Origin of the sequence: Pantoea hericii (assembly GCF_014155795.1) — a bacterium.
GTDB classification, from domain to species: domain Bacteria; phylum Pseudomonadota; class Gammaproteobacteria; order Enterobacterales; family Enterobacteriaceae; genus Pantoea; species Pantoea eucalypti.
The window spans coordinates 114,882-230,224 of sequence record NZ_SCKV01000007.1 but is presented as its reverse complement, the minus strand read 5'-3'; the positions used below and the strand labels follow the sequence as shown (position 1 = coordinate 230,224).

Below are 115,343 nucleotides of genomic sequence, written 5' to 3'. Positions count from 1 at the left end.
CCGCCGGGCCAGGAGAAGAGTGGTAGCGGGCTGGGATTGTCGATAGTCCGCAACATTGCCCAGTTGCACGGAATGCAGGTCACCTTCAGCCAGCGATCCGGCGGCGGATTATGCGTCACGCTGCGCTGGTCAGCGCCCGCCCCGTAAGGCGGACGCTGCAGATCAAATCTCGACCTGAGTGCCCAGCTCGATCACCCGGTTTGGGGGGATCTCAAACTGGTCTGGCGCACGGAGCGCATTGCGCTGCAGCGCCAGGAAGAGTTTGCCGCGCAGGCGCAGATACCACGGACGTTTGCCGATAATCAGCGATTCATGTGACATGAAGAACGACGTCTCCATCATGCGGCAGTTAAGACCTTCCAGACCGCAGCGGTGGAAAATCTCCTCGACGTTTGGCGTTTCGCGCCAGCCGTAGCTCGCCACCACGCGCCAGAAAGTCGGCGACAGCTGCTCAATAGTGACGCGACGCACGTTGTGCACGTAAGGCGCATCTTCAGTTCGCAACGTCAGCAGCACCACCCGCTCATGCAACACTTTGTTATGCTTGAGGTTATGCAGCATGGCAAACGGAATCACATTCAGTGCACGTGACATATAGACCGCCGTGCCCGGTACGCGAACCGGCGGCGATTTCTCCAGTGACGCGATCATTGCCTCCAGGGAGTTGCCATGTTCGTGCATACGGCGCAGCAGGCGGAAACGCTCGCTTTTCCACGTCGTCATAATGATAAACATCACCAGGCCGAGACAGAGCGGCAACCAGCCACCGGAGAAGATTTTCACCAGGTTGGCGGTAAACAGCGGCACGTCAATGCAGAGCATCAATACCAGGATGACGGCAACCGCCAGCTTGTTCCAGTGCCAGTTTTTAACCGCCACGGTGCAGGAGAGCATCGCCGTCAGCACCATGGTGCCAGTCACCGCAATACCGTAGGCGGCAGCCAGATTACTTGAATGCTCAAAGCTGATAATCACAATCAGCACCGCGAAATAGAGCACCCAGTTGATTACCGGAATATAAATCTGACCCGATTCACGCTCAGAGGTGTGGATGATGCGCATACCTGGCAGATAGCCCAGTCGCACCGCCTGACGCGTCAGCGAGAAGACACCAGAGATCACCGCCTGCGAGGCGATAACGGTGGCCAGGGTCGCCAGAATCAGCATCGGGATCAGCGCCCATTCCGGCGCCAGCAGGAAGAAGGGGTTTTTAATCGCTTTAGGGTCGCTGAGTAACAGCGCACCCTGACCAAAATAGTTCAGTGCCAGCGACGGCAGTACCACCGAGAACCAGGCCAGTCGAATCGGCACTTTACCGAAGTGCCCCATATCGGCATAGAGCGCTTCAACCCCGGTAATCGCCAGCACCACCGCGCCAAGCGCGAAGAATGAGACAGATTTATAGTGCACGAAGAATTCGACCGCATAAGCGGGATTCAGCGCATGCAGCACTTCCGGATTTTTCATGATGCCGCTGACCCCAAGGATCGCCAGCACAAGGAACCAGACCAGCATCACCGGCGCGAAGAGTTTGCCCACCATGCCGGTGCCATGTTTCTGAATCGCAAACAGCAGCGTCAGCACCGCAATCGACATCGGCACGATAAAAGGATCCAGCGACGGCGCGGCAATCTCCAGGCCTTCAATAGCGGACATCACCGAAATGGCTGGCGTGATCACCACTTCCCCATAGAAGAAGCTGCCTCCAATCAGGCCCATGATCACCAGTACTGCCGTGGCCCGCGCACCGGTATGGCGTCCAGCCAGCGACATCAGTGTCAGTATCCCGCCTTCACCGGCGTTGTCGGCACGCATCACATAGCTGATGTATTTCAGTGAGACCACCAGCACCAGAAGCCAGAAAATCAGCGACAGAAAGCCAAACACCGCTTCCCGCTCAACGCCGAAGCCAAACTGTCCGGAGAGACATTCACGCAAGGTATACAGCGGACTGGTGCCGATATCCCCGTAAACAACACCAATGGCGGCCAGCGTTAATCCGCGAAGTGACTGCTTATTATCCGAGCTCATAGAGTTATCTTTTGTTGGAGTCTAAGAGGCGCGAAAACCCCTCGCTCAGGCCATCAAAAAGCGCACAGTATGCACGGTTTAGCGAAAATTCCTATACCCGCTTCGCCTCGCTGGCAGGGTAACGGGGTCACTTCTGGCGATAAAGCGTTAATTAGCGTTGCTTTTAATCCAGGCAAACCTTCTGAAACAAAAAAGCTGACAGCTATCAACGCTTTCACGCATGATGATCTATAGAGTAAAGCGCTTGCTTAAGCGCGGCGGCCCGACGATCGTAAGGACAGTGAAGTGATTATGGCTCAACCCCATCTTTTGGCAGAAAGAATTTCTCGCCTCAGCAATGCGTTAGAAAAAGGATTGTATGAGCGGCATCACGCCATACGCCTTTGCCTGCTCGCGGCGCTGAGTGGTGAAAGCGTGTTCCTGCTGGGACCGCCAGGCATCGCCAAGAGCCTGATTGCCCGTCGCCTCAAATATGCCTTTCAGCACGCCCGCGCTTTTGAATATCTGATGACCCGTTTCTCCACACCGGAAGAGGTGTTTGGTCCGCTCTCCATTCAGGCGCTGAAAGATGAAGGGCGCTATCAGCGTCTGACCAAAGGGTATCTGCCCGACGCCGAGATTGTTTTTCTGGATGAGATCTGGAAAGCGGGGCCGGCGATTCTCAATACGCTGCTGACAGCTATTAATGAGCGCCGCTTCCGCAATGGCGACAGCGAAGAGACCATCCCGATGCGGCTGCTGGTCACCGCATCCAATGAACTGCCGGAAGCGGATAGCGGTCTTGAAGCGCTCTATGATCGGATGCTGATCCGCCTGTGGCTGGATAATGTGCATGAGAAACAGAACTTCCGCAGCATGCTGACGCACCAGCAGGATGAGCACACCAATCCGGTCGCGGAGTCCCTGCGCATCAGTGATGAAGAGTATGCACAGTGGCAGCTCGGCATCAGCCAGGTCAGTCTGCCCGATGCGGTGTTTGAGCTGATTTATCAGCTGCGTCAGCAGCTGGAGAGCCAGCCCGCCGCGCCTTACATTTCCGATCGTCGCTGGAAAAAAGCGATTCATCTGTTGCAGGCCAGCGCCTTCTATAGCGGTCGCAACACCATTGCACCGATAGACCTGATCCTGCTGAAAGATTGTCTCTGGCATGACGTGGCGTCCATGCAACTGCTGGAGCGCGAAATCGACCTGTTAATGACGCAGCACGCCTGGCAGCAGCAACCGATGCTGATGAAACTGCAGCAGATCAAAGCTCGCCGCATGGCCCTCCAGCAACAGCAGAGCATCGCGCAGGCAATCACCCTGGAAAAACACAGCGGCATGTTCAGCCGCAAACCCCATTACGATCTGCCAGAAAGCTTTACCGATGAGCAACTGACGCTGATGCTGCAAAAACCGCTGATGCTGCATGACATGCAGGTAAGTCATCTGGTGATCGCGCGTGATGCCCTGAATCAGTGGCTGCAAAAAGGCGGCGAGGTTCGCGGCAGGCTCAATGGGATTGGCTTTGCGCAGAGCCTGGATTTACACGTGGATGCACAGCATTGTCTGGCTATCCGTGATGTCAGCCTGCAATCGTCGCGCCTGACACTGCCAGGCGTCAGCAGCAGCGAGCCGCTGCCCGGTGAAATCACCGACGCGCTGGATGCACTGGAGAGTGAACTGCGGTCGCAGCGACATCAGTTCAGTCAGCATCAGCGCTGCCTGTTTATCAGTGATGACTGGCTGGCGCGGGTTGAAACCAGTCTGCAGGATGTGGCGGAACAGCTGAAACAGGCGCGTAAATGATCTCAGTGGAGACGCTCAGCACACTGCTCTCAGTGGGGGAAACCGAACTGATTGAAGAGCTGATCATTGCTCTGCTGGCGTCGCCCCAGCTTGCGCTGTTTTTTGAAAAGTTTCCCGGGCTGAAGAAAGCGCTGCTGCGCGATATACCGCGCTGGCGAGCCGAAATCACAGCCGATCTCAAAGCCACACCGGTTCCGGCCACGCTGGCCGAAGAGTTTCAGCTGTTCCAGCGGGTACAACTTCTCAGCGATCGTGACTTCAGCCACCAGCTGAATGCCACACTTCAGGCACTTGAAAGCCTGCCGTCCCCCTTTCTGGATGAAGCTAACCGGCTGCTGCAACATACCGATATCGCTCATCTCAGCAGCGCGCAGCACCAACTTTTTCTGCAGCGCTGGCGGCTGAGCCTGACCTTACAGACGCTGACGCTGAATCAGCAGTTGCTGGAACAGCAGCGCGAACGTCTGCTGGCGGAACTGCAGCAGCGCATGGCACTGAGCGGCCAGCTGGCACCGATTCTGGGCGACGATGATGAAGCTGCCGCGGGTCGGTTGTGGGACATGAGTAAAGCGTCACTGCAGCCTGGCGACTATCAGTTGATGCTGCAATATGGTGACTTTCTGGCTCAGCAGCCGGAGCTGCTGAAACTGGCCCAGCAGCTGGGTCGCAGCCGCGAGGCAAAATCGGTGCCGTCGCAGGATGCCCCGATGGAAGCTTTTCACCATCTGGTGCAGGAGCCTGCGTCCGTGCCGGAAGAGGTCAGCGGCATTCATCAGAGCGATGACGTACTGCGTCTGTTGCCGCCGGAGTTAGCGGCGCTGAGCATCAGCGAACTGGAGCTGGAATTTTATCGGCGGCTGGTCGAGAAACGACTGCTGACCTACAAGCTGCAGGGCGATGCCTGGCATGAAAAGGTGACGATGCGCCCGGCCAGCCACCAGCAACATGAAGAGCAGCCGCGCGGGCCATTCATCGTCTGTGTTGATACCTCCGGGTCGATGGGAGGCTTTAATGAGCGCTGTGCCAAAGCGTTTTGCCTGGCGCTACTGAAGGTCGCGCTGGCCGATCGCCGTCGCTGCTACATTATGCTGTTTGCTCATGAGGTGATTGGCTATGAGCTGACCGGAGATGATGGGCTGGAGCAGGCGATTCGCTTTCTCAGTCAGCGCTTTCGCGGCGGCACCGATCTGGCGGCCTGCCTCTCTTCTGTTGTTACCCGCATGGAAGGCGCACTGTGGCAGGAAGCTGATGCGGTGATCGTCTCCGATTTTATTGCCCAGCGTCTGCCGGAAGAGGTGATCGGGGCAATCAAAAAGCGTCAGCGACATAATCAGCAACGTTTTCACGCCGTGGCGATGTCGGCCCACGGAAAACCAGGCATTCTGCGCATCTTCGACCATATCTGGCGCTTCGATACCGGCATGAAAAGCCGTCTGCTGCGACACTGGCGCCGTTAAGTCATCTGACAGAAAAACTTCTTTGCTATAGTAAATTACCGTTTTAATTACTCAGCAATCTGGAGCTTCCTGTGACGCTTGCTCAACCTCACCGCGATTTGCCTGCACCGACGCGGACGTTATTGCTCTCCGGCCAGAATAGCGAACAAAAACGTGCCGAATTGCTGGCCTATTTTCATCAGACCTGGGAACAGTATGAAAGTCTGTTCACCTGTCTGGCCGATTCAAAGGCCTGGTTTACTAAAGCTATTCCCCTGCGCCATCCGTTGATCTTCTATTTTGGTCATACCGCCACCTTCTACATTAATAAGCTGATGGCCGGACGTCTTATTGATGCGCGTCTGGACGATCGCATCGAAGCGATGATGGCGATTGGTGTTGATGAGATGAGCTGGGATGATCTCAACGACAGCCACTATGACTGGCCGACCATTGAGGAAGTCCGTGCATACCGCGGACGCGTTAAAGCGCTGGTCAGCGATCTGATCCAGACCATGCCGATCACGCTGCCACTCAGCTGGGAGAGCCCGGCATGGGTGATCCTGATGGGGATTGAGCATGAGCGTATTCATCTGGAAACCTCCAGCGTGCTGATCCGCCAGCTACCCGTTGAGTGGGTCAGACCACAGGCCGCGTGGCCGGTATGTCCGATGGCACGCCACCAGCGCGAGGCTGTTCCGGCCAATACCCTGCTGCCGATGCCTGGTGGCACAATTACGCTGGGGAAAACCGACGACACCTACGGCTGGGATGTCGAGTATGGCCGCCAGCAGGTTACGCTGCAGCCGTTCCAGGCGAGCAAAATGCTGGTCAGCAACGCGGAATTTCTGGCGTTCGTTGAGGCTGGCGGTTATCAGGATGCCCGCTGGTGGGATGACGAAGGCTGGGGCTGGTGTCAGTTTGCCAAAGCAGAAATGCCCACCTTCTGGGTCGGCACGCCTGCGATGCCCGATCAGCTTAAACTGCGTCTGATGTGTGAAGAGGTCGCAATGCCATGGGACTGGCCTGCCGAGGTAAATCAGCTGGAAGCGGCGGCCTTCTGCCGCTGGAAAGCGAATCAGACCGGCATGAGTGTTCAGCTCCCCTGTGAAGCGGAGTGGGCTCAGCTACGCGAACAGGTCGCGGGCGATCAGCCAGACTGGGATCGGGCGCCGGGCAACATCAACCTGGCGTACTGGGCTTCCTCCTCGCCGGTCGACCTCTTCGCCCAGGGCGAGTTCTTCGATATCGTCGGTAACGTCTGGCAGTGGACGACCACACCGACCAATGGCTTTGAAGGCTTCAACGTTCACCCGCTGTACGATGATTTCTCTACTCCGACCTTTGATGGCAAACATTCGCTGATCAAAGGCGGCAGCTGGATCTCAACCGGCAACGAAGCGCTGAAATCAGCCCGCTATGCGTTCCGCCGCCACTTCTTCCAGCATGCCGGTTTCCGCTACGTGGTTTCCAGCCATCAGGAGACGATGGCGCCGAACCCGTATGAATCTGACGCGATGGTGTCGCAGTACCTCGACTTCCAGTATGGCCCGCGCTATTTCGGTGTGGACAACTATGCCGAAAGTCTGGTGAAGCTGGCGCTGGACTACACAACAGCACGTGGCGAAGCCCTTGATATCGGCTGTGCCACCGGACGCGCCAGTTTTGAGCTGGCTCGCCACTTTGAACGCGTCACCGGGATGGACTACTCGGCGCGCTTCATTGATGTGGCGCTGCAGCTGGCCAGCGGCGAAGACTTCCGTTATCTGCTGCCACAGGAAGGCGACCTGGTGGAGTATCGTCAGGTTCGCCTGAAAGATTTCGCACTGGAGAGCGAACTGGCGCAGCGGATTCAGTTTGTTCAGGGGGATGCCTGTAACCTCAAACCTCAGCCTGGCCGTTACGACCTGGTACTTGCCTCCAACCTGATTGATCGTCTGCGCCAGCCTGCGCGCTTCCTGCGTGATGTCACGCCGATGCTGCGTCAGGGCGGTATTCTGCTGCTCTCATCCCCTTATACCTGGCTGGAAGATTTCACACCGAAAGAGAACTGGCTGGGCGGTGTACGTGAGAACGGTGAGGCACTGACGACGCTGCAGGCGCTGCAACGTCTGCTGGCGGCCGACTTCGACCTGGTCGATGAACCACAGGACAAACCGTTTGTGATCCGTGAAACGGCCCGCAAGTTCCAGCATACGCTGGCGCAGGTCACTGTCTGGCGCAAACGCTAAGTGAACCGGCAGCGGCGCCCGTCGCTGCCGGGAGTTGCCTGAACCGTTATTTTGCTGCACATTCACCGTTGTTTACTTAAGCAGACCCATAACGAGGATGGCCATGGCCGAACATCTGCAGCTCGATAACCTGGATCGCGGCATTCTGAATGCCCTGCTGGATAATGCGCGCACCGCTTACGCCGAGCTGGCAAAACAGTTTAATGTCAGCCCGGGCACCATTCATGTGCGCGTGGAAAAAATGAAGCAGGCGGGCATCATCCTGGGAACACGGGTTGATATCGATCCGCGCCAGCTGGGGTTTGATGTCTGCTGCTTTATTGGCATTATCCTTAAGAGCGCGCGTGACTATCCGGCGGCGCTGAGCAAGCTGGATGCGCTGGATGAAGTGGTTGAAGCCTGGTACACCACCGGCCACTACAGCATTTTTATTAAAGTGATGTGCCGCTCAATTGACGCCCTGCAGCAGGTCCTGATCAATAAGATCCAGACCATCGATGAAATTCAGTCCACAGAAACGCTGATCTCCCTGCAAAACCCGATCATGCGCACCATCAAGCCCTGATCCTCTTTTCCTTGTGCATAATCTTATCCCTGACGAATGTGGCGGCTGACAACAGCTGCATTCGCTTCTTCTGATCTATTAACCCTGTTGTCCACAGGTGGATCACCGCTTGATCACAGCGTACAATGCTCGCCTTAATGTCCGGGAGAGCAAGATGGCCGATATTACCTTAATCAGTGGCAGTACTCTGGGTAGCGCAGAGTATGTGGCTGAACATCTCGAAGAAAAATTACAGGAAGCGGGCTTCTCAACCCAGATGCTGCATGGTCCGGCGCTGGATGAGGTGCCGCACGAGGGTATCTGGCTGGTGGTCTGCTCAACCCACGGTGCTGGTGATATTCCTGACAACCTTCTGCCCCTGTTCGAGGCCATCACGGAAAGCAAACCCGATCTCTCGCAGGTGCGGTTTGGTGCTGTCGGACTCGGCAATCATGAATATGATCTCTTTTGTGGCGCGATCCGCCAGATTACAGCGCTGTTAATTGCTCAGGGTGCCCGTCAGATCGGCGATCGCCTTGAGATCGACGTGCTGGAGCATGAGATTCCTGAAGATCCCGCAGAAGCCTGGCTGGAAAGCTGGAAAAACGAGATCTGAAGGGGGCTGGGGATCGCGAAATAGTCACGATCCCCAGTGGAAGATGCTGATTTTATCCTTTTTCCTCCTTTTATTTTGTGGATAACTACCCTGTTTTGTTGCGTATAACCGGTAGTTATCCAGATAACAACGGGAGAACGATTTTTGAGCTGTGGATAACAGTCCATTTTGATCCCAGCTTATACGGATCAGGATCACCGATCACTCACAGGTAGTGATCCTCTCTATCCTGTTGTTTCTGAGGTGCTTCTGACACATATCCACAGAAAAGCGGGATCCTAATAAGAGATCTAACAGAAAGATCATATACAGATCTAAGATCCTTTCTTTTAAAACCGGACGATCCCGCGGCTTTCACCCCAGACGGAATTTGAGTAGAATCCACGCCCCAGGACGACGATCCTGCAAGTTCATCAACCGAGGTACCACTTCATGTTTTATCAGGATCCTTTTGACGTCATCGTAATTGGTGGTGGTCATGCGGGCACCGAAGCCGCAATGGCGGCAGCCCGAATGGGTCAGCAAACCCTGTTACTCACCCATAACATTGATACGCTTGGACAAATGTCCTGTAACCCGGCGATTGGTGGTATTGGCAAAGGACATCTGGTGAAGGAAGTGGATGCCCTGGGTGGTCTGATGGCCAGCGCAATTGACCAGGCCGGTATCCAGTTTAGGATACTAAACGCCAGCAAAGGCCCGGCGGTACGGGCGACCCGTGCTCAGGCTGACCGCGTGCTCTATCGGCAGGCGGTGCGAACGGCACTGGAGAACCAGCCTAATCTGATGATCTTCCAGCAGGCGGTTGACGATCTCATCGTGGAAAACGATCGTGTGGTCGGTGCCGTCACGCAAATGGGACTGAAGTTCCGTGCCAAAACGGTGGTCCTCACCGTCGGTACTTTCCTTGATGGCAAAATTCATATCGGTCTGGACAATTACAGTGGCGGTCGCGCTGGCGATCCCCCGTCCATTCCGCTGGCAAAACGACTGCGTGCGCTGCCGCTGCGGGTAAACCGCCTCAAGACCGGTACGCCACCGCGTATCGATGCGCGCACCATCGATTTTTCAGTGCTTAGCCCGCAGCATGGCGATGACCCCATGCCGGTGTTCTCGTTCATGGGCAATGCGTCTCAGCATCCACAGCAGGTGCCTTGCTGGATCACGCACACCAATGAGAAAACCCATGAAGTGATCCGCAATAACCTGGATCGCAGCCCGATGTATGCCGGGATCATCGAGGGAATCGGCCCACGCTACTGCCCGTCGATCGAAGACAAAGTTATGCGTTTTGCCGATCGTAACTCGCATCAGATCTTCCTGGAGCCGGAAGGGCTGACCAGTAATGAGATCTACCCGAACGGTATCTCAACCAGTCTGCCGTTTGATGTACAAATTCAGATCGTCCGATCGATGCAGGGCATGGAGAATGCAAAGATCGTGCGTCCGGGGTATGCCATTGAGTATGACTTCTTCGATCCGCGCGATCTAAAACCGACGCTGGAGAGCAAGTTTATTCATGGCCTGTTCTTTGCCGGACAGATCAACGGCACGACCGGTTACGAAGAAGCGGCAGCGCAGGGGATGCTGGCGGGTCTGAACGCGGCTCGTCAGTCTGCTGACAAAGAGGGCTGGGCACCGCGTCGCGATCAGGCTTATCTGGGCGTACTGGTTGACGATCTCTGCACGCTTGGCACTAAAGAGCCGTACCGGATGTTTACCTCCCGTGCTGAATACCGTCTGATGCTGCGCGAAGACAACGCCGATCTGCGTCTGACCGAAACCGGCCGTGAACTGGGTCTGGTGGATGATGCGCGCTGGGCGCGTTTCAACGAGAAGCTGGAAGCGATTGAACAGGAGCGTCAGCGTCTGCGGGATATCTGGGTTCATCCAAAGTCTGAGCACGTGACCGAAGTGAACACGGTTCTCAGCGCGTCGCTGACCAAAGAAGCCAGCGGTGAAGATCTGCTGCGCCGTCCTGAGCTCACCTATCTGAAGCTGATGACACTGGATGCCTTTGGTCCGGCTCTGGCTGATGAGCAGGCCGCTGAGCAGGTTGAGATTCAGGTCAAATATGAAGGTTATATTGCGCGTCAGCAGGAAGAGATTGATCGCCAGCTGCGTAATGAGAACACACTGTTGCCAGTGGAGCTCGACTACCGCCATGTGAACGGGCTGTCGAATGAGGTGATCGCCAAACTGAACGATCACAAACCCGTGTCAATTGGTCAGGCGACACGTATCTCCGGCATAACACCGGCGGCGATCTCAATTCTGCTTATTTATCTGAAAAAACAGGGTCTGCTGCGTAAAAGCGCCTGATCTGAAACGGGGCGTGGCGACACGCCCCCGCTGAATGGAATTATGTTGTGATCAACACACTCACATCGCTGCTAAAGGCAGCCAGTATTTCCCTCTCCGATCAACAAAAACAGCAGCTGGTTGCCTATGTCGGCCTGCTGGATAAGTGGAACAAAGCCTACAATCTGACATCTGTGCGCGATCCTGAGCAGATGCTGGTCCGTCATATCCTCGATAGCATCGTGGTGGCACCGCATCTGAAAGGCTCACGTTTTATTGATGTGGGAACCGGTCCCGGACTGCCGGGTATTCCGCTGGCTATCGTAATGCCTGATGCGCACTTTACGCTGCTCGACAGTCTGGGCAAACGGGTGCGCTTTCTGCGTCAGGTTCAGCATGAGTTAGGACTCACTAACATTACTCCGGTCCAGAGTCGGGTTGAAGCGTTCCCGGCTGAGCCGCCTTTTGATGGCGTTATCAGCCGTGCATTTGCGTCACTGACCGATATGGTGAACTGGTGTCATCACCTGCCAGGAAGGGAAGGGCGCTTCTTCGCGCTTAAAGGCGTGCGTCCGGACGATGAAATTGCGGAATTACCGGCTGGCTATGTTTCTGATGACGTCATTAAGCTGCAGGTGCCGCAGCTGGAAGGTGACCGTCATCTGGTCATCATTCGTCATCAGTAGCCCTTCAGTTAGCAGGGGCTTTTATCAGGGTTCTGATGAAAAAAGTGCAGATAATGCGCTATCGATAAAAGATTTTGTTTAAGCCCTGGCGGAATGAAGGTTAAAAACAGCGACGGAAATTATCCGAAAAGCTCTGTTACATTTAACGATTGGTTCACATTTAATTATCAGAAATATCACTTGTATAGGTGGGCCGCGGAATAAAAGTAGTCACGCCAGAAAATATATCGCGGTAATAACTTTGCGTGCGTAATATCAATTTCACGTTTCTTAAGCATACTTCGATGTCAATAGCGTGTTTTTGATGAAAATAGACTTGCACACGCAATTTTATAATTTCAAGTCAATGATTTTTAAGGCTTAATCTTTTTTACAGATTGTTCTTAAATAGGTTGAAGATAAAACTCAGTGTAGTGTGAGTGCTTATTATGTGATCTAAAGCACGCTTTAAAAGCAAGTTGCGCGTGAAATTTCAGTCAGATTAGTGCGAATCTCCGCAGGGTAATCTTTGGAAAAATAGCCCTCCGGAAAGAAATTTAAATAATTGTTCACCTTTTCGCTACTTACCGATTGAAATCGCAGGTGCGGCCCGTATAATTTGCACGGCTTTTGCTGCTTGACTCAACTGCGCAAAGGCAGTCTTATACGACACGCGACATACCCCTAACGGGGCAGGAGAGTATCAGCGTCATGTCAGTGTCTCTTTACAGTTTAAAATTCGCCCGAACGGTGCTGATGATTCAGCTGGTGACGATAGTCATCATCGGCGCACTCTTTACTGTTAAAGATGTCACCTGGGGTGTCTCTGCTCTTGCGGGTGGAGCGGCAGCCTGGCTGCCAAACGTAATGTTTTTGTTTTTAGCCTGGCGCCTGCAGGGGCAATCCCCCACTTCGGGGCGAGTCGCGTGGAGCTTCGCTTTAGGTGAAATAGCTAAAGTGTTTGCGACCATCATTTTGCTCATTGTGGCGTTGGGTCTGTTCGGCGCGGTTTTCTGGCCGGTCGGAATAACCTGGTTATCGGTGCTGGTGGTACATATTCTGGCACCGGCGGTAATTAACAACAAAGGGTAAGAGGCATCATGGCTGCAGGAGAAATCTCTACTCCGCAAGAGTACATTGGTCACCACCTGACACATCTTCAGTTGGACCTGCGTAACTTCGAGTTAGTGAATCCGCACGACGCTCCCGCGACGTTCTGGGTATTAAATATCGATTCCATGTTTTTCTCTATGGTGCTGGGAATCATCTTCCTGGTGTTGTTCCGTAGCGTGGCGAAGTCTGCCACCAGCGGTGTGCCAGGGAAAATGCAGGCGGCTATCGAACTGGTTGTCGGTTTCGTTGATAGTAACGTGCGCGACATGTATCACGGTAAGAGCAAACTTATCGCCCCGCTGGCTCTGACAATTTTTGTCTGGGTCTTCCTGATGAACTTCATGGATCTGCTGCCAATCGACCTGCTGCCATATATTGGTGAGCATGTGTTGGGGTTACCGGCGCTGCGCGTCGTACCGTCTGCAGACGTGAACATCACGCTATCTATGGCGTTGGGCGTATTTATTTTGATTCTGTTCTACAGCATCAAAATGAAAGGCATTGGCGGCTTCACGAAAGAGCTGACGCTGCAGCCTTTTAACCACCCGATCTTCATCCCGATCAACCTGATTCTGGAAGGTGTGAGCCTTCTGTCTAAGCCTGTATCACTGGGTTTACGACTGTTCGGTAACATGTATGCGGGTGAACTGATCTTTATCCTTATTGCCGGTCTGTTGCCGTGGTGGTCGCAGTGGGTGCTGAATGTGCCGTGGGCCATTTTCCACATCCTGATCATTTCGCTACAGGCTTTCATTTTCATGGTCCTCACGATCGTCTATCTGTCGATGGCATCTGAAGAGCATTGATTTTTTTCTCAACACTACTTTCCCGCTTGATTCCGGGTGGCAGCGCACAACGCTGAGGCCCGGAAGATTAAGGGAGCATTTAACTGAAACAAACTGGAGACTGTCATGGAAAACCTGAATATGGATCTGCTGTACATGGCTGCCGCTGTGATGATGGGCCTGGCGGCAATCGGTGCTGCGATCGGTATCGGCATCCTCGGAGGAAAATTCCTGGAAGGCGCTGCTCGTCAGCCTGACCTGATTCCTCTGCTGCGTACGCAGTTCTTTGTTGTAATGGGTCTGGTGGATGCAATCCCGATGATCGCTGTTGGTCTGGGTCTGTACGTGATGTTTGCTGTCGCCTAAAGCCCTGTGTTCACTCAGCGCACAATGTGCAAGGGTGAACGGATTCTGCCGCTTATCACGTTGATAACGGCAGAAAAGTTAAATACTCAATCTAGAGGCATTGTGCTGTGAACATTAATGCAACAATCCTCGGCCAGGCTATCGCGTTCATCCTGTTTGTCGCGTTCTGCATGAAGTACGTATGGCCGCCGCTGATGGCTGCTATCGAAAAGCGCCAGAAAGAAATTGCTGAAGGCCTTGCTTCTGCTGAACGTGCCAAGAAAGATTTGGATCTCGCGCAGGCTAATGCGACCGACCAGCTGAAAAAAGCCAAAGAAGACGCTCAGGTCATTATCGAGCAAGCGAACAAGCGTCGCGCGCAGATTCTGGATGAAGCCAAAACCGAAGCTGAAAACGAACGTAATCGCATCGTGACACAAGCGCAGGCTGAAATTGACGCCGAGCGTAAACGTGCACGTGAAGAACTGCGTAAGCAGGTTGCGTTGCTGGCTATGGCTGGCGCCGAGAAGATCATCGAACGCTCCGTGGATGAAGCTGCTAACAGCGACATCGTTGATAAACTGGTCGCTGAACTGTAAGGAGGGAGGGGCTGATGTCTGATCTGATTACTGTAGCTCGCCCCTACGCCAAAGCAGCTTTTGACTTTGCTGTTGAGCATCAAAGTATAGAACGCTGGCAACAGATGCTGGCGTTTGCCGCAGAAGTGGCTCGCAATGAACAGATGGCTGATCTTCTCTCAGGTGCATTAGCCCCTGAAGCGCTGGCAGCGTCGTTTAACGCAGTCTGTGGTGATCAACTGGATGAACCCGCACAGAACCTGATTAAGGTGATGGCGGAAAACGGACGTTTGACAGCGCTTCCGGCTGTACTGGCTCAGTATATCGAACTGCGTGACGCTCATGAAGCCACCGCTGAAGTCGATGTTATTTCCGCCAGTACGCTGAGTGACGACCAGCTGAATAAAATCAGCGCCGCGATGGAAAAACGTCTGTCACGCAAAGTTAAGCTGAATTGCAAAATTGATAAGTCTGTGATGGCAGGCGTGATCATCCGTTCGGGTGATCTGGTTATTGATGGCAGCGTACGCGGCCGTCTTGACCGTCTGGCTGACGTCTTGCAGTCTTAAGGGGACTGGAGCATATGCAACTGAATTCCACCGAAATCAGCGAACTGATCAAGCAGCGCATTGCTCAGTTCAATGTCGTGAGTGAAGCTCACAACGAAGGTACGATTGTTTCTGTAAGTGACGGTATCATCCGCGTACACGGCCTGGCCGATGTCATGCAGGGTGAGATGATTGCCCTGCCGGGTAACCGTTACGCTATCGCCCTGAACCTCGAGCGTGACTCGGTTGGTGCAGTGGTGATGGGTCCGTACGCTGACCTCGCCGAAGGCATGAAGGTTAAGTGTACTGGCCGTATTCTTGAAGTACCGGTAGGCCGTGGCCTGCTGGGCCGCGTCGTGAACACCCTGGGTGCACCTATCGACGGTAAAGGCGCAATCGACAACGACGGTTTCTCACCGGTCGAAGTGATTGCACCTGGCGTTATCGATCGTCAGTCAGTCGACCAGCCGGTTCAGACCGGTTATAAGTCGGTCGATGCGATGATTCCAATCGGCCGTGGTCAGCGTGAGCTGATCATCGGTGACCGTCAGACCGGTAAAACCGCGATGGCGATCGATGCGATCATCAACCAGCGTGACTCAGGCATCAAGTGTGTCTACGTTGCGATTGGTCAGAAAGCCTCAACCATCTCTAACGTGGTTCGTAAGCTGGAAGAGCATGGCGCACTGCAGAACACCATCGTTGTTGTGGCGTCTGCTTCTGAATCTGCTGCACTGCAGTATCTCTCTCCGTACGCAGGTTGTGCGATGGGCGAATACTTCCGTGACCGTGGTGAAGATGCGCTGATCGTATACGATGACCTCTCCAAGCAGGCTATCGCTTACCGTCAAATCTCTCTGCTGCTGCGCCGTCCACCAGGCCGTGAAGCATTCCCTGGCGACGTGTTCTATCTCCACTCTCGTCTGCTGGAACGTGCATCACGCGTAAGCGCTGATTATGTTGAGCGTTTCACCAATGGCGCAGTGACAGGTAAAACCGGTTCACTGACCGCGCTGCCGATCATCGAAACCCAGGCGGGCGACGTTTCTGCGTTCGTTCCGACCAACGTAATCTCGATTACTGATGGTCAGATCTTCCTGGAATCGAACCTGTTCAACTCCGGTATTCGTCCGGCTGTTAACCCAGGTATTTCGGTATCCCGCGTAGGTGGTGCTGCACAGACCAAGATCATCAAGAAACTGTCCGGTGGTATCCGTACCGCGCTGGCACAGTATCGTGAACTGGCGGCGTTCTCGCAGTTCGCCTCTGATCTGGACGATGCAACCCGCAAACAGCTGAGCCATGGTCAGAAAGTGACCGAGCTGCTGAAGCAGAAACAGTATGCGCCGATGTCTGTCGCGCAGCAGGGTCTGGTTCTGTTCGCTGCAGAGCGTGGCTACCTGAACGACGTTGAACTGGCAAAAATTGGCAGCTTCGAAGCTGCGCTGCTGGCCTTCGCCGATCGCGACCACGCTGAGCTGATGGCTGAAATCAACCAGTCGGGTAACTTTAACAACGATATCGAAGCGAAGCTGAAAGGCCTGATCGATACGTTTAAAGCAACCCAGTCCTGGTAATGTCTGGCGGCTTGTCTGAAAAGGCAGGCCGCAAGGCTTTGAGGAGAAGCTAATGGCCGGCGCAAAAGAGATACGAAGCAAGATTGGAAGCGTGAAAAACACGCAGAAGATCACCAAAGCGATGGAAATGGTCGCCGCCTCCAAGATGCGTAAAACGCAGGAACGCATGGCGGCCAGCCGTCCGTATGCAGACACCATGCGCAAAGTGATTGGTCACCTTGCGTTGGGTAATCTGGAATACAAGCACCCTTACCTGGAACAGCGCGACGTGAAGCGCGTCGGCTACCTGGTCGTTTCTACAGACCGCGGGCTTTGTGGTGGTTTGAACATTAACCTGTTCAAAAAATTACTGGCGGATATGAAGTCCTGGTCCGATAAAGGCGTGCAGAGCGATCTGTCGATTATCGGTTCAAAAGGGGCGTCATTCTTCAGTGCAGTAGGTGGCAACATCGTGGCGCAAGTCAGCGGCATGGGCGATAAACCTGCCCTGTCTGATCTGATTGGCCCGGTAAAAGTGATGTTGCAGGCGTATGATGAAGGCCGCATCGACAAACTGATGATCGTCAGTAACAAGTTCAATAACACCATGTCTCAGACTCCGACCATCACCCAACTGCTGCCGTTAGCGCCAGCGGAAGGTGAAGAAGAGATGAAGGCGAAGACCTGGGATTACCTGTACGAACCCGATCCGAAAGCGCTGCTGGATACCCTGCTGCGTCGTTATGTCGAATCGCAGGTTTATCAGGGTGTGGTGGAAAATCTGGCCAGTGAGCAGGCCGCACGTATGGTAGCGATGAAAGCCGCAACCGATAACGGCGGAAATCTGATCAAAGAGCTGCAGTTGGTTTACAACAAAGCTCGTCAGGCCAGCATCACCCAGGAACTTACCGAGATCGTCTCGGGGGCCTCCGCGGTTTAACCAGGTTTGGAATTAGGTAGAGGATTCAAGATGGCAACTGGAAAGATTGTCCAGATTATCGGCGCCGTTGTTGACGTCGAATTCCCTCAGGACGCGGTACCGCAAGTGTACAGCGCCCTCGAGGTTATGAATGGTGATGTGCGTCTGGTGCTGGAAGTACAGCAGCAGCTGGGCGGCGGCGTAGTACGTACCATCGCAATGGGTACGTCTGACGGCCTGAAGCGTGGTCTGAACGTCAACGACCTGCAGAAACCGATTCAGGTACCGGTCGGTAAAGCGACTCTGGGCCGTATCATGAACGTTCTCGGCGAGCCAATCGATATGAAAGGCGAGCTGAAAGAAGAAGATGGCAGCGCAGTAGAGATTGCCTCTATTCACCGCGCAGCGCCTTCTTATGAAGATCAGTCTAACTCGCAGGAACTGCTGGAAACCGGCATCAAGGTTATCGACCTGATGTGTCCGTTTGCCAAAGGCGGTAAAGTGGGTCTGTTCGGTGGTGCGGGTGTAGGTAAAACCGTCAACATGATGGAACTGATCCGTAACATCGCAGCTGAACACTCAGGTTACTCAGTGTTTGCTGGTGTGGGTGAGCGTACTCGTGAGGGTAACGACTTCTACCACGAAATGACTGACTCAAACGTTATCGACAAAGTTGCTCTGGTCTATGGCCAGATGAACGAGCCGCCGGGTAACCGTCTGCGCGTAGCCCTGACCGGTCTGACCATGGCGGAAAAATTCCGTGATGAAGGCCGCGACGTTCTGCTGTTCATCGATAACATCTACCGTTATACCCTGGCCGGTACAGAAGTCTCTGCACTGCTGGGTCGTATGCCATCTGCGGTAGGTTACCAGCCAACGCTGGCAGAAGAGATGGGTGTGTTGCAGGAGCGTATTACCTCCACCAAGACCGGTTCAATCACTTCCGTACAGGCCGTTTACGTCCCTGCGGATGACCTGACTGACCCGTCACCAGCAACCACCTTTGCGCACTTAGACTCAACGGTAACGCTGAGCCGTCAGATCGCATCTCTGGGTATCTACCCGGCCGTTGACCCACTGGACTCTACCAGCCGTCAGCTGGATCCGCTGGTTGTTGGTCAGGAACACTATGATGTTGCGCGTGGCGTTCAGTCACTGCTGCAGCGTTATCAGGAACTGAAAGACATCATCGCCATCCTCGGTATGGATGAGCTGTCTGAAGAAGACAAACTGCTGGTGGCACGTGCGCGTAAGATTCAGCGCTTCCTGTCTCAGCCGTTCTTCGTTGCGGAAGTATTCACCGGTTCACCGGGTAAATACGTTACGCTGAAAGACACTATCCGTGGCTTTAAAGGCATCATGGAAGGTGAGTTTGACCACCTGCCAGAGCAGGCCTTCTACATGGTTGGCGCCATCGAAGAAGCCGTGGAAAAAGCGAAGAAACTGTAATAACGGTTTCCCGGGAGGAAGATTATGGCTATGACTTATCACCTGGATGTGGTCAGCGCAGAGGAGCAGTTGTTCTCTGGTCTGGTACAGAAGATTCAGGTGTCAGGTAGCGAAGGTGAACTGGGGATTTTCCCTGGCCATGCGCCGCTGCTGACTGCCATTAAGCCTGGAATGATCCGTATCGTGAAACAGCACGGCGAAGAGGAGTATATCTACCTCTCTGGCGGCGTGCTGGAAGTGCAACCAGGCAGCAGCACCGTTCTGGCCGATACCGCGATTCGCGGTACCGATCTGGACGAAGCGCGCGCGCTGGAAGCAAAACGCAAAGCAGAAGAGCACATGAACAGCAGCCATGGTGACGTGGACTATGCTCAGGCCTCTGCCGAGCTGGCGAAAGCCATTGCTAAACTGCGCGTGATCGAACTGACCAAAAAAGCGATGTAATCCAGCTTTATGCGTCACGAAATGCCAGCCCTCGGGCTGGCATTTTTTTTGCCTGCAGCGCCCGATCTGCCTGTCCGCCTAATTTCGGCCTGAGAAAAATGTAGTAATCTCAACCTCAAACCGTTTTACTTTCACCCGTAAAAATTCACTCAGGATAGTTATGTCTAACAGTGCGATGAGTGTGGTGATCCTTGCAGCTGGCAAGGGCACCCGTATGTATTCCGATCTGCCTAAAGTTCTGCATACGCTGGCAGGCAAACCGATGGTTCAGCACGTCATTGATGCCGCCAAAGGGCTGGGCGCACAGCATGTGCATCTGGTTTATGGTCATGGCGGCGATCGCCTGAAAGCGACCCTCACTGACAGCACGCTTAACTGGGTGCTGCAGGCCGAGCAGCTCGGCACCGGCCATGCCATGCAGCAGGCTGCCCCTGCTTTTGCAGATGATGAAGATATCATGATGCTCTATGGCGACGTGCCGCTGATCACGCAGGCGACATTGCAGCGTCTTCGCGAAGCAAAACCGCAGGGCGGCATCGGCTTACTCACCGTGGTACTGGATGACCCTACCGGCTATGGCCGCATTGTGCGTGAAAACGACACCATCACTGGCATTATCGAACAGAAAGATGCCAGCCCGGCGCAGCTCACTATTAAAGAGATCAACACCGGCATTCTGATCGCCAACGGTGGCGACTTAAAACGCTGGCTGGCGCAGCTGACCAACAACAATGCGCAGGGTGAGTATTACATCACCGATATTATCGCGCTGGCGCATCAGGAAGGCCGGGTGATCAACACGGTCCATCCGGCACGCATCAGTGAAACGGATGGTGTCAATAACCGGCTGCAGCTGGCGACATTAGAACGCACTTACCAGGCTGAACAGGCGGAAAAACTGCTGCTGGCCGGCGTAATGCTGCGCGATCCGGCCCGTTTTGATCTGCGTGGAACGCTGACCCATGGACGGGATGTTGAAATCGACACCAACGTCATTATTGAAGGCCAGGTCACGCTGGGCTCGCGCGTCAAAATTGGCGCGGGCTGCATTATCAAAAACAGCGTGATTGGCGATGACTGTGAAATCAGCCCCTATACGGTGATCGAGGATGCTAATCTCGCCACCGCCTGTACCGTTGGGCCTTTTGCCCGTCTGCGTCCTGGCAGCGAGCTGGCGCAGGCCGCCCACGTGGGTAACTTCGTCGAAATGAAGAAAGCGCGTCTGGGTAAGGGTTCGAAAGCGGGTCACCTCTCCTACCTGGGTGATGCAGAGATTGGCGACAACGTGAATATCGGTGCAGGCACGATCACCTGTAACTACGATGGCGCGAATAAATTTAAAACTGTGATTGGCGATGACGTGTTTGTCGGCTCGGATACGCAGCTGGTGGCACCGGTCAACGTCGCGCCAGGCACCACCATCGCGGCAGGTACTACCGTTATGAGGGATGTGCCTCAGGCTGGTCTGGTTTACAACCGCAAAGAGCAGAATCACAAAGCTGACTGGCAGCGTCCGGTGAAGAAAAAATAAATTTTTTAACGGCCCGCTTTATGCGGGCCGATGCAGTGCAGTGCCAAAACTATAATCCCCACTCTCTACAAGGCTCGGGGAACCGGCAAAGCCGGATATCAGGTCGCATGACAACAGAAGTGGCGAAAAGCCATGTAGTCAGGAAAACATCATTATGTGTGGAATTGTTGGTGCAGTAGCACAACGCGATATCGCAGAAATTCTGCTGGAAGGTCTGCGTCGTCTTGAATATCGCGGATATGATTCGGCCGGTCTGGCCGTGGTCGATCGTCAGGGGCACGTCACGCGCCTGAGACGTTTAGGGAAAGTGCAGAAGCTGGCAGAAGCCGCTGAACAGCAACCGCTGATTGGTGGCACCGGCATCGCGCACACGCGCTGGGCAACCCATGGCGAGCCGTCGGAAGCGAATGCGCATCCGCACATCTCAGAGCACATTATCATTGTGCACAACGGCATCATTGAAAACCATGAGCCGCTGCGCGCTGAGCTGATCGCGCGCGGCTACGTCTTTGCCTCTGAAACCGACACCGAAGTGGTGGCGCATCTGGTTCACTGGGAGCAGAAGCAGGGTGGTTCGCTGCGTGAAGTGGTGTTGCGGGTGATCCCGCAGCTGCGCGGTGCCTATGGCATGGTGATCATGGACAGTCGCGATCCGTCACTGCTGGTGGCGGCCCGTTCCGGCAGCCCACTGGTGATTGGTCGGGGGATGGGTGAAAACTTTATCGCCTCGGATCAGCTGGCCCTGCTGCCGGTGACCCGTCGGTTCATCTATCTGGAAGAGGGTGATATCGCCGAGATCAGTCGTCGTGATGTCACGATTATTGACCGTGAAGGCAACACCGTGACGCGTGCCGAGATCGAATCAAACCTGCAATATGATGCCGGTGACAAAGGTATTTACCGTCACTACATGCAGAAAGAGATCTACGAACAGCCGATGGCGCTGAAAAGCACCCTCAGTGGCCGGTTCAGCCAGGGGCAGGTTGACCTCAGCGAGCTGGGCGCGGGCGCAGAAGCACTGCTGAGCCAGGTGGAGCATATCCAGATTATCGCCTGCGGCACCTCCTACAACTCCGGCATGGTATCACGCTACTGGTTTGAGTCGCTGGCTAACCTGCCCTGCGATGTGGAGATCGCCTCCGAGTTCCGCTATCGCAAGTCAGCAGTGCGCAAAAACAGCCTGCTGATCACCCTGTCGCAGTCGGGTGAAACGGCAGATACCCTGGCGGCGCTGCGTCTCTCTAAAGAGCTGGGCTATCTGGGCTCGCTGGCGGTCTGTAACGTGGCCGGTTCGTCACTGGTGCGGGAATCTGACCTGGCATTGATGACCAAAGCGGGCACCGAAATTGGCGTCGCCTCCACCAAAGCATTCACTACCCAGTTAGCGGTGCTGCTGATGCTGGTGGCGAAACTGGGCCGTCTGAAAGGCATGTCTGCCGAGACTGAGCATGAGATCGTTCATGCACTGCAGGCATTGCCGAACCGGATTGAGCAGATGCTGGCGCAGGATAAGCTGATTGAGAATCTGGCAGAAGGCTTCTCTGACAAGCATCACGCGCTGTTCCTGGGACGTGGCGATCAATACCCGATTGCCATGGAAGGGGCGCTGAAGCTCAAGGAGATCTCCTACATTCATGCGGAAGCCTACGCGGCAGGCGAGCTGAAGCATGGCCCGCTGGCGCTGATTGATGCGGACATGCCGGTGATCGTGGTGGCACCTAACAATGAACTGCTGGAGAAGCTCAAATCCAACATCGAAGAGGTACGCGCTCGCGGCGGCCTGCTCTATGTGTTTGCGGATCAGGATGCGGGCTTCAGCGACAGTGACGGCATGAAGATTATTCCGTTACCGCACGTTGAAGAGGTGATTGCCCCCATCTTCTACACCGTGCCGTTGCAGTTACTCTCCTATCACGTTGCCCTGATCAAAGGGACCGACGTCGATCAGCCACGTAACCTGGCAAAATCGGTTACCGTGGAATAACCTGGTGGGCCCCGTCGCGGGCCCACTTCATTCCGGCTCTCTGTCATATAACTGTCATATTTCGTACATTTCACTGTCATCAAACTGTCCTATTTTCCCTCCTGCAGCAATCACAGACTCTTACTAAAACGGCCCCAAGCCTGACTTTTCTCCCCTGGAGGGAACATGACACTGATGCGTAGCACCGTAGCCCGAATCCTCGCCACCACCTTCGCCGTAAGCGCGGTATCTGCTTTTGCGGCCACCGATCTCACTGGCGCAGGCGGGACGTTCCCGGCGCCGGTTTATGCCAAGTGGGCAGCAGAATATCAGCAAGCCACCGGTAGCAAAATTAACTACCAGGGCATCGGTTCATCTGGCGGCGTTAAACAGATCATCGCCAAAACCGTTGATTTCGGTGCGTCCGATGCGCCAATGAAAGATGAAGATCTGCAGAAAAATGGCCTGTTCCAGTTCCCTACCGTGATCGGTGGTGTGGTACTGGCAGTTAACCTGCCCGGTATCAAGTCAGGCCAGCTGACGCTGGATGGCAAGACCGTTGGCGATATCTATCTCGGCACCATCAAAAAGTGGAACGACCCGGCGATCGCCAAACTTAACCCGGGCGTGAAACTGCCGGAAACCAACATCAACGTGGTGCGTCGCGCTGATGGTTCAGGCACCTCATTCGTCTTCACCAGCTATCTGGCGAAAGTGAACCAGGACTGGAACAGCAAAATTGGTAAAGGCAACACCGTTAACTGGCCAGTGGGTCTGGGCGGTAAAGGCAACGACGGCGTCGCCGCGTTTGTTCAGCGTCTGCCGGGTTCAATCGGTTATGTTGAATATGCCTACGCTAAACAGAACAACCTGACCTACACCAAACTGATGGATGCTGATGGTAAAGCGGTGGCACCAAGCGAAACCAGCTTCAGCAATGCCGCGAAAGGCGCAGACTGGAGCAAATCGTTCGCACAGGATCTGACCTTCCAGAAGGGCGCTGATGCCTGGCCAATCTCCTCAACCACCTTCATTCTGATCTATAAAGACCAGGCGAATGCGACCAAAGGCGCTGAAGTACTGAAGTTCTTCGACTGGGCTTACAAGAAAGGCAGCAAAACCGCCACTGCGCTGGATTATGCTGCGCTGCCAGAGAGCGTGACCGAGCAGATTCGCGCCGCCTGGAAAGCCAACATCAAAGACAGTTCTGGTAAAGCGCTTTATCAGTAATTGACCGACCCTGACCGGGCAGCGGTCCGGTCAGACCCAACGGGCGGCTCATGCCGCCCTGATAACTTCTGAAGACTGAGACTTCTATGGCTGCAACGAAGCCGGCATTCAAAGCCCCGGGTAAACAAGGTGATAAGATTTTTGGCGCGCTGGTCAGACTGGCTGCGCTGATTGTACTGTTACTGATGGGCGGCATTATTGTTTCCCTGATCATCTCCTCGTGGCCCAGCATCCAGAAGTTTGGTTTCGCCTTTTTGTGGACCAAAACCTGGGATGCGCCCAACGAACAATTTGGTGCACTGGTACCGATCTACGGCACCCTTGTAACCTCCATCATTGCCCTGATTATTGCCGTGCCGGTGAGTTTCGGTATCGCGCTGTTCCTGACTGAACTCTCACCCGCCTGGCTGCGTCGCCCGCTGGGCACGGCTATTGAGCTACTGGCGGCTATCCCGAGTATCGTTTACGGCATGTGGGGCCTGTTTGTTTTCGCGCCGCTGTTCGCCGAATATTTTCAGACGCCGGTTAATGACGTGATGTCGGGCATTCCGATTGTCGGCGAACTCTTCTCCGGCCCCGCTTTTGGTATCGGTATTCTTGCGGCAGGGGTGATTCTGGCAATCATGATCATCCCTTACATCGCTTCGGTCATGCGCGACGTGTTTGAACAGACCCCGGTGATGATGAAAGAGTCTGCTTACGGTATCGGCTGCACCACCTGGGAAGTGATCTGGCGCGTCGTACTGCCCTTTACCAAAAATGGCGTGATTGGTGGTGTGATGCTGGGACTGGGTCGTGCGCTGGGCGAGACCATGGCGGTCACCTTTATTATCGGCAACACCTACCAGCTCGACAGCCCGTCGCTGTTTATGCCGGGTAACAGCATTACCTCAGCACTGGCTAACGAGTTTGCAGAAGCGGAGTCGGGCGTGCATGTTGCCGCGCTGATGGAGCTGGGACTGATCCTGTTTGTGATTACCTTTATCGTGCTGGCGATTTCAAAGCTGATGATTATGCGACTGCAGAAAAGTGAAGGAGCGCGCTCATGACCACGATTGAAATTCAGGCGCGTGCCGAACTGGACGCATCGCGCCGTAAAATGCAGTCCTGGCGCAGTACTAAAAATAAAATTGCGCTGACGCTGTCGCTGCTGACCATGGCATTTGGTCTGTTCTGGCTGGTGTGGATCCTGTTTACCACCGTAACGCGCGGCGTAGATGGGCTTTCCTGGTCCCTTTTCACTGAATCAACGCCACCGCCGAATACCGCGGGCGGCGGTCTGGCGAACGCCCTGGCGGGCAGTGGATTGCTGATTTTCTGGTCTACATTTTTTGGTACGCCGCTGGGCATCATGGCGGGTATTTACCTGGCTGAATATGGTCGCAAATCGGCGCTGTCAGAAGTGATTCGCTTTATTAACGACATTCTGCTTTCAGCACCCTCCATTGTGGTCGGCCTGTTCGTCTACACCCTGGTGGTGGCGAAGATGCAGCACTTCTCCGGCTGGGCCGGGGTGATTGCACTGGCTCTGCTGCAGGTGCCCATTGTGATTCGTACCACTGAAAACATGCTGCGTCTGGTGCCAGACAGCATGCGTGAAGCCGCTTATGCGCTCGGCACGCCCAAGTGGAAGATGATCTCGGCCATCACCCTGAAAGCCTCGGTCTCCGGCATCATTACTGGCGTGCTGCTGGCGATTGCCCGCATCGCAGGTGAAACAGCCCCGCTGCTGTTTACGGCACTGTCGAACCAGTTCTGGAGCACCGACATGATGCAGCCGCTGGCGAACCTGCCGGTCACCATCTTTAAATTCGCCATGAGCCCGTTTGCCGAATGGCAGAGCCTGGCTTGGGCGGGTGTGCTGATCATTACCCTTTGCGTGCTGTTGCTGAACATTGTCGCGCGGGTCATTTTCGCCAAAGGTAAACACGGTTAACTTCCGGCGCGGCCCTGAGCGGCGCCGTATAAGAGAGATGAATTATGAGTATCGCGACAGCATCAGCCGATAAAATTCAGGTCCGTAATCTGAACTTCTATTACGGCAAGTTTCATGCGCTGAAGAACATCAATCTGGATATCGCTAAGAATGAGGTGACCGCGTTTATCGGGCCCTCGGGCTGTGGTAAGTCTACCCTGCTGCGTACCTTCAATAAGATGTACTCACTCTATCCGGAGCAGCGGGCCGAAGGGGACATTCTGCTGGATGGCGAAAATATTCTGGCGACACAGCAGGATATCGCGCTGCTGCGCGCCCGCGTCGGCATGGTGTTTCAGAAGCCGACACCGTTCCCGATGTCGATCTATGACAACATCGCTTTCGGCGTGCGTCTGTTTGAAAAGCTGTCACGTGCCGATATGGATGAGCGCGTACAGTGGGCGCTGACCAAAGCGGCGCTGTGGAATGAAACCAAAGACAAGCTGCATCAGAGCGGTTACAGTCTTTCCGGCGGCCAACAGCAGCGTCTGTGTATTGCCCGCGGCATCGCGATTCGTCCGGAAGTCCTGCTACTGGATGAACCCTGCTCCGCGCTGGACCCCATCTCCACCGGCCGTATCGAGGAGCTGATCACCGAGCTGAAGCAGGATTACACTGTGGTGATCGTGACGCACAACATGCAGCAGGCAGCACGCTGCTCTGACCATACCGCTTTCATGTACCTGGGCGAACTGATTGAGTTCAGCGATACTGACACGCTGTTCACCAAGCCCGCGCAGAAGCAAACCGAAGACTACATTACTGGCCGCTACGGCTGATCTGACAGGAGAACGACATGGATAATCTGAATCTGAATAAGCACATCTCCGGTCAGTTCAATGCCGAACTGGAGCATATCCGTACCCAGGTGATGATCATGGGCGGCATGGTCGAGCAGCAGCTGACTGATGCTATTACCGCGATGCATAATCTGGATGGCGAACTGGCGCAGCGGGTGATCGACGGCGACCAGAAGGTCAACATGATGGAAGTGGAGATTGATGAAGCCTGCGTGCGCATCATCGCCAAACGTCAGCCAACCGCGATCGATTTGCGTCTGGTGATGGCGATCATCAAAACGATCTCCGAGCTGGAGCGCATTGGCGATGTGGCGGAGAAGATCAGCCGCACGGCGCTGGAGAAATTTGGTCAACAGCATCTTCCGCTGCTGGTGAGCCTTGAGTCGCTGGGACGCCACACCGTGCAGATGCTGCATGATGTGCTCGACGCCTTTGCACGTATGGATCTCAATGAAGCGATTACCATCTACCGTGAAGATAAGAAGGTGGATAAAGAGTATGAAGGCATTGTTCGTCAGCTGATGACCTACATGATGGAAGATCCGCGCACGATTCCCAGCGTGCTGACGGCACTGTTCTGCGCCCGCGCCATTGAGCGCATCGGTGATCGTTGCCAGAACATCTGCGAAATCATCTTCTATTTCGTCAAAGGTCAGGATTTTCGTCATGTGGGCGGGGATCGGCTCGATGAATTACTGTCGGGTGACGATGGCAGCAACAAACCTTCCTGATACACCTTATCCCTGTGCCATACAGGCGCAGGGATAAGCCTTTCTGATTGGTCACCTCCTGAACTCTCTTTATTATTGCGGCACTTTACTCTCTGAGGTGCGCAATGATATCTCCTTCTCCCCAATCTAAACCGGGCGTAACGCCGGGCAAAGCGATGCTGGCTGCGGTCAGCGGTTATGCCATGGATGGATTTGACCTGCTGATACTCGGGTTTATGCTGCCGGCTATCAGTGTTTCGCTGGCGCTCAATCCATCACAGGCAGGATCGCTGGTGACTGGACGCTGATCGGCGCGGTCATCGGTGGCATCGTCTTTGGTCATCTCAGCGACCGTTATGGGCGTATTCGTATGCTGACCGTCACGATTCTGGTCTTCTCTATCTTTACCGGCCTGTGCGCGGTGGCGCAGGGCTACTGGGATCTGCTCGCCTGGCGAACGCTGGCAGGTGTGGGGCTGGGCGGCGAGTTTGGGATCGGTATGGCGCTGATTGCCGAAGCCTGGCCTGCGGAGAAGCGTAATCGTGCCTCAGCCTGGGTCGGTATCGGCTGGCAGCTGGGCGTGCTGATGGCGGCCTTTATCACGCCACCGCTACTGAATATCATCGGCTGGCGTGGCATGTTCCTGGTCGGTTTGTTGCCTGCGCTGGTCTCGTTCGCCATTCGTCGCGGGATGGGAGAACCTGAGGCGTATCAGCGACAGGTTAAACATGTGCCATCACTCTCGTTTCCGGCACGCCTGAAGCTGCTGGTCCGCGATCGCGCTACCGCTAAAGCCAGTCTCGGCATTTTTATCCTCTGCTCCGTCCAGAATTTTGGCTACTACGGGCTGATGATCTGGATGCCGAGCTACCTCTCCTCCAGCTTTGGTTTCAGCCTGACAAAATCGGGCCTCTGGACCGCCGTGACCGTCGTCGGCATGACCTTTGGCATCTGGCTGTTTGGCGTGCTGGCCGATCGCTTTGCACGCTGGAAAATTTTCCTGCTCTATCAGTTTGGCGCTGTCGTGATGGTGGTGGTCTATGCGCAGCTGCGTGACCCGAACATCATGCTCTTTACCGGTGCCATCATGGGAATGTTTGTTAACGGTATGATTGGCGGCTATGGGGCGCTGATTTCCGATACCTTCCCGCCACAGGTGCGTGCCACCGCGCAGAACGTCCTGTTCAACCTTGGGCGTGGCGTAGGCGGTTTTGGTCCGGTCGTGATTGGCCTGCTGGCGAGCCAGTTCTCGTTCACAGCGGCGATTACCCTGCTGGCGCTGATTTATCTGCTGGATATTGTGGCAACGCTGTTCCTGCTGCCGAAGAAACAGAGTCAGGAAGATACGCTGGGGGCCATTGGCTGATGCTCACCTGAAGCAGGAGCTGTGACTGTCATCTCAGCTATTCGGGTTCAGCAACAGGATTCACAATCGTCATCTCAGTAGATGATCAGCAAGATGAGAAAAAAATCCGCACTCTATTTCAGGATAGAGTGCGGTTGATAACATATATCAAGCGGATACAGAGGGATTTATTCAGAGAGTTTACACACTCAATTAATCTCACTGGCAATAAAATTGTCAGATTCCGATGAGATCAATTTTTGATCAGATTAATTTCTTTCTGGGTCTTGTCGCTTTTTTTAACACCAAATTTGCTTCTGACTTAACTGATTTTATATCAGGCTTACTGACACAGAATGGACATGCCATCACACCCGTATAGCTTATCCTGGCTACGCTAAGTGCCTGATTGAGGGTATAGCAGCTTCCTATAAACGCCCGCCTTGTCTCTGAAGGCAGCTGCGGACAATCCATCCGATGCAGCAGCAATCCTCCGGTTGAATGATCGCTGACGTAGAATTTCATGGCCTTATACATGCCATATCCTTTTGCTGTGTGTAACAAACGAAAATTTAAAAATGCGCTTTTTAAGGTTAGCCATAACCTGTAAAAGCAGCGTCTGAATCCATGTGAAATTAATATGATTGCGGTTTTCACATTAGCTCGTCTGCGTTAAATAAATTTAGCATTTAATTTTAAAGTTAAAAAATATTTTTATTTGGGCTAAATAAATACCTTGTACAGATAAATCTTTTTTTGCTTCAGAATCTAAGAAGGATAGTTTTGCTAAGTTACTGATTTGTTGTTTCGCAAACATTAGTCCGTTTCATAAATCATTACGATGAGTAAGAATAAAGACATATAAAAAAAGCCATAAGAACATGAGTTAAAAGAGTTCTTATTTTATACGCACTGAGGTTTGATTCAATAATTGTGATTTTAAATCGACAATATGATCAAAATATTTGATCAATATAACTTTGGCTGAGCCTGTAAATATTACATTAAGAGTATAATTGATAAGAGTTATTATTGCCTGTGGCAGTAAATCATTAAACAATTTTATCCAGGTCTTTTTTTATCCTCAAATGAGCGTGGGTAATATCGTCTTGCAGGGTGTGGATGTAATGCGCCGTTACCGCACAGCGTAATACCAAAAAAAAGCCGCAGGCGGAGTAATCCGCTTGCGGCATAAGTCAGCGACTTACTTCAGGTACTTTATTCTGTTGTCAGGGGCTACTCACTTTGCCAGTGAAAGGGGGAATGTTGCACCGCAACAACCTGCAGGTCATTCTTTATCTTCACCACCCGTTGAGGACCCAATATCTGCTGGGGCTCAGGGTTTTTATTCAGCATCACCGTAGCATGTGTGATGCCAGATCTTTCAGCTAGCTGGCACGTATGGCCTGCTATCGCAGGCCTCTTCTTTGCTTTGGTCGCAGGCCTTCGAACCAGGGTGGTAGCTGGCTTCGTAAAAGATTTGATACTTCCTTCTTCTATTGCGTCAGCCTGACCATTATTGGGTTGTTTCAGGCATACCAGACATCGGCCAACTTCGTGGTGATGCTGTAAAGCTACGGTCATTGCCTGCAGCGCTGTATAAAGGGTGCCAATAAATGTCCGATCGTCGAGAGACTTCGGAATTAAATTACACCCTTCCCGATGTAACAACGTTCCGCTCTCATAATGATTGCTGATGTAGTATTTCATTGCTTTTAACATGCTAATTCCTTAAGCATTACTGGACCTGAATATATCAGGTGAAAGATAATGATATTGATTCTTATTATTATAATTTCTATTGTCGGGCAGATAATGATTGCATAACTCGCCTGGAACTAAATGCGCGCGCCCAAAAAATCTTTTTAATTTGCGTGAAGGTATTTAACCGGTTTAACCCGCGCAATCTGAATCAACGCTGAATTTCACGTTACGTAAAACAGAAGCATTTTAGTGTAGCAGCGAAATAAGCTGGCAGTTAGCTGAGATACACTTTTCTGGTGTTGACTGATTAAGCGTCAGTGCAAAGAATAGTGGGGCCAGGTGGTAAACAGTATCCGCCTGCTTCGCACACCGGCAGACAACATCGCCAGCCTGGCTTATCGGCATACGCCAGCATTAAACCTTATTATCGACGGGGGCCATTAATTGATACTGCGCCAGGAGACGCGTTAATACGGCAGCGGCTGAACAGTAAGAGGCAGTAGCAATAAGGAAGGATGCCAGGCCAAACGGTTGCTAAACCGGGCATCCTGGACGGATTACTTCATGAGCGGCAGAAGTTGCTGATACAGAATTGAAAAGGTCTCCCGACGTGACTGGTAATGTACCCTTTTGTCCGGATCCGGTTGATGCCGCTGCACCAGAGTCGGCGTCGGGACGGTGACTTCCGGATTCAGCGCCTGCTGCGCCAGCCTTGCGGCGCCCAGAGCCGGACCCACTTCACCTCCGTGGCAATAGTCCAGCGTCTGGCCACTGATATCCGCCAGCATCTGACGCCACAGGGTGCTGCGTGCGCCGCCGCCGATCAACATAATACTCTTTGGCTGCACGCCACACTCATGCAGCACATCCATGCCCTGCGCCAGAGCAAATCCCACCCCTTCCAGCACCGATCGTGCCAGCTCAGGCCGGCCATGCTGGTGGGTAAAGCCAAAGAAGGCGCCCAGTGCATTCGGGTTGTTATGCGGCGTACGCTCACCGGAAAGATAGGGCAAAAACCATAACCCGGGTACGTCATCGCGTGCGCGCTCCGCTTCAGCCAGCAGCTCAGGAACATCTTTGCATCCGGTCAGCGTTGCTGCCCAGTCCAGACAGGAGGCTGCGCTGAGCATCACCGACATCAGATGCCAGCGCTGCGGTAACGCATGGCAGAAGCTGTGTACCGCGCGCGCCGGATTGCTGAGATAGCCGTCGCTTACCACAAAGTAGACGCCCGATGTCCCCAGCGACAGCATTCCCTGACCGGGTTCGGTCATGCCGACACCTATCGCACCTGCAGCATTGTCGCCACCGCCCGCAGCCAGCGGCACCGCGTTCATCTTCCACCGTGTCGCCAGTTCAGTATGCAGTGTGCCCGTCAGGGCATTGCCTTCATAGAGCGTCGGCATCTGCTCCCGGCGGAGATCGCAGGCGTGCAGCATCACATCGCTCCAGTCACGTTGCGCCACATCCAGCCACATTGTCCCTGCGGCATCGGACATATCAGTGGCGAAGTCGCCACTCAATCGCCAGCGCAAATAGTCTTTGGGCAACAGCACGTGAGCAATCTGACTGAAGATGGCCGGTTCATGCTGCTGCACCCACAGCAGCTTGGGAGCTGTGAAGCCGGGCATCATCAGGTTGCCGGTGATAGCCCGTGAATCCGGCACCTTCCGTTCCAGCTCACGACACTGCGCCTCGCTGCGTCCGTCATTCCAGAGCATGGCCGGACGTAATACCTGGTTAGCGCTGTCGAGCAGCGTGGCACCATGCATCTGTCCGCTCAGCCCGATGGCCTGCACTGCACGCAGGTCCTGCTTCGCGCTCAGCGCCTGCATAGCCAGCTCCAGCGCCTGCCACCAGCTTTCGGGATCCTGTTCACTCCACAAGGGCTGTGGACGCGAAACCTGCAGGGGCGACGTTTCTGTCGCCACCACGTTGCCCTGTGCATCCATCAGCACCACTTTGACGCCAGAGGTGCCTAAATCGATCCCGATAAACATGCTCTGCTCCTGAAGGGTTAGAAATCAAACAGGTAGTGATTCACCAGATTTTCCAGCTGCTCCTGACGTCCGCTCTGATGCTGCGGATTGAGTTGCTGCTGCTGAGCATGCGCCGCCAGTGCCTCCAGTGAAAACTCACCTTTCAAAATTTGCTGACCGAACTCACCATTCCAGCCGCTGTAGCGCTGTGCCACACGCTTATCAAGTTCACCATCGCTGATCATGCGAGCCGCCACTTTCAGCGCCAGCGCCATGGTATCCATCGCGCCAATATGACCGTAGAAGAGATCATATTTATCGGTGCTCTGACGACGCACTTTGGCATCAAAGTTTAAGCCGCCAGTGGTAAAGCCGCCCGCTTTAAGGATCTCATACATCACCAGTGCATTCTCTTCCACGCTGACCGGGAACTGATCGGTATCCCAGCCGCACTGCGGATCGCCGCGGTTGGCATCGACTGAACCAAAAATACCCAGCGCAATAGCGGTAGCGATTTCATGATGGAAAGAGTGGCCCGCCAGCGTGGCATGGTTGGCCTCAACGTTAACCTTGATCTCTTTCTCCAGGCCGAACTGTTTCAGGAAGCCATACACCGTCGCGACATCATAATCATACTGATGCTTAGTCGGCTCCTGCGGTTTTGGTTCAATCAGCAGCGTGCCCTGGAAGCCAATTTTATGTTTGTGTTCGACCACCATCTGCATAAAGCGGCCAATCTGCTCGCGCTCCTGGCGCAGATCGGTATTCAGCAGCGTTTCGTAGCCTTCCCGTCCGCCCCACAACACATAGTTTTCGCCGCCCAGGGTTTTGGTCGCCTGCATAGCACTGCAGACCTGCGTCGCGGCCCAGGCAAAGACTTCCGGATCGGGATTAGTGGCAGCGCCAGCCCCGTATCGCGGATGGGTAAAGCAGTTGGCCGTGCCCCACAACAGTTTCACGCCAGTCTCTTGCTGTTTCTCCAGCAGTTTATCGGTCATAGCGGCAAAGTTTTCTTTGTAGCTGTGCAGCGAATCACCTTCAGGTGAGACATCAACGTCATGGAAGCAGTACCACGGCACATTCAGTTTATGGAAAAACTCAAAGGCCACATCCGCCTTTAGTTTTGCCTGCTGCAGCGCATCCCCGCTTTTCTGCCATGGGCGATCAAAAGCCCCCACGCCAAACATATCTGCACCATTCCAGCAGAAGGTGTGCCAGTAACAGGCAGCAAAGCGCAGATGCTCCGCCATGGTCTTGCCGAGGATGACCTCATCGGGATTGTAGTGGCGGAAAGCAAGAGGATGCGTCGACTGGGTGCCTTCATAACGAACCCGATCGATCTGATCGAAATAAGCGTGCATGGTGTGCTCCTTAGCATCAGTACCCGAATGGTCTGCGTTGAAGCAATATTCAATAGGGGCTGTGGCTTCAGCTCAATTACGATATTTCATAACGGGCATCAGATAATTATTATTTGTGCGCTGTCTCGCAAAATAATGTTATTAACGGGATGATTTAACCTATTCGCTCTCTTGTCTTAAAAAGATGAAACCTCGATCGCGCTCATAAAAAATGAAATAAACCAAAAAACGTAATAGCCGGATAAAAATCAGTAATTGCTGTAACCGGAGAAGAAGGGCAACAATTCATCCGCCTGGTTTATAGGCCTGAAACGACAATAGCCTCAACCTACAGGATGATCACAATGAAGATGAAACATGCACTGCTCGCCGCCTGCGCGGCGCTGGCGCTGTTCAGCCAGACCAGCGTGGCAAAAGAAGTGAAGATCGGCATGGCGATTGACGATTTGCGCCTTGAGCGCTGGCAGAAAGACCGCGATATTTTCGTTAAACAGGCGGAAACGCTGGGTGCTAAGGTGTTTGTTCAGTCAGCCAACGGCAACGAAGAGACACAGATGTCGCAGATTGAAAATATGATCAATCGCGGTGTCGATGTGCTGGTGATTATTCCCTACAACGGTCAGGTATTGAGTAACGTTGTCGCTGAAGCGAAACGGGAAGGCATTAAAGTGCTGGCCTATGACCGAATGATAAATAATGCCGATATCGATTTTTATATCTCTTTCGATAATGAAAAAGTGGGCGAGTTGCAGGCCGAAAGCATTGTGAAACAGGTGCCTAAGGGCAACTATTTTTTAATGGGCGGTTCGCCAGTGGATAATAACGCCCGCCTGTTCCGTGCCGGACAGATGAAAGTGTTAAAACCTTATATTGATAACGGCAGCATTAAAATTGTCGGCGATCAGTGGGTCGATGCCTGGCTGCCGGAAAACGCCCTGAAAATTATGGAAAATGCCCTGACCGCCAACAGTAACCACATTGATGCGGTCGTTGCCTCAAATGATGCCACCGCAGGCGGTGCCATTCAGGCCCTTAGCGCGCAGGGGCTGGCCGGAAAAGTGGCGATCTCCGGACAGGATGCCGATCTGGCCGCGATTAAACGTATCAAAGCGGGTACGCAGACCATGACGGTTTACAAACCGATCACGGAGCTGGCCACCGAAGCGGCGAAAATAGCCGTCGAACTGGGTGAGGGCAAAACACCCGCCAGCAACAGCACGCTGAACAATGGCCTGAAAGATGTGCCGTCACGGCTGCTGAAGCCGATTCCGGTTAACAAAGACAATATCGAAAGCACCGTGGTGAAAGACGGTTTCCACAAACAGAGCGAACTCTGACCGCGCATAGCGTGAGGGAGAACAGTCGATGCTGCTGGAAATGAAAAACATCACCAAACGTTTCGGTGCTGTTAAGGCGCTGAATGATGTCAGCCTGCAACTTGAGGCGGGTGAAGTGATGTCGTTGTGCGGTGAGAATGGATCGGGCAAATCGACGCTGATGAAAATCCTGTGCGGACTCTATCCGCACGGCGATTTTGAGGGACAGATTCACTTCTCTGGCGACGACATTCAGGCACAGACCATTCGCGATACCGAACGTAAAGGCATTGTGATTATCCATCAGGAGCTGGCGCTGGTGCGGCAACTGACGGTGATGGAGAACATCTTCCTCGGCGCCGAACTGAGTCGTTTCGGCATGGTGGATGATGAAACCATGACCCTGCGCTGCCAGCAACTGCTGGCGCGGGTCGGGCTGAACGTCTCGCCTGCAACCCGCGTGGGCGAGTTAGGCCTGGGTCAGCAGCAGCTGGTGGAGATTGCCCGCGCCCTTAACAAACAGGTCCGGCTGCTGATTCTGGATGAGCCGACCTCTTCTCTGACGGAGCAGGAGACGGATGTGCTGCTGAGCATCATTCGTAATCTGCGTGAACACGGTATCGCCTGCATCTACATCTCGCACAAGCTGAACGAGGTCAAGGCGATCTCCGACACCATCTGCGTAATCCGTGACGGCCAGCATATTGCCACCCGTCCTGCGGCAGGCCTGAGCGAAGATGACATCATCACCATGATGGTCGGACGCGAGCTGACCGCGCTCTATCCCCATGCGCCGCATCAGATTGGCGATGTGATACTCAAAGTGGACAATCTCACCGCCTGGCATCCGGTTAACCGCCACATCCGCCGCGTCAACAACGTCTCGTTCACACTCAGACGCGGTGAAATCCTTGGCATTGCCGGGCTGGTCGGCGCAGGCAGGACTGAAACGGTGCAGTGCCTGTTTGGTGTCTGGCCCGGGCGCTGGCAGGGTGATATCTGGATCAACGACAAACAGGTCAACATCACTGATTGCCGTGCCGCGATTGCGCACGGCATTGCGATGGTGCCGGAAGATCGCAAAAAGGATGGCATCGTGCCGCTGATGGCGGTGGGCAAAAATATTACCCTGGCGGCACTGGATCAGTTCAGTCACCGACTCTCGACGCTGGATGAAGCGCAGGAGCAGCAAGCGATCAACGACGCGATCAGTCGGCTGCGCGTAAAAACCTCCTCATCGGAACTGCCGATTGGCCGTTTAAGCGGCGGCAACCAGCAGAAAGCGATTCTGGCGAAGTGCCTGCTGCTCAATCCAAAAATCCTGATCCTGGATGAACCGACACGCGGCATTGATGTGGGTGCCCGTCAGGAGATCTACCTGCTGATCAATGCGCTGGTTCAGCAGGGTATCGCGGTGATTGTGATTTCCTCTGAGCTGCCGGAAGTACTGGGCCTGAGCGATCGGGTTCTGGTGATGCATGAAGGGCAGATCAAAGCCGATTTGATTAACGATAATCTGACTCAGGAGCAGGTGATGGAAGCTGCCCTGCGGAGTGAACATTATGCTTAAAAGTGAAAGTACCCAAAGCCGCCTCTCAGGTACGCCGGGCAAACCGTCACCGGGCAGGTTCACGCTGCCCAACCTGCAGGTTCTGGTGATGCTGGGCGCGATTGTGCTGATTGCGCTGTTCTTTACCTGGACTACCGACGGCTCGTGGCTCAGTGCGCGTAACGTCTCCAACCTGCTGCGACAGACCGCTATCACCGGCATTCTGGCGGTCGGCATGGTGTTCGTGATTATCTCGGCGGAGATCGACCTGTCAGTGGGTTCTATGATGGGTCTGCTGGGCGGCGCGGCGGCAATCTTTGACGTCTGGCTCGGCTGGCCGCTGCCGCTGACCATCGTGGTCACACTGGTGATGGGACTGCTGCTCGGCACCTGGAATGGCTGGTGGGTGGCGTATCGCAAAGTGCCGTCGTTTATTGTGACACTGGCGGGGATGCTGGCGTTCCGCGGTATTCTGGTCGGCATTACCGATGGCACCACCGTTGCGCCGATTACACCGGGCATGTCGCAGATTGGACAGAGTTATCTGCCGGGCGGTGTCGGTTTCGGCTTTGGTGTTGCAGGTCTGGCGCTGTTTACACTCTGGCAATGGCGGCTGCGGCTGCGTCGTCAGCAACTCGGCCTGCCACAGGGCGCAGCAAGCGGCACCGTGGGGCGTCAGGCGATCACGGCTATCTTAGTGCTGGGTGCCATCTGGTTACTCAATGATTATCGTGGCGTACCTACGCCGGTGTTGTTGCTGGCTGTGCTGCTGCTGGCGGGCATGTTTATGGCAACCCGCACCGCATTCGGCCGTCGTATCTACGCTATCGGCGGCAACATAGATGCAGCCCGCCTCTCTGGCATTAACGTGGCGCGCACCAAGCTGGCGGTGTTTGCCATCAACGGTGTGATGGTGGCGATTGCCGGGCTGATCCTCAGCTCTCGGCTGGGTGCAGGCTCACCATCGGCGGGTAATATTGCGGAACTCGACGCGATTGCCGCCTGCGTCATTGGCGGCACCAGCCTGGCGGGCGGCGTGGGGTCGGTTGCGGGCGCGGTCATGGGGGCCTTTATCATGGCCTCGCTGGATAACGGCATGAGCATGATGGATGTGCCGACTTTCTGGCAGTACATCGTCAAAGGCGCGATTCTGCTGCTGGCGGTGTGGATGGATACCGCAACGCGGCGTCGGGTGTAATCGCGCGGGCGATCACATTGTGGCGCAAACAATTTTTTTGCCCCTTTCAGCCGTGTTATGCAATGCGCTAAGGATTTAAGGGAACGCGCCATCATGCATGATAAACGTTATCGCATTACGCTGTTGTTTAACGCCAATAAAGTGTATGACCGTCAGGTGGTTGAGGGCGTCGGTGAGTATTTACAGGCGTCGCAGACAGACTGGGATATCTTCATCGAAGAAGATTTTCGCTGCCGCATCGACAACATCCGTGAGTGGCTGGGTGATGGGGTGATCGCCGATTACGACGATCGCTCTATCGAAGCTCTGCTGTCGAATGTCTCTGTCCCCATTGTCGGCGTGGGTGGCTCTTATCATCGCCAGGAAGATTATCCTCCGGTGCATTACATCGCCACTGACAACGCCGCGCTGGTGGAGAAAGCTTTTCTGCATCTGAAAGAGAAGGGCATCAACCGCTTTGCCTTTTATGGTTTACCGGCCTCCAGTGGCAAGCGCTGGGCGCAGGAGCGGGAACAGGCATTTCGTCAGCTGGTAGGGCGTGAGCGTTACCAGGGCGTGGTCTATCAGGGCATGGAGACCGCGCCGGAAAACTGGCAGCACGCGCAGAACCGGCTCGCCGACTGGCTGCAGACACTGCCGCCGCAAACCGGCATTATCGCCGTGACTGACTCCCGGGCGCGACATCTGCTGCAAGCCTGTGAACACCTGAAAATACCTGTACCGGAAAAGTTAACGGTGATCGGGATTGATAATGAGGAGCTGACCCGCTATCTGTCACGCGTCGCGCTCTCGTCCGTGGCGCAGGGTTCACGGCAGATGGGTTATCAGGCGGCCAAACTGCTGCACCGGTTGCTGGATAATCAGCCTCTGCCCCTTCAGCGCATTCTGGTGCCGCCGGTGAAAGTCATCGCAAGGCGCTCAACCGACTTCCGCTCACTGCGCGATCCGGCGGTGATTCAGGCAATGCACTACATCCGCTTTAACGCCTGTAAGGGCATTAAGGTGGAACAGGTGCTGGATGCGGTCGGGCTGTCGCGATCTAATCTGGAAAAACGCTTTCGTGATGAGACCGGCGACACCATTCATGCCATGATTCATCGCGAAAAACTGGAAAAAGCGCGCGAACTGCTGGCTTCTTCATCGCTCAATATCAATGAGATCTCGCAAATGTGCGGTTACCCTTCGCTGCAATACTTCTATTCAGTGTTCCGCAAAAGCTACGACACCACTCCAAAAGAGTATCGCCAGCATTTTGGTGAGAATGTGTTGTAGCAGGAAAGGGTGAGTCTGGCGGGGATGGATATCGGGTAAAAAAGCACGGACCGGGGCACTAAAACACCCGCTGCTCCCTCTCCTCCAGCACCGCCAGTGCCAGCCCGTTAGCCGGGTCAATCCGGTTCTCCGGGAACTGCAGCTGAGTATGCGCGGCGGTAAAAGCCAGCGCGTTACCGTGTGCGGTATCGCGTACCGCCTTACAGAAGCGTTCACTGGCGTTCCACGGACAATCAATGATGATTGTGGCGGGATTGAGCAGCAGCATAATCTGACTCAGTGCCGCACCCAGATAGCCACCTGCCAGCGCCATCACCTCATCCACCACGCGTGGCGCGCTGTCGCGGTTCTGCCAGCTCAGCCCGGGCTGACGCTGTGCCAGCTGTTGTTTAATCGCAGGCTGACTGACCAGCGCTTCAAGGCAACCCCGACGACCACAACTGCAACGCGGCCCTTCGGGCTGGACAACCAGATGGCCGGCCTCGCCCGCCGTCCAGCTGTGGCCGGTAAAGACTTCGCCATGCTGTACCAGTGCGCCGCCAATCCCCTCTGAAATACGCAGATAAAAATGGCTGCTCTCCACCGATAATCCACGCTGATCAACAGCCAGCAGCGCGGCGGCTTTAACATTGTTCATAATGCGAATCGGCAGACGAACGTGCTTGCGTAGCGCGCTCAGCAGGTCAACATCCTGCCATTCAAGCGGCAATGAAATGTGCATCCAGCCGCGTCGCGGATCAACGATGCCGGGAAAGCCCAGGCCAATGCCGAGCAAATCGGGATAGTGCTCAGTCAGTTCACGGCACAGCATGGCCAGCTCAGCCAGCAGGCGGGTCGGATTACTGGTATCAGTACGTAGTGTCGCTTCAGCCAGTACCTGGGAAAAATAGTCGCAGACCCGCCAGTGGACCACGTTGCGTTCCACCATAATGCCTGCGCTCTTAAGTTTTTCTGGCCTGAGGGTAATCCCGATTTTAGGCCGTCCGGCGGCCGCCACGCTGACCGGGCCCAGCTCTTCGATCAGGCCTTGTTCAAGCAGGTCATCAATGATTAATGAGACGGTATTTTTGCTGAGTGTCAGCACCTCCGCCAGATCCTGACGCGACGTCACGCGCAGCTTACGCAGCTGACTCATCACCCGTTTCTGGTTATTCAGTCTCAGTAGTGCAGGGCCTTTGCCATTCGTTTTCATCACGGGTTCACTCAACAGAGGAGTAACAATTGAGTGTATCAGCCCATGCGGATTCTTCATCCCACACTTTGCGTGCTGTTTCACACAACCCAATCGACGGTGGCGGAGATCGTGATGATGATCGGATTGCCGGATTAACACGGGTTTTCTGTGGTACCGGCGGAGCGGGCGAGACTGCGGGTGCAGCACCGTTGTCTGCGCCGGGTAGGGGAGAAAGACAAAGCAAGGGTGGTGAATGGCAAGGATGCGGAACATCAGGCCCGATTAACGCAGTGACCCGGCACAGCCGGGTCACTGATTAATATTCGTCGCCGCGCACCCGACTGCGATAGCTTTCCCAGTCGAAACGCACCCACAGGCTGTTACCGAGCCGCATACGATCCATGACGCGTTCACCCAGCAGTGCATTCATACCTGCATGGTCGAGGTTAGATAACATGCCGGTCGGTCGTTTCGACGAAGAACGGCGATCAACTATCTGGTTGATGATCACTTTTTCGTAGCGCGATTCGCTCTGCATACCAATTTCATCAATCACCAGCAGATCAACGCTGCTGAGATCCTGAATCAGCCGTTCTTCGGTAATGCCGCTACTGCCGCTGAAGGTGCCCTTCATACTCGACATCAGATCGGCCACCGTCACGATCAGCACGCTTTTACCGCGCAGAATCAGGTCATTGCCAATCGCGGCAGCCAGATGGTTCTTACCGGTGCCGGGACGTCCTGAAAAGACAAAGCTGGCGATGCTGCCATCAAATTCGGCAGCGTACTGACGTGCCAGCTCCAGCGCTTTGCGCTGTCCCTCGTTCTCTACCCGGTAATTATCAAATGAGCAGTTCATGTGCAGCTCACGAATACCGGATCGGCCCATCACGCGCTGCATTTTCATTGCGCGGTTTTCACGCACAATCGCCTCTGAACGCAGGCGACCCTGCTCCTGATTCCACGCCAGCAGCTCTTCACCATTAGCAAATTTCGGCCGGGTGCCCTCAGGCATCATTCTTTTCAGACGGTTAAAGAGATCGTTGGGCGTTTTCATCATTCACCTCGGAAACCATCGGGAATGGTACGGTCAGGATCAGGCAACTGCGTAATATCACGCTTCGGTTGCCCGCCATTTGCGGCGCGGTTCATCTGAACGCTGCGCGCCAGCTTTTGTTGCCACTGCACATGATGGAACATCCGGCCTTCGGCCTGCCAGTAGGCCACAAAGGCCGCCAGCTCGCTGGGCGTTACCGGTTCACTTAGCGCCACGCCCCAGATGGCGGCCTGACGGGTAAAGTCGGCATCCGGCTGCCAGCCCTGATACATGGCGAACTTGCCTGCCGGCGTATGAATCGCGGCGGGCGCGTCGTCATACAGGCTGTCATCCAGCGCCACATCATTTGGCTGCCGGGCGGCGGTTTCCAGCGCCAGCAGCTCAGCCAGACGCGTCGGTGTGATGGCGTACATCACCGGCGCATAGTTATCTAACACCGCCAGCGTGCCCTTTTCCGCCTGCTGCAGGGCATTCAGCGGATCCTGTCGGAAGGCATCCAGGCCAATAAGCGTTGAAGTTAAGATTTTAGCTGACATGAAAAGACCTGAGGTTAACGAACACCTTGCGTCGGGAACCCATCACCGACGCAGAAGTGTTTATTGTACCTGTTTTAAGGGTGCGGATCGCTTAAAAAGCAACGCTGCGGATCAGTGTGAGGTGACCGTGGAGGTCGCGTGGCGGGCCGGTGCAGATTCGGTGATTTGTACCCGGACACCCGCAGCAGCCGGACGGGTCTGCCACAAATAGCGCACTGAGGCGAGCCAGCAGAGGCTGTATCCCAGAAGCTCGGTACCCTCTTCGGCCATGTTTTTCACCACGCGGTTGTAATCTCCCAGCATCAGATGCTGCCACAGCGCATGCACACCAAACAGGCGGGAGAAGACCAGCACCACTAAGAAGCCAGAGGCCATCACCGGCCAGCTGCGGTGCAGCAGCAGATTCGCCAGCGCATGCACGGTTTTTTTCGGCGTCCGCAGCGCGACAGCCAGCGAACCCGCCGTAACGGCCAGTGCAAACCAGACCCAGCTGCCGTGCTGAAAAGTATCAAAAACAAAGTCGAGTTCGCGGATGAGCATGCAGCTGTAAAAGCCCGCCACTAAGGTCAGCGCCCCGCGCTGAGCGGGACGGCGTTGAGCCGCAATAAAGAACAGTGCGGCGATCATCGCCAGCATGCATTCCTGGGTGGTTTCAGTAAAAGAGGTTTCGTGGAGCGCGTCGTTCATCCAGGCCACATCAATGTAGACAGGGACGATAGTCAACGCGAGAACCAGAGCTGCCAGAAGGAAAACCGCTATTTCGCGGCCAATAATTGTCAAATCGTTGCGCATAAGGTTACCGGTATAATGATTAGCGGACTCATTATATTTTAAACGCCCGATTCCCTTTCTCATTTTATGCCCCGCTAGAAGCTGGCACTGAATCCAAAGGTATAAAGTTGCTGCTCCTGATTATTCAGCGCCTCACTTTGTGAAAACGCAGCAAAAGCCGCCAGATTCGCGTTGAGTGGCATTTGTGCACCGATGCTCACATCAATGCCATCGGATTGATCAGAGCCGTTGGTTGCCTCGCGCCGGGGATTCTGCGATGTATCGGCCATCAGATAGTGATAACTCAGCTGCGCCCAGGGCGATATCCATCCCTGTTTCGAATCAATGCGCCAGCCGACGCTGGCGCTCTGCTCACGGCTCTGCTGATCGCTGTAATCGCATTGCAGACAGTTCATCTGCTGCGGATCGACCGCATACTGCGCCACGGGTCCGGTGGTGAGTGACGGGGCAATAGGCAGGTCAACGCCCGCCCGATAGCGTTTTCCCAGCGGCGTAGTGCCTACGCTGCCGGTTTCACTGTGCAGGGCAATGGGGGATGCGGTAGGCGAGTTAATGGCGGCTTCAAACAGGGCGCGGCTTTCATCGCTGAAGGCGAGTGGGTTCAGGGCGATCTTCTCCGCCAGGATCGTGTCGTAGTCGGGAGAGAAGACGGGATGTTGAGGCGCAGAGGTGCCACCGCGGGCAAAAGTCGGTTGCGTTAAGAGTAACAGGCATACAGCACAGCAGGTCCGCAGACCTTTCCAACCGCTTCTCGGCACCATCGCTTCTCCGGGCAAAACTGAAGTTATTATCCGGCGTCTTAATTAAATTTTCGGCCCGTCTCTGTTATTTAACCGGTGGTTGTTTAACTATCAACCGATAAATTCTAAGATCAAGCGGACCGCCAGAATTTTCACGTCATTAAAGGAAAAAAGTGATGCAACGATGTGGTTGGGTAACGCAGGATCCCCTCTATCTGGCCTATCACGACCGTGAATGGGGTGTGGTGCAAAGAGACAAACGCGCGCTGTTTGAGATGCTTTGTCTGGAAGGGCAGCAGGCGGGATTATCCTGGATCACCGTGCTAAAAAAGCGGGAAAACTATCGGGCGGCCTTTCACCAGTTTGATCCGCAGGCCATAGCATTGATGGATTCCACAGATATTGACGCGCTGATGCTCAACAGCGGCATTATCCGCCACGCGGGTAAAATCGCGGCCATTATCGCTAACGCGCGTGCTTATCTTGAAATGGAGACGAAAGGCGAAGATTTCAGCCACTTCGTCTGGCAATTTGTCGATAACGTGCAAATCGTTCACGATTATTCTGATTACAGCCAGGCACCCACGACGTCAGAGCACGCCATTGCGCTCTCTAAGGCGTTAAAGCAGCGTGGTTTTAAATTCATCGGCCCCACAATTTGCTACTCCTTTATGCAGGCCTGTGGGCTGATAAATGATCATCAGAGCAACTGTTTTTGTCATCCTGACAATCAAAAGACGTGATTCACGGTAAATCAGGATTTTTCCGCACTACATTCCCTGGCATCAGGCGGCATAATCGTGCCACTTATGGGAAAGGTTTTCCCCTGTGTGTCGAATGTAAGGGAACAAAAATGCAGAAAAAATTAATCGCCATCACTTTGTTATTAAGCGGCACCCTGGCCCTGCCAGGGTGTACGACTAATCCTTACACCGGCGAATCTCAGGCGGGTAAGTCAGGCGTGGGCGCGGGCCTGGGCGCACTCGTGGGTGCCGGTGTCGGCGTGCTCTCCTCGTCGAAAAAAGATCGTCGTAAAGGCGCACTGATTGGTGCCGCTGGCGGTGCTGCACTGGGCGGTGGCGTGGGCTACTACATGGATGTACAGGAAGCGAAACTGCGCGACAAAATGCGCGGCACGGGTGTCAGCGTGACCCGTAATGGCGATAACATCGTTCTGAATATGCCAAATAATGTCACCTTCGACTCTAATAGCAGCAATCTGAAACCGGCCGGTGCAAATACCCTGACCGGTGTTTCAATGGTGCTGAAAGAGTATCCGAAAACAGCGGTAAACGTCGTAGGTTACACCGACAGCACTGGCAGCCGTGCACTGAACATGCGCCTGTCTCAACAGCGTGCTGAAAGTGTTGCCAGCGCGTTGATCGTGCAGGGTGTTGCCAGCGATCGCCTGCGTACGCAGGGTGCAGGCCCGGATAATCCGGTTGCCACCAACAGCACCGAAGCAGGCAAAGCACAAAACCGTCGTGTTGAGATCACGCTCAGCCCACTGTAATAATCGCGCGCGCCCCCGACCTGGGGGCGTCTTTTTTCTGTAAAGCCTTCCGCTAAAAGAACCAGTAATGTTTCGGCGAATAGAGCCAGCAGACGCTTTATGGTAGCCTGATCAAAAATTGATCAGAGAATGTTTCCTCATGTCTCTTAAAGCCATCGCTACGGTTTTAGGCCTTTCCGTGACGACGGTCAGTCGTGCCCTTAATGGTTATCAGGACGTTGCTCACGAAACGCGTAAGCGTATCGAAGAGGAAGCGCAGCGGCGCGGCTACCGACCCAATGCAGCGGCGCGGCGTCTGAAAACCGGTCGCGCTAACGCGGTGGGTCTTATCTACCCGATCAGTGCATCCTCTCTGAGTGGCAGCGACTTTAGCGACATGCTGCTGTCGCTGGATCATCACCTTGCCTGTCATGACATTAATCTGCTGTTACTGATGGATAAGCAGCAGAGTCAGTCGACACTGACACATCTGTTGCGCAGTGGGGCCGTGGATGCCCTTATCGTCGGTCACACTACGCCCGATGACAGCCGACTTCATGCGCTGCTTCAGGCTAATTTTCGCTTTCTGGCGCTGGGCCGCAGCGATCTGCCACCCACTTATGCCTGGTTTGATGTGGATCACTTCGCGGGTTCGCAGATGGCGGTGAGCTGGTCGCTGGCGCAGGGACGGCAGCGGATAGCCTGGCTCGGTAGCAATGAACACAGCACGCAGGTGCGTGAGCGTCGTCAGGGATATCTGACCGCGCTGGGCGATGTCGCACCTTATGCGATGGCGGCTGTGTCGCCGTCTCGCCGTGCCGGCTATCAGCAAACCAGGCAGTGGCTGGCAGAGGCGGCGGTACCGGAAGTGATTATCACCGACTGCGCTGTGCTGGCTGAAGGCGCCGCTCTGGCACTGCATCAGGCAGGACGGTCAGCAGGTGAGCGTGCCATTCTGCTGGCAGGCTGGGAGGGATTGCCGCGTGATGCGATTCTCGATCATCCCATTGTCGCTATTCGCCAGGCAACACCGCACCAGGCCGGAGAGCAGGTGGCTGAAATGGTCATCCAGCTGATCAATGGCGCACCACCGGAAACGTTACAGACCCTATGGCAACCCTGGCTGCAATTACCGGTATAGCACTTTTTGCGGTGAGCTTTGCTTGTGCTAGTCTCTGCCTGGTTTCTCATTTCGCAGGATATCTCATGAAAATCAGGCCGCCTCGTGCCACCATCAGCGATGTTGCTCACGCGGCACGAACGGGCAAAACCAGCGTTTCACGCTATCTCAATGGCGAGCTGCATCTGCTTTCTGACGGTTTAAAAGCGCGGATTGAGCAGGCGATTGCCGATCTCAGCTATCGTCCAAGCCAGATGGCGCGCGGCCTGAAGCGCGGACGTACCCGCCTGATCGGGCTGATTATTGCCGATATCACCAATCCCTATTCCGTCGATGTGATGAGCGGTATTGAAGCCGCCTGCCGCGAGCAGGGTTTTACCCTGCTGATGTGTAACACCAATAATGAAGTGGATCTGGAGCAGCACTATCTGCAACTGCTTAGCAGCTATCAGGTAGAAGGCATCGTGGTTAACGCGGTCGGTATGCGTGAAGAGGTGCTGAATCATCTGCAACAATCCCTGCTGCCAATGGTGCTGATTGACCGAAAAATCCCCGATTTTCCCTGCGATGTAGTGGGACTGAATAACGCCGAAGCGGCTGAAACAGCCACGCGCCATCTGGTCGACAATGGCTATAACGCACTGCTGTTTCTGAGTGAGCCGCTGGGCAGCGTCAACACTCGCCGCGAGCGTCTGCAGGCTTTCCGCCAGCTGCTGGCAACGCATCCTCAGGTTGAGCATGAGAATACTGAAGTGGGGCTGCATCAGCCCGATGCGCTGGACCAGGCGTTGCTGGCCTTCCATCAGCGTCATACCGGCAAACGCTGCGCGGTGATGGTCGCCAACGGGGCGCTGACGCTGCAGGTGGCGCGATCGTTACAACGACTCAATCTGCACTGGGGTCGCGATATCGGCCTGCTCGGTTTTGATGAACTGGAGTGGGCGGCGCTGGCCGGTGTCGGTATCACCACGCTGAAACAACCCACCTGGCAGATTGGCTTCAGTGCACTGGAACGCCTGATTGCCCGTATTGAGGGCAGTGATGTGCCGGTTGGCGAGCAGGTCTTCTCTGGTGAACTGATTGTTCGCGGCTCAAGCCAGCCTCTGGGCTGAATTTCAGATTTAACCTTCCGTTTACGTGCTCGCTTCGTGAGCACGATCATAATTTCACAGTTTGCTCCTTTGCTTTGGAACCGGTTCCATTTAGGGTTTTTCTATTCGTTATGGGCAGAACCCTGCCATGGAGTAGAACATGAAACCTGACATCATCGTGGTGACCGCCGCTTATGGCCACGCGCAGATCGCCGCACTCGGCGGTCAGCGTGCGCTGCTGCCGATTATTCAGCAGGCGGGCGCTGACGGCGTTGAAATCCGCCGCGAACTGCTTGATGACACGGCGCTTACCGATCTGCCCGCGCTGGGCCGGGCGGTGGCGCAGCATCAGCTGCACGCCAGCTATTCGGTGCCCGATACGCTGTTTTGTGACGGCGGCGAAATCAATCCACGCCTGATCCACTACGTTGAAGAAGCACGCCAGTTAAACGCTCAGCGGCTGAAAGTGGCGCTGGGAGACTTTACCGGTGCACTCCCTCGCGAAACGTTGCAGGCGCTGCTGGCGGATCTGCCGTTTCAGCTGACCGTGGAAAATGACCAGACTGAGCATGGTCGACTGGCGCCGTCCGTCGCGTTTTTTACGGCGGTCAGGGAAGCCGATCTGCCGATCAGCATGACCTTTGATATGGGTAACTGGCGCTGGACCGGGGAAGATGCCGACCAGGCAGCGCAACAACTGGCCGCGCAGGTGGGTTATGTGCACGTCAAAGCGGCCGTGCCGCACCAGGATAGCTTCCGGGCGATTGCGCTGGATGAGGCGGATGACCACTGGCGCACGCTGCTGCAACAGCTGCCCGCACAGGCACCGCGCGGTATCGAATTTCCGCTGGAAGGCGACGATCTGACTGCGGTGACACGCCACTACGTGTCGCTGCTGCGTAACGTGTAAGGAACAGATATGACGCACATTAATCATCACAACGGTCAGCTTGATGTGGTCACCATCGGTGAAGCGATGGCGATGTTTATCGCCCGCGAGACTGGCGATCTGGCCGCAGCAGAGACCTTTGTTAAACGTTCTGCGGGCGCTGAACTCAATGTGGCGACCGGCCTGGCACGTCTTGGCCTGAAAGTGGGCTGGGTCAGCCGTATCGGCGATGACGCTTTCGGCCGGTTTATCTGCCAGCAGCTGGAAAAAGAGGGTATCGACCACGCCTGTGTGACGGTCGATAAACGCTATCCCACCGGTTTTCAGCTCAAGTCCAAAGTCGATGACGGTTCTGATCCGCTGGTGGAATATTTTCGTAAAGGCTCGGCGGCCAGCCATCTGTCGGTTGAGGATTTTGATGCAGACTATTTCGGCTCGGCGCGTCATCTGCACCTGAGCGGTGTGGCGGCGGCGCTGTCAGAGAGCTCGCTGGCGCTGCTGAAGCACACCGCCAAAGAAATGCGTGCACGCGGTAAAACTATTTCGTTTGACCCTAACCTGCGGCCGGTGTTGTGGCGCAGCGAAGAGGAGATGCGTAAGCAACTCAATCTGCTGGCGGAGTATGCCGACTGGGTGCTGCCGGGCGAAAAAGAGGGGCTGATTCTGACCGGTTATCGTCAGCCGGAAGCGATCGCCGATTTCTATCTCGACAAGGGTGTCAAAGCCGTGGTCATAAAAACCGGTTGTGACGGTGCCTGGTATAAAACGTCGCAGGGCGAAAAGGGTCAGGTTGAGGCGATAAAAGTCGATAACGTGGTGGATACCGTGGGTGCCGGTGACGGTTTTGCCGTTGGCGTTATCAGCGCCCTGCTGGAAGGTCAGTCGCTGCCGCAGGCGATTCGTCGCGGCAACAAAATTGGTTCGATGGCGATTCAGGTCATTGGTGACAGCGAAGGTCTGCCGACGCGTCAGCAACTGGGCGACGTGTAGTTCGCGCCCCTCTACAGTCACAGGAGTTCCCGATGAAAAAGCAGACAATCGCGCCAAAACGCTGGTGGTTCATCATGCCCATCGTGTTTATCACCTACAGCCTGGCGTATCTTGATCGTGCAAATTTTAGCTTCGCTTCTGCTGCCGGGATTAATGACGATCTCGGCATCACCAAAGGCATGTCCTCGCTGCTGGGTGCGCTGTTCTTCCTGGGTTACTTCTTCTTCCAGATCCCGGGTGCGATTTACGCCGAACGCCGCAGCGTCAAAAAACTGATCTTCGTTTGCCTGATTCTGTGGGGCGGCTGCGCCTCGCTGACCGGCGTGGTCAGCAACATTCCGATGCTGGCAGCCATTCGCTTTGTTCTGGGCGTGGTGGAAGCTGCGGTAATGCCTGCGATGCTGATTTATATCAGCAACTGGTTTACCAAATCGGAGCGTTCACGCGCCAACACCTTCCTGATCCTGGGGAATCCCGTCACGGTGCTGTGGATGTCGGTGGTGTCGGGCTATCTGATCGAATCCTTTGGCTGGCGTGAGATGTTTATCATCGAAGGGATTCCTGCGGTGATCTGGGCGATCGCCTGGTGGTTCCTGGTGCAGGATAAACCCGCACAGGCGCGCTGGATGAGCGATGCCGAGAAAGCGGCGTTGCAGGCTGAACTGCAGAAAGAGCAGGAAAACATCAAAGCGGTGCGCAACTACGGTGAAGCGTTCCGTAACCGCAACGTGATCATTCTCTGTCTGCAATATTTTGCCTGGAGCATCGGCGTGTATGGCTTTGTGCTGTGGCTGCCGTCGATTCTGCGTAACGGCACGCAGATGGGCATGGTCGAAGCGGGCTGGTTGTCAGCGGTGCCTTATCTGGCGGCAACCATTGCGATGGTGATTGTCTCCTGGGCGTCTGACAAAACCCAGAACCGCAAGCTGTTCGTCTGGCCACTGCTGCTGATCGGTGCGCTGGCTTTCCTCGGCTCGTACCTGGTGGGATCTAACCACTTCTGGATGTCCTACACCCTGTTGGTGATTGCCGGTGCCGCGATGTATGCGCCTTACGGACCGTTCTTTGCCATCATCCCTGAAATGCTGCCGCGTAATGTTGCCGGTGGTGCAATGGCGTTGATCAACAGCATGGGTGCGCTGGGATCGTTTATCGGTTCATGGATTGTCGGCTATCTTAATGGAGCAACCGGCAGCCCATCCGCCTCCTACATCTTTATGGGATCGGCCCTGCTGGTTTCGGTGTGGCTGACGCTGATTGTGAAGCCGGCGCAGAATAAAGCGCCACCGTTGCAGGGTGCGAAACCGGCCTGAAAGCGTAAACGTTAGCCTCTATTTCTCCGGGCGGCCTGCAAGCCGCCCGTAACTTATTGACCGGGAGCCACCGAATGAAACCCGCTGTAATTCTTTATAAAAAACTGCCTGACGATCTTTATGCCCGCCTGGCTGAACAGTGTGACGTGACGGAAATCAGCGATCTCTCACCAGAGAGCCAGCAGAAGTATGCTGCGGATTTCCAGCAGGCAGAAGGTCTGCTGGGATCGGGCGGTAAAGTGAATGGCGAGCTGCTGGCGAAAATGCCCAATCTTCGCGTCTGCTCCAGCGTCTCTGTGGGCTACGATAATTTTGATGTAGACGCCCTGAATCAGCGTAACGTGGTGCTGATGCACACGCCGACCGTGCTGACCGAAACCGTGGCAGACACCATGATGGCGCTGGTGCTGAGCACGGCGCGCCGGGTGCCGGAACTGGATGCCTGGGTTAAAGCGGGTAACTGGCAGAAGAGCATCGGACCGGCGCAGTTCGGCATCGACGTACACCATAAAACGCTGGGTATTCTCGGCATGGGACGTATCGGGATGGCGCTTGCGCAGCGGGCGCACTTTGGTTTTGGCATGAAAATCCTCTATAACGCCCGCCGTGAGCATGAGGAGGCACAGTCACGCTTTGGCGCACAGCGCTGTGAACGGGAAGCGCTGCTGAAGCAGAGTGATTTCGTCTGCATTAGCCTGCCGCTGACTGAAGAGACACACCATCTGATTGGGGCCGCCGAGCTGGACCTGATGAAACCGGATGCGGTGCTGATCAACGCCGGGCGCGGACCGGTGGTGGATGAGAAGGCGCTGATCGCTGCCTTGCAGGCAGGCAAACTGCATGCCGCCGGACTGGATGTGTTTGAGCAGGAGCCGGTCTCTGCCGACTCCCCACTGCTGTCATTGCCCAATGTGGTGACGCTGCCGCACATCGGTTCTGCGACACACGAAACCCGTTACGGCATGATGCAGGATGCGGTAGAAAATCTCATCGCCGCACTTGGCGGAAGCGTCGAGAAGAACTGCGTTAACCCGCAGGCACTGAAGTAATCCCCACGCCTTCCCATTGCGCCCGCCGATGGCGGGCGTTATGGTGGACCCCCGATTCGTTATCACAAATATTTAACCGCTATGTCCTTTTCTCAGTTCGGCGACAAATTTACCCAACATTCCGGCATCTCACGTCTGATGGAAGATATGGGCGCGGGCCTCCGCACGCCCGGCACCATCATGCTGGGTGGCGGCAATCCGGCGCAAATTCCGGCCATGAACGACTACTTTCAGCAACTGCTGCAGCAGATGCACGAGGAAGGCAAACTCAGCGAAGCGCTGTGCAATTATGACGGTCCGCGTGGCAAAGCGACGCTGCTGGCGTCACTGGCTGAATTGCTGCGTGAACAGCTTGGCTGGCCGATCACCGCAGAGAATATCGCACTGACCAACGGCAGTCAGAGCGCTTTCTTCTATCTGTTTAACCTGTATGCCGGTCGCCGGGCCGATGGCAGCAAGAAGCGAGTGCTGTTCCCGCTGGCGCCTGAGTATCTTGGCTATGCGGATGCCGGTCTGGAAGAGGCGCTGTTTGTCTCGGCGAAGCCGAACATTGAGCTGCTGCCGGAAGGCCAGTTTAAATATCATGTCGATTTCGAGCATCTGCCGATGAACGATGAGGTCGGGCTGATCTGCGTCTCGCGCCCGACAAATCCTACCGGTAATGTGATCACTGATGATGAGCTGATGCAGCTCGATGCGCTGGCACAGCAGCATGACGTGCCGCTGCTGATCGACAATGCCTATGGTGTGCCGTTCCCCGGCATCATCTTCAGCGAGGTGCGCCCGCTGTGGAATCCCAACATCATTCTCTGCATGAGTCTGTCGAAGCTCGGCCTGCCGGGTGCGCGTTGCGGCATTATTATTGCTGACGAGAAGACGATTACTGCACTGAGCAACATGAACGGCATTATCAGTCTGGCACCAGGCAGTATCGGTCCGGCCATCGCCAATGAGATGATTCGTCGCGGCGATCTGTTGCGGCTCTCCGAAGAGGTGATCAAGCCGTTCTACCAGCAGAAGGTGCAGCAGACCATCGCGATCCTGCGGCGCTATCTGCCGGAAGATCGCTGCCTGATCCACAAGCCGGAAGGGGCCATTTTCCTCTGGCTCTGGTTCCGCGATCTGCCGATCACCACTGAATTGCTTTATCAGCGGCTTAAAGCGCGCGGCGTGTTGATGGTGCCAGGCCACTTCTTCTTCCCGGGGCTGGAGCAGGCGTGGCCACACACCCATCAATGTATGCGGATGAACTACGTGCCGGATGCAGAGAACATCGAGCGGGCAGTGCAGATTCTGGCGGAAGAGGTTGAGATCGCCTGGCGCGACAGCTAATCCTGCTCTTCCTGTGGATCGGTTAACGACAGCTGGCACCACTGTGCCAGCTGTTTAATGGCCTGTTCCACCTCAGCATTCCAGCCGAAACCGGCATTCAGCCGGAAACAGTGATCGTAGCGCTGGTCGGTGGCAAAAATGTGGCCCGGCGCAATGCCGATGCCCGCATTACGCGCTTTCAGAAACAGCTCACGCACGTTCAGCGCCTTTCCCGGCATCTCGACCCACAGCACATAGCCTCCTTCCGGATCGGACACGCGTGTTCCCGCCGGAAATTCCCGCAGCACCGACTGACGCATCTCACGGATTTGCCGCGCCAGCTCGCGACGCAGCTTGCGCAGATGCGCATCATAGCCCCCGCTGCGCAGCAACTCCGCCACCGCCGCCTGTGACAACACCGAGGTGCCCATCGTAGAGGTATATTTCAGCGAGGCGATTTTGCGCATGTAATTGACGCTGTGAACCCAGCCAATGCGAATGCCAGGTGCCACGGTTTTGGAAAAGCCGCTGCAGAGAATGGCGTTGGGGCTGAAGGCGCGCATCGGGAAGGGGCGACGCTCACCAAAGGCGGTATCGCCAAAAATATCATCCTCAATGATCACCACATCGTTTTCATCCGCCTGCCGCGCAATATAGGCTTTATGCTCGTTAGGAATGCTCTTGCCCAGCGGATTATTGACGTTGCACAGGGTGAGAAAAACCCGTACCGCCTTGCGCTGAAATAATCCGGTCAGCTTCGCCACATTCACATACCCTTCCGGCCCGGCTTCCACTTCAATCACCCGTAAATTGAGGTTATGCAGCATCTGCAGCAGCACGAAATAGCAGGGTGACTCTACTGCCACCACATCGCCCGGCTGGGTGGTGGCGCGCAGGGACAGCGAAATCGCCTCTATGCAGCCGTTGGTGATCAGAATGTCGTCGGCGCTGATATTGCAGCCGTAATCGACCGCGCGTCGGGCAATCTCAGTTTTCAGCGGCGCATAGCCGGTACCTTTGACCGTATTGCCGAGCAGCGCCGGTTTGCTGTAGCCCATCTGGCGCATCAGCAGGCCGATGCGCTTGACCGGATAAAGGGCGCTGTCGCCGTTAGCCAGATCGAGACGCACCCGGCAGTCTGAGCCGAGCATCGCCAGATGCAGTTCTGTCTGCTCATCCAGCGGCGCGATGGCGCGCGGCTGTTCGCTGACGGCGGGCAGCTGACGCGAGGCAGGCCGCTGCGAGGCAACAAAAAAGCCCGATTTTGGACGGGCAACGGCGTAGCGCTCATCTTCCAGCGTGCGCAGTGTTTTCAGGGCGGTGGTGAGGCTGACATTGTACTGTGTTGCCAGCGTCCGCACCGACGGCAGACGGCTGTCGGGTGCCAGTGAACCGCCGTGAATGGCCTGCTTAATCTGTTCTGCGATCTGGCGGTAACGACTGTTCTGACTCTCCTGTTCCCCGATAATATCGGCCATCTGTTCCACCCCATATCGCGCTGATCTGTGCATATTCAACAGAGTACATTCAAAGTAGTTTAGGCTGCATCTCTTAATTATTCATGACGCTAAACGGCCCGACGCCCCGTCAGCCGCCGGCTTCAGGCCATAAAGTGATACTGTTCAACTGAGGGAAACGTGAAAAATGAACAATCTGCCCGCCATGATGAAGGAGATTGAAGCGTATCTGTCGCCCGCCATCATTGAATCGGCTCAGCGCTGCTCTGTTCGCCTGCTGGCGGCGTTGCCGGATCAGCAGATGCTGGAAAATAACCGCGTTCTGCTCGCCTATGGCGGCGGAAAAGACAGTAGCTACATGGTGGCTTACGTGCGTTACCTTCAGGGGCTGATCTGGCTGCAGCAGGGCAGCACGTTTCATCTGCGGGTCAGTACTAACCGTCATGCGGCGATGAATCAGAGCGTGATGGAGAACATCCACCGCGTTTATCAGGCGCTGGCGATGCATGACGATGAACGGACAGAATGCCTGGTGGTAGATGGCCTGCTGATCCGACCGTTTGCCCGCGACCTGACGATTCCTGAGAGCGTACGGCAGCAGAACCGCAATGACGTGCTGATGAATGGCCACCGTTTTCGCGCTGATGCGCGCTCGACCTTCTGCAACGCCTGTAATCTCAGCATGGTGAACTCCTTTGGTCTGGCGGCAGACTACAACGGCGGCGTGGATCTGATTATCACCGGCGACTCGCCGCAGGAGCAGGCCGCCTATGTCGCCTGGGCGAGACACCTTTCCCGGCTGTTTGATGCGCCGGTAGCGGACAAAAGCCGGGGCTTCAGCGGATTTCTCCAGACGCTGGACGGTGTGGCAGAGCGCTACTTCTCTGACGTTTACGGGGCCGATCAGCTGACAGCCGCGCACCGCATCACCCATCAGCTCGCACGTGACCCGCTGTTTTTCAACATTTATCAGGACACCGCCTATGAAGCGGGCGCGCACTGGGCGCTGCTCAGCGAATTTATGCGCTTCCGTTTTGATGAACTGATGTTCAGCTTTTCCGAGTCCGACTGCGGTAATCCAACGCTGATGGCGCATCTGCGCGGACTGCGGGCTGAAACGCTGCTGCAGCGCCACTATGCCGAAGGGATCCGCGAGTATGTGCGCTTCGCGCTGGGGCTGATGGTGAAGAAAGATTTTCCGTCCGCGCTCATTAATGAGATGGCGGCGCGCTATCAGGACGACGACGCCATCCGGCAGCAGCGGCAGCGCGCGGCAGATTTCGCCATGCAGGCGTTTAACCTCAGTGAAGATCAGCTGATCTGCATGATTTACTCACCCTTCCTGGCGCACGGAGAGCAGCTGGGACACTGGCTGTCGCAGCAGCAGATTGCGCTGGAGGAAGCCGCTATTCGCGATCTGATTGAACAACGCAATAACGACGTCGAACTGGCTCAGCAGTTAACACAGCTCTCCGGCCTGACGCTGACGCAGATGCGCCACTGCTGGCAGAGCAGGCCGGTCAGTTCGCTGCTGGAGGGCAAAAGTACCGATCCGCTGTCGCGCGTCCTGCGTTTTGATCCTCACAAAGCGGTGATTCAGGTCAATAACGGTGTGCTCAATGACATCGTGACAGAAATCATTTCCGGGCGTTAACCCGGTAAGGCGAGGCGATGAAAAAGATTTTCCTGCAAATTGGCGCCACCCGCGACGGACAAAATCCTTATTGCGCGGTGGCGAAGCGCGACGGCTATTTTACCGTGCTGGCGGAAATGGGTGATTTTGTCGATTACCAGTCGCTCAGTCTGGCGTTGCCGTTTGATCTGATTATTCGCCTCGACCGTCCTGAGAATCCGTGGGAGCTCATGCAGGCTTATCTGCATGCCGGTTTACTGGCGCATCCGCTGGTGGTGCTGGCAGGCTTTGAAGCTTACAACGCCAGCGCCGGACGGCTGCGTGAGATGCTGGCCGGGCCAGACGCGCCTGCCGCCTTTATTCCCATGGATAAATATGCGCAGCGCATGGCGCTGAAAAAAGCCTGGCCGCGCTTCCCGCAGCCAGAGTTCCGCTTTTTCGCGTCACCGCTCAGCATTCTGGATGCGGAACAGGCGCTGATCTATCCGTGTGTCGTGAAACCAGTGGATGGCGGCGGCGGCCTGGGCATCTTTCTGATTGAACGCGCCGATCAACTGCGCAGTGTGGTGAAACAGCTGGTGCAGACCATGAACTATGGCGGTCGCGGCTTCAGCGGCTTTATTGTGGAAAGTGCGCTGACAGGCACTGAGTTTTCGTTGCAGGGTGTGGTGCATCAGGGGCATCCCCAGGCACTGACCTGCTGCCAGAAGGTGATTGAGCAGCACCGGGATAGCCAGGGATGCGTCAGTTTTTATGAGTCGGGGCATGTAGCAATGGCGGCAGCGGCCTTGCCGGCATCGTTCAGTAGCCTGATGACCTTCTGTTGTGAAACCTTTGGCTATCGTCAGGGCGCGTTTCATATCGATTTTATTGTGGTTAATGGCGTACCGCATTTCCTTGAGATGGGATTCCGGCTTTCCGGCATGGGGGTGGCAATGCTGGTGCAGGAGGCAACGGGCATCAACTGGGCGGATGTCACCTTCCGGCTGGAGGCGGGCGATCCACTGCCTGCTTTTGCTTTCACCGGATCCGGTGCGGTTGGACAGCTGCGGTTACGGCAACCGGCGCAGCTGCAGGCTGCCGAAAGCTGGATCGAACAGCATCAGCAGGGTGCGCTGTTGCCACCCCTCAGATTGCCTGCACTGCAGGTTTCGCCACGCTCCTCGCTCTATGCCGATCTGACCCGTCATGCGGGTATCCTCGCCACCTTCAGTCTGACAGATACAGCACGTGAGCCAATCATGACCACGTTTAAGCAGGTGATTGCCGCGCAATCAGTCACCGCCGGGAGAGACAAAGTATGTGCAGGATGATTCTGGCATATGGCCAGTTTGACAGCGCACAGATTCTGGAGGCAGCACGCGCCATGAGCTGCGGCGAAGGCGCCGAACACGATGGCCCGATCAAATCGCATCCCAATGGCTGGGGCTGTCTGTGGCTGGAACAGGGCGAGATTCACACCCTGCATGGCACCGGCCCGTTCGCAGACGCCCTGCCGGGTATTGACGTGGATCGTCTGCGCAGTCGGTTTCTGGCGGTTCATGTGCGTCACGCCACATTGAGCAAAAATCAGGGGATCGAGTTTTCGCATCCGCTGTGGCGCAACAGCGCCGGACATCAGTGGTACATGATGCATAACGGCTTTCTGCCGACCATTTACCGTCAGCTCGGCCTGGCGGAATCACGCTTCGATTCTGAAGAGTATCTGCGCTATTTAGTGGATCAGACCACCCCTGCTGATTTCACCCGGGACTATCTGCGCGCAAAGATGGCGCAGGTTGAGCCAGGCGGCAGCGCAGGCAATGCCATTTTCGTCACCCGCGACAAAGCCTGGGCGTGGCAGTGGTATCCGCACGACACCCCCTGGCCGGACTATTTTACGATGCATTTTCGGCAACAGGACGGTTGCACGCTGATCGCCTCTGAACCCGTGACAATACCAGGCAGCGCCGGCAGCTGGCGGCGAATGAATAATCATGAACTCTATGAAATACCGTTTAGGGAGTGATAAACATGGCAATTTTCAATCAGTTCCGCGTGATTAATCCCAACATGTTTGTGGAATCGACCTGGCTGGATGACATCGTCACTGCACGGGTGCCGCTACTGGTGCTGCGTAACTTTCTGACGCCAGACGTGCGGCAAGCGGTGGTGACTGACCTGCAGAGCTGCCGGGAAAAGATCCGTGTCTCTCACTATCCCAATGGCGCGCTGACCACGCTGGGTCCCTATCTGGCACGCCATACGGCGGCACCTGATAACTATTTCACTGAGCTGCGCGATATCCAGCCGGCGCTGCCGGCATCACTCAACACACTGCGCGAACAGATTTACCGCTGGGTGCAGCACGCGCTGCGGCTGGAGAGCTTAAACATCGCCCACGAACCGGGTTGTGGTGACTACGCCGGTTCTATCGTGCGCTTTCATGCTGATGGCGTCGCGAACCCGCTACATAACGACAATATCGTGCGCGATGCTGCAGGAACCTCCCTGGTTGTGACACAAATATTGCATCAGCTCAGCTGCGTGGTCTGCCTGCAGGAGTGCAGCGCGGGTGGTGCGCTGCGCATCTACAACAAAAAGTGGTCGCCGGAGGATGAGCAGTTCAAAACCGCCGGTGAGCTGGGCTATCGCAGTGGGGTCATTGATCACAGCGAGATCTGCGAATTTTCACCGCGCAGTGGCGATGTCTATCTGTTTAATCCCGCTTTTTATCATGAGATTGATCGGGTCGAAGGCGATACCCGTATCACGATGGGGTTCTTTTTCGGGCTGACCGATAAAAAGATGAAACATGCTATCGCCTGGAGCTAAGCCAGGTTGTGCCATTAAGTTGTGCCAGAAAAGGAGAAGGGAATGACGACGTTTGAAAAGATTACTGCGCTGCTGGATCAGCATCAGGCCAGCTACCGTGTGGTGGAGCATGAGGCGGTAGGGCAAACCGAGCAGATCAGCCAGATACGCGGCAACGCACTGGGTCAGGCGGCCAAAGCGATGGTGCTGGAGGTGAGCATGCCGGATGGTGCGCCCTCGCGACAGCTGCTGGCCATTGTGCCGGGCGACTGCCGGATCAATTTTAAAAATGCGGCGCGCGCGATCGGTGGCAAAAAATCCTCTTTCGCCGCGCCGGAGCTGGCACAGGCACTGACCGACTGTGTCATGGGCGCTGTGCCGCCATTTAGTTTTGATGACCGGCTGGCGCTGCGGGTGGATTCCCGGCTGCAACAGGTCGGCACATTATGGTTTAACGCGGGCGAACTGGAGAAGTCGATCGCGCTGGCTGCAGAGGATTATTTTCGCATCGTGGGGGACGCGTGTTGTGCTGATATCGCCACCCCGATTGCGGTCACCGCCTGACGGCGGCACAAGGAGTTTCTGATGTCGGTAAAAGATATGCTGTTAGCGCTGTGCGTGGTGGTGGCGTGGGGCGTGAATTTTGTGGTGATTAAGCTGGGGCTGCAGGGCATGCCGCCCTTTTTGCTCGCCGGACTGCGTTTCTCTCTGGTCGCCTTTCCCGCCATTTTCTTTGTGCGTCGCCCGCCGATCCCGCTGCGCTGGCTGGTCGTTTACGGCATGACCATCAGTTTTGGTCAGTTCGCGTTTCTGTTCCTGGCGATCAAACTTGGTATGCCAGCCGGTCTGGCCTCGCTGGTGCTGCAGGCGCAGGCCTTCTTTACCCTGTTGCTGGGCGCGCTGCTGCTGGCGGAAAAGCTGCGCTGGAATCATATTGTCGGGATTATCATCGCCACGCTGGGGATGTTTATGCTGGCAACAGCAGGCATGGAAGGGCAGACCAGCGCCGGTATTACGCTGACCACCATGATGCTGACACTCTCGGCGGCGCTGTCATGGGGGCTGGGCAATATCACTAATAAGATCATTATGCGGAACCGCAGTGTGCCGATCATGTCGCTGGTGGTCTGGAGTGCACTGGTACCGGTCATTCCCTTCTTTGCCTGCTCTCTGCTGTTTGATGGCGAGGCCGCCATCGTTAACAGCCTGCTGCATATCGGCCTGCAGACCGTGCTGGCGCTGTTCTATCTGGCGTTTGTCGCCACCATTGTGGGCTATGCCATCTGGGGGAATCTGCTAAGTCGCTATGAAACCTGGCGCGTCGCGCCGCTGTCGCTGCTGGTGCCGGTCGTGGGGATTGTTACCGCTGCACTGGTGCTGGATGAGCATCTCTCCGGGCAGCAGATGCTGGGCGCGGCAGTGATTATTCTGGGGTTGCTGGTCAATGTGTTTGGTGGCGTGCTGGGTCAGCGTTTAGCGATGAGAACGCAGCCGTAAAGTTAAAAAACGCCGCTGCCACGGCGTTAGAGGTTGTTGATAAAATCTGACCCGGTTAGCTGTGAGACCGAGCAAGCGCAGGAAGCACGGTCAGATCGGAAAGACGCAAAAACCGCCCTCCATGGCACGCTCGGCCCGCGCGATTACGAACCTCATCCCTGAGGTGCGCCCGTTGCCGGGCCAACGCTTCGCGTTGTTCAAAAACGCTCCCGACGTTTTTGTCCATGGCACGGGACGCTTTCCTCTTCTGCCCGTGTTTCCTGCGCGTTGAGTTTACTCGTTGCGGCCAGATTCACCCTGATTTGGGTATGCCAGCCGTCTGAAACGCCGCTGACGCTGCGTATGCTCCCTGAGCCTGCGCTCCCACTGACATCAAAAACGACAAACGCCGCATAAGCGGCGTTTGTCATGGTTAATTCTGAATCTCAATCTTACTTCAGAATCTCAATACGGCGTGGTTTCGCCTCTTCCGGCACCAGACGTTCAAGGTCGATGCTCAGCAGACCATTTTCGAGACGGGCATCGCGCACTACAATGTGGTCGGCGAGCTGGAATTTACGCTCGAAGTTGCGCTCGGCGATTCCCTGATACAGGTATTTACGCTCGGCCTGCTCTTCAGGATGGGCTCCCCGCACAATCAGCACGTTATCGTGCGCTGTAATATCCAGTTCGCTCTGAGAAAAACCGGCCACCGCAATCGTAATGCGATAGTGATTTTCATCGACCAGTTCTACGTTATAAGGAGGATAGCCGCCATTGCTCTGGTTCTGATTAGATTCGAGCAGGTTAAACAGGCGATCAAAACCGATAGCAGAGCGATAAAGTGGGGTGAGATCAAAGTTACGCATATTAAGACTCCTGAAGTTCAGCAAGTTTTGGCAACCTTCCACTAGTGGACAGGCTGGATACGGCACCTCACTGTCCCTTGCGGCAACCGTGAGTGCGTCCGTAAAGTAAAAATGGGTGTCAGAAGAGGATTTTCAAGAGGGTAAAATGCAATTTTTTTCGCCAATCTGAGGAAATGACATACACTCAGGACTACTTTTGCCAGACCAGAACGGACTTCGCCCCAGAGTGTTGACGTTGTCTGGCAAGCAAACTCAGCCAGGCTTATGCCATGACTGAAGGGATGATGATGATGAAATTAAAGACCTTACCTCTGGCTGGAATAGTGTGCTGCGCAATGGTGACAACCGGCTGTTCCAGCGTGATGTCTCACACCGGTGCGAGTCAGGGCTACTATCCCGGCACCCGTGCCAGCGCTGACATGCTGGCCGATGGTGATACCAGCTGGGCGCTGAAGCCGCTGGCGTTAATCGATCTTCCTTTCTCTGCCGTGCTGGATACGTTGCTGCTGCCGTGGGACTACTACCGTAGCGACCAGGACAAAACTCTCGACTCCCCACGTGAACGCATCCTGCAGAGCGAAAGACTCGCGCATACCAACGAAAGCCTGGCACAGGCGCAGCCTATGCCTCCTGTGCGGTCGCAGCCGCAACCGTAAAGAGTTGCCGCCAGCCATTCACCTCACGCATATAAGCAATCTGTGTACCGTCCGGTGACCAGACCACCGCGTCACCTGACGGTGCTTCTTCCGTTCTGGCGGTCAGCCGCTGACACGCGCCGCTCTCAATGTCACATCGCATCACGCTGTTATCACAGATAAAGGCAATCGCCTGGCCCTCAGGATGCCAGCTAAAGGTGGACTGAATGCTGTGGCTGAGATGGGTGATCTGACGCGGTTCGCCGCCATTGGGCGACACCATCCAGAGCTGGATCACCTCTCCTGCATCCGCCATCAGAAACGCGATCTGGCTGCCATCCGGTGCAGCACGCAGCCAGTGGCGCGGTTGCAGCGCCACGCCGCGGCTGTGCGTCAGGCGACGCTGCTGCACGCCAGCCGGTGGCGCAGGTAACTGCTGGCTGCTGCCCTCCAGCGGCTTCTCTCCGGCGCGGGCGTAATCCTCCAGCGCGTCAGGCAGATCAACAATAAAAACTTCAGGCCGTTTCTCGCCCTGTGCCGTCACGGTGTCGCCAATAAAAGCGATAGCCCAGCGCTGCCAGCTGCCGTCTGGTTTCTGATAACCGCGCTCACCGACCCAGCACTCCTCATAGGCACGATTGATCTGGTCGCTGCCGGGTTGTGGTTCCGCATGCGTCTGGCTCACCAGCACGCAGAAAAAAGTGCCGTCATATTCACGCGGATGCTGCTTTACAGGCGTGACAGCACACAGCGGCACGCCGACGCCGACGTTGCGCAGATCCAGACGGCTATCCAGCTCATGCATCACGTGGTCATTGTAGGTAAAGCTCAGGCGTGAACCATCAGGACTAAAGACATGCACATGCGAACCGCCACGCAACGCGCCAGGGGTGAACGGCGGCGTGATATCGCAGGCATCCAGATTCACCGCCGTGCCGTTCTGAACGATCACACCGCGCCGGTGGTGGAAATCATACTGCCAGCTGGCATCGGGATGTTCCGGGCCATGAATGCAGACGTAGCGTGGCGGCAGGTCGGGACTGACCGTAACGACACCGACGTGGGCTCCGTGTCGGGCCTGATAGAGCACCTCTACCTCTCCGGTCATCACATTGACCCGCTCAATGGTCTGGCTGGTAAACGACGCGCCCGAGGGACGGACGTCAAACGCCAGCCACTGACTGTCGGCAGTCCAGATATTGATATTGGTGAGCTGATGCTGACGGGCAGCAAAGGTGATCTGTTTTTCTGACATGATAAAACCTACGGAGACAGCGTTGCCCGACAAATTACGCGATTCTGTTTTGCGGTGCAGCTTTTTTGCCGGATGCAGGGAGCCGGGCCGCTGCGGCCCGGAGAAGATGACAGTCGTAGCAGACGATTAACCGACGCGTTTCACATCGCCGACCAGCAGGATGTAGGAGAGGGCACCGAGTAGGGCCACAACCGAAATATAGGTCAGCGCCGGGGCAAAACCGTAATCCTGAGCCAGATAGCCCACGACCAACGGCACGGTGATGCCGCCCAGTCCACCGACAAAGTTGAACACTCCACCGGTCAGCCCGATCAGGCGCACCGGTGCCAGTGAAGAGACCAGTGACCAGGTGATCGACGCAAATCCATTCCCAAAGAACGCCAGCCCCATCAGCACCATAATCCACACCGGATCATTAGTGTAGTTGGCACCCATGATGCAGGTTGATATCAGCAGGCCACAGATAATCGGCGTTTTACGGGCAAACCCTAGCGAACGGCCGCTGCGTACCAGACGGTCAGCCACAATGCCAGAGAGGATGACGCCAACAAAGGCAGCCAGGAAGGGCACCGTGGTCATAAAGCCTGCCGTTAGCGCGGCAATGTGCTTCTCCTGGGTGAGATAGTTAGGGAACCAGGTCAGGAAAAACCACAGAGTGGAGGTGACGGCAAACTGACCGAGATAGACGCCGCACAGCTTGCGATGAAACACCAGTTTCCAGTCGGCGGCAGTTAAACGCATCCGATCTTTTTTGGCCACCGGCGCATCGCCTTCCACCATAGCACCACCTTCACGGATATAGCTCAGCTCAGCCTGATTAATGCCTTTGCTTTTATTGGGTGCCTGATAAACTTTGATCCAGATGAATGACCAGACAATACCGACAGCGCCGGTAATGATGAAGACCCAGTGCCAGCTGAGTAGCTCCTGAACCCAAATCAGCAGCGGTGTCAGAAAAGCAAGGCCGACAAACTGACCCGACGTATAAAAGCCGACGGCTGAGGCGCGCTCCTGCTCCGGGAACCAGCTGGTTACCAGCCGGTTATTGGTCGGGAAAGCGGGGGCTTCAAAAATACCGGTAATGGCACGCAGACCGATCAGCGAGAGTAATCCGCTGGCAAAGCCCTGCAGCAATGTCGCCACTGACCAGCCGAAAATGGCAATAAAATAGGTTAATCGTGAACCGACCCGATCCAGAAACCAACCGCCGGGGATCTGGCAAAGCGTATATAACCAGGCAAAGGCAGAAAAGACATAACCCATTTGCGCTTTAGTAATACCAAATTCCTCCTGAATATGCGCAGACGCCACGGCTAAATTAGCGCGGTCCACATAACAGATCACCACAGTAATAAAGATCATTACCAGGGTTAAATAACGGCGGCGAGTCGGTTTTTCCTGTGTTGCTGAGAGATCCATAGTGCTTCTCCGTCTTCACGTAAGGAAAATTACGTGCTTTGTAGGGTATCGGACCGGCGCCAGACTGACTTTTTGGGCAAATCTGGCGCACAGAACACCACAGGCGTCTGCAAGACGCACTGGGGCGGAAGATAAGTTTTTTTATATTCCGGCTGACGCAGGCATGTGCTGACCCCTGCGCCTTATTTACCGGCACATTCTTTACAGATTTTTTTTATTTTATTCCGTCAGATAAATTACCATTCTGCGACCGAACCATCTGCTGATCGCCATAATGGATTACGCCAGTCAGGCGCATTTTTACTGCGTGCTATCACTAACTCTTCATTAATTTCCACACCCAGTCCTGGTTTATTCAGGGGATAGAAATGGCCATCATCCATTTTAAAATCATCTTTATTCAGTACATAATCGAGCAGCTCTGCGCCCTGATTGTAGTGAATGCCCATGCTCTGCTCCTGGAACACCGCATTACGTGACACAAAGTCGATGTGCAGACAGGCGGCCAGTGCAATCGGGCCCAGTGGGCAGTGCGGGGCCAGGGCCACATCATAGGATTCCGCCATTGCGGCAATTTTGTAGCATTCGGTAATGCCGCCTGCATGAGAGAGGTCAGGTTGCAGAATCGCCAGCCCGCCCGCTTCCAGCACACGCTTGAACTCAAAGCGTGAGAACATGCGCTCGCCCGCGGCAATCGGAATGTGAGTCTGTGCGGCAAGGCGCGGATAATATTCCGCCTGCTCAGCCAGTACCGGCTCTTCGATGAAGAGTGGGCGATAGGGTTCCAGCTCTTTGATCAGGACTTTTGCCATTGGTGCGCTGACGCGCCCGTGGAAATCCAGGCCAAATTCGATCTCTTTCCCAAAAGCTTCGCGGATTTGCGCCACGGTATTGACTGCGGCATCTACTTTCAGTGCGCTGTCGATAATGCCCATCTCTTCGCAGCCATTAAGCTTGAAAGTGTCAAAACCGATGGTCCGCAGTTTTGTGATGCCTTCAATCACATCAGCCGGACGATCGCCGCCTACCCAGCTGTAGGCTTTAATACGGTCACGCACCAGACCGCCCAGTAACTGATAAACCGGTACCCCCAGTGCTTTGCCTTTGATGTCCCACAGAGCCTGATCGATACCGGCAATGGCGCTCATCAGAATCGGGCCACCCCGGTAGAAGCCGCCGCGATACATTACCTGCCATAAATCGTTGATGCGCGAGGGATCCTGGCCAATCAGATACTCTGATAGTTCATGAACGGCGGCTTCCACGCTTCGCGCCCGGCCTTCAATAACCGGCTCGCCCCAGCCAACGATGCCTTCATCGGTTTCTATCTTCAGGAACATCCAGCGCGGCGGTAAGCGGTAAGTGGTCAGTCTGGTAATTTTCATCGTACAGCGTCCTTATATGCAGTAACAAAAGCCTGAGCCTTTTCTATCGTGCGTGACAGCGGCTGACCGGCGCGATAGAGATCGCTGCCTAATCCTGCGCCGACGCAGCCCGCAGCCAGAAATTCCTGCAGGTTTTCAGGTGTCACACCGCCCACGGCAAACACCGGAATGTCGGGTGGCAGCACCGCTTTCAGCGCTTTGATGTAACCGGGACCAAATGCCGAAGAGGGGAAAATTTTCAGCGCCTGCGCACCCGCCTGTAAGGCGGTAAAGGCTTCGCTGGCGGTAGCACAACCTGCCGCGACCGTCATGCCGTGAGAGACGGCCTGACGGATAACCGCCGGATCGGTATTGGGCGTGACCACCAGTTTGCTGTTGAGCTCTGCCAGCTGGTCAACCTGCTCAGGTGTCAGCACAGTACCTGCGCCAACCAGAGCCTGGTCACCAAAGGTTTTTACCATGGCGGCAATGCTGGTGGCCCAGTCTGGTGAGTTTAGCGGGATCTCGATAGCGTCAAATCCGGCCTCGATCAACGCACCAACGTGCGCCTCGGCTTCCGCCGGGGTAATGCCACGCAGAATGGCGATCAGCGGTAAGTTAGTTTGCCAGGACATTGGCGATACTCCTTATTCCATGCTGAAAGGCTCGATCGCCCTCCAGGGTGACAGATTCCAGACCGATGAACTGCAACGCCTGCTGATATCGACAGGCCAGTGCATCACCGGCAATGATAACAAGGGGCTGACGGGTGTCTGTTGTGCTCTGTTTCGTCATCAGCGCAACCTCATGTCCAATCAGGAGTCCGGAGAGAAACTCGCTAACGTGGCGGCGATCGCGTGTGCCCAGAACATGGGCCGCGCGCACTTCAAATAGGCGCGACAGGATCGAAGCATCCTGAGCACCGCGTTCAATACCTTCCTGAAACGCCACGTTGTTCTCCTGCTGCTCCGGCAGGCCGGCTCCAATCAGAGAATGATTCAGCAGCAGATGATGCAGTTCGCCGGTCATCACGGTTCGGAAATCGCGCACCTCCAATCCCTCAACATCGACCCATTTTGCATGGGTGCCCGGCATGACATAAAGCGATGCTGCGTGCAGCGTGGTGGCACCTAACAGCTGTGTCTCTTCGCCGCGCATAACGTTATCGTTGTCGTCTCGTTCGATGCTCAGTCCCGGCACGATCCACGCTTTATCCGCGACGTGTGTGAGGTGGCTGGCAAGCTGGTCCAGCGCTATCGGACAGCCAAGATAAGGCACCGGTTGCCAGCCCGCGTTACTGCCCACCATGCCCGCCATGATTACCGGCACGCGGTCAACGGGCCAGCCAGCGGTGACATCGTCAAATACCTCAGCCGCAGTACGTCCGGCCAGACGCGTCACCCCCGCTTCAGACCGACGCTGGTCGACACATTCACCCTTATCGTAGTGCCAGGCACGCAGGTTGGTGGATCCCCAGTCGATGGCGATATAGCTGCTCACAAAATCTCCTTGAGTCGTGCGGTTGAACTGGCGATCATCGCTTTCGCTGCCTCTCCGGCGGCATCAGCATTCTGATGGCGAATCGCGTCAAATAATGCTTTATGCTCGGCCAGCGTACGCGGCATGTTCTCCTGATCCGGCATATAGGTGCGGGAGAAGACCGCTTTTTGCAGCTGACTGATCGCGACGTTAAGCTGCTGAAGCACCGGGTTGTGCACCGATGCCAGCACCGCTTCGTGATAGCGGATATCCGCCTCGTTAAACAGTTCGCGATCGGCATGATGTGTCACCATGTCGTTATAAGCCTGTTCGATGGCCGCCAGATCGTTGGAGGTGGCGCGCTCGGCTGACCAGCGGGCAATTTGCGGTTCAACCAGCACACGGACTTCATTCATCGCAGCGATCAGACGCGGATCCTGATCGTGCGACAGCGCCCATTGCAGCACGTCACTGTCGAGATAATTCCACTGGTTGCGGGCGGTGACGAATGCCCCCCGGTAGCGTTTCACCTCAATCAGCCTTTTTGCCATTAGCGCCCGAAAGACTTCGCGAATGATATTGCGTGAAGTAGAGAAGCGATCGCAGAGGTCGGATTCCGCCGGAAGTGCGGCGCCTGGCGCAAAGTGGCCGACGACAATCTCCTCGCCCAGCGTCAGGATGATACGCTCCGTTTTGCTGATGTGCAGTTGCGTCATGATGATCCATTCAGTGAGAAAGCATGAGCTATCAGATTACTGCCTTCCGCTTTTCAGGCCTACAGATTGTCTTAACCTCTGCACATATTGTAGTACTTGATATTAATCCTGTACTACAATACAGATCACAAAAACAACAATCCGCCCTGGCAGGTGGTTGGCGTTAAATCAGTGGGAAAGGCGGATGGCAGGACGCCATCCGGGAAAGGCAATTAAAGCACTAACTCTTCAATGGCATGCGCCACACCATCTTCCATATTGGTTTTGGTGATGAACTGCGCGATTTTCTTAACAGAATCAATGGCATTACCCATTGCGACGCCGGTTCCGGCGTATTCAATCATCGCCAGGTCATTCTCCTGGTCGCCAATCGCCATCACCTCTTCCTGCTTAAGACCGAGCTTGTCAGCCAGCATTTTGACGCCCTGGCCTTTATTCACCCGACGATCGAGAATTTCCAGGTAGTAAGGCGCGCTCTTCAGGATGGTGTAAGTCTGGTGAGCATGTTCGGGCAGACGGGCAATCGCTGCGTCGAGCAGGTCCGGGCGGTCAATCATCATCAGTTTCGGGAAGCGCGTGGCGCGATCCATCTCTTCCACGGCGCGATAGCGCACCGGAATGCCGGTCAGGCTCGCTTCATGGATGGTGTATTCACTGATGTCTTTATTGGGTGTGTAGAGATGGGATTTGTCGAACGCCTGGAAATGCACACCAAGCTCGCGCGCCAGATTCTCGATGTAGAGGTAGTCGTCAAAGGTCAGCGTCACTTCCGCCACGCACTCACCATCTTCGGCCTGATGAACCAGCGCACCGTTGTTGCTGATCGCATACTGGCCGGGCGTCTGCATATCCAGCTCCATCAGATAGCGCTGGATACCCACAAATGGCCGGCCGGTGGTCAGCACAATCGACACACCTTTCTGGCGGGCGCGATCCAGGGCAGATTTCACCCCTGGTGTGATCTCATGTTGCGGGTTGAGCAGGGTGCCATCCATGTCGATAGCGATCAATTTAATAGCCATACAATCCTCGTAGCGTCTGGGTTTTATTCAATGCTAGCGCGATTCAGCGCACATTGACCAGCTTCATGGCAGGCAGGAACGGGCAGCAAACCGCTGGGTGCAGGCGGCAAAGAGATCGCGGTGGATTTAAATCACGGCTTTTCGGATAGTTGCGGGTTCGCCTGGCGAACAGCAGGGGTGCGGCCTGATGGATTTCCGCCCGTACGGTACAAAAAAAAGGCCATCACCTGAGTGATGGCCTGTTACGTCCGCTGCCGGTTAGATATCGATATTGGCGGCTTTCAGCGCATTCTCTTCGATGAAGGCGCGACGCGGTTCCACCGCATCGCCCATCAACGTAGTGAACAGCTGGTCAGCGCCAATCGCATCTTTAATGGTGACGCGCAGCATACGACGGCTGTCTGGATCCATGGTGGTTTCCCACAGCTGATCCGGGTTCATCTCACCCAGACCTTTGTAGCGCTGGACGGAGAGGCCGCGACGCGACTCTTTCACCAGCCACTCAATCGCCTGTTCGAAACTTGCCACTGGCTGACGACGTTCGCCACGCTCAATGTAAGCATCTTCTTCCAGCAGACCACGCAGCTGGCTACCCAGCGCGCAGATTTTGCGATACTCAGGCCCCTGAATGAAATCCGCGTCCAGCGGATAGTCGGTATCCACACCGTGGGTACGGACGCGCAGCACCGGCTCGAACAGGTTCGTTTCGCGGTTTTCACGCACCTGTGCCAGATAGGTGCTGCCGTGCGCTTCGCGTTCGGTCAGATAGCTCACCAGACCGTTCAGCCAGGTCGTGACCTCTGCTTCGTTGCTCAGATCGCTCAGCGTGTCGTGATAAATCATCGCGCGCAGCATCGCCATCGGATAACGGCGCTCCATACGCTTGATCATCTTCTGGGTGCTGTTGAAATCAGAGACCAGTGTTTCCAGCGGCTCACCGCCCAGCGCGGGTGCGCTGGCATTGGTGTGCAGCGTCGCACCATCAAGTGCAATAGCGATCTGGTATTGATCCATCGCCTCGTCATCTTTGATGTACTGCTCCTGCTTACCTTTCTTCACTTTGTAGAGTGGCGGCTGGGCGATATAAACATGGCCGCGCTCAATGATTTCAGGCATCTGACGATAGAAGAAGGTCAGCAGCAGGGTGCGGATGTGTGAACCATCGACGTCGGCATCGGTCATGATGATGATGCTGTGATAACGCAGCTTGTCCGGGTTGTACTCATCGCGACCAATACCACAGCCCAGCGCGGTGATCAGCGTGGCAACTTCCTGGGAAGCAAGCATCTTGTCGAAACGCGCTTTCTCAACGTTAAGGATTTTACCTTTCAGCGGCAGAATCGCCTGGTTCTTACGGTTACGGCCCTGTTTAGCCGAGCCGCCTGCGGAGTCACCCTCCACCAGGTAGATTTCGGACAACGCCGGGTCGCGCTCCTGGCAATCCGCCAGTTTGCCTGGCAGACCTGCCAGATCCAGCGCGCCTTTACGGCGGGTCATTTCACGGGCGCGGCGGGCCGCTTCACGGGCACGGGCTGCGTCGATAATTTTGCCCACGACGATTTTGGCGTCTGACGGGTTTTCCAGCAGGTATTCTGCCAGCAGCTCATTCATCTGCTGCTCAACCGCCGATTTCACCTCGGAGGAGACCAGTTTATCTTTGGTCTGCGAGGAGAATTTTGGATCCGGCACTTTCACCGACACTACGGCGATCAAACCTTCACGCGCATCATCACCGGTGGCGCTGACTTTGGCTTTCTTGCTGTAACCCTCTTTGTCCATGTAGGCATTCAGGGTACGGGTCATCGCCGCACGGAAACCGGCGAGGTGTGTACCACCGTCACGCTGCGGGATGTTGTTGGTAAAGCAGTAGATGTTTTCCTGGAAACCGTCGTTCCACTGCAGTGCCACTTCCACACCGATGCCATCTTTCTCAGTAGAGAAATAGAACACGGTAGGGTGAATAGGGGTTTTGTTTTTGTTCAGGTACTCAACAAACGCCCGGATGCCGCCTTCGTAATGGAAGTGATCGTTTTTGCCATCGCGCTTGTCTTCCAGACGAATCGACACGCCCGAGTTGAGGAATGAGAGTTCACGCAGGCGTTTCGCCAGAATGTCATACTCAAAATCGCGCACGTTGGTAAAGGTTTCGTGGCTCGGCCAGAAACGCACGCGGGTCCCGGTAATGTCGGTTTCACCCGTTACCGCCAGCGGTGCCTGCGGTACGCCATGGACGTAAACCTGCTGATGCACTTTGCCTTCGCGACGAATGGTCAGCTCCAGCTTCTGCGACAGGGCGTTAACCACGGAGACGCCCACGCCATGCAGGCCGCCGGAGACTTTATAGGAGTTATCATCGAACTTACCGCCAGCATGCAGCACGGTCATGATCACTTCAGCGGCAGAGATGCCTTCTTCTTCGTGAATACCGGTTGGAATGCCGCGTCCATCATCCTGCACCGAAACGGAGTTATCCGCGTGGATGGTGACCACAATGTCACTACAGTGACCAGCGAGCGCTTCGTCGATTGCGTTATCCACGACCTCGAATACCATGTGATGCAGACCGGTACCGTCATCGGTATCGCCGATATACATGCCCGGGCGTTTGCGTACCGCATCAAGTCCTTTCAGGACTTTAATACTTGAGGAGTCATAAGAATTCGACATCAACGTTTCTCGCTCATTTTAATCTTCAGGTTGAACCGCTATTTTACCCTGTTCCACGCGGAACATCTTGCCCTTTTCGTCAGTCATGTCGATTACATGCCCGGCAGAAATAGCGCTGACAAACACCTGCGCCTGAGTGGCTTTTAACCGGTCCGCCAGCAGGCGTCGTCGGCTCTCATCCAGCTCAGAAGCAAAGTCATCAATGAGGTAAATACAGCGGCGTCCGCTCTGGCTTGTCAGGAACTCGCCCTGTGCCAGACGCAATGCACACATCAGCAGTTTTAACTGCCCGCGTGAGAGTAAATCTTCCACCGGCGTCCCTTCAGCCCGAATACGAAAATCGGCTTTATGGGGGCCGCTGGCGGTATAAGTCAGCGCACGATCGCGCTCGAAGTTACGTTCCAGCAGTTCGCCGTAATCACTCTCTTTGTCCCAGCCACGCTGGAAGGAGAAGCGCAGTTCAAACTCTGGCAGAAACTGGCTACAGGTGGCGGTGATCTCTGCAGATATTGCCGCACTGTATTCCGCCCGCCACTGGCTAATCTGTTCAGCCAGCGGAACCAGCTCCTGATCCCAGGGACGAATCTGGCTGTAACGTGAGACCTGGCGAAGCGCCGCATTCCGCTGTTTAAGCAGGCGACGCATGTTGTTCCATGCGTTGAAAAAGCCGGGCGTGTTATGGAAACAGCCCCAGTCGACATAGGCCCGGCGGTATTTGGGACCGCCATTCAGCAGACTAAAACCTTCAGGCGTGATTAACTGCATCGGCAGCAGCTGCGCCAGCTCTGCGACTTTATGACCATCGCTGCCATCAATACGCACTTTGCTGTCACCGGCCCGGTTTTTGGTCAGCCCGACAGAAATTTCCCGCTCTGCGTTTTCCAGACGCCCGTGCAAGACGAACGCCGCCTCGTCGTGACGAATGACGCGACCCGCCTGCAAACTGCGAAACGATCGACCATGCCCCAGCGTATGAATCGCCTCTAAAACGCTGGTTTTCCCACTGCCATTGGCACCCACCAGGAAATTAAATCCGGGGGCCAGTTGCAGGTCGGCCTGCTCGATATTACGAAAATCTTTGATAAGAAGGCGGGTTAAAGCCATGAATCAATCCAGCGTGAAGGGCAATAAAGTTTTTGGACCTGGCGATCAAGTGCGTTAACGGCAAAGCAGGTTTGGCCGACATCCCAGTCACGAGGCCGTCGGCGTCGTCGCTACGTTGCGCCTCGCCAGCGCACAGCCACCGGAGCGTACTGAAGTACGTGAGGATGGCGAGCACTGCCGGGGCACAACATAGCAAGTAAGCCAGGCCGATATATAACACTTACAAGCGCATGGGCATGACGACGTAAGCTGCTGCAGGACTCGCCACATCTTCGATCTGCACGCTCGACACTGAATCCGTCAGCAGCAGGCGGACGTTTTCGCACTTCAGCGCGTTCAGCACATCCAGCACGTAACTGACGTTAAAACCGATCTCCAGTTCCGTGCCGTTATAGCTGACATCCAGCATCTCTTCCGCTTCTTCCTGTTCAGGGTTATTGGCGGTGATTTTTAGCTGATTTTCGGTGATATAGAGGCGAACACCGCGGAACTTCTCGTTAGAGAGGATGGCAGCACGGGCAAAGGCCTGTTTGAGCAGATCGCAGCCCGCTTCCAGCACTTTATCGGGATTCTTCGGCAATACGCGGCGATAGTCAGGGAAGCGACCATCAACCAGCTTAGAGGTAAAGATATAGTCGCCGACGTGCGCGCGGATATTGCTGCCGCCAATCCGGACCTGCAGAGGCGTATCGCCGCCATCCAGCAGACGCAGCAGCTCAATGACGCCTTTACGTGGCACAATCACGGAATGACTTGGCAGTGCCTGACCAATCGGCATGGAGCAAACGGCCAGACGGTGACCATCAGTGGCTACAGTGCGCAGCTCTTCCCCTTCGGTTTCAAACATCATGCCGTTGAGGTAGTAACGCACATCCTGATGGGCCATCGAGAACTGAGTGGCTTCGATCAGCCGTTTCAGGGTCGCCTGCGGCAGGGTGAATTCAACTTCACTCTGCCAGTCGTCGAGATTCGGGAAGTCACTGGCGGGCAGGGTCGACAGCGAAAAACGGCTGCGGCCAGAGCGAACCAGCATACGATCGCCTTCCAGCGCCAGCGTGATTTCTGCACCATCCGGCAATCCGCGACAGATATCCAAAAATTTTCGCGCCGGAACGGTGGTGGAGCCAGGCTCATGCGCCTGCGTCAGCGCCACACGTGCGACCATCTCCATTTCCAGATCGGTACCGGTCAGCAACAGCGAACCTTCTGTAACCTGCAGCAGCAGGTTTCCGAGAATCGGCAGCGTCGGACGACCACCCAGTGGGCCACTAACTTGTTGCAGCGGCTTCAGCAGCTGCTCACGTTCAACAATAAATTTCATAGCGTCAGGAAGATAATGTTCTGATGAGATTAGAGAAATCTTCTTTGATATCGTGGCTCTCTTCACGCAGCTGCTCAATCTTGCGGCAGGCATGAAGCACCGTTGTGTGGTCGCGACCCCCAAAAGCGTCGCCAATTTCTGGCAAGCTGTGGTTCGTCAACTCTTTCGCCATCGCCATCGCCATCTGGCGCGGACGCGCTACCGAGCGCGAACGGCGTTTGGAAAGCAGATCTGCCACCTTAATCTTGTAGTACTCAGCCACGGTCTTCTGAATATTATCGATGGTGACCAGCTTTTCCTGCAGCGCCAGCAGATCGCGCAGCGCTTCACGCACGAAGTCGATGGTGATCGCCCGACCGGTAAAGTTAGCATTGGCGATGACGCGGTTCAGTGCACCTTCCAGTTCACGCACGTTAGAGCGCAAACGCTTGGCAATAAAGAAGGCAACTTCACCCGGCAGACGGATGTCGTTCTCATCCGCTTTTTTCATCAGGATCGCCACACGCGTTTCCAGCTCAGGCGGCTCGATCGCCACCGTTAAACCCCAGCCGAAGCGCGATTTAAGACGATCCTCTACACCGTTGATCTCTTTGGGATAGCGATCCGAGGTGAGGATGATCTGCTGATTGCCTTCTAATAAGGCATTAAAGGTATGGAAGAACTCTTCCTGTGAGCGCTCTTTATTCGCAAAGAACTGAATGTCATCGATCAATAGCGCATCCACAGAACGGTAGTAGCGTTTGAACTCTTCAATTGCATTGTTCTGCAGCGCTTTAACCATATCCTGTACAAAACGCTCGGAGTGCATGTAAACCACTTTTGCATTGGGTTTGCGGGCAATAATGCCGTTGCCCACCGCATGCAACAGGTGCGTTTTACCGAGACCCGTGCCGCCATACAGAAAAAGTGGGTTATAAGCGCCGCCTGGATTATCCGCCACCTGACGTGCCGCCGCGCGCGCCAGCTGGTTGGATTTACCTTCAACGAAGTTATCGAAGTTATGACGGTTATTCACATTCGAGCGGTAAGTGACGTCGGCCGGAGCCGGGACATTATCCCAGCTGGGACGCATGATCTGCGCCGGGGCCGGACGAATATGGCTCTGTACGGGCATCACGGGCGCGCTGACGCTGGCCATGACGGGCTGGCTGACCGCTGCCGCTTGCTGCTGAACCGGGCGCGTACCTACTTCAAAACGCAGTGCAGGCACGTTTGGACCACAAAATTCATTTAGCAGTGCGTTGATGCTATTAAGGTATTTGTCCCGAACCCAGTCGAGTACGAAGCGATTTGGAGCATACAAGGCAAGCGTATTGTCGTTTAACTCAGCCTGGAGTGGACGGATCCACATGCTGAATTCGGTGGCAGGAAGCTCATCCTGCAAACGGGCAAGACACTGTTGCCAAAGCGTAAGTGACACGGCGGACTCCACTCGTACAAATTCGAAAAGAATAGTAGGCGTTACTCTAAGAAACGTTCATTTTTGACACAGACACTAAGAAAGCGCCTGCGACCGCTATCAGCGGTTTTCCGTCCTGCAATCACCGGAGGATCGTCAGCGGAAGGGCGGATCATAGCGCAAAGCGAGGCAGAGATCTCCCCTTTCTACACAGTTTTGATCCTTTTTATCCACAGGCCAGAGGCGCGCAAAGAAGTTTACGCCAGTTGCGGGAAAAACCAGCAGAGATCTGACGCAATAGATGAAAATTTCGGACGTTATCTCATTTTATCCCCAGGATCCGGTGAGCCGATCGCAATAAGATCCCGCGCGATCCTTGCGCTTTAGTGCGGAGCCCGTATAATTCTCCACCCGACATTGAGCCATCAGGCGCAAAGTCGGGACTCTGCGGGCTGTATGCGGGTTTTCAGGCACTATGACACGCGAAGTAAATTGACTCGGGACTGTACAATTATTACAATCCCGCCTCTTTATTAAAGACACATTGAGGCGTAGGTCGATTTTCTGGCCCGAAACGCGTCACCCAGTGAAAATTTTCAAGTTTAGGTAGAAACCGCCATGAAACGCACTTTTCAACCGTCCGTACTGAAGCGCAACCGTTCACACGGTTTCCGTGCTCGTATGGCAACAAAAAATGGTCGTCAGGTTCTGGCACGTCGTCGTGCTAAAGGCCGTTCTCGTCTGACCGTTTCTAAGTAATAAAGCAAGCCCTGATGGGTAAGCTCGCATTTCCCAGGGAGTTACGTTTGTTAACTCCCACTCATTTCACTTTCGTCTTCCAGCAGCCACAACGGGCTGGCACGCCGCAAATTACTATTCTCGGCCGCCTTAACGCGCTGGGGCATCCCCGCATCGGTCTCACCGTCGCTAAAAAACATGTGAAACGCGCTCATGAACGCAACCGGATCAAGCGATTGACCCGCGAAAGCTTTCGTCTGCGTCAACATGAACTGCCGTCGATGGACTTCGTGGTGGTCGCGAAGAAGGGGGTTGCCGATCTGGATAACCGTATGCTGGCGGAAGCGTTGGAGAAATTATGGCGTCGTCACTGTCGCCTGGCGCGCGGCTCCTGATCGTCCTGATACGCGTCTATCAACGCGGTATCAGTCCATTACTGGGACCACACTGTCGGTTTCACCCGACCTGCTCTCATTACGGAATTGAGGCATTACGCAGGTTCGGCCTGATAAAAGGCAGTTGGTTGACATTAAAACGCGTATTAAAATGCCACCCCTTGAACCCGGGTGGTGACGATCCTGTGCCGCCAAAAACCTTTGATACCAGAGAACATTAACGATGGATTCGCAACGCAATCTCTTTCTCATCGCTTTTCTGTTCGTGACCTTTATGATCTGGCAAGCCTGGCAGACGGACCACGCTCCGCAGCCACAGCAGACGCAGACCACACAGGGCACCAACAGCGTAGCGGGTGATGCCGCCAGTCAGGGTGTACCGGCCAGCGGTCAGGGCCAGACGATCACCGTTAAGACTGATGTCCTGTCATTGAATATCAACACCCGAGGCGGTGATGTTGAACAAGCACAGCTGCTGACTTTCCCGGACAAACTGGGTTCAGACCAGCCGTTCCAGCTGCTTGAAACAACGCCAGCATTCCTTTATCAGGCTCAGAGCGGTTTAACCGGTCGTAATGGCCCGGATAACCCGAACAACGGTGCACGTCCGCTGTTCAACGCTGCACAGAATCACTTCGAGATGGCTGATGGCCAGTCCGAACTGCGTGTGCCGATGACCTATACCGCTGAAAATGGCGTGGTTTATACCAAAACCTTCATCTTCAAGCGTGGCGAATATGCCGTTAATGTCGATTATCATGTCAACAACACCACGCAGCAGCCGCTGGAAGTGTCGTTGTTTGGCCAGCTGAAGCAGACGATTGATCTGCCAAAGCATCGTGATACCGGCAGCAACAACTTTGCGCTGCACACCTTCCGTGGTGCGGCCTACTCCACCAGCGAGTCGAAATATGAGAAGTATAAATTCGACACTATCGCGGACAACGAGAACCTGAACGCGACCACCAGCAATGGCTGGGTGGCGATGCTGCAACAGTACTTTGCGACGGCATGGGTTCCGCGTACCGAAGGCACCAACACCCTTTACACCAGCAACCTGGGTAACGGCGTTGCGGCAATTGGCTATAAATCTGCACCGGTCACCATTGCCGCAGGCGCACAGCAGAATCTGGGTGCAACGCTGTGGGTCGGCCCGGAAATTCAGGACAAGATGGCCGCGATTGCGCCGCACCTTGATCTGACCGTGGATTACGGCTGGTTGTGGTTTATCTCTCAGCCGCTGTTCAAACTGCTGAAATTCATCCACAGCTTCATCGGTAACTGGGGCTTCTCCATTATCGTGATCACCTTCATCGTGCGCGGCATCATGTACCCGCTGACTAAAGCGCAGTACACCTCGATGGCCAAGATGCGCATGCTGCAGCCGAAAATTCAGGCGATGCGTGAGCGTCTGGGTGATGACAAGCAGAAGCAGAGCCAGGAAATGATGGCGCTGTATAAAGCAGAGAAAGTGAATCCGCTGGGTGGCTGTCTGCCGCTGGTGATTCAGATGCCAATCTTCCTGGCGCTCTACTATATGCTGTCAGGCTCGGTTGAACTGCGTCATGCCCCATTCGTTCTGTGGATCCATGACCTGTCAGCGCAGGACCCGTACTACATCCTGCCGATTCTGATGGGCATCACCATGTTCTTCATTCAGAAGATGTCACCGACCACCGTGACCGATCCGATGCAGCAGAAGATCATGACTTACATGCCGGTGATTTTCACCGTGTTCTTCCTGTGGTTCCCGTCAGGTCTGGTGCTGTACTACATCGTCAGCAACCTGGTCACCATTCTCCAGCAGCAGCTGATTTATCGCGGCCTGGAAAAACGTGGTCTGCATAGCCGCGACAAGAAGAAAGCGTAAGCGATTCAGCGCGGGAGTCATCCCGCCCTTAAATAGTCTATTCTCAGGCGGTCAAAGCGACCGCCTGTGTTTTTTGTAGCGAGAGAAAATTTATGAGCCACAGCGATACCATTGTTGCCCAGGCAACACCGCCTGGACGCGGCGGCGTAGGCATTCTGCGCGTCTCTGGCGCCCAGGCGGCAGAGGTTGCCCGCCAGCTGCTGGGTAAACTGCCTAAGCCGCGTTACGCCGATTATCTGCCGTTTACCGATAGTGACGGCAGCGTGCTGGATCAGGGCATTGCGCTGTGGTTTCCTGGCCCCAACTCCTTTACCGGCGAAGATGTGCTGGAGCTGCAGGGGCACGGCGGTCCGGTTATTCTTGACCTGCTGCTGAAGCGCATCGTAGCGCTGCCTGGCGTGCGTATTGCCCAGCCGGGTGAGTTTTCTGAGCGGGCGTTTCTGAATGACAAGCTCGATCTGGCGCAGGCCGAAGCGATTGCCGACCTGATTGATGCCAGCTCTGAGCAGGCGGCACGGTCAGCGGTCAACTCGCTGCAGGGCGCGTTCTCCACCCGCATCAATCATCTTGTGGAAGCCCTTACTCATCTGCGGATTTATGTCGAAGCGGCTATCGACTTCCCGGATGAGGAGATCGATTTCCTTTCTGACGGCAGAATCGAAGCGCAGCTGAATACGGTGATCGGCGATCTGGATGCGGTCCGCGCCGAAGCGCGTCAGGGCAGCCTGCTGCGTGAAGGGATGAAAGTGGTGATTGCGGGCCGGCCTAATGCGGGTAAATCGAGCCTGCTGAATGCGCTGGCGGGCCGTGATGCCGCCATCGTTACAGACATTGCGGGCACCACCCGGGACGTACTGCGTGAGCATATTCATATCGATGGCATGCCGCTGCATATCATCGACACCGCCGGTCTGCGTGAGGCCAGCGATGAAGTTGAACGTATCGGGATTGAGCGTGCCTGGCAGGAGATCGAGCAGGCTGACCGCGTGCTGTTTATGGTCGATGGCACCACCACCGATGCCACCGAAGCAGCGGCTATCTGGCCCGATTTTGTCTCCCGTCTGCCGCCGGAACTGCCGATTACCGTGGTCCGCAACAAAGCAGACGTCACCGGTGAGCCTCCCGGTCTGACAGAAATAAACGGTCATTCACTGATTCGTCTGTCGGCACGTACCAGTGAAGGCGTTGATGAACTGCGTGATCACCTGAAGCAGAGCATGGGATTTGCAGGCAACATGGAAGGCGGCTTCCTGGCACGCCGTCGTCATCTCCAGGCGCTGGAGCTGGCGGCAATGCACTTACAGCAGGGCCGAGCACAGCTGCTCGGTGCCCGGGCGGGTGAGTTACTGGCCGAAGAGCTGCGTGTTGCTCAGCAGGCGCTGAGTGAAATCACCGGCGAGTTCACCTCTGACGATCTGCTGGGTCGTATCTTCTCCAGCTTCTGTATTGGTAAATAGCCTCACTGGCCTGATGGCGATACGCTGTCAGGCCTGATTTCCCGCCTCGCGCTATCTTCTGCTATTCCCGCCTCTGCGTTCATTCTTGCTGATAAGTTATTTTGCGACGGCACCGCGTTGTCGTATAACGGTAGACGCGCCGATCTGACGGCGGCTACAGATTGCGGTGAATGATCCCCGCCTCATCCAGCCGCGTCGGGCCGGGCGCAAATCCACAACGTGAACACCCTTGGGCGAAGCTTTTCGCCTGTAACAGGAGAGTTACATGAGTACACCGCTCGACACTGCCGCAATGGACACGCTGTTTAATGACGCCCGCACTCACAGTTACTGGCAGGATAAGCCTGTCGATAACGCCCTGCTGGAACAGCTCTATGCCTTAACGGCACTGGGCCCGACCTCGGCGAACTGCTCGCCAGCGCGTTTTGTTTTCGTAACGTCTGCGGAAGGCAAAGAGAAGCTGAAACCGGCACTCTCTTCCGGCAATCTGGACAAAACCATGAGCGCGCCGGTCACGGTGATAGTGGCCTGGGATCGCGAGTTCTATGAACAACTGCCCGCGCTGTTCCCGCATGCGGATGCGCGTAGCTGGTTTACCGGCAGCCCGGAAGCGGCGAAAGAGACGGCTTTCCGTAACAGCAGCCTGCAGGCAGGTTATCTGATTCTGGCGGCTCGCTCGCTGGGTCTGGATGCCGGTCCGATGTCCGGTTTTGATCCGGCCAAAGTCAATGACGCGTTTTTCCCGGACGGTCAGTATCAGGTTAACCTGCTGATCAACCTCGGATATGGTGACGCATCAAAACTGCATCCGCGTCTGCCGCGACTGAGCTTTGATCAGGCGAGCCGCTTCGCCTGATGCTCTCCGCGTCGCGATTCAGTTCGTGACGCGGATCACCGCATTAACGGCGCAGCATTTTCTGCAGGCGCTTTTGCTGCCAGCGCTGCGTCAGACCATGAAACACAAAGGTCCGCATCGCCCGGACAATCAGCAGCGCTCCCCAGATTGCCGCAACCCAGAGCGACCAGTGATCATCCGGCGCCGTCACATGATTCAGGACGAACAGCAGTCCGCAAACCACCACCGCAGTAATCAGTGAACGGTAAAAGCGTGCTTCACCGGCGATCCTGCTGCGCGCATCAGTAATCCGCTGATCCAGCGCCAGATCCTCCCCGTTCTGCGGACCGGTCAGATCAGCAACGTTCACCTCAAAGACGGCAGCCAGCGCACTCAGGGTTTCCAGTCCCGGCCGCTCACCATTTTCAATACGCTGCACGGTGCGGGTGCTCAGTCCCGCCATTTCTGCCAGCTGTTCCTGTGACCACGCCCGTGCCAGGCGATGTTCTTTAAATCTGTTGATGCTGCTCATTCTTATTCTCCGAAGTAACAGACAGGAAGGAAAAGTGTGCGGCGGAACGTCCGGCAGTAACACGATCCTGACCCGACAGCAGCCTGACACCCGCATGACAGCAGTGTCGCAGCTACGCTGGCTGCCCGCGGGATGGCTAACCAGGCACGCGCATCAAACCCGGTTCTGCTGAGGGTGTCCCCTGATGAAACACCATTCGCCAGTTCTGACCCTCACGACGCCGCTCATCCTATTCTGAATTTAAACTAATGTTCGCGTTGACGGATGCAATGTGTTAAGAAAATTCCTACAATGCTTCTGATGATTATCTGACCATTTTCACGGAGCGACAGATGGCTGGTCATTTTGTACGCTGGACGGGCGACCCCGGCTTCCCGGCGAAAGATATGTGTATTCCCCAGGCGATTACCGACACGGCACAGCAGTTTGCTGACAAACGCCGTGGGCGATTTCTTGCCGCACGAACCCTGCTGGCACAGCTTATGCTGCGGGTTTATGGCATTCAGACACTGCCGCGCCTGATTATCCAGAGCAATGGACGTCCGGTGTTTGCTGACAGCGAACTGCCCGATTTCAGTATCGCCTATGCGGGAAATACGGTGGGCGTCCTGTTGGCCGAAGAAGGAGGACGTGCCGGTCTGGATATGGAGATCGTTCATGCGCGGAGCCGTCAGACGCAGGAGCAGCTGATTCAGGGATTAACCTCGGGCGAGATCGCCTGGATTAATGCCCAGCAGGATGCCATGGAAGCGGTGACGCAGATCTGGACGTTGCGGCAGAGCATTCTCAAGCTGACGGGAGAGGGTGATCGGGGACTGGATTCGCTGCGCCTGTTGCCGGGAGCGGGTCGGCTGCGATCGTCACTTTATCCTGATATCCAGGTGGTGTGCGATGCGGAGCCTGTGCTGGTCTGGTCGTGCGCGCTGTCGTCTGCGACCCAGCGTCTGCACCTGTGGGAGATGGATAGCGACTTTCAGTGGCGCGGATTACGCGAAATCGAGATGGGTAAGCCCAACATCGGGCCTCTTGCCCTGCGGCTGACCAGCCTGCCCAGCGAGCGCAGCCTGCATCCTGAAATGTAAAAAAGCCGCAACCCGAAGGTTGCGGCCCTGAATGTGCTTAGTGCCCGTCCACAAAAACAATCTTCAGAACAAACAGCAGCGCAACAATCACTACGCAGGGGCTGATTTCACGCCAGCGGCCGGTGCCGAGCTTCATTACGCAGTAAGCGATAAACCCCAGCGCAATGCCTTCGGTGATGGAAAAGCTGAAGGGCATCATGGCAGCGGTCACAAAGGCCGGAACGGCTTCGGTCAGATCATCCCAGCGCACGCGCGACAGGCTGGCGGTCATTAACACGCCTACATAAATCAGCGCGCCCGCAGCAGCGTAGGATGGCACCATTGCGGCCAGCGGTGACAGGAAGGTTACCAGCAGGAACAGCAGGCCGGTCACTACGGCCATCAGCCCGGTACGGCCCCCAATCGCCACGCCCGACGTGCTCTCGATATAGGCGGTCACGGATGAGGTGCCCGCCAGCGCGCCACTCACCGAACTAATGCTGTCGACATAAAGCGCCTGCTGCATGCGCGGGAAGGTGCCGGTTTCATCGGTCAGTCCCGCTTTATCGGTAACGCCGATCAGTGTGCCGGAGGAGTCGAACAGATTGACCAGCATAAAGGAGAAGATCACCCCCGCCATGCCAATGTTGAATGCGCCTTTAATATCGACCTGACCGACTACAGACGTTATCGATGGGGGTGCTGAAAACAGGCCGACAAACTTCACGTCGCCCAGCATCCAGCCGATGCCGGTGGTGATCACCATTGAGATCAACACCGCTGCGTGGATATTGCGTGATGCCAGAATGGCGATAATAAAGAAGCCGAGTGCGCCCAGCAGGACGCTGTGCGAGGTCAGATTCCCTACCGCCACCAGGGTATCGGGATTTGGTACGATAATGCCGGCATTTTTCAGCCCCATCATCGCGATAAACAGGCCGATACCGGCGGTGATGCCAACGCGCAGGCTCAGCGGGATATTGGCAATCATCCAGTAGCGCACCCGCAGCAGCGTCAGGATCAGCAGGCCAACCGCGCCCCAGAAAATCGCGCCCATACCGACCTGCCACGAATAGCCCATCGCCCCGACCACTACAAAGGCGAAGAAGGCATTCAGCCCCATTGCGGGTGCCAGCGCCACCGGCAGATTAGCAAACAGTCCCATCAGAATGCTGCCGAAGGCGGCGATCAGACAGGTGGTCACAAACACCGCCTGGGTATCCATGCCGGCGACGCCGAGGATCTGCGGATTGACGAAGACGATATAGACCATCGTCAGAAAAGTGGTGATACCCGCGATCACTTCGGTGCGCACTGTGGTGCCATGTTCCTGCAGCCTGAAGATGCGCTGCAAAACGCCTTGCTTGCTCATGCCATCCATCCAGAAGAAAAAATCATCGGCGCGTATCCTGGCGATTTTACCGGGGCAATACAATGATTTTTCGCAACCGATTGCCAGTCTCGCAATCTGCGCTGAGTGCGGTAGAGTGTGGAATACACCCCGAATCGAAGGATAGAGTCTGATGTCAGTAGAATGCGTCTTTTTTGATTGCGATGGCACGCTGGTCGACAGTGAGTTGCTCTGTACCCAGGCCTACGTTAACACCTTTGCCCGTTACGGCCTGGCGCTGTCGCTGCAGCAGATGTTTGAAAAGTATAAAGGCGTCAAACTCTACGACATCATTCGTGACGTGGGCGATGCGCATCAGGTAACGCTGCCGATGGAAGAGGTGGAAACAGCTTATCGCGCGGAAGTGGCAAGACTGTTTGATCTGCAACTGCAGCCCATCCCAGGCGCGAAAGCGCTGGTTGAGCAGATAAAAGTGCCGATGTGCGTAGTCTCAAACGGAACCGTAAAAAAGATGCAGCACTCGCTGGGCTTAACCGGCATGCTGCCGCTTTTCGAGGAGCACCTCTACAGCGGCTATGACATTCTGCACTGGAAGCCCGATCCGGAACTGATGTACCACGCTGCAGAACAGATGCAGGTGCCGATTGAGCGCTGCATTCTGGTGGATGACTCCGAAGCGGGCGCCCGCGCCGGTATCGCCGCTGGCATTCCTGTCTACTACTACTGCGCTGACCCGCACAACCCTGAACTGGACCACCCGCTGGTGACCCGCTTCGACGATATGGTGCAGCTGCCTGCGTTGTGGCGCGCCCGTGGCTGGGATCTGGTGTAGCGCTGGCCAGAATATGACACGCACCGTCTGGTTTTTAACCCTGCCTGGCGTGATGGCGCTGGATCTGACCGGCCCGGCTGAGACGCTGCAGCTGGCGGGCGATCGCTTTTCGCTGCGCTATATTGGTCCGCAGCCGGAGGTGGTCTGCTCCACCGGCATGACCATTGGCGGCATTGAACCCTTACCGGAACAGTTGCCAGAAGGGAGCCTTCTGGTGGTGCCGGGCGTCTATGATTCGCAGATCTGTTATGCCACACCACAGGCCGCAGAAGCACGCGACTGGCTGAGGCGCCAGAACGCCGCGCTGTGCGCGCAGACCTTTATGCTGGTCTGCGTCTGTTCGGGTGCGCTGCTGGCGGCGCAGGCGGGCATGCTCGATGATGTACTCTGCACCACTCATCATGATGTGATTGCCCGGCTGAAAGCGGCGGCTCCACGTGCACGGGTGCAAGAGAATCGGGTGTTTGTCGGGCATGAGAATATCTGGACCAGCGCGGGCATCACGGCCGGGATCGACCTGGCACTGCATCTGATCACTCAGCTTTGTGATACCCCCACCGCGCTGGCGGTGGCGCGGGAAATGGTGGTATGGTTTCGCCGCGCCGGTGACGACCCACAGCTTTCACCCTGGCTGCGTTATCGCAACCACATGCATCCGGCCATTCACCGCGCGCAGGATCTGATGATTGCCCATCCAGAGCATGGCTGGACGCTGACTGAACTGGCCGGACGCACCCACGTCAGCAGCCGCCATCTGGCGCGTCTGTTTCGTCAGCATCTGGGGATCAGCGTGCGGGAATACCATGAGCAGCTGCGGGTTGGCGTGGCGCGCCAGCGTCAGCAGCAGGGTGAGTCTGCCGAAAAAGCGGCGCTGGCGGCGGGGTTTTCATCGGCGCGCCAGCTACGACGCGCCCGCCAGCGTGAAGCCGATCAGCTGACGAAATGACGGGTATCGACGCGTTTCAGTGCCATTCCCAGCAGCAGGCTGCCGCCCAGCGTCAGCCCAAACACCCAGGGCAGGTCGAGCCAGGGACGCGACATATCATCGTAGTGATGCGTGCGCAGATAGTGAATGAAGAGCGCGTGAAAGCCGTAGATTGGCAGTGAATAACGGGCAATCAGCGTTAAACCGGGAAGAGTGCGCTGGTTCAGGCTGTTTTTAAACACGATCAGCAGGCTGATGGCGGCGATAAACACCAGCGGTCCGCAGTAAAGATACCAGGTATCGTTAAACGCGCCGTTGACGATCAGCGCCTTTTTCGTCCCCAGCGTAATACCAATCACACAGGCGATAAACAGTCCGGTAGCCAGCGGCGTCAGGCCGCGCCGGGTCGTATCCATGGTGCCAATCGCCCGTCCCAGTAGTGCATAGAGCAGGTAGTAAATGCTGTCACCGCTGACATAGAGGTTAACCGGCAGGAAATGAAACGGGCCCAGCGACTGACTGACCGTATTGGGGTTGGCGAGCACCGCCAGCACCAGCACCAGTAGCGCCACATAACGCGTCTGCACATTTTTTACCTGAATCAGCGGCGACATCAGATAGATGCCAATTAGCGCAAAGAAGAACCACAGGTGATAGAACACCGGCTTCTGCAGCATCTTCAGGATCGACCGTCCTTCGCTGATCGGCGTCAGCCAGGTGATATAGGCCAGCGAGACCGCGCTGTAGAACAGCAGACAGAGCACCAGCCTGACCATGTGGCGCGGCTGGGCGCTGCGTTCGCCGAAAAACAGATAGCCGGAGATCATAAAGAACAGCGGAACGCAGACGCGTGATGCCGAGTTCAGCAGATTCGCCACATCCCAGGTGGTGCCCGTCACCGCCATCGGCCCGGTGATATACCAGGTGGTGGTGTGAATCACGATCACCATCAGGCAGGCGACCGCGCGTAAATTATCTATCCAGTAAATCTTCTGCGGCATGGCGTCCTCTTGCGCATCGCTCCGTGCGCCAAAGGGTAGTCAAATGCGACCAGAGCAACAACTGCTGCCAACAGGATTCAGAGGCATCTGTATGCCAGCGCCCGGAATCACCGCGAAAACGTGCCGGTTGCGCCTGGGATTTACGGCTGCACATCGTGCGGTCAAAGGGTATACTGTCGGCCTCTTTTTTTAATCTAACCGAAGCGCGTGCACACTCAACATGCAAAAGTTTGATACCAAAACCTTTCAGGGGCTGATCCTGACCTTGCAGGATTACTGGGCGCGTCAGGGCTGCACCATTGTCCAACCGCTGGACATGGAAGTGGGCGCTGGCACTTCACACCCGATGACCTGCCTGCGCGCACTCGGCCCGGAGCCGATCGCCGCCGCCTACGTGCAGCCATCACGCCGTCCTACCGATGGTCGCTACGGTGAAAACCCGAACCGTCTGCAGCACTATTACCAGTTCCAGGTGATCATCAAACCGTCACCGGACAACATTCAGGAGCTCTATCTCGGCTCGCTGAAAGAGCTGGGTATGGATCCGACGGTGCATGACATTCGCTTCGTGGAAGATAACTGGGAAAACCCGACGCTGGGTGCCTGGGGACTCGGCTGGGAAGTGTGGCTCAACGGCATGGAAGTGACGCAGTTCACCTACTTCCAGCAGGTTGGCGGCCTGGAGTGTAAGCCGGTGACCGGCGAGATTACCTACGGCCTGGAGCGTCTGGCGATGTATATCCAGGGCGTCGACAGCGTTTACGATCTGGTCTGGAGCGACGGCCCGCTGGGCAAAACCACCTACGGCGATGTGTTCCATCAGAACGAAGTGGAGCAATCCACCTATAACTTCGAATACGCCGACGTCGATTTCCTCTTTACCTGCTTCGAGCAGTACGAGAAAGAGGCGCAGCATCTGCTGGCGCTGGAAAAACCGCTGCCACTGCCCGCCTACGAACGCATTCTGAAAGCGGCACACAGCTTCAACCTGCTGGATGCCCGCAAAGCGATCTCGGTAACAGAGCGTCAGCGCTATATTCTGCGCATTCGTACCCTGACCAAAGCCGTGGCTGAAGCTTACTACGCCTCTCGCGAGGCAATGGGCTTCCCGATGTGCAATAACAAAAAGTAAGAGGCAGCCATGACTGAACAAACCTTCCTGGTGGAGATCGGCACCGAAGAGCTGCCACCAAAAGCCCTGCGCAGCCTGGCAGAAGCCTTTGCCGCGCAGGTCACCGCTGAACTGGATGCCGCCAACCTGAGCCACGGCGAGGTCAGCTGGTTTGCTGCACCGCGTCGTCTGGCACTGAAAGTGGCAAACCTGAGCGCCTCACAACCCGATCGGGAAGTGGAGAAGCGCGGTCCGGCTGTTTCCGCAGCGTTTGATGCTGATGGCAACGCCACCAAAGCCGCCGAAGGCTGGGCGCGTGGTAACGGCATTACTGTCGATCAGGCTGAACGCCTTGCCACCGATAAAGGCGAATGGCTGGTTTACCGCGCTCAGGTCAAAGGCGAAGCCGCTCAGGCGCTGCTCCCTGCGATGATTGCGACCGCACTCAGCAAGCTGCCAGTGCCCAAACTGATGCGCTGGGGCGACAGCGATGTGCAATTCGTTCGTCCGGTTCACACTGTGACGATGCTGCTGGGCGATGAGCTGATCCCTGGCACCATTCTGGGCATTAAGTCAGACCGGGTTATTCGCGGTCACCGCTTTATGGGTGAAAGCGAAATCACGCTCGACAACGCCGATCAGTACCCTGATGTGCTGGAAAAACGCGGCCAGGTCATTGCAGACTATCAGGTTCGCAAAGCGATGATTAAAGCCGATGCAGAAGCAGCCGCACGTCGCTTAGGCGGCAACGCCGATATCAGTGACAGCCTGCTGGAAGAGGTGACGTCGCTGGTGGAGTGGCCGGTGGTCCTGACCGCGACCTTTGAAGAGAAATTCCTCAAAGTGCCTGCGGAAGCACTGGTCTACACCATGAAAGGCGATCAGAAATATTTCCCGGTGTATGACAATGACGGCAACCTGATGCCGAATTTCATTTTCGTCACCAACATCGAATCCAGCGAACCACGCCAGATCATCTCCGGCAACGAAAAAGTGGTACGTCCACGCCTGGCCGATGCGGAGTTCTTCTTTAACACCGACCGCAAAAAGCGTCTGGAAGATCATCTGCCGCGTCTGGAGACCGTCCTGTTCCAGAAAGAGCTGGGCACGCTGCGCGATAAAACCGACCGCATTCAGGCTCTGGCGGGCTGGATTGCCGGTGAAATTGGCGCCGATGTGAATCACGCCACCCGCGCAGGCCTGCTGTCGAAGTGTGACCTGATGACCAACATGGTCTTTGAGTTCACCGACACGCAGGGCGTGATGGGCATGCACTATGCGCGTCACGACGGCGAAGCAGAAGATGTGGCGGTCGCGCTGAACGAGCAGTACCAGCCGCGCTTTGCCGGTGATGATCTGCCGTCAAGCCCGGTTGCCTGTGCGCTGGCGATTGCTGACAAAATGGATACGCTGGCCGGTATTTTTGGCATCGGTCAGCATCCAAAAGGCGACAAGGATCCGTTCGCACTGCGTCGTGCGGCGCTGGGCGTGCTGCGTATCATCGTTGAGAAGAACCTGCCGCTCGATCTGCAAACCCTGACTGAAGAAGCGGTGCGTCTGTATGGCAGCAAGCTGAGCAACACCCGCGTGGTCGATGATGTGATCGACTTTATGCTGGGTCGCTTCCGCACCTGGTATCAGGAAGAGGGTCACAGCATCGACACGCTGCAGGCCGTTCTGGCGCGTCGTCCGACCCGTCCGGCTGACTTTGATGCACGCATGAAAGCGGTGTCGCACTTCCGTACGCTGGAAGCAGCCTCAGCACTGGCGGCGGCGAACAAGCGCGTCTCTAACATTCTGGCGAAATCGACCGAAACGCTGAATGAGAGCGTGCAGGCGTCGCTGCTGAAAGAGAACGAAGAGATCCAGCTGGCGACCTTTGTCACCGCGCTGAGCAGCAAGCTGCAGCCTTACTTCGCGGAAGGCCGCTATCAGGATGCGCTGGTCGAACTGGCTCAGCTGCGTACTGCGGTAGATAACTTCTTCGATAAAGTGATGGTTAACGCCGACGATCAGGCGGTGCGGGTCAATCGCCTGACGCTGCTGTCAAAACTGCGAGAGCTGTTCCTGCAGGTCGCGGATATCTCGCTGCTGCAGTAATGTGATTAGCGGTGCGAAAAAGGGACGAGCAATCGTCCCTTTTTTTTATGGAATTTTTTGGGCCGGGATAGCCTGAGTATACGTATGCTTTTTCGTAAATCCGGGGGTTAAGCGTGACGACCTGAGCGAAGAGCAGCGGCAGACGATCAGCGCTCTGGGGACGCTGGCGGCGGGACTTGCGGGTGGAGGCGTGGGTGACAGTACGGCGGATGTTGTGGCGGGTGCTCAGGCGGGGGAAAATGCGATTGAGAATAACTCGCTCAATGATGGCTGGAACAGCATGTTGTCATCAGGAACAAATGATTACGGACTGACCGTAGGCTCGTGGAATCAGTATGGCAAGGACAATAATCTGACACCAGAAAAAATTCAGGAAGGGATGAATCATATTGCTATTGGTGAAGGGCCTTCCTGGGGGACTGAATATAAGGTTAAACCTAATGGAAAAGTTGAAGTTTCAGGTGGCGTGGGACTTGCTTTGAAAAGAGGATATGAGATTAATAATGATTACTTCTCTATTTCTACAGGATACACTAAAGAATTTGGTATTAAGGCTGGAGCTTCAATCGGTATTGACTTTGGTCCATATTTCCCGGGATTGTTTGGAGACTTAAATCGTGATTATTCAACTAGCGTCGGTTTTGGTCCCGGTTCTGTAGGAAATGTCTGGCGGGAAAGATGGCATTGGTATTTCGTTTTCTACTGGACTGGCAATTGGTTTTACAGGTTCTGCTATTGATTCCTATGATAAAAAAATAGATATGAACGGTGACTCCACTAAGGAAATATACCGCTATGATTTCGAATGATATTATTTTCAATGTTTCATCCTTTATGTTGTTATGTTTTTTATTGTTATGGGGTGGTTGTTTTTTTATTTTTGTTTATAAAAATCTTGGTGGCGCTAAGGTAGGTAAGGACTCCATGCTTTATTTCAATTATATGTTTTTTAAACGGGATGCTTTATCAAACTGTGCATTGGTTTTTCTTGTTCTTGGATATATGTCTGCAGCGATAGCGGAGTATCGAAGGGGGGCGGATGAATTATTGTTAATGTCTAATTTTTCCGGAGGACTTGCATTTTTTCTTTTTGCATTGTACGGGAAGTATTTCCACCAAGGATTTACTGATGATAAAAGCCCCTTTTATTTCATAAAGGTTTTTTTGACAAAAACAGATCTATCCTTTGGCTCGATTTTTCTCTGGCTATCAAGACTGGCTTATACAGCATGGTTAATTGTAGTTCTTTGCAATTAAAAAGTAATCTTGCATTAGTTGCACTACACTATATTGCTGCCGGAAAAAGGTCGCAGAGCAGTTGCTGGAAATCGGGGTAAAAGCAGGGCCTGCCGGACTGGCCATTAAAGATGTAGCTGATAAAATGCCCTCCAATGACTGGAGCGTCTTGTCACCCTGTAGATAATGGATAACGATGAGATTATTGGGAAGTATCTGAGTTCGTTGCAGGATTAGTATGCCCATTTAAATACTGGTGGTGCTCAACTTGCAGGCACAGAAAACATTGGCAAACTGGTAAATCCAGTTCAGGATGAAAATAAAGGGACGTCGTTAGTTACGCCAGCTAGATCTGGTGAGCAAGTAGCAAGCCATACGGAGAATATTGAAGGCGCGCTGAATACGGATGGAAGTATTACGGAAACACCGATTGCGGAGCAGAATACGGCTGATCTGGCTTATTTATTTGAAGACAGTAAATATGTTCCTGGCCCTAAAGATGCTATAGGCGGCTTGAGAACACCAATGGATTTAAGTGATTCTAAAGCTCAATATTTCTTTAATAAATCAATTCAATTAGGTGAGCAGCGTTAAGTTGGAATGATTTTTTTGCATCTTTCTTTAAATCTGGATAGGTCGGTGGCCTTATCCTGGGTATCAGAATCTGTATAAAAATGTGGTTAAAGAAAAGAAAAAAGCAGAAATTCCCACCTGAATAAACACTCAATCCCGGCCTTTAAATGCCGGGATTTTTTTACCTGCCGATCACTCCTTAGCCAGCCGGATAATCAGTTGGCCCTGTTCGGCGATAATGCTGACTGGCTGACTGGCTGACTGGCTGACTGGCTGACTGGCTGACTGGCTGGCCTTTGACGAATCCCCACTGCTCCAGCCATCGTCCTTTGATGGTCAGTTGAGGTAATGGATTCGGTCTGCCGCCGTTGGGGCGGTAACCGACGACGCTTTTACGTGCTTGGGGTACAGCGGGTTCTGACGTAGAATCTCTTCCAGCCATAATTAACTCCGATTCAGTTAGTTGTGGTCAGCGGGCTGTTGGTGTTCCACCACCTTCAGTCCGCGCTAAAAGTCTCTCGTTACGTTCTTCCTTTACTGTTTTCTTCTGTTCACATATATATCGTCTGCTTCGTAAGTCTGCTGAACGCTAAGTAATAGATTGCGAGGCGTCTCTGGCAAACGAATTATTTTTCACTTTGCCATTTCGTTTACATCTTCTTCTCAATATTCTTTTCAGCAACTGCAATCAGCCGCTTATTCATAATAGCGTGGTGATTTTCGGCATCACTATTGTCGGCATCACTATAAGAGTGGAATGGGGATGACAGAGAAAGGGATGACAGGCATGATGACAACACAAATGACACCACACGAGAGTCCGGCCATGAGCACTATCCACTTCAGAATCGATGACGACGTTAAACGACTCGCCATGCGGGCAGCCGAGCGCCAGAAGAAGACGCTGACTGAGGTTATGCGTCAGCGAGCGGAAGAGCTGGCTGCTGAAGAGCGGCAATATCAGGAGGGTAAACATGATGCATGGCTGGAAGAGCAAATAACGGCGGCGTTCAGTCGTTATGATGCCGGTGAAAGTGAGTTCATCAGTAACGATGAAATGAATGCCCGCATGGAAGAGCTGAAAGCGCAGGCCGCGCGGGGAACATTGTGATATCAGCCGTTCAATGGGAAAAACAGGCGCAGGCGGACAGGGAGACGATATTTCGTTATCTGTATCGTGAGGCTGGCGTACGGGTAGCCAGTGCAACAGACGTTAAGTTTATCCGTATGGCCAGTCTGCTTAGCGAAAACCCCCTGGCGGGCACTAAAGTCAGCACAGAAAAACAGCGTAAGCTGGCAGTCCCACGCTTTCCCTTTATCATTCTCTATGTGGCTGAAACAGATGGGGTTCGTATTCTGCGTATACTGCATACATCCCGAAAAATAACAGGCCGCTATCAAAGATAGTCAGCCAGTTACTTGTGTCTCAGAAAGTCAGATATAAGGACGTCCTCAGAAAGAACGGCGCGCTTCAGAGCTGGATTAGACAATTAGCCCCAAAACCGTATCTTTGAATCCAGCCACCTGCCAGCTACAGCACCCATCACGCCGCAGGCGGCGTTGTCCGCGCAAAGCTCTCGCGCTGAAACAGCGTTTCCGCCAGCTTCACCAGCGCCGGTCGTTCGACACACCAGTTTGGCACCACGCGGCGGAAATTGAGATAGCCGATCATGCAGCCGGTGGCGATATCCGCCAGATTGAGCTGGCCGTTGTTCAGCCATTTTCCTTCAGCGGCCACGGCTTCCAGCATGTCGAGGCTGCGCTTAATCTTTTCACGGTTACGCAGCAGGACCTCTTCGGACTGCAAATTACCCGGACGCATCTGCTCGCGAACAATCACCAGCGCAGCATCGCTGACGCCATCTGCCAGCTTCTCCAGCTGACGGATGTTGAGCGACTTAAGCGGATCGGCAGGCAACAGGGCCGGCTCCTCACCGCGCAGTTCCAGAAATTCCGCGATGATGCTGGAGTCGAACCAGATTTGCTTATCGTCAGCGACCAGCGCCGGAACTTTGCCCAGCGGATTGTAGTGCGGCACGTGACTGTCATCGCTGTAAGGCGATGCATTAACGAATTCAAACGTGATGCCTTTTTCCAGCAGGATAATCGAAATCTTACGCACAAACGGGCTGGTATAGCTGCCAATCAGTTTCATCAGGTTCTCCGGATTCAGTGACTATTCGCCAGGAAACATAAAAGGATTGAGACTGCTGCGCGCGAAGCCTTCCTGCTCCATTTTTGCATCCAGTATCAGCGACGCCAGGTCATCGGCCACCGGTTCAATGGCCGGATCGTTCTCCTGATAGAGCATCTTCAGATAGGTGCCGCAGTCGCCACAGCTTTCCGCCTTCACGGCTGCTTTCTCGCTGCTGAGCGACCAGTAGTGCAGGTCACGGGACTGTTCGCACTGGGTACATTTGCTGCCCACGACATGCCATTCACTTTCGCACAGATTGCAGTGCAGATAACGCGCGCTTTCATGACTGCCCATATGAACGATGCTGGCGACCGGCATACTGGCGCAGACCGGACAGAACTGACGCTGATTCCCCATTTCAGCGTGTGCCTTACCGGGTATCAGGGCTGCCATCTGCGCCCAGTAGAGCGAGAGTGCCGCCCAGATAAAGGGCGCTTTATCGTTGCTCACCTGTGCATACTCGCCGGTAAACAGCGCACCGGCCAGTGTCTCCAGTTCTGTGGCTGAGGCCTTCTCCAGATTCTCCAGCACCGCCAGCGCCTGACCGCTCATCTCCGGCTTCAGCTCAGCAATCAGCGAGTGCAGCAGCCGTTGCCAGTGTGGATCGCGCGGCAGAGTATGGATGTTCAGCGGTGGCTTGCCCTCGCTGGCGCTCTGCGTCAGTCGGGCATGCAGATCGAGATGCAGAGGATGGTCATACAGCACAATCTCCTGCGCTTCAGCGATCACCGCCGCAAAGCGCAGATAATCGCCGAGTGGATTTTTCGCCGCAAGATCGCGCAGTCGCGCGGCACGACGGCTGTATAAATTTTTCAACCGTGGAAAAAGTAACGGCGGAATCATCTCCTCCGTTGTTTTTTCGCCTTTCTCCAGCGGATCCTGCGGGATTATACGAATACTCATCAGGGGCGTTTTTCCTGTTTTATTGGCGAATTACGCCGCTCACGATATCCACAAGGATAATGCTGTCTGGCTCATTAAGAGCATATTCAGCTTTCTACCCTCGCGGCCAGTTTGCCTCTGACCCATAATGCGGCATAAACGGGCACCATAATGACGATGATCAACGTCACTGCCGAAACAGAATGCACAATCAGTGCCAGCCGACTCAGCGGAATGACAAAGGCATCTGAAAAGTACGGTCCCCGGATCACAATGCCGCTGGCAGGCGGCAGTACTAAGCTGATGATAGCAGTCCAGAACACACTCTTCTGACCAAAGTTCTTTTTACGGGTGTCTCCTGCCTCTTTATTCACTGTAATCTGATGAATCTCTCTGGCCCGTTAAAGGGTAAGGCGACGGATTGGCATGTGTTTCGGGTTCCCCAAAACATCCGCATTAACACCCCAGTGATTTGCAGATTTTCCCGGCGTTAACACATGAAAAAGACCTTTTCTCATGGGGCCGCCAGCAGGCAGGGCGACAGTTATTTTCACTGAAGAAACCGCATCAATTGCCTCGCTGTTTATTTGCGCTCTCGGGGGCTAAAAGGCAGAATCAGGGCGCGTCTATGCTCTGCATTACCGGGCACCGAATGAGATCATCTCTTAACAACAGGTTATATTTTTGAAAGCTATCCAGCCTGATTCAGGCGAAGATTTAATAATTCAAACCGGCGTTAGCAGGACGCAGGTGTGGCAGCGCGCCAGTCTGACCGATGCACAGGATGACTGGCTGGCAGACGAAGTTCCGGTGGCGCTGGTCTATAACGGTATATCACACGTGGTGATGATGACCACGCCCAAAGACCTGGAGGCTTTTGCGCTGGGCTTTTCGCTATCAGAGGGCATTATCGACGCACCTGGCGACATTTTCGGCATGGATATTGTGCCGGGCTGTCACGGTATTGAGGTGCAGATTGAGCTGTCCAGCCGCCGCTTTATGGCGCTGAAAGAACAGCGTCGCGCGCTGGCAGGCCGGACCGGCTGCGGCGTGTGCGGTGTTGAACAGCTGGACCAGATTGGCAAGCCGCTCTCTCCGCTGCCGTTTACCCAGACCTTCGCGCTGGACCACCTGGATCGGGCGCTGGGCCAGCTGAAAGATTATCAGCCGGTCGGACAGAAAACGGGCTGCACCCATGCTGCTGCGTGGATCCAGCCTGATGGTCAACTGGCGGGTGGCTGTGAAGATGTGGGGCGCCATGTGGCACTGGATAAGTTGCTGGGTTATCGCAGTCAGGCTGCGTGGGGACCGGGCGCGGTGCTGGTCTCCAGCCGCGCCAGTTATGAAATGGTGCAGAAGTCTGCCATGTGCGGCGTAGAGATCCTGTTTGCGGTCTCGGCGGCGACCCGCCTGGCGGTTGAGGTGGCTGAGCGCTGCAACCTGACGCTGGTTGGATTCAGTAAACCTGGCCGCGCCACGGTCTACAGCCATCCTCAGCGACTGCGTTAAACCACCATTACCGCTGGCAATGTCTGCTGCAACGCCTCAAGGGCGGCACCGTTGTCGCCGCCACTGTCAGTAATCAGCAGGGAGATCGCCTGCGGCGGCGCGTAAACCGTGCGGCTGACCACGCCGAGTTTGGTGTGATCGGCCAGCAGATAGCAGGCAGCGGATTGCTGCACCATTGCTCTGGCGATAGCCGCTTCGTGCGGGTGAAAACTGCTGCCACCGCACTCTGCGTCAATCCCTACTGGAGATAGCAGCGCGACATCGGCTCGGTAGCGAATAATCTCGCCAACGGTGATTTCGCCGCGCGTCTGTTGCGCACCCGCCGACATCGTCCCACCCAGCAAAATAATCTGATTATTCAACGGCTGGTTTTCTTCTCCAGCGCTCAGTGCCAGCGCGGCCTGCAGGCTGTTGGTCACTATCGTCAGGCCGGAAAGGGCGTGTAACTCCTCTGCCAGCAGCGTGGTGGTGCTGCCCGCATCAAGAAACAGCGTCTGTCCGGGCTGCAGCAATTGCGCAGCGGCGCGGGCGATTGCGCGTTTCTCCCGGGTCTGGGTGCTGCGACGTTCCGTGAGCGGCGGTTCAGCCTGGGTTTCAATGGCCACCAGGCCACCGTGGACGCGGCGTGCCAGACCCAGCGCTTCCATCTCAATGATGTCGCGGCGCGCAGTTTCGCGTGACACCCCCAGCTCCCTGATAATGCGCTCGGTACTGACCTGGTTTAGTCGGGTCAGTAAGGCACGGATGCGATGAAGGCGCGTTTCCTGCAGCATAGAGAAATCCTTATAAAGCGCGAAGAGCATGGATGATACGCCAGTGACGCGAAAGATTCTGTCTGGATCAGAGAGCAAGCTTAGCGCGGCGGCTTGCTGGCGTCATGTGTATTTTATTGCTTTTGTGTATTTGGTTGCATTTTAGATTCAGGCAGGCATGATACAGGAGTCCGCTCTTCTTCCTTCATCCTTGTAACGGGAGTCAATATGGCCACGCGTTCCACCATTATGGATACCAACAGTTTTCGTGCTGAACATGCCGATGCGCTCGACAGTGACACACGCAAACTGACCGATAAACGCAGCAAAGTGCTTGGCGAATCCTATCGCCTGTTCTATCGCAAACCGGTTCATCTGGTGCGGGGTGAAGGGCAATATCTGTGGGACGCAGCGGGCGATAAATATCTCGACGTTTACAACAACGTGGCGAGCATTGGTCATTGCCATCCGGCCGTGATTGAGGCGGTGACGCAGCAGATGAAAATGCTGAACACCCACACGCGTTACCTGCATGAAAAGATTCTGGATTACAGTGAAGCGCTGCTGGCAACGACACCTGCGGCGATCGATCGCGCGATGTACATGTGCACCGGATCGGAAGCCAACGATCTGGCGATTCGCGTGGCGCGCGCGTTCAGCGGCGGTACCGGAATTATCGTCAGTAAAGAGGCCTATCACGGCACCAGTGAGCTGACCTCCGGCGCGTCTCCGGCACTGGGCAGTGGACAGCCACTGGCACCGACCACGCGGCTGGTGATGCCGCCAGATGCCTACCGTGTGGATGCGCCCGACCTGGGTGACTGGTTCGCAGACCAGATTCAGCAGCAGATTGATGACATGGCGGCGCACGGCATTAAATTTGCCGGTTTCCTGGCGGACTCGATTTTCTCCTCGGACGGCGTTCTGCCCAATCCACGCGGCTTCCTGAAAAAAGCGATTGAGGTGGTGCATGCCAACGGCGGCATTTTTATTGCCGACGAAGTTCAGCCTGGCTTTGGCCGAACTGGCGACGCGTTCTGGGGCTTTGGTCGCCACGATGTGGTGCCTGATGTGATTACCACTGGCAAGCCGATGGGCAATGGCATTCCGGTTTCCGGACTGCTGGCAAAAAGTGATGTGCTGGCAGCCTTCAGCGATTCGATTCCCTACTTCAATACCTTTGGGGGGAATCCGGTCGCGATGGCGGCGGCGCAGGCGGTGCTGAACGTGATTACCGAAGAGGGATTACAGGAACACAGCCGCGTGGTCGGCGCGAAGCTTCTGGCTGAGCTGCGAACCCTGATGGATCGCTATGAGTGTGTGGGGGATGTGCGCGGTGCCGGACTGTTTATCGGCTTTGAACTGGTCACCGATCGTCACAGCAAAACGCCGGACAAAACGCTGGCGCTGGATTTGATTGAGAAGCTTCGTGAACATCGTGTGCTCACCTCGGTCGCCGGTCCGTATGGGAATGTGCTGAAACTGCGTCCACCACTGGCTTTCCAGGAGAGCGATATCGACTGGCTGGTTGGCGCACTCGATAGCGCCCTGCGCGAGCTGGGTCAGTAACGCGCAGAGCAGGGCCGACGCGGCGTTCAGGCGGGAGGCGTGCTGGCTGATAGCCTGGCATCAGCGTGCTGCTCTCCCTGCCTGGCACGTCTGAAAAGGCAGAGCCAGCATCAGCACACTGTAAAAACAACGGGTTGCTAATGCCGGCTTTCGCAAATCCTTATGGTTAATAGGGCATTGATTACCCTTTTACGCTACATGAATTTAACTATAATGATTCGACTGCTTACGCGGCACGTCCCGAATTCGTCGTGCTGCTCAAACTAAATGGAGAGGAAGAACATGAGTTATTCACTGCCATCCCTGCCTTACGCATACGACGCACTGGAACCGCATTTCGACAAGCAGACGATGGAGATCCATCACACCAAACACCACCAGACCTATGTGAACAACGCTAACGCCGCGCTGGAAGGTACTGAATTTGCTAATCTGCCGGTAGAAGAGCTGATCACCAAACTGGATCAGCTGCCAGCAGACAAAAAAGGCCCACTGCGTAACAACGCAGGCGGTCACGCTAACCACAGCCTGTTCTGGAAAGGCCTGAAAACCGGTACCACGCTGCAGGGTGACCTGAAAGCGGCTATCGAGAAAGATTTCGGTAGCGTGGAAAAATTCCAGGAAGAGTTCGAGAAAGCCGCTGCGACCCGTTTCGGTTCTGGCTGGGCATGGCTGGTTAAGAAAGGCGACAAACTGGCTGTGGTTTCTACCGCAAACCAGGATAACCCGCTGATGGGTGAAGCGGTTGCCGGCGTTTCTGGCTTCCCGATCATCGGTCTGGATGTGTGGGAACACGCTTACTATCTGAAGTATCAGAACAAGCGTCCTGACTACATCAAAGCGTTCTGGAACGTGGTTAACTGGGACGAAGCGGCAGCCCGCTTCGCTGCTGCTCAGTAAGTTAACAAAGCGTAAACGCAATGAAGATAAACCGGTGAAATTTATTTCGCCGGTTTTTTTTATCTCTATTTTGTGTATTCCAGATTCGGACCCGAAGTCATCAGATATGAGTTTTAATGTTATTCCGCATTAACCTGCCGTTGATATTGACTATGTTATTTTCAGTGACATTCTTGTTTAACTCATTGTGTGTCGCTGACTATGTCAATTATAACTACTCAGGAAAATACGACCGAATCCTCTGCTTCTCTTTTTTTTCAGTTAATTAGCGGGAAATATGTTCCGGATAAACTCTGGAAAAGTAAACGTTTCCGCCTGAAATTTGTGTTAAGAACCTTAATATCGCCACTGACGACGCTGCATTATCTGGACGCGTTGTCGCATTTACCGCAACTCCCGCTGCTGATGAGCACGCAGGGATTGTTGCCCGCTAAGCTGCACCGGCCCTATCTGCGTTCAGGACTGAGCATTGCAGCACGTGCGCAGGCGATACTTGATCATTACAGCCTGATAAATAATCTGGAAAATCCTATGCTGCGCCAGCTGTTGCAAAGCGCTACGGATAATCCACTGGCCACACTGACCGGTAAAAATGGCGAAAACTTTATCCTCTCGTGCAGCTCTGGTTATTTCGACCGGGAAGGGGAAGTGACACTGGTATTGCGTTATAACGACGAAATTATTGCGTCGCTCTCATTTTCTATTCTCAACGAAAATAGCCAGCGCACCCTGTTAATTGGTGGACTACAGGGGCCGCGGAAACATATCAATAATGAGATGATCCGCGAGGCGACCAAAGCGGCTCACGGTCTCTTTCCAAAGCGTCTGTTAATGGAAGCGGTATTTATTGTTGCGAAGCAGTGCGGTGTGGAAAATATTCTGGCGGTAGGTGATGAGACACATGTCTTCCGCAGTCTGCGTTATCGCCATAGCAAAGGGGATAAGTTCTTTGCCAGCTACAGTGAATTCTGGCTGTCGCTGAGCGGTGAAGCGCGCAAAGATGGGATGTTTACTCTGCCGCTGAGCCTGCCGCGCAAGACACTGGAGGAGATCGCCAGTAAGAAGCGGGCAGAGTATCGCCGTCGCTATGAACTGCTGGATGCGCTGGCGGAGCAGGTGTACGCCGCCGCTGGCGAACGCAAAGCCGATGTCGATCAGGCAGCTGCCTGATCGACTCCGTCAGAATGCGGTTTTAGCGAAGCCGGTCATCGCTGTCAGACCCATCTCACGTCCCAGCGCGGTCATTGGATGCACCACCACCAGGCCGCGCACGCTTTTTTTCAGCGCGCCCAGATTTGCCTGCTCTTTCTTGGTAATTTCGCGGCTGAAGCCCATTTTCTGCAGCTTCTGCGCTTCGGCACTGAGTTTTTCAACCCGCTGACCGCGCAGGCGCTCAATCTCAATGACCAGCGCTTCTTTCTCTTTCAGCAACGCGCCCAGTTTCTCGACATCACCCGATTCAAGTAGCTGCGGTTCTTTGCGGTTCAATGCGTCCAGCTTATCGCTGAGAAGTTTGATTTCGTTCTTTTCTTGCTCTTTCATGACAACAACTCGTTGAGGAAAACAGGGCAAGGATACACCAAATCTGGCGCATATTCCCGTTCAGGTTAAGACGAAAAAGGCGCCGTGATGGCGCCTGACAGGATCAGCTACCGGACTTTTTAAACGCCTGCTTCATACTGATGCGCGCGATCAGCTCGGTGAGTGACAGGACCATGGTGGAGCGCACCATCTGCAGATAGCGCTGCTGCTGCATACTGCGCAGCTCGGGATCTTCAGTATTAAACACCGGCGCGGGTGGCCAGGCCGTGACACAGTGCAGTTCCCCAAACGGGCCGAGAATCTCGTCGTCAGTAAAACGATAATCGCCGTGGTCGTGATTCAGCTCTTCGCGCAGCGCCAGCAGCAGTTCACCATCTTCATATTCGTGCCGGCTGATGACGCCAAGTCCGTAAATCAGCTTCAGGCGAACCGAGAGTTCGCCCAAAGGGCCATTACCCAGCAGCAGCGGTTCTACGGCATATTTAACCGCATAGTCATCTTTGCGGAACACCTGCAGCACCAGCAGATTGACGGCTTCAGCCAATAGCTCAACGGCGGCGATCAGAAAGCTTCTCACCGAACGACCGGCGTTCAGGCGCTCAAGCACCCGGTTCTCAAAAGCCTGCTTCTCTTCCATTATTGCCTGCATGGGTTCAATACCGCCGTTGGGCGCAGGCGAACTGCGCCCGGCTTGCGTCACTAACACGTGCGCATTATGCCATAGCGTGCCAGGCGCTCACCACAGAAGCCACCACTTCGCTGTCGGCATCCAGTCCTGAAATCTCAGCCAGCGTAGCCTGCGGGCCTTTTTCTGCCAGCAGCGCGGCCAGTTCCTGTGCCTGCGGGTCCTGATCGCTGTGATAGTGCATGGCAGCAGCAATACCCTGCACCAGGCTGGCGTGCGGTAAACCATACTCCAGTGTGCCCAGCGTGGGCTTAATCAGGCGATCGCCCGCGCTGAGTTTACGCAGCGGCTGACGGCCTACGCGCTCAACATCATCTTTCAGATAAGGATTTTCAAAACGACCCAGTATTTTCTGGATATAGGCCGCATGTTTTTCCGCGTCAAAACCGTAACGTTTAATCAGTACCGCGCCACTCTCTTCCATTGCGCCTTTCACTACGGCCCGGATTTTTTCATCAAGGATGGCGTCACGAATGGTCTGGTGACCCGCCAGCTGGCCGAGGTAGGCGGTAATGGCGTGACCGGTGTTCAGGGTGAAGAGTTTACGCTCAACAAAGGCCATCAGATTGTCGGTCAGTTCCATGCCAGGAATGGCTGGCAGGTCACCTTTAAACTGGGTTTGATCGACGATCCATTCGCTAAAGGTTTCAACGGTCACTTCCAGTGGATCGGTGCTGCCTGCTTCAGAAGGGGGCACGATGCGATCGACAGCGGAATCCACAAAGCCGACATGCTCTTCCAGCCAGGCGTGATACTGCGCCGGCAGCGCCTTCAGCACATGCTGTTTTAGCTGGCTGGTGCCGCGCACCATATTCTCACAGGCGATGATATTTAATGGACGGGTGTTACCGTTGTCGCTGCGTTTTGCCAGGCCTTTTGCCACACTGGCGGCAATACGCTCCAGAATCTGCGGACCCACGGCGGTGGTAACAAGATCGACGTCAGAGACCAGGGTGATGATCTCATCGCTGGTGCTGTTTACGGCACTGACGCCTTTAACGGTTTCCACTTTGGCCTGTTCGCCAACCACATGAACGGGATACTCATGACGCGCGTTCAGTGCATCCAGCACCGTCTGATTCACATCAGCAAAAACCAGTTCGATACCTGCATCAGCCAGTAATTTGCCGATAAAGCCGCGACCAATGTTTCCTGCTCCGAAATGTAACGCTTTCATAATTTTTGACCCATATCAAATGACGATGGGGCGGGCAAACCCGCCCCAGGAAATCGGGACGGGCATGACCGCCCCAGGGAAAGAATTGCTCTGAATTACGCGACGGCAGGCTTGCCTGACAGCAGATCCAGCACTTCCTGCACGCGGGTGGTGTTCGCCAGCTTCTCAATCACGCTGTCATCATCCAGCGCATTGGTCAGGCTGGTAATCACCTGAATGTGCTCGTTATTACGGGCAGCAATACCAATCACCAGGCGCGCGACGTCATCTGGCTCTTCGCCAAACAGGACGCCTGCCGGATACTGACAGAACACCACGCCAGTTTTCAGCACGCGATCTTTCGCTTCAACGGTCCCGTGCGGCACCGCAATCGACTCACCGAGGTAGGTCGGCGTCAGTTTTTCACGCGCCAGCATCGCGTCAACATATTCTGGCTCTACATAACCGCCTTTCACCAGCTGTTCACCAGCAAAACGAATCGCCTGTTCTTTGTTGCTGGCGGTCAGGCCGAGGAAGACGTTATCTGCACCCAGTTTAAACAGGTGTGCGTTGCCTTCATCGTAACTGTCAGAGAGCGCAGTGGTGACCGTTTGACTATGCACGTCGCTGCGATTAGCGGCAACCAGACGTTCGGTCAGCGTGCTGTAGAGCGCACTGTCGAGGAAGTTATTCAGCGAGATGTGCTGCGCATGCGGAGCCTGGCGAATAGCACGCTCGGTCAGATCACGATGGGTAATCACCAGATCGACATCGCCTGGCAGGGCATTGATCGCGGTATTCGTCACCGACACATTGCTCAGACCTGCATCCTGCACTTTCTTACGCAGAACACCTGCACCCATGGCGCTTGAGCCCATACCGGCATCACAGGCGACGATAATTTTGCGCACGTGATGCAGCTCGACGCTCATCGCATCGCTGGCGACGGGTGCACCCGCCACGCTCTGGCCTTTCGACTGCGCTTTCATCTCATGCATGCGCTGAGTCGCGGCTTCGATATCGTCATCTTCTTTAACCTTGCTGGTTTTCAGCAGGATAGCGGAAACTACGAAGGAGACGGCGAAAGCGGCAGCAATGGCAGCGATGTTCGCAAAGTAGGCACCCTTTGGTGTCATCGCCAGCACCGCCAGGATTGAACCCGGTGAAGCAGGCGAGACCAGGCCACCGTTCAGCACGGTCAGTGTGAAGACACCCGTCATGCCTCCCAGGATGACCGCCAGCAGCAGGCGAGGCGCCATCAGCACATACGGGAAGTAGATCTCATGGATGCCGCCAAGGAAGTGGATAATTGCCGCACCGCCTGCAGACTGTTTAGCACTACCACGACCAAAGAACATGTAGGCCATCAGCACGCCCATACCCGGACCCGGGTTGGCTTCGATCAGGAAGAAGATCGACTTGCCCGCCTCACTGGCTTGCTGGATACCCAGCGGTGAGAAGATCCCGTGGTTGATGGCGTTGTTCAGGAACAGGATTTTTGCCGGTTCCACGAAGATTGAGGTCAGCGGCAGCAGGTTGTTCTGCACCATCAGATTCACGCCTGCGGCGAGAATGTGTGACAGACCTTCTACCAGCGGACCAATCGCCAGGAACGCCAGCAGTGCCAGAATCATCCCGATAATACCGGCCGAGAAGTTGTTAACCAGCATCTCGAAGCCGCTTTTGATTTTGCCGTCAATCGCCCGGTCAAACGACTTAATTGCCCAGCCGCCCAGTGGACCGGCAATCATTGCACCGAGGAACATCGGCATATCCGCACCGACAATCACACCCATTGTCGTAATTGCACCGACCACACCGCCACGATCGCCGCCCACCAGACGCCCACCGGTAAAACCGATCAGCAGTGGCAGCAGGTAGGTGATCATTGGGCCAACCAGTTTGGCCAGCGTTTCGTTCGGGATCCAGCCAGTTGGAATAAACAGCGCGGTGATGATACCCCAGGCGATGAACGCCCCGATGTTTGGCATCACCATATTACTCAGAAAGCGACCAAAGCTCTGTACTTTGACCTTCACTGATGAGGACATAAACCCACCCCTTATTGAGACGCGCTGCAATAGGAGAGCGCGTTTGTTTTTGTTTAGCCACCCCGACTCGAAGCCGGTGGTATTACTGTATGCACGCGGACTCTATCACGCGAATTTGGCACTGCGTAGCACGCGGGAAAAGTGTGATCTACATCACTGATTAAGGGTGGTGGCAGGGGTGATTAGCGTGACATTGATCACATTTTTATAACGGTTACGTGTTGTTTTGCCTGGTTTTTACGCGTGATAGCTGATTATCTGTGAGTTTTATCACACTAAAAGGGCGGGGGTTTGTTATATAAATGTGACTCAGATCACAAACTATTTTTGGTCGAAAATGCGCCAGATCACACTTCATTCGACAGGCTATCGGATGAGATTAGAAAAGGCGTGGAGACGGGCAGGCGACCTACGCCTGCCCATAAAGCAGATTTACTGCAGGCCACCCTGAACGGCCGCTTGTGCCTGAGGAAGCGCCTGTGCATTCGCGGATAACGTGCTCATTATCGCGTTGTATTGTGAAGCCTGATCCTGCGTCGGGAACTGCACGCCGCCATCATTGAAGCTGACGCGGGTACCCTGAGTTTGCAGGAATTCGCCGGTCTGCACGGCAGCCTGGCTCAGCGCCTGAAGTTTAGGCAGCAGCGGAATCAGCTGATTGGCGGGTACCGTCACCACTTTGTTATAGGCGGTGTCGTAGACTTTTTTCAGATCATCCGTCTGCTTTAGGGCCGCTTTGCTGCTGTCCGCCTGCATTTTTGCGCTCTCAATCTGCTGGGTAACAATGACCAGTGCGCTCGTGGCCTGACGCAGGGAATCACGACGGCTGAGATAATCCTGCGGAACGCGAATGGCAGACAGTTCATCCACCACCGGACGCATCCCCTGTTCAACGGCTTTGTTCGCCTGCTGCGAAAAGCCGTACATGATGGCGTAATCGCTGGCGAAGTTGCCAAAGCTTTGCTTCTGGTTTTCGCTGAGGCTAGGGAGATGCTCGCCACTGCGCATCACGGTATTTTGGAGGAAATCAATAAATGCTTTACGCTGCTCGCCTTCTTTGTCACCGCATGCGGTGAGTTGCAGCACGATGAGCGCGCCAGCGAGCATAATGCCGCCGCGTGCCATAAGGCGTGTAAGTCCTGAAGCCATTGGGTCAACTCCTGTCGGTAGTACTGTCTGATGTCCAGGTAGGAATGGCCTAAAGAATAGAACAAACCGCCGTCACGGCACAATGTGAAACCGCCTGTGAAGCAGAGGCTTTCTTAAACGCCGGTGATACAACGGGATCGCCCGCACGTCAGAGCGCGATACGTTTCCTGCCATCATGCGTTAACCTGAACGTCAGTTTAGCGGTATGGCGATCACGGCTGCAGCCTTAAAACACCACCGCCTGACCATCTTTGCGACTCTCGCTGGCTGCAATATAGAAACCCTGCGGATCGCGCACTATCGCCTGCGCGCCACCAAAGTTGTAATTGCTCAGGGGATCTTCCAGTACCACATTGTGCCCCATGCGGCGCAGCGTGCTCAGGGTATTGCGATCGAGTGTCGATTCAAACACCACCTCGCGTCCCTGTACCACCCGCCAGCGCGGCGCATCAATCGCAGCCTGCGGATTCTGGCGGTGCAGCATAATTCGCAGCGCCAGCTGGACATGACCCTGCGCCTGCATCGGGCCACCCATCACACCAAACGCCATCAGCGGCTGACCCTGCTCATCCAGCGCAAAGGCTGGGATGATGGTGTGAAAAGGGCGCTTACCGCCTGCCACCACGTTAGGATGGTCTGGATCGAGTGAAAAGCCCGCCCCACGGTTCTGCAGGCTGATGCCGGTGTTGGGCACCACCACGCCGGAGCCAAAGCCCATGTAGTTAGACTGAATGAATGAGACCATCATACCGCTGGCATCAGCCGTCGCAACATACACCGTGCCGCTCTGCTGCGGTGATCCAAAGCGGAAATCTCCCGCTTTGTCAGGATCAATCAACGCTGCCCGCTGGCGGATATACTCTTTACTCAGCAGTAATGCTGCCGGGAACTCGAGATGATCTTCATCGGTGACATAACGCTCCAGATCAACCAGTGCCAGTTTCATCGCCTCAATGGAGAGATGCAGCCACTGCGGCGAATCAGGCGCATAACGGTTGATCTCCCACGCTTCCAGAATGCCGAGCGCAATCAATGTCGCAATGCCCTGACCGTTAGGCGGCAACTCCTGCACCGATCCCCCGGCAAACGGATGTGACAGCAGGGTAACCCAGTCGGCGCGATGGTTTTTCAAATCGTCCAGCGTCAGCGCCGCGCCATGTTCACGGGCAAAGGCTGTCATCTTCTGCGCCAGTGCACCGCGATAAAAACTTTCACCCTGTGTCTCAGCGATCGTCTGCAGGGTCCGGGCCTGAGCCGGATTGCGGAATAACTCGCCCGCACGGGGTGGACGGCCCTGCGGCGCAAAGCAGTCGATGAAGCCAGGCTGATCCCGCAGCTTGTCATAGCCTCGCTGCCACAGCTGACCAATCAGCGGTGATACCGGAAAACCGTTGCGCGCATAGTCAATTGCGGGTTGCGCCAGTGTGGTCAGCGGTAGGGTCCCGAAGCGCTGCGCCAGCGTGACCCACGCCGAGACGGCACCCGGGACGGTAACGGACTCCCAGCCGGTTTCTGGCATTGCACTCAAACCGGCGAAGCGCTCAGGATGCCACGCGGCGGGCGAACGGCCTGAGGCGTTTAATCCATGCAGCTCGCTGCCGTCCCAGACAATGGCAAACGCATCGCTGCCGATGCCGTTTCCGGTTGGCTCCAGCACAGTTAAGGCGATGGCGGTAGCGACAGCGGCATCTACAGCATTTCCGCCCTGCTGCAGCATCCGTAAGCCCGCCTGCGCCGCCAGCGGTTGTGAGGTCGCCACGGCATTGCGTCCCATCATCGGTACGCGATGAGAAGGGTATCCGACGTCAAAATCTGTTTCTCGCATCGCTCTTCATCCTTTCAGGTGGCAGGTCTCTTTTTACCCGTCATGAGTGCGCAATCACAAGGCTGCACTTTTAGCGCGCATCAGCGCGATTAAGGACGGCTGACTGCACCGGCATGAGGCATCTGCCGTTTCGTTAGAGTGACTGTTGATTTCGCTGACGATATGGCGGCGTTCAGAATAAAATATTTCTCCGCACGTCGCTGTGAGCCGCCGCGCGCCAGGGCTCAGCGGCAAACCAGGACTATTCTTAAATTAATCAGAACTGTGAATATAAGTGTTCATGAAGTAAACCATTGGCGTATATTTTGCAATCACTACCTGAAGAGGTGTAATGCCTCACAGAAATGAGAATGTGCCCGCCAAAAGCTTGATGGCATCCACATAAATAGCAAACACCATTTGATTTTTTTGCCCGCTGTGCAGGCGCAAAAATCAACCGCCTCAGTAGGTTAGAAGCGCTGGAGCGTTTTCGGCACACGTTAGTTAAAAAAATAATTATAAATTGCGCGGCAAATAGTCAGGTCTCTATCCATACTTAGTCTCCCGGCATTTGTTGCATTGTTCTGACACCTTTATAAGCAGTGCACCGCAGGCTGTGTCCCGTAATGGTTTTTCTCATAACAAAAACAAACCCTTGCGGGATCCAGCCTGAACAGGCCCGGTTTCAGAGTCCTGACTTCAGGCTCGTACCTCTCTACTTTCACGTGCTTCATAGTGAGTTTTTAAGGAGTTCTCTATGGAATTAAAAGACCCGATGTTTGAATTGCTCAGCAGCCTTGAGCAGATTGTTTTGACACGTGATGATCGCGCCGCCGAGTTACTTATTCAGCGTCAGCAACCCGCCCAGCCAGAGCCACAGCGTCTGCGCGAAATGACCGGCATGCAGGTTGATGAGTTTGCTAAAGTGATGGGCGTGAGCGTATCTTCCGTGAAAAGCTGGGAAGCCCGGCGTACCCGTCCATCCGCGACGGCGCAGAAACTGATGAAGTTATTACAGGCCAATCCCTATCTGGGACGCCAGTTGCTTGAATAATCAGGCATCATGAAAACACCCGCCGCTGGCGGGTTTTTTTATGCGTGTTTTATGCTGTATTTAGCGGCCTGTTTGACAAACCAGCTCTCCGGCACGCTGTAGGGCGGCTCCCGCAACCGGGCAAGCCCGCTTTCTATGATCGTCGAAGCCTGCTGCCACAACTGTGCATCGCCCTGCTTCAGCAACGCAATCTGTATCTGCTTTTCCACCAGGTAGACCCGCGCAAAGTCAGGATCAAAACGTACAATCGCGCGGGTATTGTCGATGATGTCCGCCAGCTTGATAGTCTGGGCCTCAGGACTGGCGCTGGCCGTATGGCGAAAGTGCGCAAGCTTCCGGGCCGCCCGATTTTTCGCCGTAGCCGGTGCGCTATCGGTCAGCATCTCCACCAGGCTGGCCACGCGCGCGCCAAAGTGGGCTTCGATATCGCTCTGGGTCGTGGAGGTATCTTCTACGGTATCGTGCAGCCAGGCTGCCGCTAACAATGCCTCGTCATGGCTGACGCTGCGCACCAGTTCCACCACCGCGGCCGGATGAACAATATAAGGCTCATCGGTATATTTGCGGCGCTGACCGGCACTGGCATGTGCCTCGGTGGCGAATCGACGCGCCTGTTCTTCCAGTGAATCCAGCATGCTTTTACCCCTGACTAAAAGTTTGCTTGCAATTATCTAGCGCGCTATATATATTGAACACCATGAACTGTGATCAAGATGACAAAAAAGTGAAAACGATGCCACTGTTGGTCGATCAGCAACTCTGCTTTGCGCTTTATTCTGCCAATCTGGCAATGAATAAAGTGTATCGCCAGTTGCTGAGCCAGCTCGACATTACCTATCCACAATATCTGGTGATGCTGGTGTTGTGGCAGAAAGATGATGTTACGGTGTCAGAGATTGGCGAGCAGCTTTTTTTAGACTCGGCAACATTAACGCCACTGCTGAAGCGACTGGAAAGCGCGGGTCTGATTAACCGGCAGCGTACCCGTCAGGATGAACGGCAGGTTGCAGTAACACTGACCGAGGCTGGCCGTGCGCTGCGCGTTAAGGCTGAAGCCATTCCTGAAGCGGTTAAATGTGCCACTGCCTGTGACGATGATGCCCTGCTGGCGCTGAAATTACAGCTTGATGGATTGCGTGATAACCTGATTCAGTCACGATAAATATTGCCGACGGGTGCATTGCACCCGTTGAACCTCACCGCCTGATTACGGTTAAATAAGTAGCAGGCGATTAAATAGTGTAACGGAGAAATGTCATGTCTTTAGAACAAGTGGTTTACCGCGCCAAAGCCAAAGCTACCGGTGGTCGTGATGGTCGTGCAACCTCTTCTGACGGTGTACTGGACGTTAAACTGGGCGTGCCAAAAGAGATGGGCGGTGCAGGCGGCGAAGTGACCAACCCTGAGCAGCTGTTTGCGGCGGGCTATTCTGCCTGCTTCATCGGTGCGATGAAGTTTGTTGCGGGTCGCGACAAAATCGCGATGCCAAAAGATGCGTGGATTGAAGGTGAAGTAGGTATCGGCCCGATCCCCAACGGCTTTGGCATCGAAGCGACGCTGAATATTCACCTGCCGGGAATGGATGAAGCAGAAGCGCAGAAGCTGGTGGATGCGGCACACATCGTGTGTCCTTACTCAAACGCCACTCGCAACAACATCGACGTGACGCTGAACATCATTCGCTAAGCATGCTGCGGGCCTGAATTATCAGGCCCGCACTTTTGCCTGTTATTCAATCCCACACTTCCGTCTCACTGCGTCAGCATGTCCGGTTAATCCTCCGCGCTGTGTACAAAAAATGTGCTAATCAGGTCGACAGCGATTATTATCTGGTCTATAAAACGCCCTCATGCTTTACTGAGCCACCTCGCGTTATAGCCTATAAATCCGTTCAGAATTTTCCTTCATCTTGTCCGGTCCGCTTATTCAGCGAACTCTGCCGCGTTTCGGCAGTCACATAAAAGATTTGGTTAAGCGCTTCACACCGGAGAAACACCTTTTTTCATGAATTATATTAAAACCCTGACTCAGCAGAAGTTATCGTTACTGCTGGCGCTCTACCTCGGTATCTTACTGAATTTACCAATTTTCTATCGTCGTTTTGATGGTTTTCTTTCGCACTCTACGATAACGAACTGGCTGACTGCCGTCACTGAAGTGGTGGCCATTGTGCTGCTGACTTTCTTCCTGATGCGGCTGCTGTCGCTGGGTGGAAAGTGGTTTTATCGCGTGCTGGCCACGCTGATAGTGCTGATTTCCGTTGCCGCTGCTTATTACATGGCATTTTTTAACGTCGTAATTGGCTACGGCATTGTGGCTTCGGTGATGACCACTGATACCGATCTTTCTAAAGAGGTGGTTGGCTACCATTTCATTCTGTGGATGGTGCTGGTCAGCGCGCTGCCGCTGCTGATGATCTGGCGTAATAAGCTGAGCATGACGTTGAATGAGCAGCTGCGCACGCCGGGACAGCGTCTTAAACCCTCCGTGATCATGCTGCTTTGCGTGGCGCTGGTCTGGTTGCCGATTCGCTTTCTGGACAAACTGCAGAAGCAAAACGAAGAGATTACCAACGTCGATCTACCGAGCTACGGCGGTGTCGTGGCACACTCTTATCTTCCTTCAAACTGGCTTGCAGCTGTAGGACTCTTTGCCTGGACCCGCGTGGATGAGACGCTGAATAGCGAGGAATTGCTGGATCCGGCGAAGAAGTTTACCTACGTCGCGCCTGCCGGACTGGACGACACCTATGTGGTGTTTGTGATTGGTGAGACCACCCGCTGGGATCACATGGGGATGCTGGGCTACGAGCGTGACACCACGCCAAAGTTGTCGAAAGAGAAGAATCTTGTGGCGTTCCGGGGCGAATCCTGTGATACCGCGACCAAGCTGTCATTGCGCTGCATGTTCGTACGCGAAGGCGGCACCATGGATAACCCAGGTCGTACGCTGAAAGAGCAGAACGTGTTTGCGGTGATGAAAGAGCTGGGCTTCACGTCTGAGTTGTTTGCGATGCAGAGCGAAGTCTGGTTCTACGACAACATCAATGCCAACAACTTTGCTTTCCGTGAGCAGATTGGTTCAGAGAAGCGTAATCAGGGCAAAGCGGTGGATGACATGCTGCTGGTGCCGGAGATGAAAGCGTCACTGGATCGTTTCCCGAAAGGTAAGCATCTGATCGTGTTGCACACTAAAGGGTCGCACTACCTCTATTCACAGCGTTATCCGCGCAGTTTCGCGAAATATCAGCCGGAATGTATGGGCGTGGATGAGACCTGCAGCAAAGCGCAGTTGATTAACGCTTATGACAACTCGGTGCTGTATGTCGATAGTATGCTGGATAGCGTGCTGGATCAGCTGCGTGATAAGAAGGCGATCGTTTTCTATGCCTCTGATCACGGTGAGTCGATTAGCGAGAATATGCATTTGCACGGCACGCCGCGCGAGATGGCGCCACCTGAGCAGTTCCGCGTACCGATGATGGTCTGGGCCTCCGATAAGTATCTGGAAGACAGCCAGAACCGCAGCAATTTTGAGCGTTTGCAGGCGCAGCAGCGCGTAGGCCGCACTCATCGCCATGTTGAGTTGTTCGACACCATTCTGGGCTGTCTGGGTTATACCTCGCCAGATGGCGGTATTAACCCCGCCAACAACTGGTGTCAGGCACCGGCAAAAGGTCAGGCTAAAGCGCTGTAATAGTGAGCGAAAAGGGCAGGGCAGGTGGTTAATTACGGGTAACCGCGTGCTTTCCAGGCGATTGGCGGCAAAAGCATAAAAAGCGGTTGACGCTGATCGGGGGTAGCAGTAACATGCGCCCCCATCGGCGAGTAGCGCAGCTTGGTAGCGCAACTGGTTTGGGACCAGTGGGTCGGAGGTTCGAATCCTCTCTCGCCGACCATATTTAAGAAAACCTGTCTGAAAAGACAGGTTTTTTTTCGTCTGTAATAAATGAGGATGAGAACCTCCGAAGGAGGTTTGAGCCGAGCGTAGCGAGACAACGTTGCTTCAGCAACGGCCCGAAGGGCGCTGCTCGAAGAGCAGAGTAATCCTCTCTCGCCGACCATATTTAAGAAAACCTGTCTGAAAAGACAGGTTTTTTTTCGTCTGTAGAAAAGTGATTTGCAGGCAAAGAATTAGCGCTGTGCGGGGTTCAGACGGCTGAAAGATCTAAACCCGAGTGAATCTGACAGCAGCGCATAAATTCAAGGCGGAGGGAACACGGGCAGAGGAGGAAAGCGTCCCACGCCATGGACGGCGTGGGCCGAGCGTCCATGGATGGTTTAAGCGACTTTCCGATCTGCCCGTGTTCCTGAGGCAGATCTCAATCTGACCGCTAAGCATTCACACTCTTATCAGCTGAGCGGGCTTCAGGGAGCATACGCCTTCCGCAAAGACGCAAAAGACGCCATCCCTGGCATGCTCAGCGCGGCCGATTACGCACCTCATCCCTGAGGTGCGCCCGTGGCCGGGCCAACGCATTGCGTTGCTCAAAAACGCTCCCGGCGTTTTTGTCCCTGGCCCGCGATGCTTTGCTACAGGCGTATGCTCCCTTCGCTTCACGTCTGGCAAACGCATCAGGTACTTACATGGGCGCTTCAGAACGCCTGAGAAATCCAAATCATTTTTGTTACCTTCCAAAAAGTTCCAGTAAACCCCATCTTCCGCGCGTTCCACTTACTGACAATAATTATCCCTTCTTTCCCGCTGGCAGGCCTTACCCCATAAGCGATGCGATCATAATTCGCGACACATTCTTCTTATGACCGAAAGCGGCAACATGCTGATTTCTTATGCTTCTTTACCAGCATATTCCGCTGGATGAACGTCATAACGCACGGTGAATCGTTCAGTTATTCAACATTTGCCGGTAAAAGTTTTAAGTTTTTTAGCGGTGAGAATCACTAGCGATAGAGCAGGCTTCCAGCACAATACACGGAATTCAGGTCAGCTCTGCTGTGCATTGTATGGCATTTGGACAGAAACGGTTTTTATTACCGTTGCATGCGATTCCTCACACTCTGTGTAAATAAGTAACCGTTGTATTGACGTTCTTTGCAACTGTTGACAAATTGATGCGTCAATAAATGCGCAGTTACGGAATTTTCTGAATGCATAACCTGCATCTGAAAAAACAAAAAATCGTAGCGCGCGTTAACCACCTGTTCGGTGGTACGCCTGAACCGCATAAAAAAATCAGAGGTCAGGCAATACACACAACATCACATCACAATGGAGCAAACGCATGATCAACTCCCTGGCTAAATCCGGGATGCTGAAGGTCGGTCTGAGCCTGATTGCTATGACTGTCGCCGCCGGTGTTCAGGCAAAAACCCTCGTTTACTGTTCTGAAGGTTCTCCGGAAGGCTTTAACCCGCAGTTGTTCACTTCGGGCACCACCTACGATGCCAGCTCACGTCAGATCTACAACCGACTGGTTGAGTTCACCATCGGCACCACCGAACTGCACGCTGCACTGGCAGAGAAGTGGGATGTCAGCGAAGACGGTAAAACTTACACCTTCCACCTGCGCAAAGGCGTGAAGTGGCAGACCACTAAAGATTTCAAACCGACGCGTGACTTCAACGCGGATGATGTGGTGTTCACCTTTGAGCGTCAGCTGGATAAAAACAACGCCTATCACGGCGTCTCCGGCGGCAGCTACGAATATTTCGAAGGCATGGATATGCCTAAGCTGATCAGCAAAATTGAGAAAGTGGACGACAACACCGTTCGCTTCGTGCTGACCCGTCCTGAATCGCCGTTCCTCGCCGACCTCGGCATGGATTTCGCCTCGATTCTGTCGAAAGAGTACGCAGACAACATGCTGAAAGCGGGTACCCCGCAAAACGTCGACCTGAACCCGGTCGGTACCGGTCCGTTCCAGCTGCTGCAGTACCAGAAAGATTCGCGCATCCTTTACAAAGCTAACCCGAATTACTGGGGCACCAAGCCAAAAATCGATCGCTTAGTCTTCTCCATTACCCCGGATGCTTCAGTGCGTTACGCCAAACTGCAGAAGGGCGAATGCCAGGTCATGCCTTATCCAAATCCGGCTGACATTGCGCGTATGAAGCAGGACAAGAACATCAACCTGTATGAGCAGGCGGGCCTGAACGTCGGCTATTTGTCATACAACGTTGAGAAAAAACCGCTGGATAACCTGAAAGTACGTCAGGCACTGACCATGGCGGTCAACAAAAAGGCGATTATCGACGCCGTTTATCAGGGTGCAGGTCAGCCTGCTAAAAACCTGATCCCACCAACAATGTGGGGCTATAACGACGCGGTGAAAGACTACGCATACGATCCTGAGAAAGCCAAAGCGCTGTTGAAAGAAGCGGGCATGGCAGACGGTTTCTCAATCGACCTGTGGGCAATGCCGGTTCAGCGTCCTTACAACCCGAACGCACGCCGCATGGCTGAAATGATTCAGAGTGACTGGGCGAAGATTGGCGTCAAAGCCAAAATCGTCACCTACGAGTGGGGCGAATATCTGAAGCGCGCCAAAGCGGGCGAGCACCAGACCGTCATGATGGGCTGGACCGGTGACAATGGGGATCCGGATAACTTCCTGGCTACCCTGTTCAGCTGTTCAGCGGCTAAAGATGGCTCTAACTACTCGCGCTGGTGT

Annotated in this window: 103 protein-coding genes, 1 tRNA gene, 1 other RNA gene and 3 pseudogenes (2 of these 108 cut by a window edge); 71 read left to right on the top strand and 37 right to left on the bottom strand. The window is 55.0% G+C overall.

The genetic code is table 11. The features are described 5' to 3' along the window. Positions 1-147: the 3' portion of a quorum sensing histidine kinase QseC gene (gene qseC / locus H7K52_RS16465; RefSeq protein WP_082040824.1), read on the top strand. Its footprint begins 1,209 nt before the window's first position; the window shows 147 of its 1,356 coding nt (coding positions 1,210-1,356); its start codon lies off the left edge, out of view; the stop codon is at positions 145-147. A 15-nt stretch (positions 148-162) separates the two neighbouring features. Here qseC and kup read toward each other — a convergent pair whose 3' ends face one another. Further along, a complete protein-coding gene (gene kup, locus H7K52_RS16460; RefSeq protein ID WP_003849489.1) occupies positions 163-2,031 on the bottom strand; it encodes a low affinity potassium transporter Kup in 1,869 nt (622 codons plus the stop codon). 291 nt (positions 2,032-2,322) lie between these two features. On the opposite strand from kup, the gene ravA reads away from it, so the two are divergent. The 24 genes and pseudogenes from ravA (at position 2,323) to H7K52_RS16340 (ending at position 28,924) form a co-directional block, all read left to right on the top strand. Next, positions 2,323-3,819, top strand: coding sequence for an ATPase RavA (gene ravA, locus H7K52_RS16455; protein WP_033743354.1), 1,497 nt, complete (start codon positions 2,323-2,325; stop codon positions 3,817-3,819). After that, complete coding sequence (viaA, locus tag H7K52_RS16450; RefSeq protein ID WP_008926370.1) at positions 3,816-5,276, top strand: ATPase RavA stimulator ViaA; 1,461 nt, start codon at positions 3,816-3,818, stop codon at positions 5,274-5,276. The genes ravA and viaA overlap by 4 nt, the downstream gene beginning before the upstream one ends. Positions 5,277-5,347: 71 nt before the next feature. Continuing rightward, the gene (ovoA, locus tag H7K52_RS16445; protein ID WP_182630233.1) at positions 5,348-7,486 is read left to right on the top strand and encodes a 5-histidylcysteine sulfoxide synthase; all 2,139 of its coding nucleotides are present in this window, start codon (positions 5,348-5,350) and stop codon (positions 7,484-7,486) included. Positions 7,487-7,589: 103 nt separating this feature from the next. Further along, positions 7,590-8,051: a transcriptional regulator AsnC gene (asnC, locus tag H7K52_RS16440; RefSeq protein ID WP_003849496.1), complete on the top strand. Its 462-nt coding sequence runs from the start codon at positions 7,590-7,592 to the stop codon at positions 8,049-8,051. A 154-nt stretch (positions 8,052-8,205) separates the two neighbouring features. After that, positions 8,206-8,646 carry an FMN-binding protein MioC gene (mioC, locus tag H7K52_RS16435; protein ID WP_008926372.1) on the top strand — a complete coding sequence of 147 codons (441 nt, stop codon included), beginning with the start codon at positions 8,206-8,208 and terminating at the stop codon, positions 8,644-8,646. A 432-nt stretch (positions 8,647-9,078) separates the two neighbouring features. Continuing rightward, positions 9,079-10,968 carry a tRNA uridine-5-carboxymethylaminomethyl(34) synthesis enzyme MnmG gene (mnmG, locus tag H7K52_RS16430; protein WP_182630232.1) on the top strand — a complete coding sequence of 630 codons (1,890 nt, stop codon included), beginning with the start codon at positions 9,079-9,081 and terminating at the stop codon, positions 10,966-10,968. A 47-nt stretch (positions 10,969-11,015) separates the two neighbouring features. Next, complete coding sequence (gene rsmG, locus H7K52_RS16425) at positions 11,016-11,633, top strand: 16S rRNA (guanine(527)-N(7))-methyltransferase RsmG (protein WP_003849501.1); 618 nt, start codon at positions 11,016-11,018, stop codon at positions 11,631-11,633. 690 nt (positions 11,634-12,323) lie between these two features. After that, positions 12,324-12,704 carry a F0F1 ATP synthase subunit I gene (gene atpI, locus H7K52_RS16420; protein ID WP_003849503.1) on the top strand — a complete coding sequence of 127 codons (381 nt, stop codon included), beginning with the start codon at positions 12,324-12,326 and terminating at the stop codon, positions 12,702-12,704. Between the two features lie 8 nt (positions 12,705-12,712). Next, entirely contained in the window at positions 12,713-13,531 is an 819-nt protein-coding gene (gene atpB, locus H7K52_RS16415; RefSeq protein ID WP_182630231.1) for a F0F1 ATP synthase subunit A, read from the top strand. A gap of 105 nt (positions 13,532-13,636) precedes the next feature. Then, positions 13,637-13,876, top strand: coding sequence for a F0F1 ATP synthase subunit C (gene atpE, locus H7K52_RS16410; protein ID WP_003849523.1), 240 nt, complete (start codon positions 13,637-13,639; stop codon positions 13,874-13,876). Between the two features lie 107 nt (positions 13,877-13,983). Continuing rightward, entirely contained in the window at positions 13,984-14,454 is a 471-nt protein-coding gene (atpF, locus tag H7K52_RS16405; protein WP_003849528.1) for a F0F1 ATP synthase subunit B, read from the top strand. A gap of 14 nt (positions 14,455-14,468) precedes the next feature. Beyond that, the gene (gene atpH / locus H7K52_RS16400; RefSeq protein WP_003849530.1) at positions 14,469-15,002 is read left to right on the top strand and encodes a F0F1 ATP synthase subunit delta; all 534 of its coding nucleotides are present in this window, start codon (positions 14,469-14,471) and stop codon (positions 15,000-15,002) included. 14 nt (positions 15,003-15,016) lie between these two features. Then, on the top strand, positions 15,017-16,558 hold the full coding sequence (atpA, locus tag H7K52_RS16395) for a F0F1 ATP synthase subunit alpha (protein WP_003849532.1): 1,542 nt from the start codon (positions 15,017-15,019) through the stop codon (positions 16,556-16,558). Between the two features lie 52 nt (positions 16,559-16,610). Next, a complete protein-coding gene (atpG, locus tag H7K52_RS16390) occupies positions 16,611-17,477 on the top strand; it encodes a F0F1 ATP synthase subunit gamma (protein ID WP_003849534.1) in 867 nt (288 codons plus the stop codon). A gap of 30 nt (positions 17,478-17,507) precedes the next feature. Further along, positions 17,508-18,905 (top strand): F0F1 ATP synthase subunit beta, encoded by a 1,398-nt coding sequence (gene atpD, locus H7K52_RS16385; protein ID WP_182630230.1) that lies wholly within the window; start codon positions 17,508-17,510, stop codon positions 18,903-18,905. Between the two features lie 24 nt (positions 18,906-18,929). After that, positions 18,930-19,349, top strand: a complete 420-nt coding sequence (locus H7K52_RS16380) for a F0F1 ATP synthase subunit epsilon (protein ID WP_008926374.1) — start codon at positions 18,930-18,932, stop codon at positions 19,347-19,349. Positions 19,350-19,509: 160 nt separating this feature from the next. Further along, a complete protein-coding gene (gene glmU / locus H7K52_RS16375) occupies positions 19,510-20,880 on the top strand; it encodes a bifunctional UDP-N-acetylglucosamine diphosphorylase/glucosamine-1-phosphate N-acetyltransferase GlmU (RefSeq protein ID WP_182630229.1) in 1,371 nt (456 codons plus the stop codon). Between the two features lie 154 nt (positions 20,881-21,034). Further along, positions 21,035-22,864 (top strand): glutamine--fructose-6-phosphate transaminase (isomerizing), encoded by a 1,830-nt coding sequence (glmS, locus tag H7K52_RS16370; protein WP_039658675.1) that lies wholly within the window; start codon positions 21,035-21,037, stop codon positions 22,862-22,864. A gap of 165 nt (positions 22,865-23,029) precedes the next feature. Continuing rightward, positions 23,030-24,073: a phosphate ABC transporter substrate-binding protein PstS gene (gene pstS, locus H7K52_RS16365; protein WP_182630228.1), complete on the top strand. Its 1,044-nt coding sequence runs from the start codon at positions 23,030-23,032 to the stop codon at positions 24,071-24,073. Between the two features lie 86 nt (positions 24,074-24,159). Beyond that, positions 24,160-25,122 (top strand): phosphate ABC transporter permease PstC, encoded by a 963-nt coding sequence (gene pstC / locus H7K52_RS16360; RefSeq protein WP_003849546.1) that lies wholly within the window; start codon positions 24,160-24,162, stop codon positions 25,120-25,122. Beyond that, positions 25,119-26,009 (top strand): phosphate ABC transporter permease PstA, encoded by an 891-nt coding sequence (gene pstA, locus H7K52_RS16355; protein WP_003849548.1) that lies wholly within the window; start codon positions 25,119-25,121, stop codon positions 26,007-26,009. Before pstC ends, pstA begins: the two co-directional genes overlap by 4 nt. Positions 26,010-26,053: 44 nt before the next feature. After that, complete coding sequence (gene pstB / locus H7K52_RS16350; protein ID WP_003849550.1) at positions 26,054-26,827, top strand: phosphate ABC transporter ATP-binding protein PstB; 774 nt, start codon at positions 26,054-26,056, stop codon at positions 26,825-26,827. Positions 26,828-26,844: 17 nt separating this feature from the next. Then, positions 26,845-27,579 carry a phosphate signaling complex protein PhoU gene (phoU, locus tag H7K52_RS16345; protein ID WP_003849553.1) on the top strand — a complete coding sequence of 245 codons (735 nt, stop codon included), beginning with the start codon at positions 26,845-26,847 and terminating at the stop codon, positions 27,577-27,579. 104 nt (positions 27,580-27,683) lie between these two features. Further along, a pseudogene (locus H7K52_RS16340) lies at positions 27,684-28,924 on the top strand (MFS transporter). Between the two features lie 1,215 nt (positions 28,925-30,139). On the opposite strand, the gene H7K52_RS16335 reads toward H7K52_RS16340, so the two are convergent. The 3 genes from H7K52_RS16335 to xylA form a co-directional block, all read right to left on the bottom strand. Further along, on the bottom strand, positions 30,140-30,625 hold the full coding sequence (locus H7K52_RS16335; protein ID WP_078805079.1) for a hypothetical protein: 486 nt from the start codon (positions 30,623-30,625) through the stop codon (positions 30,140-30,142). Between the two features lie 539 nt (positions 30,626-31,164). After that, positions 31,165-32,607, bottom strand: a complete 1,443-nt coding sequence (gene xylB / locus H7K52_RS16330) for a xylulokinase (protein ID WP_078805078.1) — start codon at positions 32,605-32,607, stop codon at positions 31,165-31,167. A gap of 17 nt (positions 32,608-32,624) precedes the next feature. Beyond that, positions 32,625-33,947, bottom strand: coding sequence for a xylose isomerase (xylA, locus tag H7K52_RS16325; protein WP_003849568.1), 1,323 nt, complete (start codon positions 33,945-33,947; stop codon positions 32,625-32,627). A 344-nt stretch (positions 33,948-34,291) separates the two neighbouring features. Between xylA and xylF the strand changes: the two genes are divergently transcribed. The 4 genes from xylF to xylR all read left to right on the top strand — a co-directional run bounded on the left by xylF (position 34,292) and on the right by xylR (position 39,282). Then, the gene (xylF, locus tag H7K52_RS16320; protein WP_182630227.1) at positions 34,292-35,284 is read left to right on the top strand and encodes a D-xylose ABC transporter substrate-binding protein; all 993 of its coding nucleotides are present in this window, start codon (positions 34,292-34,294) and stop codon (positions 35,282-35,284) included. A 28-nt stretch (positions 35,285-35,312) separates the two neighbouring features. Next, positions 35,313-36,833 carry a xylose ABC transporter ATP-binding protein gene (locus H7K52_RS16315; protein WP_003849573.1) on the top strand — a complete coding sequence of 507 codons (1,521 nt, stop codon included), beginning with the start codon at positions 35,313-35,315 and terminating at the stop codon, positions 36,831-36,833. After that, positions 36,826-38,010 (top strand): xylose ABC transporter permease XylH, encoded by a 1,185-nt coding sequence (gene xylH / locus H7K52_RS16310; protein WP_003849574.1) that lies wholly within the window; start codon positions 36,826-36,828, stop codon positions 38,008-38,010. Before H7K52_RS16315 ends, xylH begins: the two co-directional genes overlap by 8 nt. Positions 38,011-38,103: 93 nt before the next feature. After that, positions 38,104-39,282, top strand: a complete 1,179-nt coding sequence (gene xylR / locus H7K52_RS16305; protein ID WP_003849577.1) for a D-xylose utilization transcriptional activator XylR — start codon at positions 38,104-38,106, stop codon at positions 39,280-39,282. 58 nt (positions 39,283-39,340) lie between these two features. Here the strand turns inward: xylR and H7K52_RS16300 are convergent, their stop codons facing one another. The 5 genes from H7K52_RS16300 to H7K52_RS16280 all read right to left on the bottom strand — a co-directional run bounded on the left by H7K52_RS16300 (position 39,341) and on the right by H7K52_RS16280 (position 43,602). After that, positions 39,341-40,474: an ROK family protein gene (locus H7K52_RS16300; RefSeq protein WP_003849580.1), complete on the bottom strand. Its 1,134-nt coding sequence runs from the start codon at positions 40,472-40,474 to the stop codon at positions 39,341-39,343. Positions 40,475-40,772: 298 nt separating this feature from the next. Continuing rightward, on the bottom strand, positions 40,773-41,513 hold the full coding sequence (gene dnaC, locus H7K52_RS16295) for a replicative helicase loader DnaC (RefSeq protein WP_003849584.1): 741 nt from the start codon (positions 41,511-41,513) through the stop codon (positions 40,773-40,775). Further along, positions 41,513-42,049, bottom strand: a complete 537-nt coding sequence (gene dnaT, locus H7K52_RS16290; protein WP_182630226.1) for a primosomal protein DnaT — start codon at positions 42,047-42,049, stop codon at positions 41,513-41,515. The genes dnaC and dnaT overlap by 1 nt, the downstream gene beginning before the upstream one ends. A gap of 111 nt (positions 42,050-42,160) precedes the next feature. Beyond that, positions 42,161-42,841: a hypothetical protein gene (locus H7K52_RS16285; protein WP_182630225.1), complete on the bottom strand. Its 681-nt coding sequence runs from the start codon at positions 42,839-42,841 to the stop codon at positions 42,161-42,163. A 74-nt stretch (positions 42,842-42,915) separates the two neighbouring features. Further along, positions 42,916-43,602, bottom strand: coding sequence for a hypothetical protein (locus tag H7K52_RS16280; protein WP_003849591.1), 687 nt, complete (start codon positions 43,600-43,602; stop codon positions 42,916-42,918). Between the two features lie 155 nt (positions 43,603-43,757). Between H7K52_RS16280 and H7K52_RS16275 the strand changes: the two genes are divergently transcribed. The 9 genes from H7K52_RS16275 (at position 43,758) to H7K52_RS16235 (ending at position 52,857) form a co-directional block, all read left to right on the top strand. Continuing rightward, complete coding sequence (locus H7K52_RS16275; protein WP_182630224.1) at positions 43,758-44,324, top strand: DNA-3-methyladenine glycosylase I; 567 nt, start codon at positions 43,758-43,760, stop codon at positions 44,322-44,324. Positions 44,325-44,434: 110 nt separating this feature from the next. Beyond that, the gene (locus H7K52_RS16270; protein ID WP_003849594.1) at positions 44,435-45,094 is read left to right on the top strand and encodes an OmpA family lipoprotein; all 660 of its coding nucleotides are present in this window, start codon (positions 44,435-44,437) and stop codon (positions 45,092-45,094) included. Positions 45,095-45,233: 139 nt separating this feature from the next. Next, positions 45,234-46,214 carry a LacI family DNA-binding transcriptional regulator gene (locus H7K52_RS16265; RefSeq protein ID WP_003849595.1) on the top strand — a complete coding sequence of 327 codons (981 nt, stop codon included), beginning with the start codon at positions 45,234-45,236 and terminating at the stop codon, positions 46,212-46,214. Positions 46,215-46,279: 65 nt separating this feature from the next. Continuing rightward, on the top strand, positions 46,280-47,305 hold the full coding sequence (locus tag H7K52_RS16260) for a LacI family DNA-binding transcriptional regulator (protein WP_003849597.1): 1,026 nt from the start codon (positions 46,280-46,282) through the stop codon (positions 47,303-47,305). A 139-nt stretch (positions 47,306-47,444) separates the two neighbouring features. Then, positions 47,445-48,194 (top strand): sugar phosphate isomerase/epimerase family protein, encoded by a 750-nt coding sequence (locus H7K52_RS16255; RefSeq protein ID WP_008926383.1) that lies wholly within the window; start codon positions 47,445-47,447, stop codon positions 48,192-48,194. Positions 48,195-48,203: 9 nt separating this feature from the next. Continuing rightward, positions 48,204-49,163 carry a sugar kinase gene (locus tag H7K52_RS16250; protein WP_008926384.1) on the top strand — a complete coding sequence of 320 codons (960 nt, stop codon included), beginning with the start codon at positions 48,204-48,206 and terminating at the stop codon, positions 49,161-49,163. Positions 49,164-49,195: 32 nt separating this feature from the next. Then, positions 49,196-50,476, top strand: coding sequence for an MFS transporter (locus H7K52_RS16245; RefSeq protein ID WP_003849602.1), 1,281 nt, complete (start codon positions 49,196-49,198; stop codon positions 50,474-50,476). A 74-nt stretch (positions 50,477-50,550) separates the two neighbouring features. Next, positions 50,551-51,525 (top strand): glyoxylate/hydroxypyruvate reductase GhrB, encoded by a 975-nt coding sequence (ghrB, locus tag H7K52_RS16240; RefSeq protein WP_008926385.1) that lies wholly within the window; start codon positions 50,551-50,553, stop codon positions 51,523-51,525. 81 nt (positions 51,526-51,606) lie between these two features. After that, positions 51,607-52,857: a valine--pyruvate transaminase gene (locus tag H7K52_RS16235; RefSeq protein ID WP_078805074.1), complete on the top strand. Its 1,251-nt coding sequence runs from the start codon at positions 51,607-51,609 to the stop codon at positions 52,855-52,857. On the opposite strand, the gene H7K52_RS16230 is transcribed toward H7K52_RS16235, so the two are convergent. Further along, positions 52,854-54,314, bottom strand: coding sequence for an aminotransferase-like domain-containing protein (locus H7K52_RS16230; protein WP_154926848.1), 1,461 nt, complete (start codon positions 54,312-54,314; stop codon positions 52,854-52,856). The two genes, H7K52_RS16235 and H7K52_RS16230, sit on opposite strands and share 4 nt — an antisense overlap. A gap of 166 nt (positions 54,315-54,480) precedes the next feature. Here H7K52_RS16230 and H7K52_RS16225 point away from each other — a divergent pair, with 166 nt between their 5' ends. Genes H7K52_RS16225 through H7K52_RS16200 form a run of 6 tightly spaced genes read left to right on the top strand, consistent with a single transcriptional unit; the run spans position 54,481 to position 60,216 of the window. Further along, positions 54,481-55,947, top strand: coding sequence for a hypothetical protein (locus H7K52_RS16225; RefSeq protein ID WP_140034177.1), 1,467 nt, complete (start codon positions 54,481-54,483; stop codon positions 55,945-55,947). Between the two features lie 17 nt (positions 55,948-55,964). Beyond that, the gene (locus tag H7K52_RS16220; protein ID WP_039658662.1) at positions 55,965-57,239 is read left to right on the top strand and encodes an ATP-grasp domain-containing protein; all 1,275 of its coding nucleotides are present in this window, start codon (positions 55,965-55,967) and stop codon (positions 57,237-57,239) included. Then, complete coding sequence (locus tag H7K52_RS16215; protein ID WP_008926389.1) at positions 57,227-57,934, top strand: class II glutamine amidotransferase; 708 nt, start codon at positions 57,227-57,229, stop codon at positions 57,932-57,934. Before H7K52_RS16220 ends, H7K52_RS16215 begins: the two co-directional genes overlap by 13 nt. 5 nt (positions 57,935-57,939) lie before the next feature. Beyond that, positions 57,940-58,740 (top strand): 2OG-Fe(II)-dependent halogenase WelO5 family protein, encoded by an 801-nt coding sequence (locus tag H7K52_RS16210; protein ID WP_008926390.1) that lies wholly within the window; start codon positions 57,940-57,942, stop codon positions 58,738-58,740. A 42-nt stretch (positions 58,741-58,782) separates the two neighbouring features. Further along, positions 58,783-59,283, top strand: a complete 501-nt coding sequence (locus H7K52_RS16205; RefSeq protein WP_003849620.1) for a YbaK/EbsC family protein — start codon at positions 58,783-58,785, stop codon at positions 59,281-59,283. A gap of 21 nt (positions 59,284-59,304) precedes the next feature. After that, on the top strand, positions 59,305-60,216 hold the full coding sequence (locus H7K52_RS16200) for an O-acetylserine/cysteine exporter (RefSeq protein WP_003849621.1): 912 nt from the start codon (positions 59,305-59,307) through the stop codon (positions 60,214-60,216). Positions 60,217-60,647: 431 nt separating this feature from the next. On the opposite strand, the gene ibpA is transcribed toward H7K52_RS16200, so the two are convergent. Next, positions 60,648-61,064, bottom strand: a complete 417-nt coding sequence (ibpA, locus tag H7K52_RS16195; protein WP_003849623.1) for a small heat shock chaperone IbpA — start codon at positions 61,062-61,064, stop codon at positions 60,648-60,650. A gap of 287 nt (positions 61,065-61,351) precedes the next feature. Between ibpA and H7K52_RS16190 the strand changes: the two genes are divergently transcribed. Further along, positions 61,352-61,720, top strand: coding sequence for a YceK/YidQ family lipoprotein (locus H7K52_RS16190; RefSeq protein ID WP_283543753.1), 369 nt, complete (start codon positions 61,352-61,354; stop codon positions 61,718-61,720). Here H7K52_RS16190 and H7K52_RS16185 read toward each other — a convergent pair. The 11 genes from H7K52_RS16185 to dnaA form a co-directional block, all read right to left on the bottom strand. Then, positions 61,686-62,954, bottom strand: coding sequence for a YidR family protein (locus H7K52_RS16185; protein ID WP_182630223.1), 1,269 nt, complete (start codon positions 62,952-62,954; stop codon positions 61,686-61,688). The genes H7K52_RS16190 and H7K52_RS16185 overlap by 35 nt on opposite strands. 126 nt (positions 62,955-63,080) lie before the next feature. After that, positions 63,081-64,373 (bottom strand): MFS transporter, encoded by a 1,293-nt coding sequence (locus tag H7K52_RS16180; RefSeq protein WP_003849629.1) that lies wholly within the window; start codon positions 64,371-64,373, stop codon positions 63,081-63,083. 236 nt (positions 64,374-64,609) lie between these two features. After that, positions 64,610-65,758 carry a galactonate dehydratase gene (dgoD, locus tag H7K52_RS16175; RefSeq protein WP_003849631.1) on the bottom strand — a complete coding sequence of 383 codons (1,149 nt, stop codon included), beginning with the start codon at positions 65,756-65,758 and terminating at the stop codon, positions 64,610-64,612. After that, on the bottom strand, positions 65,755-66,372 hold the full coding sequence (locus tag H7K52_RS16170) for a 2-dehydro-3-deoxy-6-phosphogalactonate aldolase (RefSeq protein ID WP_003849633.1): 618 nt from the start codon (positions 66,370-66,372) through the stop codon (positions 65,755-65,757). Before H7K52_RS16170 ends, dgoD begins: the two co-directional genes overlap by 4 nt. Beyond that, entirely contained in the window at positions 66,356-67,237 is an 882-nt protein-coding gene (locus H7K52_RS16165; protein ID WP_008926393.1) for a 2-dehydro-3-deoxygalactonokinase, read from the bottom strand. Before H7K52_RS16165 ends, H7K52_RS16170 begins: the two co-directional genes overlap by 17 nt. Continuing rightward, positions 67,234-67,932 (bottom strand): FadR/GntR family transcriptional regulator, encoded by a 699-nt coding sequence (locus H7K52_RS16160; protein ID WP_105099997.1) that lies wholly within the window; start codon positions 67,930-67,932, stop codon positions 67,234-67,236. Before H7K52_RS16160 ends, H7K52_RS16165 begins: the two co-directional genes overlap by 4 nt. 212 nt (positions 67,933-68,144) lie before the next feature. Continuing rightward, entirely contained in the window at positions 68,145-68,954 is an 810-nt protein-coding gene (yidA, locus tag H7K52_RS16155; RefSeq protein WP_078805069.1) for a sugar-phosphatase, read from the bottom strand. Positions 68,955-69,212: 258 nt separating this feature from the next. Next, a complete protein-coding gene (gene gyrB / locus H7K52_RS16150) occupies positions 69,213-71,621 on the bottom strand; it encodes a DNA topoisomerase (ATP-hydrolyzing) subunit B (RefSeq protein WP_039658656.1) in 2,409 nt (802 codons plus the stop codon). A gap of 18 nt (positions 71,622-71,639) precedes the next feature. Further along, positions 71,640-72,725 carry a DNA replication/repair protein RecF gene (gene recF, locus H7K52_RS16145; RefSeq protein WP_003849644.1) on the bottom strand — a complete coding sequence of 362 codons (1,086 nt, stop codon included), beginning with the start codon at positions 72,723-72,725 and terminating at the stop codon, positions 71,640-71,642. 220 nt (positions 72,726-72,945) lie between these two features. After that, positions 72,946-74,046 (bottom strand): DNA polymerase III subunit beta, encoded by a 1,101-nt coding sequence (gene dnaN / locus H7K52_RS16140; protein WP_003849646.1) that lies wholly within the window; start codon positions 74,044-74,046, stop codon positions 72,946-72,948. Positions 74,047-74,050: 4 nt separating this feature from the next. Next, complete coding sequence (gene dnaA / locus H7K52_RS16135; protein WP_003849649.1) at positions 74,051-75,466, bottom strand: chromosomal replication initiator protein DnaA; 1,416 nt, start codon at positions 75,464-75,466, stop codon at positions 74,051-74,053. A gap of 597 nt (positions 75,467-76,063) precedes the next feature. Between dnaA and rpmH the strand changes: the two genes are divergently transcribed. The 6 genes from rpmH to H7K52_RS16105 all read left to right on the top strand — a co-directional run bounded on the left by rpmH (position 76,064) and on the right by H7K52_RS16105 (position 80,761). Then, positions 76,064-76,204, top strand: a complete 141-nt coding sequence (gene rpmH, locus H7K52_RS16130) for a 50S ribosomal protein L34 (RefSeq protein ID WP_003849659.1) — start codon at positions 76,064-76,066, stop codon at positions 76,202-76,204. A 14-nt stretch (positions 76,205-76,218) separates the two neighbouring features. After that, complete coding sequence (gene rnpA, locus H7K52_RS16125; protein ID WP_008926396.1) at positions 76,219-76,578, top strand: ribonuclease P protein component; 360 nt, start codon at positions 76,219-76,221, stop codon at positions 76,576-76,578. Then, on the top strand, positions 76,542-76,799 hold the full coding sequence (gene yidD, locus H7K52_RS16120) for a membrane protein insertion efficiency factor YidD (RefSeq protein ID WP_008926397.1): 258 nt from the start codon (positions 76,542-76,544) through the stop codon (positions 76,797-76,799). The genes rnpA and yidD overlap by 37 nt, the downstream gene beginning before the upstream one ends. A 2-nt stretch (positions 76,800-76,801) precedes the next feature. Next, the gene (gene yidC, locus H7K52_RS16115) at positions 76,802-78,448 is read left to right on the top strand and encodes a membrane protein insertase YidC (protein WP_003849663.1); all 1,647 of its coding nucleotides are present in this window, start codon (positions 76,802-76,804) and stop codon (positions 78,446-78,448) included. A gap of 92 nt (positions 78,449-78,540) precedes the next feature. Next, positions 78,541-79,905, top strand: coding sequence for a tRNA uridine-5-carboxymethylaminomethyl(34) synthesis GTPase MnmE (gene mnmE, locus H7K52_RS16110; RefSeq protein WP_182630222.1), 1,365 nt, complete (start codon positions 78,541-78,543; stop codon positions 79,903-79,905). Between the two features lie 265 nt (positions 79,906-80,170). Continuing rightward, positions 80,171-80,761, top strand: a complete 591-nt coding sequence (locus H7K52_RS16105) for a malonic semialdehyde reductase (protein WP_182630221.1) — start codon at positions 80,171-80,173, stop codon at positions 80,759-80,761. Positions 80,762-80,804: 43 nt separating this feature from the next. Here the strand turns inward: H7K52_RS16105 and H7K52_RS16100 are convergent, their stop codons facing one another. Continuing rightward, on the bottom strand, positions 80,805-81,272 hold the full coding sequence (locus H7K52_RS16100; protein ID WP_039658651.1) for a helix-turn-helix domain-containing protein: 468 nt from the start codon (positions 81,270-81,272) through the stop codon (positions 80,805-80,807). 332 nt (positions 81,273-81,604) lie between these two features. Between H7K52_RS16100 and H7K52_RS16095 the strand changes: the two genes are divergently transcribed. Continuing rightward, on the top strand, positions 81,605-82,354 hold the full coding sequence (locus H7K52_RS16095; RefSeq protein ID WP_078805068.1) for a 4'-phosphopantetheinyl transferase family protein: 750 nt from the start codon (positions 81,605-81,607) through the stop codon (positions 82,352-82,354). A gap of 37 nt (positions 82,355-82,391) precedes the next feature. Here the strand turns inward: H7K52_RS16095 and H7K52_RS16090 are convergent, their stop codons facing one another. Further along, entirely contained in the window at positions 82,392-83,705 is a 1,314-nt protein-coding gene (locus tag H7K52_RS16090; protein WP_008926398.1) for an NCS2 family permease, read from the bottom strand. Positions 83,706-83,856: 151 nt separating this feature from the next. Between H7K52_RS16090 and yieH the strand changes: the two genes are divergently transcribed. Both yieH and H7K52_RS16080 read left to right on the top strand, forming a co-directional pair. Further along, complete coding sequence (gene yieH / locus H7K52_RS16085; RefSeq protein WP_154926841.1) at positions 83,857-84,516, top strand: 6-phosphogluconate phosphatase; 660 nt, start codon at positions 83,857-83,859, stop codon at positions 84,514-84,516. A gap of 13 nt (positions 84,517-84,529) precedes the next feature. Beyond that, positions 84,530-85,462, top strand: coding sequence for a GlxA family transcriptional regulator (locus H7K52_RS16080; RefSeq protein ID WP_140916057.1), 933 nt, complete (start codon positions 84,530-84,532; stop codon positions 85,460-85,462). Here H7K52_RS16080 and H7K52_RS16075 read toward each other — a convergent pair. Beyond that, positions 85,447-86,442, bottom strand: coding sequence for an acyltransferase (locus tag H7K52_RS16075; RefSeq protein ID WP_078805066.1), 996 nt, complete (start codon positions 86,440-86,442; stop codon positions 85,447-85,449). The genes H7K52_RS16080 and H7K52_RS16075 overlap by 16 nt on opposite strands. A 220-nt stretch (positions 86,443-86,662) precedes the next feature. Between H7K52_RS16075 and glyQ the strand changes: the two genes are divergently transcribed. From glyQ to H7K52_RS16055, 4 genes and pseudogenes are all read left to right on the top strand, one after another. Continuing rightward, on the top strand, positions 86,663-87,574 hold the full coding sequence (glyQ, locus tag H7K52_RS16070; protein ID WP_003849680.1) for a glycine--tRNA ligase subunit alpha: 912 nt from the start codon (positions 86,663-86,665) through the stop codon (positions 87,572-87,574). Positions 87,575-87,583: 9 nt separating this feature from the next. Then, on the top strand, positions 87,584-89,653 hold the full coding sequence (gene glyS, locus H7K52_RS16065; protein WP_003849682.1) for a glycine--tRNA ligase subunit beta: 2,070 nt from the start codon (positions 87,584-87,586) through the stop codon (positions 89,651-89,653). 100 nt (positions 89,654-89,753) lie between these two features. Then, positions 89,754-90,462, top strand: a pseudogene (locus H7K52_RS16060) (polymorphic toxin type 25 domain-containing protein); the annotation flags it as partial. Next, positions 90,449-90,910, top strand: a complete 462-nt coding sequence (locus H7K52_RS16055; RefSeq protein ID WP_105099999.1) for a hypothetical protein — start codon at positions 90,449-90,451, stop codon at positions 90,908-90,910. The pseudogene H7K52_RS16060 and the gene H7K52_RS16055, both read left to right, overlap by 14 nt. Positions 90,911-91,661: 751 nt before the next feature. On the opposite strand, the gene H7K52_RS16050 is transcribed toward H7K52_RS16055, so the two are convergent. Continuing rightward, a complete protein-coding gene (locus H7K52_RS16050) occupies positions 91,662-91,904 on the bottom strand; it encodes a SymE family type I addiction module toxin (RefSeq protein ID WP_409072680.1) in 243 nt (80 codons plus the stop codon). A gap of 384 nt (positions 91,905-92,288) precedes the next feature. Between H7K52_RS16050 and H7K52_RS16045 the strand changes: the two genes are divergently transcribed. Together H7K52_RS16045 and H7K52_RS16040 are read left to right on the top strand one after the other, a co-directional pair. Continuing rightward, on the top strand, positions 92,289-92,573 hold the full coding sequence (locus H7K52_RS16045) for a damage-inducible protein J (RefSeq protein ID WP_033743358.1): 285 nt from the start codon (positions 92,289-92,291) through the stop codon (positions 92,571-92,573). Continuing rightward, positions 92,570-92,869: a type II toxin-antitoxin system RelE/ParE family toxin gene (locus tag H7K52_RS16040; protein ID WP_003849691.1), complete on the top strand. Its 300-nt coding sequence runs from the start codon at positions 92,570-92,572 to the stop codon at positions 92,867-92,869. The genes H7K52_RS16045 and H7K52_RS16040 overlap by 4 nt, the downstream gene beginning before the upstream one ends. 136 nt (positions 92,870-93,005) lie before the next feature. Here the strand turns inward: H7K52_RS16040 and H7K52_RS16035 are convergent, their stop codons facing one another. The 3 genes and pseudogenes from H7K52_RS16035 to H7K52_RS16025 all read right to left on the bottom strand — a co-directional run. Next, positions 93,006-93,617 carry a glutathione S-transferase gene (locus H7K52_RS16035; RefSeq protein ID WP_182630220.1) on the bottom strand — a complete coding sequence of 204 codons (612 nt, stop codon included), beginning with the start codon at positions 93,615-93,617 and terminating at the stop codon, positions 93,006-93,008. A gap of 21 nt (positions 93,618-93,638) precedes the next feature. Further along, on the bottom strand, positions 93,639-94,562 hold the full coding sequence (fdhE, locus tag H7K52_RS16030) for a formate dehydrogenase accessory protein FdhE (protein WP_003849696.1): 924 nt from the start codon (positions 94,560-94,562) through the stop codon (positions 93,639-93,641). Further along, positions 94,562-94,939 (bottom strand): annotated as a pseudogene (locus H7K52_RS16025) (cytochrome b family protein); the annotation flags it as partial. The gene fdhE and the pseudogene H7K52_RS16025, both read right to left, overlap by 1 nt. Positions 94,940-95,225: 286 nt before the next feature. Between H7K52_RS16025 and fdhD the strand changes: the two are divergent. Next, positions 95,226-96,050: a formate dehydrogenase accessory sulfurtransferase FdhD gene (fdhD, locus tag H7K52_RS16020; RefSeq protein WP_182630218.1), complete on the top strand. Its 825-nt coding sequence runs from the start codon at positions 95,226-95,228 to the stop codon at positions 96,048-96,050. Here the strand turns inward: fdhD and H7K52_RS16015 are convergent. Next, entirely contained in the window at positions 96,047-96,823 is a 777-nt protein-coding gene (locus H7K52_RS16015; RefSeq protein WP_003849703.1) for a DeoR/GlpR family DNA-binding transcription regulator, read from the bottom strand. The genes fdhD and H7K52_RS16015 overlap by 4 nt on opposite strands. Before the next feature lie 207 nt (positions 96,824-97,030). Between H7K52_RS16015 and H7K52_RS16010 the strand changes: the two genes are divergently transcribed. The 3 genes from H7K52_RS16010 (at position 97,031) to H7K52_RS16000 (ending at position 100,441) form a co-directional block, all read left to right on the top strand. Then, entirely contained in the window at positions 97,031-98,371 is a 1,341-nt protein-coding gene (locus H7K52_RS16010; RefSeq protein WP_003849706.1) for an aspartate aminotransferase family protein, read from the top strand. A gap of 282 nt (positions 98,372-98,653) precedes the next feature. Further along, a complete protein-coding gene (gene sodA, locus H7K52_RS16005; RefSeq protein WP_008926407.1) occupies positions 98,654-99,271 on the top strand; it encodes a superoxide dismutase [Mn] in 618 nt (205 codons plus the stop codon). 201 nt (positions 99,272-99,472) lie between these two features. Continuing rightward, positions 99,473-100,441 (top strand): VirK/YbjX family protein, encoded by a 969-nt coding sequence (locus H7K52_RS16000; RefSeq protein WP_182630217.1) that lies wholly within the window; start codon positions 99,473-99,475, stop codon positions 100,439-100,441. 9 nt (positions 100,442-100,450) lie between these two features. On the opposite strand, the gene H7K52_RS15995 is transcribed toward H7K52_RS16000, so the two are convergent. The 6 genes from H7K52_RS15995 to H7K52_RS15970 form a co-directional block, all read right to left on the bottom strand. Then, positions 100,451-100,813: a YibL family ribosome-associated protein gene (locus H7K52_RS15995; RefSeq protein WP_003848030.1), complete on the bottom strand. Its 363-nt coding sequence runs from the start codon at positions 100,811-100,813 to the stop codon at positions 100,451-100,453. A gap of 103 nt (positions 100,814-100,916) precedes the next feature. Further along, on the bottom strand, positions 100,917-101,462 hold the full coding sequence (mtlR, locus tag H7K52_RS15990) for a mannitol operon repressor MtlR (RefSeq protein WP_181162247.1): 546 nt from the start codon (positions 101,460-101,462) through the stop codon (positions 100,917-100,919). A gap of 64 nt (positions 101,463-101,526) precedes the next feature. Further along, a complete protein-coding gene (mtlD, locus tag H7K52_RS15985; RefSeq protein ID WP_003848038.1) occupies positions 101,527-102,675 on the bottom strand; it encodes a mannitol-1-phosphate 5-dehydrogenase in 1,149 nt (382 codons plus the stop codon). A 95-nt stretch (positions 102,676-102,770) separates the two neighbouring features. Beyond that, entirely contained in the window at positions 102,771-104,705 is a 1,935-nt protein-coding gene (locus tag H7K52_RS15980) for a PTS mannitol transporter subunit IICBA (protein ID WP_182630216.1), read from the bottom strand. Between the two features lie 432 nt (positions 104,706-105,137). Continuing rightward, on the bottom strand, positions 105,138-105,854 hold the full coding sequence (locus H7K52_RS15975) for a DUF3053 domain-containing protein (protein WP_008926411.1): 717 nt from the start codon (positions 105,852-105,854) through the stop codon (positions 105,138-105,140). 226 nt (positions 105,855-106,080) lie between these two features. Beyond that, the gene (locus H7K52_RS15970; RefSeq protein ID WP_105100000.1) at positions 106,081-107,679 is read right to left on the bottom strand and encodes a gamma-glutamyltransferase family protein; all 1,599 of its coding nucleotides are present in this window, start codon (positions 107,677-107,679) and stop codon (positions 106,081-106,083) included. A gap of 736 nt (positions 107,680-108,415) precedes the next feature. Between H7K52_RS15970 and H7K52_RS15965 the strand changes: the two genes are divergently transcribed. Next, a complete protein-coding gene (locus H7K52_RS15965; RefSeq protein ID WP_003848045.1) occupies positions 108,416-108,712 on the top strand; it encodes an HTH-type transcriptional regulator in 297 nt (98 codons plus the stop codon). 38 nt (positions 108,713-108,750) lie between these two features. Here H7K52_RS15965 and H7K52_RS15960 read toward each other — a convergent pair whose 3' ends face one another. Next, positions 108,751-109,347, bottom strand: coding sequence for an HD domain-containing protein (locus tag H7K52_RS15960; RefSeq protein WP_008926412.1), 597 nt, complete (start codon positions 109,345-109,347; stop codon positions 108,751-108,753). Between the two features lie 62 nt (positions 109,348-109,409). Between H7K52_RS15960 and H7K52_RS15955 the strand changes: the two genes are divergently transcribed. From H7K52_RS15955 to dppA, 6 genes are all read left to right on the top strand, one after another. Then, entirely contained in the window at positions 109,410-109,874 is a 465-nt protein-coding gene (locus H7K52_RS15955; protein WP_003848049.1) for a MarR family winged helix-turn-helix transcriptional regulator, read from the top strand. Positions 109,875-109,969: 95 nt separating this feature from the next. Then, positions 109,970-110,398 carry an organic hydroperoxide resistance protein gene (locus H7K52_RS15950; RefSeq protein ID WP_003848051.1) on the top strand — a complete coding sequence of 143 codons (429 nt, stop codon included), beginning with the start codon at positions 109,970-109,972 and terminating at the stop codon, positions 110,396-110,398. Positions 110,399-110,716: 318 nt separating this feature from the next. Beyond that, on the top strand, positions 110,717-112,408 hold the full coding sequence (eptB, locus tag H7K52_RS15945; protein ID WP_008926413.1) for a kdo(2)-lipid A phosphoethanolamine 7''-transferase: 1,692 nt from the start codon (positions 110,717-110,719) through the stop codon (positions 112,406-112,408). A 125-nt stretch (positions 112,409-112,533) separates the two neighbouring features. Beyond that, positions 112,534-112,610, top strand: a tRNA-Pro gene (locus tag H7K52_RS15940). Positions 112,611-112,645: 35 nt separating this feature from the next. Further along, positions 112,646-112,775, top strand: a non-coding RNA gene (locus tag H7K52_RS15935) — RtT sRNA. Between the two features lie 1,179 nt (positions 112,776-113,954). After that, positions 113,955-115,343: the 5' portion of a dipeptide ABC transporter periplasmic-binding protein DppA gene (gene dppA / locus H7K52_RS15930; protein WP_003852001.1), read on the top strand. Its footprint extends 222 nt past the window's final position; 1,389 of the gene's 1,611 nt are visible here — the first part of the coding sequence; its start codon is at positions 113,955-113,957; its stop codon lies beyond the right edge, outside the window.

Excerpts from the sequence above, each read along its gene's own strand:
- xylR (WP_003849577.1), top strand. The coding sequence starts at position 38,104 with ATGCATGATAAACGTTATCGCATTACGCTGTTGTTTAACGCCAATAAA.
- H7K52_RS15960 (WP_008926412.1), bottom strand. The coding sequence starts at position 109,347 with ATGCTGGATTCACTGGAAGAACAGGCGCGTCGATTCGCCACCGAGGCA.
- H7K52_RS16045 (WP_033743358.1), top strand. The coding sequence starts at position 92,289 with ATGAGCACTATCCACTTCAGAATCGATGACGACGTTAAACGACTCGCC.
- mnmG (WP_182630232.1), top strand. The coding sequence starts at position 9,079 with ATGTTTTATCAGGATCCTTTTGACGTCATCGTAATTGGTGGTGGTCAT.
- H7K52_RS16010 (WP_003849706.1), top strand. The coding sequence starts at position 97,031 with ATGGCCACGCGTTCCACCATTATGGATACCAACAGTTTTCGTGCTGAA.
- H7K52_RS16035 (WP_182630220.1), bottom strand. The coding sequence starts at position 93,617 with ATGAAACTGATTGGCAGCTATACCAGCCCGTTTGTGCGTAAGATTTCG.
- H7K52_RS16265 (WP_003849595.1), top strand. The coding sequence starts at position 45,234 with ATGTCTCTTAAAGCCATCGCTACGGTTTTAGGCCTTTCCGTGACGACG.
- H7K52_RS16380 (WP_008926374.1), top strand. The coding sequence starts at position 18,930 with ATGGCTATGACTTATCACCTGGATGTGGTCAGCGCAGAGGAGCAGTTG.
- H7K52_RS16280 (WP_003849591.1), bottom strand. The coding sequence starts at position 43,602 with ATGGTGCCGAGAAGCGGTTGGAAAGGTCTGCGGACCTGCTGTGCTGTA.
- H7K52_RS16225 (WP_140034177.1), top strand. The coding sequence starts at position 54,481 with ATGAACAATCTGCCCGCCATGATGAAGGAGATTGAAGCGTATCTGTCG.
- rnpA (WP_008926396.1), top strand. The coding sequence starts at position 76,219 with ATGGGTAAGCTCGCATTTCCCAGGGAGTTACGTTTGTTAACTCCCACT.
- yieH (WP_154926841.1), top strand. The coding sequence starts at position 83,857 with ATGTCAGTAGAATGCGTCTTTTTTGATTGCGATGGCACGCTGGTCGAC.
- H7K52_RS16015 (WP_003849703.1), bottom strand. The coding sequence starts at position 96,823 with ATGCTGCAGGAAACGCGCCTTCATCGCATCCGTGCCTTACTGACCCGA.
- H7K52_RS16230 (WP_154926848.1), bottom strand. The coding sequence starts at position 54,314 with ATGGCCGATATTATCGGGGAACAGGAGAGTCAGAACAGTCGTTACCGC.
- ghrB (WP_008926385.1), top strand. The coding sequence starts at position 50,551 with ATGAAACCCGCTGTAATTCTTTATAAAAAACTGCCTGACGATCTTTAT.
- pstB (WP_003849550.1), top strand. The coding sequence starts at position 26,054 with ATGAGTATCGCGACAGCATCAGCCGATAAAATTCAGGTCCGTAATCTG.
- yidA (WP_078805069.1), bottom strand. The coding sequence starts at position 68,954 with ATGGCTATTAAATTGATCGCTATCGACATGGATGGCACCCTGCTCAAC.
- mtlD (WP_003848038.1), bottom strand. The coding sequence starts at position 102,675 with ATGAAAGCGTTACATTTCGGAGCAGGAAACATTGGTCGCGGCTTTATC.
- xylH (WP_003849574.1), top strand. The coding sequence starts at position 36,826 with ATGCTTAAAAGTGAAAGTACCCAAAGCCGCCTCTCAGGTACGCCGGGC.
- xylB (WP_078805078.1), bottom strand. The coding sequence starts at position 32,607 with ATGTTTATCGGGATCGATTTAGGCACCTCTGGCGTCAAAGTGGTGCTG.
- glmU (WP_182630229.1), top strand. The coding sequence starts at position 19,510 with ATGTCTAACAGTGCGATGAGTGTGGTGATCCTTGCAGCTGGCAAGGGC.
- H7K52_RS16275 (WP_182630224.1), top strand. The coding sequence starts at position 43,758 with ATGCAACGATGTGGTTGGGTAACGCAGGATCCCCTCTATCTGGCCTAT.
- sodA (WP_008926407.1), top strand. The coding sequence starts at position 98,654 with ATGAGTTATTCACTGCCATCCCTGCCTTACGCATACGACGCACTGGAA.
- atpB (WP_182630231.1), top strand. The coding sequence starts at position 12,713 with ATGGCTGCAGGAGAAATCTCTACTCCGCAAGAGTACATTGGTCACCAC.
- H7K52_RS16215 (WP_008926389.1), top strand. The coding sequence starts at position 57,227 with ATGTGCAGGATGATTCTGGCATATGGCCAGTTTGACAGCGCACAGATT.
- dnaT (WP_182630226.1), bottom strand. The coding sequence starts at position 42,049 with ATGTCAGCTAAAATCTTAACTTCAACGCTTATTGGCCTGGATGCCTTC.
- H7K52_RS16090 (WP_008926398.1), bottom strand. The coding sequence starts at position 83,705 with ATGAGCAAGCAAGGCGTTTTGCAGCGCATCTTCAGGCTGCAGGAACAT.
- H7K52_RS16200 (WP_003849621.1), top strand. The coding sequence starts at position 59,305 with ATGTCGGTAAAAGATATGCTGTTAGCGCTGTGCGTGGTGGTGGCGTGG.
- H7K52_RS15975 (WP_008926411.1), bottom strand. The coding sequence starts at position 105,854 with ATGGCTTCAGGACTTACACGCCTTATGGCACGCGGCGGCATTATGCTC.
- H7K52_RS16260 (WP_003849597.1), top strand. The coding sequence starts at position 46,280 with ATGAAAATCAGGCCGCCTCGTGCCACCATCAGCGATGTTGCTCACGCG.
- H7K52_RS16160 (WP_105099997.1), bottom strand. The coding sequence starts at position 67,932 with ATGACGCAACTGCACATCAGCAAAACGGAGCGTATCATCCTGACGCTG.
- H7K52_RS16190 (WP_283543753.1), top strand. The coding sequence starts at position 61,352 with ATGATGAAATTAAAGACCTTACCTCTGGCTGGAATAGTGTGCTGCGCA.
- H7K52_RS16075 (WP_078805066.1), bottom strand. The coding sequence starts at position 86,442 with ATGCCGCAGAAGATTTACTGGATAGATAATTTACGCGCGGTCGCCTGC.
- eptB (WP_008926413.1), top strand. The coding sequence starts at position 110,717 with ATGAATTATATTAAAACCCTGACTCAGCAGAAGTTATCGTTACTGCTG.
- yidC (WP_003849663.1), top strand. The coding sequence starts at position 76,802 with ATGGATTCGCAACGCAATCTCTTTCTCATCGCTTTTCTGTTCGTGACC.
- mioC (WP_008926372.1), top strand. The coding sequence starts at position 8,206 with ATGGCCGATATTACCTTAATCAGTGGCAGTACTCTGGGTAGCGCAGAG.
- viaA (WP_008926370.1), top strand. The coding sequence starts at position 3,816 with ATGATCTCAGTGGAGACGCTCAGCACACTGCTCTCAGTGGGGGAAACC.
- H7K52_RS16180 (WP_003849629.1), bottom strand. The coding sequence starts at position 64,373 with ATGGATCTCTCAGCAACACAGGAAAAACCGACTCGCCGCCGTTATTTA.
- ibpA (WP_003849623.1), bottom strand. The coding sequence starts at position 61,064 with ATGCGTAACTTTGATCTCACCCCACTTTATCGCTCTGCTATCGGTTTT.
- pstC (WP_003849546.1), top strand. The coding sequence starts at position 24,160 with ATGGCTGCAACGAAGCCGGCATTCAAAGCCCCGGGTAAACAAGGTGAT.
- fdhE (WP_003849696.1), bottom strand. The coding sequence starts at position 94,562 with ATGAGTATTCGTATAATCCCGCAGGATCCGCTGGAGAAAGGCGAAAAA.
- recF (WP_003849644.1), bottom strand. The coding sequence starts at position 72,725 with ATGGCTTTAACCCGCCTTCTTATCAAAGATTTTCGTAATATCGAGCAG.
- yidD (WP_008926397.1), top strand. The coding sequence starts at position 76,542 with ATGGCGTCGTCACTGTCGCCTGGCGCGCGGCTCCTGATCGTCCTGATA.
- atpD (WP_182630230.1), top strand. The coding sequence starts at position 17,508 with ATGGCAACTGGAAAGATTGTCCAGATTATCGGCGCCGTTGTTGACGTC.
- gyrB (WP_039658656.1), bottom strand. The coding sequence starts at position 71,621 with ATGTCGAATTCTTATGACTCCTCAAGTATTAAAGTCCTGAAAGGACTT.
- H7K52_RS16185 (WP_182630223.1), bottom strand. The coding sequence starts at position 62,954 with ATGTCAGAAAAACAGATCACCTTTGCTGCCCGTCAGCATCAGCTCACC.
- glyS (WP_003849682.1), top strand. The coding sequence starts at position 87,584 with ATGACTGAACAAACCTTCCTGGTGGAGATCGGCACCGAAGAGCTGCCA.
- H7K52_RS16245 (WP_003849602.1), top strand. The coding sequence starts at position 49,196 with ATGAAAAAGCAGACAATCGCGCCAAAACGCTGGTGGTTCATCATGCCC.
- H7K52_RS16250 (WP_008926384.1), top strand. The coding sequence starts at position 48,204 with ATGACGCACATTAATCATCACAACGGTCAGCTTGATGTGGTCACCATC.
- H7K52_RS16220 (WP_039658662.1), top strand. The coding sequence starts at position 55,965 with ATGAAAAAGATTTTCCTGCAAATTGGCGCCACCCGCGACGGACAAAAT.
- asnC (WP_003849496.1), top strand. The coding sequence starts at position 7,590 with ATGGCCGAACATCTGCAGCTCGATAACCTGGATCGCGGCATTCTGAAT.
- H7K52_RS16210 (WP_008926390.1), top strand. The coding sequence starts at position 57,940 with ATGGCAATTTTCAATCAGTTCCGCGTGATTAATCCCAACATGTTTGTG.
- mnmE (WP_182630222.1), top strand. The coding sequence starts at position 78,541 with ATGAGCCACAGCGATACCATTGTTGCCCAGGCAACACCGCCTGGACGC.
- atpA (WP_003849532.1), top strand. The coding sequence starts at position 15,017 with ATGCAACTGAATTCCACCGAAATCAGCGAACTGATCAAGCAGCGCATT.
- dnaN (WP_003849646.1), bottom strand. The coding sequence starts at position 74,046 with ATGAAATTTATTGTTGAACGTGAGCAGCTGCTGAAGCCGCTGCAACAA.
- atpH (WP_003849530.1), top strand. The coding sequence starts at position 14,469 with ATGTCTGATCTGATTACTGTAGCTCGCCCCTACGCCAAAGCAGCTTTT.
- xylA (WP_003849568.1), bottom strand. The coding sequence starts at position 33,947 with ATGCACGCTTATTTCGATCAGATCGATCGGGTTCGTTATGAAGGCACC.
- H7K52_RS16255 (WP_008926383.1), top strand. The coding sequence starts at position 47,445 with ATGAAACCTGACATCATCGTGGTGACCGCCGCTTATGGCCACGCGCAG.
- atpE (WP_003849523.1), top strand. The coding sequence starts at position 13,637 with ATGGAAAACCTGAATATGGATCTGCTGTACATGGCTGCCGCTGTGATG.
- H7K52_RS15980 (WP_182630216.1), bottom strand. The coding sequence starts at position 104,705 with ATGTCCTCATCAGTGAAGGTCAAAGTACAGAGCTTTGGTCGCTTTCTG.
- pstS (WP_182630228.1), top strand. The coding sequence starts at position 23,030 with ATGACACTGATGCGTAGCACCGTAGCCCGAATCCTCGCCACCACCTTC.
- dgoD (WP_003849631.1), bottom strand. The coding sequence starts at position 65,758 with ATGAAAATTACCAGACTGACCACTTACCGCTTACCGCCGCGCTGGATG.
- H7K52_RS16105 (WP_182630221.1), top strand. The coding sequence starts at position 80,171 with ATGAGTACACCGCTCGACACTGCCGCAATGGACACGCTGTTTAATGAC.
- H7K52_RS15970 (WP_105100000.1), bottom strand. The coding sequence starts at position 107,679 with ATGCGAGAAACAGATTTTGACGTCGGATACCCTTCTCATCGCGTACCG.
- atpG (WP_003849534.1), top strand. The coding sequence starts at position 16,611 with ATGGCCGGCGCAAAAGAGATACGAAGCAAGATTGGAAGCGTGAAAAAC.
- H7K52_RS16235 (WP_078805074.1), top strand. The coding sequence starts at position 51,607 with ATGTCCTTTTCTCAGTTCGGCGACAAATTTACCCAACATTCCGGCATC.
- H7K52_RS16205 (WP_003849620.1), top strand. The coding sequence starts at position 58,783 with ATGACGACGTTTGAAAAGATTACTGCGCTGCTGGATCAGCATCAGGCC.
- glmS (WP_039658675.1), top strand. The coding sequence starts at position 21,035 with ATGTGTGGAATTGTTGGTGCAGTAGCACAACGCGATATCGCAGAAATT.
- H7K52_RS16335 (WP_078805079.1), bottom strand. The coding sequence starts at position 30,625 with ATGTTAAAAGCAATGAAATACTACATCAGCAATCATTATGAGAGCGGA.
- glyQ (WP_003849680.1), top strand. The coding sequence starts at position 86,663 with ATGCAAAAGTTTGATACCAAAACCTTTCAGGGGCTGATCCTGACCTTG.
- H7K52_RS16315 (WP_003849573.1), top strand. The coding sequence starts at position 35,313 with ATGCTGCTGGAAATGAAAAACATCACCAAACGTTTCGGTGCTGTTAAG.
- H7K52_RS16170 (WP_003849633.1), bottom strand. The coding sequence starts at position 66,372 with ATGTCCTGGCAAACTAACTTACCGCTGATCGCCATTCTGCGTGGCATT.
- H7K52_RS16055 (WP_105099999.1), top strand. The coding sequence starts at position 90,449 with ATGATTTCGAATGATATTATTTTCAATGTTTCATCCTTTATGTTGTTA.
- H7K52_RS15955 (WP_003848049.1), top strand. The coding sequence starts at position 109,410 with ATGAACTGTGATCAAGATGACAAAAAAGTGAAAACGATGCCACTGTTG.
- H7K52_RS16000 (WP_182630217.1), top strand. The coding sequence starts at position 99,473 with ATGTCAATTATAACTACTCAGGAAAATACGACCGAATCCTCTGCTTCT.
- H7K52_RS16270 (WP_003849594.1), top strand. The coding sequence starts at position 44,435 with ATGCAGAAAAAATTAATCGCCATCACTTTGTTATTAAGCGGCACCCTG.
- H7K52_RS16300 (WP_003849580.1), bottom strand. The coding sequence starts at position 40,474 with ATGAAAACGAATGGCAAAGGCCCTGCACTACTGAGACTGAATAACCAG.
- ravA (WP_033743354.1), top strand. The coding sequence starts at position 2,323 with ATGGCTCAACCCCATCTTTTGGCAGAAAGAATTTCTCGCCTCAGCAAT.
- xylF (WP_182630227.1), top strand. The coding sequence starts at position 34,292 with ATGAAGATGAAACATGCACTGCTCGCCGCCTGCGCGGCGCTGGCGCTG.
- H7K52_RS16050 (WP_409072680.1), bottom strand. The coding sequence starts at position 91,904 with ATGGCTGGAAGAGATTCTACGTCAGAACCCGCTGTACCCCAAGCACGT.
- kup (WP_003849489.1), bottom strand. The coding sequence starts at position 2,031 with ATGAGCTCGGATAATAAGCAGTCACTTCGCGGATTAACGCTGGCCGCC.
- H7K52_RS16080 (WP_140916057.1), top strand. The coding sequence starts at position 84,530 with ATGACACGCACCGTCTGGTTTTTAACCCTGCCTGGCGTGATGGCGCTG.
- dnaC (WP_003849584.1), bottom strand. The coding sequence starts at position 41,513 with ATGAAAACGCCCAACGATCTCTTTAACCGTCTGAAAAGAATGATGCCT.
- H7K52_RS15965 (WP_003848045.1), top strand. The coding sequence starts at position 108,416 with ATGGAATTAAAAGACCCGATGTTTGAATTGCTCAGCAGCCTTGAGCAG.
- H7K52_RS16095 (WP_078805068.1), top strand. The coding sequence starts at position 81,605 with ATGGCTGGTCATTTTGTACGCTGGACGGGCGACCCCGGCTTCCCGGCG.
- H7K52_RS15995 (WP_003848030.1), bottom strand. The coding sequence starts at position 100,813 with ATGAAAGAGCAAGAAAAGAACGAAATCAAACTTCTCAGCGATAAGCTG.
- mtlR (WP_181162247.1), bottom strand. The coding sequence starts at position 101,462 with ATGCAGGCAATAATGGAAGAGAAGCAGGCTTTTGAGAACCGGGTGCTT.
- H7K52_RS16285 (WP_182630225.1), bottom strand. The coding sequence starts at position 42,841 with ATGCGCAACGATTTGACAATTATTGGCCGCGAAATAGCGGTTTTCCTT.
- atpI (WP_003849503.1), top strand. The coding sequence starts at position 12,324 with ATGTCAGTGTCTCTTTACAGTTTAAAATTCGCCCGAACGGTGCTGATG.
- H7K52_RS15950 (WP_003848051.1), top strand. The coding sequence starts at position 109,970 with ATGTCTTTAGAACAAGTGGTTTACCGCGCCAAAGCCAAAGCTACCGGT.
- phoU (WP_003849553.1), top strand. The coding sequence starts at position 26,845 with ATGGATAATCTGAATCTGAATAAGCACATCTCCGGTCAGTTCAATGCC.
- pstA (WP_003849548.1), top strand. The coding sequence starts at position 25,119 with ATGACCACGATTGAAATTCAGGCGCGTGCCGAACTGGACGCATCGCGC.
- H7K52_RS16100 (WP_039658651.1), bottom strand. The coding sequence starts at position 81,272 with ATGAGCAGCATCAACAGATTTAAAGAACATCGCCTGGCACGGGCGTGG.
- rpmH (WP_003849659.1), top strand. The coding sequence starts at position 76,064 with ATGAAACGCACTTTTCAACCGTCCGTACTGAAGCGCAACCGTTCACAC.